We start from the raw sequence: 115343 nt of genomic DNA, 5'->3' as shown, positions 1-115343 counted from the left end.
AGCTCCCGGCTGACCGCGTCGTCGAGCCCGGCCGCGGGCTCGTCGAGCAGCAGCAGCCTCGGTCGCGCGGCGAGCGCCCCCGCGACCTCCAGAATGCGCCGGGACCCGGCATCCATGAGCCGGATCGGCAGGCGCCCCTCGGGGAGGCCGAAGAGCTCCCGCACGAGCGGGATCGAGCTCGGGCTCCGGCTCCCGGCGGCCAATCGCAGATACTCGTCGACGGTCGACGATCCGTTGACGCGCGACTGCTGGAAGGTCCGGCGCACTCCGCCCAGTGCGCGCGCACTCGCGGACAGCGGATCGATCGGTGCACCGCCGACGCGGATCGTCCCCTCGTACGCGGGAAGGAACCCGGTCACCGCGTCGATGAACGTGGACTTCCCCGCCCCGTTGGGCCCGATGAGCGCGTGGACCTCGCCGGAGGCGACGACGACCTCGACCGAGTCGAGCACGCGATGGCCGCCGAGCCGGACGCCGAGCCCCCTCGCCTGGAGCGCCGGAGGTCGAGAAGGGGGCCGGGCCACTGCGCCGCACTCCGACGCCCCCTCGACTCCGCGCGACCGCGCCGTCGGCTGGCAGACGGCGCGCACGTCGCGGAAGGCCCGGTCCTGCAGCCCCGCGCTCAGCTGCTCCCAGATGCCGCCGTTGCCCCGACGCAGCACGTCGAAGGCGCCGAGGGCGAAGATGATGTTGCCGAGGTCGAGCGGCAGACCGAGCCTCCGCAGCGCCTCGGGGACCAGGACGGTGAAGAGCCCGGCGAGGACGGCTCCCCCGAGCACCGATGCGCCGCACAGCACCGCGGTCGCCAGATGGACCATCGAGCTGAGCGGCGTGAACACCGCGGTGGTGAGCAGCCCGTACTGGCCGGCGAGCAGCCCTCCGGCCACCCCGGCGACGAGCGCGCCGGCGCCGAAGGCCGCGGACTTCGCGGCGACGACGCGAACGCCGAGCGCGGCGGCCGAGCGCTCGCTCGCCCGCAGCACGGACCATCCGGAGCCGAGTCGGGTCCGAGACAGAGCGGTGAGGCAGAGATGGAGCAGGATCAGCAGCGTCCACGCGAGCGCGAAGAACCATCGGGGATCGCTGAAGGGAGCCGACGGCAGAACGGGCGTGCCCGTGCCCACGCCCGGGAAGCCCCACTGCCTCAGCACCAGATCGAGCGCCGCGGCGAAACCGAGCGTCACCACCGCGAGTTCCGCGCCGCGGATGCGGGTCGTCACGGCCCCGATCACGAGGCCGACGGGGCCAGCCGCCAGCCCCCCGAGGAGCACCAGCACCGGAAAGTGCGCTCCCGGCCACGCCAGTGCCAGCCACGAGACCACCCACCCGCCGATCGCCGCGAACGACATCTGACAGAGCGTGATGATTCCGACCCGGTTCGTCACCAGGCCGATGCTGCGCGCGACGAGGGCGCTGATCGCCGCCGTGGCGAGCAGATACACCCAGTAGAGCGGGAGGAACCCGCCCAGCAGTACCAGAGCGGCCAGGAGCGCGACCGCACCCGATGCGCGGCGAGCCTGCGCCCGCCGCACCGGCCGTTCGGTCTTATCGAGAGGCATCCCACACCTCCCGCCTGCGCAACCAGATCAGCGCTGCGATGATGACGACGAACGGGATCGCGCCGCGATAGTCAGCGATCACATCGATCCGGGCGCCCGCCCCCTCCAGCGCGCCGATGACGAGACCGCCCGCGGCCGCGACCCAGACGTTGGAGAACGCGCCGAGGAGGCCGGCGGCGAGCGCCGGCACGACGAAGAACGACATCGTCTCGAAGGTCGGGTTGCGCGTCGGAGCCACCAGCAGCAGCGCGAGCGCCGAGAACGCGCCCGTCGCCGCCCAGACGCCGCTCGCGAGCAGGCGAACGTTCACCCCGAGCAGCTGCACCGTCGTCGGCCGCTCCGACATCGCCTCGAGGCGCACCCCGAGCCTCGTATGGCGCGAGACGAGGGTCGATCCGCCCGCGACGAGGAGCGTGGCGGCAAGCGCGACGACCGTGGTGAGCGAGATCCGCACCCCGCCCAATTCGAATGAGACGCCGGGGACGAGGCTCGGCATCACGCGGGGCGAGTCCCCGAACAGCCGGAACCCGACCGAGAGCAGCACGACCAGCAGCACCGCCGACACGACCGCGCGGACCGTCGTCGTCGGCTCACCGAACCAGCGTGCGAGCACCCATCCCGCGCACCCCGCGAGCGCAGCGGCCGTCGCCAAGCCGAGCAGCACCGCGACCGGCAGCGGGATCCCGGAGCCGAGCATCGCATAGCAGGCGTACGCCCCGAACGCGCCCAGCGCCGCCTGCCCGAAGTTCAGCACACCGACAAGACGGTAGACCACGACCACGCACACCGCGAGAATCGCGTAGCTGGATCCGGTCACCGAACCGGCGACGATGCTCTCGATCATCCGAGTTCAGCGTCCATGCGGAGTCATCGCATCGTGCGGGATCAGGGCAGTGCGACCCAGTCCCCGACCGGCTCCCACCCGTTCTCGGTGGCCTGCACCATCATGCTCGCGCGGTTGGGATTGTGCCCGTCGGCGTCGTCGAACACGAAGGGCATGCCGAGCAGCGGATGCTCGATCTCGCCCGCCTCCCGCAGTGCGGCGGTCACCGACTCGCGGGTGATCTCGCCGTCGATGCTCCGCAGCACGTCGACGAGGATCTGCGCGCTGACGTACCCTCCCTCCGAGAGCGAGGTGATCTGCACATCGGCGTCGGTCAGGACGCTGCGCCACTCCTCGACCTCGGGATCGTCGCTCGTGAACGGCAGGAACTCGGAGTTCGCGTAGACGCGGTCGACGGTTCCCTGGGCCTGCAACGCCTCGATCGCGGCCTCGGTGTAGACGTTCGTGAGCATCAGCCAGTCGGCCTGATCGAGGATGCCCTGCTGCTCGACGGCATTCATGAACGAGACGCCCTCCGGTTCGGTCGGATTGATCACGACGGCGTCGCAGCCCGCTTCTTTGACCGCGAGGATGACCGGCGTCGGATCGTCGCCGAGGTTGATCGAGGTGTCGACGTGGGCGAACTCGACTCCGGTCGTCTCCTGCCAGGCGTCGAGGAGCTCGAGGTAGGGCTCGGTGAGCCCCTCGCTCTTCAGAATGACCGGGCAGATCCGCTCCGCGCGAAGCTGGTCCTTCGCGAAGTAGAGCAGCGTCTCATATCCGTTGAAGGTTCCGGCGTTGACCGGCACGATGCTCTTCGACGTGAAGCAGGCGGGCTCGATGCCGGTGGCCATGATGCTCACCACGCCGCGCTGCTCGTAGAGCGCCGCGTTCGCGCTGCACTCGACGAGGCTGGCGCCCCCGACCAGCGCAACCACCTCGTCCTCGTCGACCAGTCGGCGCGCCGACTGCGCCGCCTTCGCCGGATCCGCGCCATCGTCCTCGGAGATGAACTCGATCGGACGCCCGTCGATCCCGCCCTCGGCATTGACCCGGTCGAACAGCGCCTGGGCGGCGCCGGGCACGTCGGGGAAGGGTGCCGGACCGGTGATCGAGCTCACCGCGCCGACCCGGATCGGATCGGCGTCGGGCGCCTCCTCTCCGCCCGGCGCGCATCCCGCCAGGAGCAGGGCCGCGACGGTGGTGAGGGCGAGGAGAGCTGAACTCCTCCGTGCAAGTGACCGCATGCTGCGATGCCTTTCTTCCTACGTTGTGGTGATGCCGACGCCTCGAGTACGTCGACGGGTTGACGGGGGAGGCTACGCCGAGTCGTCCGCGTCGGCGGCCTGCGGGCCCGCCTGGATGGAGGGGCCTCCCACGGCGCCCTTCTTCGGCCAGGAGGGGAAGCGCACTCGCGGGGTGACCACATTCGGCACGCGCTTGCGGATCGCGTTCCGGATCACGCCGCTGCCGTATGAGGCGTCGTCGAGGAGACGCAGGGCCAGACTCTTCACCGGCCCGAGTCGCGTGGGGCGGAGCAGATGGTCCCGGACCGGTTCCCACATCATCGCGAGCGCCACGGCGCGCGCGAGCCGCGAGAGCGGGGTGAGGGCGAGCACGGCCCACCCCACCGGCCACCAGTCGCGGCGGAGGAGATGCCCCATCCAGAACGCGTCCGAGTACAGCGACCGCCCGGTCATCTCGACCGCGACCGAGAACGGGATCCTCTTGCCGAGGATCCTTCGCTGCCTGGCGAGTTCGTAGGCCGCGATGGGGAGCGCGAGCAGTCGCACCCAGCCGCGCTTGTTCGCGAGCACCGCGACGATCGCGAGACCGGAGAGGGACGGCCGGGCCGGGATGAGACGACCCGGGTGACGCAGTTCGAGTTCGGCCGCGGAGGATCCGTACCCCGAGCGGCGGCCGGAGAAGTCCTTCAGCGCGGTCCGCACGCCGTGATGGTTGACGACGTCCGGCGCGTAGCGCACGGTCCATCCGGCCTCGTGCATGCGCCAGAACAGATCGACGTCCTCGCCGATGCGCAGACCGGGTTCGAACGGCGGAGACGTGACGGCACTGCGGCGCACGATCACCGAGGCGGTGGGCAGCCAGCCGACGGGGACGCCGTAGACGACCCGGCTGGGATCCGGACCCATGTCGAGTTCCGAGCGGGTCTCCTCGTAGAGTTCGATCGCCGAGGCTCCGCGCACGTCCGGGCGCACGCGCGGGCCGACGGCTCCGATGAGGGGATCCTCCAGCAGCGGCCGCAGCCGCGCGACCCATCCCGGGGACGCGATCACATCGGCGTCGAGGAACGCCACGAAGGGCGCCCGGGTCGCGGCGAACCCGGAGGAACGGGCCCCGCCCGGCCCGCCGTTCTCCTCGCGCACGACGAGTCGGGCGCCGTACCGCTTGGCCGCGCGCCTGATCCGGCCGGCATCCGCCTTCGGCGAGGCGTCGTCGACCACGGTGACCGGCAGCCCCTCGGCGGCCAGCGAGGCGAGGCAGCGCTCGAGCGGTGCAGCGTCGCCGTGGACCGGAATGACGATCTCGACGTCATCGGGCGTCGCGGCCTCCCCCGCGGGCGGGGGGAGCGGATCCACGATGCCGCGATCGAGCAGATAGATCGCGGCGTCCTGCTCCTCGGCGGACGAAGCCGTCACCCCCGAACGATTGGCGGCATAGACCTTCAACGCGAACGGGCGCACGGCCTCCGGGATCGGCGTCACCTCCCAGGGGGACCCGCCGATCGCGATCCGCCCCGCGCGGAGCGCCACCCCGCTGGTCCAGGCCAGGGGCGTCCTGAGCGCGAACTCGGAACCCTCGCGGGTGCGTGCCGGGGGCAGCGGGTACGGAACGTCGCCCCAGACCTCGGCCTGCGGGGAGCGTGACATGGGGATTCCTTCCGTTTTCGGGCGGACGCGGGTGCCCCGTGCGCGACGATCTGCGGTTCGGGGCGGTGGGCCTGCTGCGAGGGTACCCGAAGCCCTATTGCACGGTCTTCTCGACCGGGCGCTTCGCAGCTGGGCGCCGGGGGGCGCGCCGCTTCGCCTCGCCCGAATCCGGGGCGGGATCGCCGGAGTCCCCCAGTCTCGCCTCGAAGCCCTCCGGCACGAGGAAGTCGTCGCGGCTGAGCCCGGAGATCGACGAGTGGCCGAGGCCGAGCACCGCGGAGTCGAGGCCCATCCGCAGCAGATCGAGCACGTTCTCGACGCCGGTCTGGCCGTTCGCGCCGAGTCCCCACAGATAGGCGCGGCCGATCATGACGGCGCGCGCGCCGAAGGCCAGGGCTTTGGCGACATCGCCGCCGCGCCGCACGCCGCCGTCGAGCAGCACCTCGATCTGGTCGCCCACGGCCTCGGCGATGGGGCCCAGGCAGCGAATCGAGGCCGGGGTCGTGTCGAGGTTGTTGCCGCCGTGGTTCGACACCGAGATCGCATCGACACCGACGTCGACGGCGCGCTTGGCGTCGTCGATGCGGGTGACGCCCTTCAGCATGAAGGGGCCGCCCCACTCCTGCCGCAGCCAGGCGATGTCCTCCCAGCTGGGCGGCGGGGTCTGCATCCACTCGCCGTAGGCGCCGAAGAAGGTGGGCGCCGGCCCGTCGTGCGGTTTGAGATTCGGAGCGCTGAGATCAGGCAGACCGGCGCGAAGCCACTGCAGCGTCCACTTCGGACGGATGATGCCCTCGGGCGCGAACTTGACGAGGGCGGGAAGATTCATGCGCTCGGGAATCGCCGGGCTGCCCCAGTCCCGCCCCACGGAGAAGGACCAGTCGGTCGTGGCGATGAGGGCTTTCGCGCCCGCCGCGCGAGCTCGTTCCATCCGCTGCACCATCGCGTCGCGACTGCCCGTCCAGTAGAGCTGGAAGAAAGTGTTCTCGTTGGCCGCCGCCACTTCTTCCACAGGTTTCGACGCGAACGAGCTGAGTCCCATGATGGTCCCGCGGGCGGCGGCGGCGCGGGCGACCGCGACCTCGCCGTCGGGGTGGATCGCCTGCACGCCGGTGGGCGAGATCACCACCGGCATCGAGATCGGCACCCCGAGAACGGTCGTCGAGAGATCGCGCTCGGGCTGATGGCCCGCCACGTGCGGGGCGAACTGCAGCTGCGCGAACGCATCCATGTTCTCCTGGGGGGTCCGCCCGCGCTCGCTTCCGGCGACGAGCGCCGCATACACGGACGGCGGCAGATTCCTCTTCGTCCGGCGCTGCGCCTCGGCCACCGTCTCGAACCAGGGGTTGCGCTTCCAAGGCCACAAACTCATCGGCCGCCTCACTCTCCTTCACAAGCCGTGCAGTGCGGTGCCGGGTCGGCGCCGCGCTGCGCTGGGTCGCGTCTTCGGAGCGACCCCCATCACCAACGATCATAGTGACACCGAGTGCCAAAAGAAAAGGGGCACTCATGACCGGTCATTTGCCCCGAACATCGCGGTGATCGCCGGGGCGACATCCCGATGCCCGCGAATGACCCGGCAGATGCCGCGCCCGCGCGCCGCCAACTCCCGGCCGAGCTCGATGTCCTTCTCGCCGCTCGCGTCGAGCAGGACGTCGAGCCGCGGAAGCCGGGCCGCGAACGGCCGCGGATCCGGGCCCGCGTTGTGGACGCAGTCGGAGAGCAGAACGACCCTCGAGTCGCGCGCCGGGACCCGCAGCAGCCGCGCGGCGGCCGTCTCCAGGGGGAAGGCCACGTTTGTCAGGCCGCGGGCGGGGATGCGCAGGATGGTGTCGAGCAGCTCCATCGGACGGATCTCGTCGCCCGGCTCGAGGACCACCGCGGCATCGCTCCAGAAGGCGATCACGGCGAGCGAATCGTGCTCGAGCTCCGCCGAGAGCGCCCCGACCGTCGCCGCGGCCGTCTTGATCCTCTCGCCCTTCATCGACCCGGAGACGTCGACGAGGAGCACGACCGAGCGCCGGGTGCGCAGCCGCTCCCGGACGAAGATGTCCTCGTCGTCGGGCAGCGGCCGCTCGGCGAGCACCTCGATCGTGCGGTCGAGGTCGATCTCATCGGAAGAGCCGCGATAGGGCACGCTCATCAGAAGCCCGGTACCGCGAGTGGCCGAGGTGTCGAGGCGGGGGCGGCGCACCGACAGCCGTTCCGCGATGCTCCTCGCGACCGCGCGCACCGCGGGGTCGATCTCCGGCGCGTCCTCCGCGAGGCCGAGCGGGTCGATCAGCGCCGCCGGCTCATCCGTCTCGCCGGGCGCGCTCGCACCGGGAGGGGAGGCGCTCCGCGGCCGGGCCTCGCCGCCGCCGCGCAGCACCGCGCCGCCCTTGCCGGTGGCATCGTGCAGCGTCGGGGCCTCGTCGAGCTGCTTCGGCCGGCGCTTCAACGGCCTGCCCGGCTGCTCGCGGGATCGTTCGGAGCGCCGCTGCAGGGGGGTCTCCGCCGCCACCTCTCTTCATCCGGGCGCGGCACGGTGCGGCTCGAGGATGAAGCGATCCTCCCAGATCTCGCGCAGCACCGCCTCTGGAGTGCTCTCGGCCGCGTCATCGACGTGGATGCGTCCCGAGAGCGCCACGATCATCGCATCGTAGAACATCGCGGCGTAGCCCTCGCCGGCATCGCCTTCGGCCGTTGCGGGATCGATGCCCCGCATCTCCGCCAGTTGCGCCGCGATCATGGCGGCGTCTATGGCGCCGCGCACGCTCGACCCCTGACGCACGTCCTCGTGCTGACGGGTGGCCCGGGTGACGGCGACGGCGTCCGCGACGATCCGGCGGCCGCCGTCGCCCTCCAGCCCGGATCGCAACTCGACGATCTCGATCTCCGCAGGCTCGTCCTGATAGCTCACGGCGAGCCGGTTCATCCGATCGTGCACGCTCGTCGAGAGGCGGGTCGTTCCCACGTTGTCGAAGGGGTTCATCGATGCGATCACGCGAAAGGTGGGCAGCGCGCCGATCCTGCCGACGCGGGGCACCGTGATGGAGCGCTCGGCCATCGCCGTGAGGAGGGTGTTGAGCGTGTCCTCGGGCGCCCGGTTGAACTCCTCGATGTAGAGGAAGCCTCCCTGCTGCATCGCTTCGAGCAGCGGGCCCGCCACGAAGTTGTCCGGCGAGTAGTCCTCGCGCAGCACTCGTGCCGGGTTGTGGTGCCCCACGAGTTTCGCCGGCGTGAGATCGGCGTTGCCCTCCACGAAGAGCAGTGGGATCCCCCACTCCTGCGTGATGGCCGTGAGCATCGTGGTCTTCGAGGTCCCGGGCGGGCCTTCGAGCACGATATCCCTCCCGGCCGCCACGGCGGCGAGCGTCAGTTCGAGCTCGTGCCTGCGGCCGACGACGCGGCCGAGGATGCGAGCGCGACTCGCTGCGAGAGACGTCTGGGGCGGGTCGGTGTTCATCGAGCGGGTTCCTCTGATCGGTTGTCGGACGGGAACGCGAGGCCCGAGCACGCGCCCGAGCCCCGCGTTCGAGGGGCTACTTCTGCGTCGATCCGGCGTCGACCGGCAGCTGCACGCCGGTGATGTACCGCGCCTCGTCCGACGCGAGGAACAGCACCGCGTTCGAGATGTCCACCGGTTCGACCCAGGGAATCGGCAACGCGTTCAGGCCGGTCATGCGCTTGGCGAACTCTTCCCGGGTGCGCTGCTCCGCGGGCAGATCCGGCATGAACAGCTCGAAGAGGTTGTCGTTCAGGATCATCCCGGTCTCCACACCGGTGGGGTGCACCGTGTTGACCCGGATGCCGTCGGCGGCGAGCTCGTTCGCCAGCGTCCGCATGACGCCGACCACCCCGTGCTTCGCGGCGACGTAGTGCACGAAGTTCGGCGTGCCCTTGATCCCGGCGGTGGAGCTGGTGATGATGATCGATCCCCCGCCCGCGACGCGGAGGTGCGGGATGGCCGCCTTGGCCGTGAGCCAGACCCCTTTCAGATTGATGTCGATCATCTCGTCCCAGGCCTCCTCGCTGAGCTGGTCGGAGGGCGCGTTCGAGAATATGCCGGCGTTCGCGCTCACGATATCCAGTCGGCCGAGCTGCGTCACTCCCTCGTCGACCGCAGCCTTCAGTGCCCCGTAGTCGCGCACATCGGCCTCGGCCGCGACGATCCGGCGATCGAGCGCCTCCACCTGGCGAACGGTCTCCGCCAGATCCTCCGGCGTCGCGCCCCGGTAGGGCACGGTGGGGAGCTGCTTGTTGACGTCGATGGCGATGATGTCGGCGCCCTCCTGCGCCAGTCGGAGCGCATGCGAGCGGCCTTGCCCGCGAGCCGCCCCCGTGACGAATGCGACCTTTCCCTCGAGTTTTCCGGTCATGATAACTCCTTCGTGTTGTTCGACCCGTGTCATCGCACCGCAAGATCTGGGGCGATCGATGCCGCTCGCGGCGTTCGGCGGCACCCGCCCGTATTGCTCAGAACTGGGTCATACCACCGTCCACCGCGAGAGCGTGGCCGGTCACCCATTTGGCCTCGTCCGAGGCCAAATACAGCACGGCGTTCGAGATCTCCCGGGGGTCCATCATGCCCGGCAACCACTGTGTGAGCATCCCGGTGAGCAGCGGGTTCTCCTCCATCCCCCTCGCGAAGCCGCTGTCCTCGACCCCCATGATGCCCTGCGCCATCGGGGTGTCGACGCCTCCGGGATGCACACTGTTCACCCGGATTCCGTCCTTCGCCAGTTCCTGCGCGAATGACTTGCTGAGTCCCGTGACGCCGTACTTCGACATGTTGTATGCGATGTTCCACGGACCGGCCTTCAACCCGTTCGCCGAACTCGTGAGGATGACCGAACCGCCGTTTCCCGCCTCAAGAATCGCCGGCACGGAAGCCATCACCGTGTTCCAGACGCCGATCAGGTTGATATCGATCGTGGTTCGCACGATCTCGGGCGTCATCTCCTGCCACGGACCGACGATGTCGACTCCGGCGTTCCCCGCGACGATATCGAGGCGACCGAGTTCGCCGACGCCCTGAGCGACGATCTGCTTCAGACGCTCGAGATCGCGTACATCACAGGTCTCGGCGACGATGCGGCGATCGAGCGCCTCGACCTGCTGCACCGTCTCCTGCAGATCTGCAGCGGTGGCCGTCGCATACGGCACACCCTCCACCTGCTCGTCGATATCGATTGCGATGATGTCGGCTCCTTCCTCGGCCAGTCTCAGCGCATGAGCACGCCCCTGCCCTCGCGCTGCACCGGTGATGAAAGCGACCTTTCCTTCGACACGACCTGACATGATGCTCTCCTCCTCTATCCATCGTTTCCCGACTCTGGGAACGGTCGAGCGCGCAGCCCGCTCAATGCGGTCGCCGGGCGCGTGGCTGGGAATCGCTCAGGATTCAAGAGTTTCGACGTAGATCGTCGCAGAGAGCGCGCAGGGGGGAGGACGTGCCGAACCCGGCGGGCAGCAACGGGCCCGCAACCGGCTTCGACTCCTCGGTGGATGATGACTCCCTCGCGGTCCGGATCCTCATCGGCATTGGTGGGACTCCGTGTCCTCTCGATAATAGTTGCACCAAGTGCCAAAAGAAAGGGGTGCAGAATGGACCCACCTGGAAGTCTCGGAGAAAGAGGTCGTCGGCATGAGCGATTCCCCCGGCTCATCACCGCGGATCGGACGTACGCCCGCGACCACCCATGGCGAGCTCAGCCATGTCGCACTGACGCTGTTCCTGGAACGCGGCTTCGACAACACCACAGTGGAAGAGGTAGCTGCTGCGGCGGGCATCAGCCGACGTACTCTGTTCCGCTACTTCGCGTCGAAGAACGATCTGCCCTGGGGGGACTTCGATCACCTTCTCGAAACGATGCGGGCCCACCTCTCCGACATCGACCGACGGCGCCCGCTTGCGGAGGCGCTCCGCCAAGCGATCATCGATTTCAATCGCTATCCCGAGCATGAACTGCCATTCCACCGAGGCCGCATGAATCTGCTGCTGAACGTCCCCTCGTTGACCGCGCATTCCACGCTCCGATATGCCGCATGGCGGCAAGTGATCGCCGAATATGTCGGAGAGCGCCGAGGCGAGCATGTCGATGCCCTCACCCCGCAGGCAGTCGCCTGGGCCTGCCTCGGCTTGTGTCTCAGCGCCTACGAGCAGTGGCTGGCCCATGAGGATCAGGATCTTATCGTCTTGCTCGAATCCGCCTTCTCGACCGCGGAGTCCGTCTTCGGCGCACTATCCGGAGAACCTTGAGACCGCTCACCAGCCCGGAGCATTCACGGCAGAATGACCGACAGGACCGTAGACGAGAGAAGGTGTTTTCCGATGTCGCCCTCGTTCTCGCGAAACTGGATCGATGACCTCTCCAGAACCGCCGCTGGTAAGACGATAGCGGCTTCGCGCACGATCATCGTCGGCGGTGGCACCGCGGGCGCGGTGCTCGCCGCGCGGTTGAGCGAGGACCCAGCGCGCCAGGTGATCCTGATCGAGGCCGGCCCGGTGGGAGACACTCCCGGCGAGTTGCTCGACGGCACGACTCTTCCGGCTGCGGTTCCCGGACACCCCGTGAACTGGGGGTATGAGTCCGAGCTCACGGCGAACACGTCGGGCATCGTGCCGCGCGGCCGGCTGCTCGGCGGATCGAGCGCCATCAACGGCGGCTACTTCGTACGGGCGCGCGAGGGCGACTTCGCCCGCTGGGCGCGGAGCGGCGGTTCGGCCTGGGAGTACCGGAACGCGCTGCCGCTGCTGGCGGCCCTCGAGAACGACCTCGACTTCGGCCACGAGGCCGGGCACGGCTCCGACGGACCGATGCGTCTGCGCCGACCGCCGCAGAGCGGCGAGTTGACCGGCGCTTTCCTCGCCGCGGCGCAGGAGCTCGGGTTCCCGCTCGAGCCCGACAAGAACGCGATCGGCGCCCGACCAGGAGTGGGGCCGATACCGTCGAACATCATCGACGGAGTGCGCGTGCACACCGGGTTGGCCTACCTCTCCGCGGCGCGCGGACGCCCGAATCTCACGGTCATCGGCGGGACCAGGGTCGTGAGAGTGCTCCTGGAGGGCGGTCGAGCCCTCGGCGCTGTGGCGGCCCGCGAGGGCGACCCGGCCTCGACGGCCATGATCGAAGCCGACGAGGTGGTGCTCTGCGCCGGGGCCGTCGCGACGGCCCAGCTGCTCATGCTGAGCGGTATCGGCCCGCGCCGCGAGCTCCAGGCCCTGGGTCTCCCGGTCGTGGCCGATCTGCCCGTCGGCGAGCGCTTCCACGATCATCCGAACCTCGCGCTCGGCTGGCACCCCGCCCGTCGGGTGGCCGAGGACGGCCCGCGCACCACATTCCCCACCGCGCTCAACTTCGACTCGGCGAACACGGGCGCGGGCGGGGCCGAGGGCGACCTCGAGATCCTGCTCACCGCGCAGCCCGATGAGGCGCTGTTCGGAGGCGATTCCTCTGCCGGCCCACCCCCGCCGATCACCGAGACGTCCGAACTTCGGCTGATCGTCGCCCTGCAGCAGCCGCGCAGCCGCGGCAAGCTCTCTCTGCGCAGCGGCGATCCGTTCGCCCCTCCGCGCATCGAATACCGCTATCTCGAGCACGCCGAGGACGTCGAGCGCCTCCGGCTCGGGGTGCGCACCGCCGCGGCCATGCTCCGCAGCGAGGCCTTCGCTGGCGTCTTCGGCCGCTTCGCCGCGCTCGACGATCCAACGCTCCTCGACGACCGGAGCCTGGAGCAGTGGATCCGCGACCACCTCGGCACCGCGATCCACATGTGCGGCACCGCGCCGATGGGCGAGGTCGTCGACGGCGCCGGCGCGGTGCACGGCGTCCGCGGACTCCGGGTGGCCGACACCTCGATACTGCCCAGCGCACCCTCCCGCGGCCCCTTCAACACCGCCGTGCTCGTCGGAGAGCTGATCGCGCGCCTGATGCGCCGATCCCACTGACCCGCGACCCGCGAGCGCGGAACGCGGCGGCGCGCTCCCCCGCCGCCCTATTGGCCGCTCGGCCGCCACACGACGACGTCGGAGCTGCGCCGCAGCCGTGCCCCGCGCCGCATCGAGACCACCTCTCCGGCGGCACCGGCGGCGAACACGCGGCGCTCCGGGCGGCTGAGCAGCTCCTCCGAGAGCGCGCGCTCCAGCTCCCGCACCTGCGCCTGCAGCTCCTCCACGCGGTTCTCGAGCTGCAGCACCCGGCGGATCCCCTCCAGGCTGAGGCCCTCGGCCGAGAGCCGGGCCACCTCACGCAGCTGGTCGACGTCGTGCAGCGAATAGCGGCGGGTGTTGCCGCGCGTGCGCTGCGGCGAGACCAGGCCGATCCGATCGTACTGCCGGAGGGTCTGAGGGTGCATCTCTGCGAGTTCGGCGGCCTGCGCGATCGCGAAGATCGGAGTGTATCGATCCATCTGCTCGCGCGACATGCGCTATCCCCTCGCCCTGGCGAACAGGTCCGTGCGCGGGTCGTCCTGCGGCTCGAGCGCGCGGAACACCTCGAGCGCCGCCTTCGCGTCGTCGGAGAGGTGCGCCGGCACCGCCACCTGCACCTCGGCCAGCAGATCGCCCGGACCCTTCGCCGACGGCACGCCACGACCCTTGACCCTGAGCACCCGACCGCTCGGCGTGCCCGGTTGGATCTTCAACCGCACCGGATCGCCGCCCAGCGTCGGCACCTCGACCGTCGCCCCGAGCGCCGCCTCCGAGAAGGTCACCGGAAGGGTGAGTCGCAGGTTCTGGCCGTCCCGTTCGAACACCGGGTGCTTGCGCACGTGCACCGTGAGGATGATGTCACCGGCCGGTCCCCCGCTGCCGCTGGGCTCGCCCTTGCCGCGCACCTTGATCTTCTGACCGTCGCGCACTCCGGCCGGGATCTTCACCTTGATCTGCCCGCTCGGGGCCTGCAGGGTCACCGTCTTGCCGTGCACCGCGGTCTCGAAGTCGAGCGTCGTCGAGGCGGTGACGTCGCGTCCCGGCACCGGGCCGCGAGGAGCACCCGCGCCGCCGAACATGTTGAAGATGTCCTCGTAGCCGCCCGGGGCGCCGCCCTGCTGGAAGGTGTACTGCGTGCGCCCACCGCCGCCGGCCCCGCCGAACATGCCGCCGAAGATGTCCTCGAAGCCCTGGCCCCCGGCGCCGCCCGCGGTGAAGCGCGCGGACCCGGCGCCCATCGCGCGGATCTGGTCGTACTCGGCTCGCTGATCCTTGTCGGAGAGCACCGAGAACGCCTCGCTGATCTCCTTGAACCTCGCCTCGGCCGCAGCATCCCCCGGGTTGGAATCGGGATGATAGGTGCGAGCGAGTTTGCGGTAGGCCTTCTTCAGCTCCCCGTCGCTCACGTCCTTCGACACGCCGAGGATCTGGTAGAAGTCCTTCTCGAGCCAATCCTGACTAGCCATCGGCAGCCACCGCGACCGCTACCTTGGCGGGGCGCAGCTCCACTTCTCCGATGCGGTAGCCCCGCTCGATCACGTCGAGCACCGTCGACTCCGTGGTGTCCGGCACCGGGACCTGCGCGATCGCCTCGTGCACCTGGGGGTCGAAGACCTCGCCGGTCTCGCCGAACCCCTCCAGCCCGAGCCGTTCCATCGCGCCTCGGAGCTTCTGCGCGATCGTCGCGAACGCGGTTCCCTCCACGAGGTCGCCGTGCTTCTCGGCCCGGTCGAGGTCGTCGAGCACCGAGAGCAGCGGCGTCACCGCCGCCGCCAGCGCGCGCCGGCGCTCGACCTCGGCGTTCGCCTCGGTCCGCTTCCGGTAATTGGCGTACTCGGCGGTGATCCGGCGCAGATCCTCCAGGTAGTCCGGAGCCTCCGCGTCGGCCTCAGCGTCGGTCTCGGGAGCACCCTCGGGCGCCGCGGCGAGGATGTCCTCGACCGTCAGCTCCGCCTCGTTCAGACCGTCCCCCGACCCTGTCGGAGCCGCCTGTCCCGAGTCCGTCGAAGGGGACTCCGAACCCGACCCCTCGGCAGGCGGTTCCTGAGCCCCGTCGAAGGGCTCGGGGGGAGACCCGGCATCCTGGGCGGTCATGCTTACTTCTTCTCCTCGTCCTCGTCGTCCACGACCTCGGCGTCGACCACGTCCTCGTCATTGGACTCGGCGTTCTCGGCACCGGCCGCGGGCGCCTCCTGCTGCGCCGCCTGGTAGATGGCCTCGCCCAGCTTCTGCTGGCTCTCGCCGAGCCGGTCCGCCGCGGTCGTCACGGCCGCGTCGTCGTCGCCGGCGAGCGCCTGCTTCAGCGCGTCGAGATCCCCCTGCACCTCGGTCTTGACCTCCTCGGGCAGCTTGTCGTCGTTCTCCGTGAGGAGCTTCTCCACGGAGTAGGCGAGCTGCTCGGCGTTGTTGCGCGCCTCGGCGGCCTCTCGGCGCTGCTTGTCCTCGGCGGCGTGCTCCTCCGCCTCGCGCACCATGCGCTCGATGTCCTCCTTCGACAGCGAGGACCCTCCCGAGATCGTGATCGTCTGCTCCTTGCCGGTGCCCTTGTCCTTCGCCGACACCTGCACGATGCCGTTCGCATCGATGTCGAAGGTGACCTCGATCTGGGGCAGACCGCGCGGGGCCGGGGCGATCCCGGTCAGCTCGAAGGTGCCCAGGTTCTTGTTGTCGCGGGTGAACTCGCGCTCGCCCTGGAACACCTGGATCGCCACGGAGGGCTGGTTGTCCTCGGCGGTCGTGAAGGTCTCGCTGCGCTTGGTCGGGATGGCGGTGTTGCGCTCGATGAGCTTCGTCATGATGCCGCCCTTGGTCTCGATGCCGAGCGAGAGCGGGGTGACGTCGATCAGCAGCACGTCCTTGCGCTCGCCCTTCAGCACGCCGGCCTGCAGCGCCGCGCCGACGGCCACGACCTCGTCGGGGTTGACGCCCTTGTTCGGCTCCTTGCCGCCGGTGAGCTGCTTCACCAGCTCGGTGACTGCGGGCATGCGGGTGGATCCGCCGACGAGCACCACGTGCGCGATGTCGGCGACCTTGACCCCGGCCTCGGCGATGACGTCCTGGAACGGCTTGCGGGTGCGCTCGAGCAGGTCCTTCGTGAGCTCCTCGAACTTGGCGCGGGTGAGGGTCTCGTCGAGGTTCGCCGGCCCGTTCTCGGTGAGCGAGAGATAGGGCAGCTGGATCTGGGCGCTCGTGGAGCTGGAGAGCTCCTTCTTGGCCTGCTCGGCGGCCTCCTTGAGGCGCTGCAGCGCGATCTTGTCCTTCGACACGTCGACGCCCGAGGTCGCCTTGAACTGCTGGATCAGCCAGTCGACGATGCGCTGATCCCAGTCGTCGCCGCCGAGCCGGTTGTCGCCCGCGGTCGCGCGGACCTGGATGGTCGAGAAGTCGTCGTCCTTGCCCACCTCGAGCAGGGACACGTCGAAGGTGCCGCCGCCCAGGTCGAAGACCAGGATCAGCTCGTCCTCCTTGCCCTTGTCGAGGCCGTAGGCGAGCGCCGCCGCGGTGGGCTCGTTGATGATGCGCAGGACGTTGAGGCCCGCGATCTCGCCGGCCTCCTTGGTGGCCTGGCGCTCGGCGTCGTTGAAGTAGGCGGGCACCGTGATGACGGCGTCCGTCACCGTGTCGCCGAGGTAGGTCTCGGCATCGCGCTTCAGCTTCTGCAGCGTGCGCGCGCTGATCTCCTGCGCGGTGTAGCGCTTGCCGTCGATGTCATCGCTCTTCCAGTCGGTGCCGACGTGGCGCTTGACCGAGGCGATCGTGCGGTCGACGTTGGTGACGGCCTGACGCTTGGCGGTCTCGCCGACGAGCACCTCGCCGTCCTTGGTGAAGGCGACGATCGAGGGCGTGGTGCGGAACCCCTCCGCGTTCGCGATGACGGTCGGCTCCCCGCCCTCGAGGACGGCGACGACCGAGTTGGTGGTGCCGAGGTCGATGCCTACTGCACGTGACATATGGTGTTCTCCTTGTGTTCAGGATCCCGGGCGTTCGCCCGGACGGTATAAGTTGAGTCCTTTGCACTCAAGTTTATCGCCGTGCGGGATCGCGTCAAGTTCGATCGCGCATATCTGAGCCGCACCCACTCAACTCCCAGCTTGCGCGTGCTGCGACGGCTCCAGCCGTTCACACGCATCGGCTATTGTGTGACCCCATGAGCGACACCGCGTCCACCGGTCACGCCGCAGACGGCGACACAGACGACGCCGCGGGGCCGTTGCCCGCGCGACCCAGGGGTCAGGTGTTCGCATGGTCGCTGTGGGACTGGGGATCGGCCTCCTTCCAGGCCGTCGTCACCACGTTCGTGTTCAGCGTCTATCTGACGAGCGAGCCGTTCGGGCCCGAGGAGGTCGTCTCCTCGAAGCTCGGCACCGCACTGCTCATCGCGGGAGTCGCCGTCGCCCTCTTCGCGCCGGTCATCGGGCGGCTCACCGACGCCGCGGGTCGACGCAAGCTGTGGATGGGCATCAACACCGGCATCGTCGTCGCCTGCACCGCACTGATGGTGCTCGTCGCGCCGGCCGAGCAGTACCTCGTGCTCGGCCTGATCCTGCTCGCCGTCGGCAACGTCGCGTTCGAGTTCGCGAGCGTCGGCTACAACGCCATGCTGAACCAGGTCTCGGACGACGGCAACGTCGGCCGGATCTCGGGTTTCGGCTGGGGCATGGGCTACCTGGGCGGGATCGTGCTCCTCGCGATCATCCTCGTCGGCTTCATCTTCCCCGACGTGGGCTGGTTCGGCGTCACGAGCGAGGGCTCCTGGAACGTGCGCATCGCGATGCTGATCTCCGCGGCCTGGTTCGGCTTGTTCGCCATCCCCGTCTTCTTCGCGGTGCCCGAGATCCGCGCCGCGCCCGCGGAGCGGAGGAGCACCATCCTCTCCGCCTACGCGGATCTCTTCCGCAGCATCCGCGGGCTCTGGGCGAACGCACGCCAGACGCTCCACTTCCTCGTCGCGAGCGCGGTCTTCCGCGACGGCCTCGCCGGGGTCTTCACCTTCGGCGGCGTCATCGCCGCGCGCAGCTTCGGCTTCGACAGCACCACCGTGATCCTCTTCGCGATCGCCGCGAACGTCATCGCGGGCGTCGCCACGATCCTCGTGGGCCGGTTCGAGGATCGTCTCGGAGCGAAGCCGGTCATGGTGTGGTCGATCGTGCTGATGGTCGGCTCGGCGCTGCTCGTGTTCGTCCTCCACCCGCTCGGCACCTGGGTGTTCTGGGTGTTCGGCCTGCTGCTGTGCATCTTCGTCGGACCCGTGCAGTCGGCGAGCCGCTCGTTCCTCGCACAGCTCATCCCGCCGGGGCGCGAGGGCGAGATCTTCGGCCTCTACGCCACGACCGGTCGCGCGGTCTCGTTCCTCTCGCCCGCGGCGTTCACGCTCGCCATCGCGCTGGGCGGCGCCACGATCTTCGGGATCCTCGGCGTGGCCCTCGTGCTGATCGCCGGCCTCCTGCTGCTGCTCCCGGTGCGCACCCGGGGCTGATCCGCCACCGGCCGCGCCGAGGATCGGCGCTCGTGCACGCCGCACGCCCGCGACACGCCCCGGACAGCCGAACGTTCACCTTCCTGGGAATCTCTTCCCTGGCTCGGCACCGGATGTTCACCTTCGTCCCCGAGCTTCACCTCGCGGATGACCGCCATTCACCTCGCGTTCTCGATCGCTCACTATCGTTCCGAAGGCTGGGCGGTCGAGAGAGGTCCGCCGGGCATCCATCGCCATCCGCGAAGCAGAGAAAGCGCTGAACATCCTGTGACTATCGAGTCGACCACCGCACCTCCTCCATCGAAGACCGCCGCGTCCCGGCTGACGGGCAAGTTCTGGGTCGTCGCGGCTCTCGCCTCGTCCCTCGCGGTCGGCACATTCGCGTTCCCCGAGGCCCCGGCCCAGGCCGTCGGCGCGCCGGTCGTCGTCGACGGCATGAACCTCGACCGCGGGGGCGCCGCGGTGATCAACGAACTCGAGCGCACCGAGGTGGCGCCGGGGCTCGTCCACGTGAAGTACGACCGCCTCGACGCGGCGGGCTGGCAGCAGATCAACGTGCTGAAGGCGGAGCTCTCGAACGACACCGTCAAGATGAAGTACCTCACCCCGGAGACGATCGCGGGTCCCGGCGGCACCGTCACCGAGATGACCGACCGCGCCGGCGCGGTCGGCGGCATCAACCTCGATCGTTTCGACATCAACAACTCCTGGGCGGCGGCGGGATGGGGCGTCCGCGACGGCGAGATCCTCAAGTCGGGCAACCCCGGCGCCTCCGCCTCGGTCGGGATGACCGCCGACGGGCTCGGCGCCCTGGTCGACCTCGTCCTCGAGGGCTCGGTGAGCTTCTCGGACGACTCTGCGCTCACCATCGGCGGCATCAACGTCACCGAGTTCAACCATCAGCACCTCGCCCTCTACAACTCGCTGTGGGGCAGCTACTCGCGCGCGGCCGGCCTCGGCGCCGGCAACGCGGGCGTCGAGGTCTGGGTGGGCTCAGACGGCAAGGTCGAGAAGGCGGCGCAGCCGGTCGGCGCCGGCGCGATCCCCGAGGGCGTCCAGGTGCTGGTCGCCCGGTCGGGATCGGCCGCCGCGACCAGGCTCGAGTCCCTGGCGGTCGGCGACACCGCCGAGATCGCCTACGGTATCCAGGACGACTCGCTCGACATCCAGGAGGCGGGCGGCGCCTGGCATCGGCTGCTCGACGACGGGTCCGTCGTGAACAACGGAAACGGCACTCACTTCACCGAGCTGCACCCGCGGACGATGATCGGCTTCAGCCAGGATCGCAAGACCGCCTACTTCGTGGTGGTCGACGGCCGCACGGCGACGGCCAGGGGCATGAACTTCACCGAGCTCTCCGCGCTCATGCAGGATCTCGGCGCCCACGACGCGATCAGCGCCGACGGCGGCGGTTCGAGCCAGATGAACATCCGCCACGCGGGCGAGGAGCGCACGACCGTCGAGAACACTCCCTCGGACCTCGTCGAGCGCCGCGACGGAGACGGGATGGGCTTCGTACTGGCGCAGCCCGGCTCGGGCGAGCTGACCGGTTTCGCCGTCAAGCCGGTCACCGCCGACGAGGACGGGCTCCGCGTGTTCAGGGGCCTGCACCGCACGCTCGAGGGCCTGGGGCACGACGAGAAGAACTCCCCGGTCTCCGGCGCCCCGGAGCGATGGTCGTCGAATGCGGCCGATGTGGCCACCGTCGACAACGCGATCGTCGCGGGGGAGAAGCGCGGCTCGGCGACCATCACCGCGGCGAGCGGCGTCGCGCGAGGCCAGGCGAGGATCGAGGTGCTGGGCGATCTCGACCGCCTCTCCGCCGACCAGACCGTGATCAACCTCGAGGCCGAGGGCTCCACGTCCATCGTCTCGCTGACGGGGCACGACGTCGAGGGCTTCACGGCTCCCGTCGAGCCGCAGGACGTCGAGATCGACAACCCGAACCCGGAGACCTTCTCCGTCGAGCCCACGGCCGACGGCAAGTACGAGATCACCGCGATCGGCGACACCGGCTCCGCGATCCTCTCGTTCGCGCACGGCGAGGTGTCGACGCAGGTGTCGGTGGCGGTGCCGCTCGAGGTGCGGGTGATCGACGATTTCACGGACATCAGCGGCTGGACGACCGCGCACGACCGCGCGCCGACCGGCGGCATCGAGGCGGGCGAGGGGCACGAGGGGAGCAACAGCATCAAGCTCAACTACAACTTCACCGAGTCGACCGCGACCCGCGGCCGCTACGCGGTGGCTCCCGGCGCCCCCGCCCCCGGCGACGGCAGCACCGGCGGGATCGCGATCCCCGGACAGCCGCAGAAGCTCTCGGTCTGGGTGAAGGGCGACGGCAAGGGATCGCTGCTGCGCCTCCAGGTGATGCAGGCCAACGGCGTGCGCAACTGGATCGACGGCCCCGGCGGCGTGCAGTCCCTGCTCACCACCTGGACCGGCTGGGAGCGGAAGGACTTCATCGTGCCGCCGAGCTTCGAGTTCCCGCTCAAGCTCGAGCGCATCCGCATCCTCGAGACCGTCGGAAGCAAGCAGTACTCGGGCTCGCTGGAGTTCTCGCAGATCCTCGCCTATCTCCCGCCCGAGGGCACGGAGTCGCCGAGGAACGAGCGGGCGGAGGATCCGATCGTCACCGAGGCCGATGCCACCGATGCCTCGCCGCTCCGGGTGGCCGTGATGTCGGACGCGCAGTTCGTGGGGCGCGAGCCGGACAGCGCCCAGGTCCGAGGGGCCCGGCATGCCCTCCGCGAGATCGTCGAGGAGGATCCGGATCTGCTGATCATCAACGGAGACTTCGTCGACGAGTCGAACGACATCGACTTCGACCTGGCCGAGGACATCCTGGAGGAGGAGCTCGGCGAGGCGGACTTCCCCTGGACCTACGTGCCGGGCAATCATGAGGTGATGGGCCAGCCGATCGCCAATTTCAAGAAGTACTTCGGCGAGAACAAGCTGACCTTCACCAGGAAGAACACGCGCTTCATCACGGTGGACTCGAGTTCGCTCAAGCACTCCGGAGACTTCTCCCAGATCAAGCTGATCCGCGATGAGCTCGACGCGGCGGCGAAGGATCCGAAGATCAGCGGCGTGCTGCTCGTCTCCCACGTTCCCACGAACGATCCGCTGCCCTCGAAGTCCAGCCAGATCTCGGATCGCCAGGAGGCCGCGCTGCTCGACGACTGGGTGCAGGAGTTCCGCGAGGGGTCCGGCAAGTCCATCGCGTTCGTGGGCGGCCACGTCGGCGTGTTCCACAGCACGCGGGTGAACGGCGTCCCCTACGTGATCAACGGCAACTCGGGCAAGTCCCCCGCCTCGACCCCCGGCAACGGCGGTTTCACCGGATGGACCATGCTCGGGATCGACCCGTCGAGCGGGCAGTGGCAGGACGTGGGCGAGAACGATCCCCAGTGGCTCGGGGTCGAGGTGAAGCCGCGCATCGAGGAGCTGAGCGTGTCGGCTCCCGCGGCCGCCCTGACAGCCGGTGAGACGTTCGACCTCGCTCCGGAGATCGCCCAGGCCGACACCGGCTCGACCGGCACCGTCGAGGAGCGGCAGGTCCCGGTCGCCTGGCCGATCAGCTACACCTGGTCCGGCTCCCAGGATCTGCACATCGGCGATGCCGACGATGCGCCCGCGGACGCGATCGCAGCGGTCGATCCGCGGACCTCCGAGCTGACCGCGCTGCGGAGCGGATCCGGCGAGGCGACACTGCTGGTCAACGGCGAGTCGAAGACGGTGCCGTTCTCGGTGACGGGCGGGGAGGTGCAGGTCTCCGGGAACCCGGTCTACGGCAGCACGCTGCGAGCCGAGCTCGGCTCCTGGGCGAGCGGCGGGACCCTCGCCTACCAGTGGCAGCGCGACGGTCGGCCGATCGCCGGCGCGACCGGATCCGGCTACATGCTCGGCGCGGACGATCTGGGCGCGACGGTCTCGGTCGAGGCCACGGTGAGCGTCGAGGGACGCGCGGACGTCACCGCGGTCGGGGCCGCGAGCGGGCCCGTCGCGCTGGCCACGCTCTCGGCTCCCGCGGTGACGATCGCCGGCGACACGGCACTCGGATCGGTGCTCGCGACGAATGCGGGCGCATGGCCCGACGGCACACGCCTGGTGTTCCAGTGGCTCCGCGGCGGCGTCGAGATCCCGGGAGCCGTCTCGAGCGGCTACGCGCTCGCCTCCGCGGATCTCGGCGCGAGGCTCCGCGTGCGGGTGACCGGTTTCCTCGAGGGGCACGCACCCGTGTCGGTGCTCAGCGCCGAGAGCGCCGTCGTGACCGAGACCGGCGGCGGAGCCGGAGAGGAGATCCCCGGAACCGTGAAGGCCGGGAGGATCTCCCTGGGAGGCACGGCGGCGGTCGGCAAGACGCTGACGCTCCGCACCTCCGGCTGGCAGAGCGGCGTGGTGTTCGCGAAGCAGTGGTACCGCAACGGAGTCGCCATCCCCGGCGCGGACGGAAGCCGCTACCGCCTCACCAGCGCCGACCTGCGGGCGAAGATCAGCGCCACCGTGGTCGCGTCGAAATCGGGAGTCGTCTCGGTGCGAGCCGACAGCTCGGCGACCTCCGCGGTGAAGCGCGGCACGCTCCGCAAGCTGGCGCGTCCATCCATCTCCGGGAAGGTGAAGGTCGGATCGACCATCAGGGTGAAGCGCGGCAAGGTCGACGCCGGCGCCAGGGTGAAGACCACGTGGCTGCGCGGCGGCAAGGTGCTGAAGAACGGCACCGGCTACCGGGTCAAGGCCTCCGACGCCAAGAAGCGGATCCGCGTGAAGATCACGGTGACCAAGCCCGGCTATGCGACGCAGACCAGGGTCTCCGCCGCCAAGCAGGTGCGCACCCGCTGATCGTCGCCCGGCCCTGAGCGGGGATGCCCCGGCGACTGCGCGCCGGGGCATCCCCGCGTTCCCGGACTCCCGTCAGCGGGATCGGGTCCCGCGGCGCACCCAGTCCCCCATTCCGGGCGTGATGAAGCGGAGCCCGCCCGCTCCGTCGCGGTAGATCGTGCCCTTCTTGATCAACCGGTCGCGCAGATACGACACGGCGGAGACGCGCTGCCCCAGCACGGCGGCGACCTGCCCGCCGTGCGGTTCGGAGTGCAGGATCTCGGCTTCGGCGAGTGCGGCCAGATACTCGCGCTCACGGGGGCTCGCGTCCTCCCAGCGGCTGAGGAAGAGCTGGTCGAGGTCGGCGCCGATGCGCGGCGCCGCCGCGGCCGCATGCTGCTCCGTGATCGTCTTCGCCCCGTGCGACGCCCGCCAGGCGAAGTGCCCGGCGACCTGGATCGCATAGGGGTAGCCTCCGGCCAGCGCGAGGAGCGCGTCCGCCGCACCGTCGGTCATCGGCCGTCCGGACTGCTCGGCCGGGCCGAGCAGCGCCTCGCGCGCATCGGGAGCAGCCAGTCCCTCGAGCGCGTGCCATTCGGCCCGTTCCAGATAGGTCGGCATGCGGCCGCCGCGCTTTCCGCGGAACGACGGCAGGGCCGCGATCACGACCACCAGGGGCCAGGCATCCGCGACGTGCTCCTGCAGCACGGCGCCGAGTTCGTGCAGCTCCGCGCTCGACGCGTTCTGCAGTTCGTCGAGCGCGAGCAGGAGGCCGCTGCCCTGGGCCGTCGCCGCGCGCATGACGCCCCGCAGCTCCGCTCCGAGTCCGCCGCGCTGCTCGCTCTCGCGATCGTCTGCGGCGCGCTCGATCTCGATGCCGCCGCCGATCCCGAGCACCGAGGCCTCCACCTTCGCCCCGGTGATCCTCGTACGGCGCCGGGACGATGCCGCGGGCTCGCGGCCGTCGAAGAGGTTCCGTGCGGCACGGAGCCGATCGCCCAGCTCCGCGACCAGGCTGCCCGCCCGCGCCTCGACGTGCACGGTCGGCCAGGAGCGCTGCGCCGCGAGCTGGGATATCTCGCCGAGGGTGACCGTCTTCCCGACCCCGCGCGGCCCGACGAGGACCACCGGGCGGGGCGTCCGCCCGTCGAGAGCGGCGACGTCGAGGGCCTCGTTCGCCGCGTCCAGCACCTCCCCGCGCCCTGCGAACACGACCGGCGCCTGGTTGAAACCCGGCCGGTAGGGATTGGGCTGCCGCCGCGCAGTCGGTTCCGTCATGCGCACACGATAGCATCTATGGCACCAGATAGCATGTATAGCAATCTATAGCAGACATCCCGCGAGGCGTGCGACGAGCGGGATCCGGGCGTCCCCCGCCCCTCTCCGGGTAATCTGGGCAGGTGTCCCGCCCAGATCTCTCGCCCGAGCAGCTCGCCGTCTACGAGCGGATCGAGCACACGCGGGAGCACGTGTTCGTGACCGGCCGGGCCGGCACCGGCAAGAGCACGATCCTGAACCACCTCGCGCACCGCACGAGCAAGATCCTCGCGGTCTGCGCCCCCACGGGAGTCGCGGCGCTGAACGTCGGCGGCCAGACGATCCATTCCCTCCTGCGGCTGCCGACCGGGGTGATCGCCGATCACGACCTCGATCAGCCGAGCGAGCTGAAGAAGATGCTCGCCTCGATCGACACGCTCGTCATCGACGAGATCTCGATGGTCTCCGCCGACCTGATGGACGCGATCGATCGGTCGCTGCGCCAGGCCAGGGGGCGCAGGCACGACCCCTTCGGCGGCGTGCAGATCATCATGTTCGGCGATCCGTACCAGCTGCCGCCGGTGCCCCCGAGGGATCCGCACGAGCGCGCCTACTACGCGGACACCTACCGCTCGCTCTGGTTCTTCGACGCACGCGTGTGGGCGGATGCCCCGATCGCCGTGATCGAGCTGGCCGAGGTGCACCGGCAGCGGGACGACCGCTTCAAGCAGATCCTGGGCGCGGTGCGGCACGGCGAGGTGACCGAGGACATGGCGGAGGATCTGAACGCGGCCGGGGCGAGACCGGCGCCGCGCGAGGTGCTCACCCTCGCCACGACGAACGCCACCGTCACGCGCCTCAACCAGCAGCGTCTCGCCGAGATCACCGGCGACTCGCTCCGCGCCGTCGCCGAGGTCAACGGGGAGTTCCGGGAGAACGCCTACCCGGCCGACGAGGTGCTGGAGCTGAAGCCCGGCGCACAGGTGATGTTCCTGCGCAACGACCCGGACGGGCGCTGGGTGAACGGCACGATCGGGCGCGTCTCGCGCGTGGCGGGCACCGTCTGGGTGGACGTGGACGGCGCCGGCGGCGGCACCGAGGAGTTCGAGGTCGAGCCCACCGTCTGGGAGCGCTACCGCTACCGCTACGACGCGGAGAGCAAGAAGCTCGAGAAGGAGGTCGTGGCCGAGTTCGAGCAGTTCCCCCTGCGCCTGGCCTGGGCGGTGACGATCCACAAGTCGCAGGGCCACACCTACGATGCGGCGGTGGTGGATCTGGGCCCTCGCGCCTTCAGCGCCGGCCAGAGCTACGTCGCGCTGAGCCGAGTGCGCTCGCTCGACGGCCTCTACCTCCGTCGCCCGCTGCAGCCCGCGGACGTGATCGTGGATCCGAACGTGGTCCGCTTCATGCGGGGCCGGGGCTGAGCGGGACCCCGGGCGCCGCCCTCCCACGGAGGGCGAGCAGAAGCAGCGGAGCGGATCCGTCGCCTCCGAAGCCACCAGGCCCCTCAGCCCGCGTTGCGCCAGCCCTTCGCCCTCAGTTCGGCAGTGACTCGCCGGACGAGCTCATCCGGACGCGCGGCGAGTGCCTTCGTCACCTGGATCACGACCCATCCCACGGCACGCAGGCGCTCGACCCGCTCGATGTCCCGCGCATACGTCGCACTATGCTGCTCGCCGTGATACTCCACCGCAACCCGGTACTCGGGATACGCCAGGTCGAGGCAGGCGAGGAACCGGCCGCGCTGGTCGCACACGTCGATGTTCAGATCGGGCTCGGGCAATCCGGCCTGCACCAGGATCAGTCGTATCAGCGACTCTCGCGGAGACCACGCATCCTCCCTGATCAGATCGACAGCCCGCCGCAGTTTCGCAACACCGCGCCAGCGACCCAGCGCCACCGTTCGTCGCAGCCGCTCAATCGTCGTGATCGGCTTCTTCCCGGCATCCGGACGCCCCCATCCGCCACGATACCTGCGCACGAGATAGTCCCCCGCCGCCACGAGACGCCAGAGTGAGAGATCCCCGAGCGCCGCCCAGGTAGACGCCGCGGCACTTACCGGATAGCCATCGCGCCGCTCGGGGAGGCACCGATCGAGCGCGATCCTGTGCCCGTGCACGCCACCCACTCTCGGCGCACGCGCGGGCGCGACGACGCCGAGGTGGAGATCGGGCACTGCGACGCTCGGCATGGGCGCTCCCCAGATCAACGCGGCGCTGCGGTGACTGAAGAATTGCCCCTCGACCAGACGCTGCGCGAGAGCCTCGATGAGCACCAACTCCCGCAGTTGCGCAGCTCGATGGCGATTCGACACAGGATCCTCCGCCGCGCGTAACAGGCGCACGCCGCGGAACGGCTGCTCCAGATCGGCGCGGCGAAGCCTCGAGCGCCCCACACCGAGATCCTTCGCGGCGGCCGCGGAGAAGGCAGCTCCAAGCTGATCGGGGAGAGGCCTGGCGGTCTTCATCCTTCCAGCGTCGCGGATCCCGGCGGGCCAGAGCGAGTTATCCACAAGACGAGGCCGAGGCTTCTCTCGCAAGGGGTCAGTTGTGGTCGTTCCCGACCCCCGGAACGACCACAACTGACCCCCTACGGGGGCGGGGGCGGCGAGGGCGGGGCGCGAAGCTACTCCGCGAACCAGTGCGCCGCGACGAGCTCGGCGACCAGGGTCTCGGCCAGCTGCGCGACCCGCGGATCCGCCTCGCCGGGGAAGCGCACGCTCGCCGCGGCGCCGCGCAGCGCGGCGCCGTCGATGCCGGCGCCGACCGACACCCACGTCGAGCCGCGCCGCGTCATCCAGTCGAGCGCCTGCACGTCCCACGCCGAGCCGGCGTAGATGAGCGCGCGATAGTCCTGCGTCTTGGTCAGGTAGACGTCGACGTGGGACCAGTCGCCGGACTCCGAGGCGTAGGCGGGGCGCCGGGGCACCTCGCGCAGCATCAGCGCGGACTGCCGCGACGAGGAGAGGCGCTCGACCGGGGCCAGCACCCAGGTGCCGAGCGGCGCGTCGAGCGCCGCGGCGACCGGTTCGAGCCACTCCCCCGAGCCCTCGAGCAGAGCCGAGCCGGCCTCCGCGCCCGCCCTCGCGAGCTCCGCGAGACCGCCGAGGCGCTCGCGCACCGGATGATCCGGGTCGTGCAGCGCAGCCACGAGCGCGCGGAGGACGAGCAGGGTGTGGCGGAAGGAGCGGCACGCGATACCGCTGACCTCCTCCTCGGCGTGCTGCGCGACGGTCCAGGAGGCGAGACCCTCCAGCTCGGACCCCGGCCGGTTGGTCACCGCGACGAGCCGGTCGGCGTGGGATCCTCCGGCGTAGGTCCCGATGGCGTCGAGCACCTCGACGCTGCCGCCGCTCGCGGAGACGGCGATGACGACGAGATCCTCGGCCGGCGGGGGCAGCGCACGGCTGCTGGCCAGCTCCGCCACGACGAACGCCCCGGCCTCGCGCGCCTCGCGCGCGACGACGTCGGCGGCGTAGGTGCTCGAGCCCATGCCCAGCAGCAGTATCCGGGGGGACCGACCCGTGCGTCGGAGGATGAGCCGCCCGAGACGCTCGGCCTCGCCGAGGCCCGGAAGGCCCGTCTCGAGCAGCCCCCCGAGACGCTGCAGCGTCTCGGGGATGCGGTTCAGGTCGCGGACGAAACTGGCGGGGTCCACGGCTCCTCCAATCGTTCGTCGGCGTCGGGCGCTCCGACGCCGCGCGGGTAGCGGCGGCTGATCACCCCGTCCGGGGCGTACCTCCATCGTGGCAGGAAACGCTCGGCGTAGGAGAGCTCGACCAGCAGCTGCTCGGCGATCAGCCCCTCGAGCGGGGCCTCGTCGAGCAGTTCCGGAGCCACCGCGCGGTAGGCGTCGAGATACTCGCGCCGCGCCGACTCCGCCCACGACCACGCGCGCTCGTCGGCGCGCCCGAGCCTGCGCTGCGCCACCGCGGCCACCAGCTCGATCGAGACGAGCATGTGCGCGACATCGCGGGCCGCCCCGTCGAGACCGTCGCGTCGCGCGGGTTCCCACTGCGGATCGCCGTCGAAGTCGAGCACGAGATACCGGCCCCGCCGCGTACGGAGGATCTGTCCGACGTGGAGGTCGCCGTGAGGGATGAGCAGCGGCGCCGGCGAACGCTCCGGAATGGTCGCGACGGCCGCGGCGAGCGCGCCGCGGCGAGCGCGCATACGGCGGCCGAAGGCATCGTCGGCCGCCATCGTCGCGAACACCCGCGCGAGGGCGGCGGCCGCCCGCTCGCGGTCTCCGCCCCTCGGATCATCCGTCCCTCCGGGGACCGCCTGCGGCACCCGGAGCACCTGGTGCAGCTCAGCGGTCAGGCTGCCCAGTTCGGCGGGCCAGCGCGGCGGATCCGCTCGATCGCGCAGGTGGCCGACGACATCGTCGACCGCCCAGGTCCAGCCGTCCTCGGAATCGGGAACGTACTCCGACACGAGCGCGAGCGCAGTGGACCCCCGCTGCGGGTGCTCCCAGACGACGGCCCCGAGATACCGGGGCGCGGCCGTCGACCCGGCCCGGCTCAACCGCTCGAGGATGCCGGCGGAGCGGTCCGCGGCGCCCCACGCACCGACGATCTTGATCACCCGGCGATCGTCCACGACGACCGAGACGTGCGTCTGATCGACGGGGATCGCGCGCTCGCGCCCGGCGGCGCCGTCGGGCGTGCCGCTTCGGGGCGGGTCGGAGCGGTTCCCGACCACCAGATCGACAAGCCGGGCGGGGACGCCCGTGCCGGCCCCGGGTACGACGTCCGCCCCTCCGATGCTCCACACCGGACGGTCGCCCAGAAGCCGCACGCGGGCGCCTCCGAGCTGGGGCTCGGCTCCGCTCACCACGCGGCGCACCGCGCCGGCGGGGCCGCGGTCGTCCTGCGGTGTCGTCGCGGTATCCATGGCATTCATTGAACCCGAATTCAAGGACGAATGTAAACAACTTGTCAACAATGGTGACGCAAGGCTTGTCATTCCTTCGTCTTGAGTGGAACAATCTCCTCACACCCGAACCAATGGAGGTACCGGTCCCATGAAGCATCCCAGAGCCATCGCCGCGGTCGGCCTCGCCACCGCCGCACTGCTCGCCCTCACCGCCTGCTCCGGTCAGGAATCCGGAGGCGAGGAGCTCGACCCGAACGCCGACCTCACCCAGCAGGAGCTCACCGTCGGCATCTGGGCCGACTACTACCCCGAGGATCTCGCCGAGCGCTTCGAGGAGGCCACCGGCGTGCCCGTGACGATCGTCCACCACAGCACCAATGAGGACATCGTCGCGAAGCTCACCGCCTCCGCGGACCCGGGCATCGACGTGGCGTTCATGTCCGGCCAGTACGCTCAGGCGCTCGGCGAGCAGGGGCTGCTCGCCGAGCTGGACAAGTCGTTCATCCCGAACGAGAAGAACCTCTACCCCGAGGCGCTGGAGCTGCCCTACGATCCGGGCAACGTCTATTCGGAGCCCTATGCCTGGGGCACGACCGGACTGTGCTACCGGCCCGATCTGACCGGCTACGATCCGACCTCCTGGGACGACCTGCTGAACCCCCGGCCCGAGCTCGAGGGCAAGACCACGATGCTCTCGACCGACCGCTGGCTGGCGCTTCCCGCACTCAAGCTGCAAGGGCACTCGGTCAACACGACCGATCAGGCCGATCTCGATGAGGCGAAGGAGCAGCTGCTGAAGACCAAGCCGACGCTCCTGGCCTTCGACGACACGACCTTCTACTCCAAGCTCGTCTCGGGCGAGGCCGCGCTCGTGCAGGCCTGGGACGGCTGGTGCAACTACGGCATCGCCGAGGATCCGCGGATCGAGTTCGTGATCCCGGAGGAGGGCTCGGATCTCTGGGCGGACACGATGACGGTGCTCGAGAGCTCGAAGAACAAGGAGGCCGCCATGACCTTCGTCAACTTCATCCTCGACCCCGAGATCGGCACCTGGGTCGCCGAGAACATCCTCTACAACGTGCCCAACCAGGCGGCGATGGAGGCGCTCTCGCCCGAGACGGTGGAGGCCTATCCGTCGCTGGGGATCAGCGTCGAGGAGCTGACCTCGCAGGAGGCGATCGTCGACCTCGGCGAGTTCTCGACCTCCTTCACCGACCTCAACACCGCGGTGCTCTCCGCGAACTGACCCCGCGGGGCGGACGCCGCGGCACGGCGTCCGCCCCGCTCCCGTGCCGACCACCAGGCGGAATCCCATGACCGACCGCATCCGGCCCGCGCGCCGCACCGCGCGCGGGCGGCTTCGCGCGCTGCCGTTCCTCGGGCCGGGCGTGCTCTTCCTCACCCTGTTCATGGCAGTGCCCGTCGCTCTGCTGTTCGTCTACTCGTTCTTCACGAGGGGCCGCTTCGGCGGGGTCCAGTTCACCTTCACCACCGAGAACTTCGCGAAACTGCTCGATCCCCTGTACACCGGGGTCATCGTGCAGTCCGTCGGCATGGCGCTGATCGTGACGCTGCTCGCGCTGCTGCTCGGCTATCCGATCGCCTACGCGATCACCAGACTGCCGCCCCGCTGGCGCACGGTGGCGCTCATCGCGATCGTGCTGCCGTTCTGGACGAACTTCCTGATCCGCACGTATGCCTGGATCCTGCTGCTGAACAACGCGGGAATCGTCAACCAGTCGCTGCAGGGGCTCGGGATCATCGATGCGCCGCTGCCGCTGCTCTACAACGGCGGCGCCGTGGCCGTGGGATTGCTCTACATGTACCTTCCGCTCATGGTGCTGCCGCTCTACGCCTCGCTGCAGGCGGTGGATCCGTCGCTCCGAGAGGCGGCCACGAATCTCGGCTCGACGCCGTGGCGCGTCTTCCGGACCGTGACGCTGCCCCTGTCGCTGCCCGGAGCGCTCACCGGCGCGATCTTCGTCTTCGTCCCGTCCATGTCGAACTTCGTGATCCCGGAGCTGCTCGGCGGCGGCAAGATGATCCTGATCGGCAATCTCATCCGGGACCAGTTCCTGGAGGCCCGCGACTGGCCCTTCGGCGCGACGCTCGCCCTGGTGCTCACCGCGTTCCTCGCCCTGCTGATCGTCGGGCAGAGCCGGGTGAGCCGACGCTTGAGCGGAGGAGGACGCCGTGGCTGAACAGCGAACCGGGATCGGGACCTGCCGCGGTCCCATCGAGCCGGAGACGGCGCCGACCACGACCGCGCTGCGCGCGATCGGCGAACGCACCTCGCCGAGGCGCCGTCGGCGAGGCGGGCCGGGCTGGCTGCACCTGCCCCTCTGGCTCGGCTACGCCTTCCTCTACCTGCCGATCGCGGTCGTCGTGGTGATGAGCTTCAACGCCTCGAGGAACCTCTTCGTCTGGGCCGGTTTCTCGTTCGACTGGTACGCCTCGCTGCTCTCGAACCGAGCCATGCTGGAAGGGCTCGGCAACACCCTCATCGTCGCCGTCGCGACGACCGCCATCAGCACCCTCCTCGGCACGCTGCTCGCGGTCGGGATCCACCGCTTCACGCGCGGCGGACTGATCCGGGCCTACGCGATCGCTCCGGCGCTGCTGCCGGATCTGCTGCTCGGCATCGGCCTGCTGAGCCTCTTCTCGCTCGTGTCGTTCTCCCTCGGCCTGCACTCGGTCGTGATCGCGCACTCCGTCTTCGCCACGGCCTTCGTGACCGCGATCGTGCTCGCCCGCATGGCGAGCATCGACGGCAGCCTCGAGGAGGCCTCCCGCGACCTCGGCGCCTCGCCGCTGCGCACCTTCCTCCGCGTCACCCTGCCGCAGCTGATGCCCGGCATCGTCGCGGGAGCGATGCTCGCCTTCACGCTCTCCCTCGACGAGTTCGTGATCGCCTTCTTCACGGCCGCGCCCACGACCCCCACCCTGCCGATCGTCATCTACTCGACCGTGCGCTTCGGCGTGACGCCCGAGGTGAACGCGCTGGCCACGCTGCTGCTGCTGGTGAGCATCGTGACGATCCTGGCCGCCCAACGACTGACGCGAATCGGCTCACCGAAGGAGTCCGCATGAACCGCCCGCCCCAGCAGACCACCGCGGAGGCGCTGCTGCGCGTGGATCGCGTGACCGCCGCCTACGGCTCGGTCACCGCCGTCGACGACGTGAGCCTCGACATCGCGGAGGGGGAATTCTTCGCGCTGCTCGGGCCCTCCGGATGCGGGAAGACGACGCTGCTGCGCACGATCGCCGGGTTCGAATCGCCGGCGTCCGGAGACATCCGGCTCGACGGCGTCTCCCTGCTCGACACCCCCGCGCACCGGCGACCCGTGAACCTGATGTTCCAGTCGTACGCGCTGTTCGGCCACCTCAGCGTCGAGAAGAACATCGCCTACGGCCTCGAGGCCGAGCGGCTCCCCCGCGCGGCGATCTCCGAGCGGGTCTCCGAGATCATGGAGACGATCGGGCTGACGGAGTTCGCGAAGCGACGGCCGGCGCAGCTGTCCGGCGGCCAGCGGCAGCGCGTCGCGCTCGCCCGCGCACTGGTCAAGCGGCCGCGGCTCCTGCTGCTCGACGAGCCGCTCTCGGCGCTCGACCGGAAGGTGCGCGAGGAGATGCAGCTGGAGTTGAAGCGGTTGCAGCACGAGGCCGGCATGACCTTCGTCGTCGTCACCCACGACCAGGAGGAGGCGATGTCGATGGCCGACCGCATCGCGGTGCTCGATCGCGGACGGCTCGAGCAGCTCGACACGCCGCAGTCGCTCTACGAGCGCCCGAGTTCCCGCTTCGTCGCGGCGTTCATCGGCACCGCGAACCTGCTCGACGGGGAGGCGACCGAGCACGGGGTGGTGCTTCCGGGCCTCGGCGAGGTGCGCGCGGCGCACGCGCTGGCCGCGGGCGGCCGGGCGACGCTCGTGATCCGGCCCGAGGACGTCGCGGTCGCGCGCGTCCCCGAGCCTCAGGGCTCCTCGGACGGGGCGGGCGCGGAATTCGTCGGCACGGTCATCGACGCCACCTTCCTGGGCGGATCGTCGACCCTCTCGGTGGAACTCCCGGGCCTCGCGGCGCCGCTGCGCGCCACCGTGCACACGGCGACGTCGATCCGACGCGGCGACCGGGTCGCGCTCTCCTTCGACCCGGCGCGCGTGGTCGCGGTGCCCGACCCGCGAGGGCGTGCGACCGGGGAACCGGAGGCGCCTCAGTGAGCGCCCGCCCGCGACCCGGCGCGCGGCAGCGGATGCGCCGTCACCGTCCGCGCGTAGTCCAGTACCAGCTCCACCGCGGCCTCGCCGTCGATGGTGGGGTGCCCGGCCACGATACGATAGCCGTAGGCGTCCTCGAGCGCCACGATGTTCCGGGCCGCGACGAGCGGGGATCCGCTCCCGGAGAAGATCCCGCGCGCCCGCCCCTGCTCGATGACCACCTGGTAGAGCCCCACCTGGCGATCGAAGAGCGAGGTCAGCAGCGTGGCGGCCAGCGGATTCGAACCGGCGGCTCCTCCCATCTGGCAGAAGAGGCGCACCTCCACGTCGTCGCCGCTCACCGGGAGACCCGCCTCGACCATGCGCACGAGGCGCACCGCGGGATCGTCCTCGAGCCCTTCGAGCATGCGCGCGCGCTCCTCGTAGAAGCGCTCCATGCTGACCCGGATCGCGCTCAGCACGAGTTCGTCGACGTCGGGGTAGTAGTAGAGCACGGCGCCGGAGGTGAGCCCGGCCTCGCCGGCTATCCGGGAGAGCTTGGCGCCGTCGAGTCCGTGCCGCGCGATGACGCGCTGCGCCGCGAGCACGAGCTGGCTCCGGCGCGCACCCTGCCGCTTCGGTCTGGCCATGTTCCTCCACGCCCTCGGACGCACGGTCGGACCGACGGCGGTGATTCGCTGAATATCTGTTCACATCATACGGTTTTCTCCAATCCCGGCATACGAATTGTTCGAATTGATTCTCTGAAGACATCTACTGGAAATACGGACGAAAGGACCCATCCATGACCGAGTCGAGAACCTTCCTCTTCATGCCGGAGAGCGCATACGGCCCGACCAACAACTGCATCGGCATCGGCCATCGGCTGCTGGCGCGGGGGCACCGGGTGGTGTTCGCCGCCGAGGCGTCGTGGGCGGGCAAGCTCTCGGCGCTGGGCTTCGAGGAGGACCTCGTCGACCTCGCCCCGCCGCCGGAGGGCGACGAGGAGCAGGACGCCGGCCAGTTCTGGAAGGACTACATCCGCGAGATCTCGCCGGAGTTCCGCAAGTCGACCGCGGAGCAGCTCGGGACGGTGACCAAGCCCATCTGGGAGGCGCTCATCGACGGGGCGAAATACTGCGAACCCCAGTTGAAGCAGATCATCGAGCGCGTGCGCCCCGACGTCATCGTCGAGGACAACGTGCTCGCCTTCCCCGCGCTCACGACCGCGGGCGTGCCGTTCGTCCGCATCGTGTCCTGCAATCCCCTGGAGGTGCCGGGGCCGGGCATCGCCCCGGTCTTCTCCGGGCTCGGCGAGGACGAGGGCGGGGCCTGGCCCGCGTTCCGGGAGGAGTACCGCCGGACCCACGGCGAGCTGTGGCGGGAGTTCGACGCCTGGGTGCAGGAGCAGGGGGCGGAGCCGCTGCCCGATCTCGAGTTCATCCACAGCGGCGCGCTGAACCTCTACGTCTACCCGGAGGAGCTGGACTACGTCGATGCGCGGCCGCTCGACGACTCGTGGCACCGTCTCGACTCTTCGGTGCGCGAAACCGAGTCGGCGGCCGAGTTGCCGGAGGGCTTCGCCGGAGGCGACCGGCCGCTCGTCTACTTCTCGCTCGGCTCGCTCGGCAGCGCCGACGTGTCGCTGATGCGGCGGGTGATCGACGTGCTCGGCACCATGCCGATCGACGTGATCGTGTCGAAGGGGCCGCTGCACGAGGAGATCGCGCTCGCGGACAACATGTGGGGAGCGGAGTTCGTGCCCCAGACGACGCTGCTGCCGCTCGTGGACCTGGTGATCACCCACGGCGGCAACAACACCGTCACCGAGGCGATGCACTTCGGCAAGCCGATGGTGCTGCTGCCGCTGTTCTGGGATCAGTACGACAATGCGCAGCGCGTGCACGAGCGCGGTTTCGGGCGCCGGCTGTCGACCTACGGCTTCACACCGGCGGAGCTCGAGGAGACGATCGCCGGGCTGCTCGCCGACACCGGGCTGCGCGAGCGCCTGCAGGGGATCGGCGAGTCGATCCGCGCGAGGGGCGGCCTGCGACGCGCGGTCGATCTGCTGGAGGGCCTCGCGGCCTGAGCGACGCCGCGCGCGTGCGCCGCCGTGCCAGCTCGAGCCCGAGCGAGGCAGGGCGCGCGAACGGCATCGGCCGACAGACCGCTCACCCCTCCTCGGGAGCAGAGGCGCCCTCGACGGCGGGGAACATCTCCTCCAGGAGTTCGCCCTCGGCGCCGCCCACCTCGAGGGTCTCCACGTCCCGCAGTTTGCGCTCGACCGCGCGCGTGCGGCGGCCCGCCTCGGTGACGGTGTTCTGGGCGGTCTGCAGCTGCTTGCCCAGCTTCTCCCACACCGCGCCGTACTTCTGGAACTCCGTCTTCGCCGCGCTCAGCAGCTTCCACACCTCGCTGCTGCGCTGCTCGATCGCCAGGGTGCGGAACCCCATCTGCAGGCTGTTGAGCAGCGACATGAGCGTGGTGGGGCCGGCGATCATGATCCGGTGATCGTTCTGCAGACGGGTCGCGAAGCCCGGACGGCGCACCACCTCGGCGAACAGGCCCTCGGTCGGCAGGTACATGATGCCGAAGTCGGTGGTGTGCGGCGGCTCCACGTACTTGCTCGCGATCGCCTTCGCCTGGATCAGCACCGCGCGCTCGATCTCCCTCCCGGCCGCCTCGATCGCCGGGGCGTCGCCCGCCTCCTGAGCGGCGAGCAGCCGCTCGTAGTCCTCCTGCGGGAACTTGGAGTCGATCGGCAGCCACACCGGCTGATCGCCGTCGCCCGGGAGCTTCACCGCGAACTCGACCCGCTCGCCGGATCCCGGCAGGGTCGCGACGTTCTCGGCGTACTGCTCGGGCGTGAGCACGTCCTGGAGCTGGCGCGCCAGCTGCACCTCCCCCCAGCCGCCGCGGCTCTTGACGTTGGTCAGCACCCGCTTGAGCCCGCCCACGTCCGAGGCGAGCGTCTGCATCTCGCCCAGGCCCTTCTGCACCTGCTCCAGCTGCCCGCTGACGAGTTTGAACGACTCGCCGAGGCGCTTCTCCAGGGTGCCCTGCAGCTTCTCGTCCACGGTCTCCCGCATCTTCTCGAGCTTCGCCTCGTTGCCCTGGCGCAGCTTCTCCAGCTCCGCGGTCAGCGTCCGCTGCAGCTCGGCCTGACGGGTCGCATTGGTCTCGGTGAGCGCCTGGATGCGCTTGGCGTTCTCGTCCAGCGACGACTTCAGGGTGCCCTGCAGCTTCTCGTCGACCGCGACGCGCATCTGCTCGAGCTTGGCCTCGTTCTCGGAGCGCAGCACATCGAACCTCTGCTCCAGCGCCGCGCGCAGCTCGGTCTGCGACTTGGTCAGGGTCTCGTTGAGCGCACCGCTGGCGGCGGCCCTGGCCTCGCGCTCGCGCGCGAGCTCCGCCGCCTGCGATTCGCCGACCGCCCGCAGGCGCGCATCGGTCTGCTGCTGGGTCTCGAGCACGGTCTGCCTGAGCTCGCCGCGCTGCGCCTGGAGATCGCCGCGCACCCCGCCGAGCTGCTCCTGCAGTTCCCGCCTCACCGCGTCCCGCGCGCCGTCGCCGGCCCTGCCGCCCCGCAGCAGCACCACCGCGAGCAGCCCGACGACCAGCACCAGGTTCACGGCGACGAGCACCATCACGATGACATCCATGCGTTCCTCCGAACGGTCGAGTCTTCAACTGCAGACGAGACTAGTGCCGACCGCCGACACTCGAGGTGGTGCGATCCGATCGCCATCGCCGCCCTCACGATCCGCGCCTCGGCCGCGACCGGGTCGTCGCGGCGCACCGCAACGATCGCAGAGCCGGCTCGAGCTCGGCATGGGCGAAAACGTAACCGGCCTCCGCGAGCACGCCGGGAGCCACCCAGCGGCTCTTCAGGACGAGCTCCGGCTCGGTGCGCAGCGCCCACATGGCGGGTTCCAGCATCGCTCTCGTCGCGGGAAGGCCGACGGGCGCTCCGACGACGCGGCGCAGCGCGCGCATCAGCGAACGGTTGTCGACCGGCTTCGGCGCGACGAGGTTCACCGGTCCCCAGATGTCGTCGCGTTCGATCAGGAAGCGCACGGCGCCCACCACGTCGTCGACGTGGATCCAGCTGAACTTCTGACGGCCGCGCGTGCGGTGCTGCGGCGCGCGCCCGTCGCCGGTGGGCTGCGGGCCGATACCGCGGTAGCGGCGGTGCTGCGGGGCCCACCCGTCCAGCTGGGGGCCGCCGAGGCCGGCTCTCGCGAGTGCCAGCAGCATGCGCGTCGCGGGACCGTCGCCCAGGACGACCGCCATGCGCAGCGCCACCCTGCGGGTGCCGGGCAGCTCGTCCGCGAAGAACTCCCGCTCCCAGGCCCGCGCGACATCCACCGAGAACCCGGCGCCGAGCACGCCGGAGACCTCGGTGTTCGGCCGCAGCAGTTCGTGCCGGTAGATGGTGGCGGTCGAGGCGTTCAGCCACACCCGCGGTGGCCGCGGCGCCGCGGCCACCGCCTCGCGCAGAGCCCGGGTGGTGTCCACGCGGGAACGCAGGATCTCCTCGCGGTTGGCCTCGGTGTAGCGGCAGTTCACGCTCTTGCCCGAGAGGTTGATCAGCACCTCGGCGCCGTCGACCGCGCGAGCCACGGCCCCCGGATCGTCCCACGGGATCGGGCCGCGCCGGCCGATCGCACGCAGCTCGGCGCCGGCCGCGGCGAAGGACCGGACCAGCGCCGCCCCCACGAAGCCGCCGGCTCCGGCGATCACGACGCGGGACGGACGTGGCACGGCGACTCCTCACGCGGAGATCCCAGACCGGATGCGGAGTCCGCTCCTCGATCCTATCCCGGCCTTCGGGAGCCGGTTACAGTGGAGGCATGGCTCTCATCCTGCCCTTCGACGGCGTCACCCCCGAGATCGATCCCACGGCCTGGATCGCGCCGAACGCGACCGTCATCGGAAAGGTGCGGATCGGACCCGGTGCGAGCGTCTGGTTCGGAGCGGTGCTGCGCGGCGACATGGATCGCATCGAGCTCGGCGCCGGCAGCAATCTGCAGGACAACGTCGTGGTGCACACCGACGAGGGCGTGCCATCGATCATCGGGGACAACGTCGGAGTCGGGCACCTCGCACTGATCCACGGAGCCACGATCGGCGCCGGCAGCCTCATCGGGATGGGGGCGAAGCTGCTGAACGGCTCCCGCGTGGGCGAGGGCGCCTTCGTCGCAGCGGGAGCCCTGGTGCTCGAGGGCCAGGAGATCGAGGCCGGGCATCTCGCGGCGGGCCTCCCCGCGAAGGACCGCGGCCCCATGAACGACGCCATGGCCGAGCGGGTGAGGATCAACGCCTTCACGTACCAGGAGCTGGCCGCGCAGTACCGCTCAGGGGGGCTGGCCGGGGACTAGGGCGTGTCTCGCGAATCCTGCGTCTCCTGCGCGAGGGGCTCCGAGCGGGGCCTGCATCGGCTTCCGACCCCCGCTCGCGTCCTGTTGCGCAGTGGCGCACGCCGGGGCGCCGCGTTCAGCGCACCGCCGTGCGGCGCATCGAGAGCCAGGTCCCGGCGAGCGCCAGCGCAGCCACACCGATCGCCACGGCGGCGAGCACCGGCCGGGTGACCGCGGCGATGATCTCGGCGGCCTGCGGCACGAAGATCAGCAGCAGCACGACGAGCACGAGACCCAGCACGAGGGCGAGCGCGGTCGGTCCCCTCGAACCGTAGCGCACCCACACGGCGCCGAACACCCCGCCGATCGAGGTCGACACGAACACGCCGAGGAACACCGTCGCGAAGAGGATCCAGGGATCCCCGGCGCCGAGCGCGTAGTTGTCGAGCGCGTAGACGTCGAAGAACCAGTGGTCCGTGGCCAGTTCGAGCCCGAGCAGGATCAGCATGATCGCCGCCACATAGGCGGAGAGGATGAGGTTCGCGACCGCCGTGCCCAGCACGTAGGCGCGACGCGTGGTGCCGAGCGCGAGCGCGAACGGAAAGGTGGTGGCGACCGCTTGCACGCCGTAGTAGACGAGGAAGCCGGGGAGCGACCAGACCATGCCCTGGTTCATCCGGGCGCCGTCGACGTACTCGGGTGCGCTCGGGTCGAGACCGGCCCGCTGCAGGGCGAACGCGATGATCGCGGTGACGATCAGCACGAACACGACGATCTGCGCGGGCACTCCGAACATCGTCTGGGGCTTGTTCAGATGCAATCGGGTGATCTTCCAGGCGCGGTTCATGCGCGCGCTCCCTTCTCTGAGGCGCTTTCGGCGCCGTCGAATCCGTAGGCTGCGACCAGCTGCTGGAGCGAGACCGATCCGATCTCGAGGTCGGCGGCACGCGCTGCCGCGCGAACGTCTTCGGACGCCGGCCCCTCCATCACCGCCGTGGCGAGGCCGCCGACGCGATGCAGGCTGAGCAGGTCGGAGCCCTCGGCGAAGCGCTCGACCGCCTCCGTCCGCCCTGACACCTGGAACGCCGCCCCGCGCAGTTCGTCGACCTCGGCGTCGCGCACGACGCGGCCGCGGTCCAGGATCACGACCCGCTCCAGCAGACGATCCATTTCGTCGATCAGATGGGTCGACAGCAGGATGGTGCGCGGGTGCTCGGTGTAGTCGCGGAGCAGCGCATCGTAGAAATGCGAGCGCGCGGTCGCGTCGAGACCCAGGTAGGGCTCGTCGAAGAAGGTGATCGGCGCGCGCGAGGCGAGACCGAGGACGATCCCGAGCGCGGAGAACTGTCCGCGCGAGAACTTCTTGATCACCGTCTTCTCCGGGATGCGGAAGAGCGAGACCAGCTCGTCGGCGACCGCCTGATCCCAGTTCGGGTAGAAGACGCGCGCCGCGCGAAGCGCGTGACGCAGCTTGTAGTCGTCGGGGTAGCGCTGATTGTCGCGGATGAAGCAGAGGCGCTCGAGCACCTTCGCGCGCTCGAAGGGCGGCTCGCCCAGTACGCGCAACTCGCCCGAGGTGGGCCGGTCCTGCGCGGTGGCGAGCGACATGAACGTGGTCTTCCCCGCGCCGTTGCGCCCGAGCAGGCCCGTGATCGTGTTCTCGCGGATCTGGACGGTCACGTCGTCCAGCGCGCGGACCGGTCCGTGCAGGCGCGTCAGTCCGCGCGTGTCGATGGCGATGGTCATGGTGTTCCCGTTTCTTGTTCGATGAGGCGGATGACCTCGGCCGGGCTCAGCCCGAGCGCGGCGGCCTCCGCCAGGAGCGGGTGGATGAAGTCGTGAACGAGTCCCTGCCGCCGTTCGCCCGCGATGCGCTCCGGCGCACCCGCGGCCACGAACATGCCGATGCCGCGACGCTTGACGAGGATCCCGCGTTCCACGAGCAGGTTCAGCGCCTTGCCGGCCGTGGCGGGGTTGATGCGCAGGTGGGCCGCCAGCTCGTTGGTGGAGGGGACCTGCTCGCCCTCCGCGTAGCGGCCGCGCAGGATGTCGGCCGCGACGCGCTCCGCGAGCTGCAGGAAGATGGGCCTCGTATCGTCGAACACGTCGCCCTCCTTCTTCTCGCTCGTGCGAACTTCACTGGTTCATTACTTCACTAATGAACCTACGCACCTGCCGCGGCGCTGTCAAGCCCCGGCCTCTCTCGCTCTCCGCCCGTTCCTCGCGCTTTTCCGTCGCGAGAGGACGCGAAGCGCCCGTTTCTCCGGGCGGAAAGGGCGCTTCGGGTCCTCAGGGGAGCGGGACCGGCGAGGGAGGGAGGGCCTGGGGCCGGAGAAGAGACGAGGACGGACGAGAAGGGAATGCGAGGAAGGGAGCGGATGCGAGGAGAAAGGAGAGCAGAAGGCGCCGGAGCGGGGAGGAGGAGGGAGCGCGAGTGGGAGACGGACCGCAGGAGATCCGACGAGCGGGGAAGAGGGGCGCGCTCAGAGGAGGCCGCACTCCATGGCCCGGGTGACGGCGCGCGTGCGATCCCCCACCTCGAGCTTCTCGAAGACGTGGAGCAGATGCGTCTTCACCGTGGATTCGCCGATGAACAGCCGGGCCGCGATCTCGGGATTGCTGAGCCCCTGGGCGACCAGCCCGAGGATCTCGGTCTCCCTGGCGGTCAGTTGGGGGCTCCCGCCGCGCACCGGATCGGCCGGACGGCGAGCCGTCCGCTGCGCCCGAACCACCAGTTGCGCGGCGATGCTCGGGGCCAGCACCGTCTGCCCCGCCGCGACGGCCCGGATGCCCGCGATCAGCTCGGCCGCCGGCGCCGCCTTCAGGAGGTACCCGCCCGCCCCGGCCTCGATGGCCGCGAGGATCTGATCGTCCGCCTCGTAGGTGGTGAACACGAGCACGCGGACGGAGGGATCGTCCGCCACCACCCGCCGTGTCGCCTCCACTCCGCCGATGCCCGGCATTCGCAGATCCATCAGCACCACATCGGGCGAGTGCTCCGCCGCGAGCGCTGCAGCGGACTCTCCGCTCTCGGCCTCTCCGACGACCTCGAGACCGTCCTCGGTCTCGAGCAGGCCGACGATGCCCGCACGCACGACCGGGTGATCGTCCGCCACCAGGATCCGGATCACGACGACGCCCCCGCGCTCGCCTCGGTCGCGGACCCGCGCACGGCCTGGGGGTGCGAATCGGTTGCGGGGACGGGCGTCGCCGGGATCGCCGCTCCGTGGAGCGGCAGACGGACCTCGAGACGCGCGCCGCGCGCCGCGCCCGGGCCGAAGACGACCTCGCCCCCGACGAGCCGGACCCGGTCGGCGAGACCGCTGAGCCCGAACCCGCCCGCGCCGTCCCGCGGGGTCTGCGGGCCGATGCCGTCGTCCTCGACGCGGAGCAGCACCCCGCCGTCCGCCGCGCGGACCGTGACCGCGACGCTCGACGCTCGGGCGTGCCGGCGGGCGTTCGCGAGACCCTCCTGCGCCGCGCGGAGGAGCACCACCTCGAGTTCCCGATCCATCGGCGGGACCTCGAGAGCGCAGCTGACGCTGAGGCCGGTGTCGCGCTCGAGGCCGGCGACCACCCGCTCGACGGCCTGTGTGAGTCCCCCGTCGCCGAGCGGCTGCGTGGCGGCCACCAGGGCGCGCGCCTCGGTCATGGCCTCCCGCGATGCCTCGCTCACCCGGGACAGCCGCTCGCCGGCCCTCTCCGCGTCGCCCGCGGCGAGCGCCCGCTCCGCCTGCTCGCTGAGCATCACGAGGCCCGTGAGCGTCTGCGTGAGCGTATCGTGGAGCTCGCGGGAGAGCCGCTCGCGTTCGGCCGCGGCGCCGGCGCGCGCGCTGAGATCCGAGACCTCGTCCTGCGATCTGCGGAGCTGCTCGGCGAGTCTCCGCTGCTGCTCGCCCTGCTCGAAGATGCGCGTGATCCAGGTGCCCATCATGATCGAGAGCACCAGCGAGAGCAGCGCCGTGACCGCCGCGGTCCAGTAGGGCTGGTCGACGTCGAGGCGGACGTACGCGGCGGACGATCCGATCCCCACCGCGGCGGCCATCGCGACGCTCCACACGACCGAACGCGCGTAGGTGCCCGCGATGTTCCAGATCATCGGGTACCCGAGCACCTGCAGCGTCGCATAGCTGGGGCTCAGCGCCGTCGCCGCGGCGAGCAGCAGCACCGACCCCCCGAGGAACGCGAGCGCCCGGCCGTCCGGCTGCAGATCCCGCATGCCGCGCAGCAGCGCGGCGCGGCCGAGCAGCGCGTAGAGCAGGAGGAAGGCGCCGAACGGGGCCAGTGCGAGCGCGAGATCGCTCGGGTCCCCCGCCACCGCTCCGTCGCGGAAGAGCGCGCTCACGCCGCCCGGAAGGCACAGCAGGACCGCGACCACCGCGACGGCGAGATCCCACCATCGCAGCGGATGCCGCCAGAACCGTGTCCTCATGCTCCCATTCTCCCCCCTGCGGCGCGGGCGCGATCGCTCAGCCCGGGGCGATCGCGGCGACGAGCGCCCCGGTGAGCCCCGCGGCGACCACCAGGGTCACCCCGAACACCGAGCGGATGTCGAGCGCCCGCCCGCCCGCTCCCGGAGCGGAGGCCGGCTCTCCATCCGACTCTGCGCCCGGGTCGCCGGCCGCGGCCAGTCCCAGGCCGAGTCGCGAGGCAGACAGCCCCGTGGCGAACGAGGCGACGACGTTGTAGGCCGCCACGGAGAGCAGCGGATCATGAGCCGAGCCTCCGGCGGACGCCGCGACCGGGCCGGGGAACATCGCCGCGGCCCCGACATTCGAGCCGACCGACACTCCGGCGACCATGCCGATGCCGACGACGACGAACGGGAACGTCGCACCGGCTCCCTCGGCCAGGCCCAGGATCGAGGCGGCGAGCCCGCTCTCGGACATCGCCACGCCGATGAAGAGGAACAGCACGACCGCGAGGACCGCAGAGGCACTGGCCCGCAGCGCGCGTCCGGCCGCCCGCAGCACCGGACCGCCGGACGTCGCCGCGGCCGCGAACGCGACGGCCACGGAGGAGATGATCCAGAACTGCGGGCTCGCGAGGAAGGCCCAGGCCGGGGGGAGCGCTCCGGAGGCGCGGAGCGCTCCCGTGACGATCAGACCCGACATGAGCGTCAGAAAGGGGGCGAGCGCGCGGGCGAGGGGCCGATCGAGAGACGCCCGGCGGGCATTGCGTCTCCCGCGGACGAGCGCCACGGCGGCGACCGCGGCCACCGGAGCGATCGCTCCCGCGGCGCCGGGGCCGAGAAGGGTGTTGGCGAGCACGAGCGCCCCCCATTCGACCCCGACGAAAAGGGCGAGGGGGAGGGCCCGAGGCGGAGAGCCGGCGGATCTGCAGACCCAGGCCGCGACCGCGGTGCTGACGACCATGAGCGGCAGGCTCAACCAGGCCGACGCGGTCCCGAGCGCCGCGGCGGAAAGACCGGCGCGATCCGCGGCGATCAGCGTTCCGGCGCCGAGCGCGCCCCACGGGACCAACGCCATCGTCAGCAGCGAGACCAGCGTCGCCCGCGGCGGCGGAAGTCCCGCTCGCACGAGCAGCGGGATCGCCACGATCAGCCCGACGCCGAAACCGACTACGGACTCGATCCAGACCCCGAATCCCGAGGCGATCATCAGCAGGCGCGTGCCGGTGTCGGACGCGCTCTCCTCGAAGAGGCGGGCGATGCGGGCGAGTCCGCCCGACGCCGAGAGCATCCCGGTGAGCACGAAGCCCCCGCAGAGCACCACGACGACCCCGGCCGCCGTCGGCCCGGCGAGCAGGAGCGCACCGAGGATCGTCGAGGGCGGCGATCCCGAGCCGATGGCCGTGAGTACGACGGCCGCCGTCCCGGCGGCCGCGACCGGCAGCGACCGCGCGCCGACCGCGAACAGCGCCACGATGACGATGAGCGGGATGGAGGCGATCAGCGCGGCCATCATCCGCGGGGCTCGTCTCGAACCGCGTCGATCATCGCCCCGCGTCGGCGAGCTCGGGGAGCCCGTGGGCGCTGCGCCCCCCGATGACCGTTCCGAGCACGTCGATCCTCCCGATGCTCGCGGCGTCGACCTCGCGTGGATCTTCGGCGAGCACCACCAGGTCGGCGAGCTTCCCCCGGGAGAGGCTCCCCTTCGCGTGCGCCCAGCCGGTCGCTCGGGCAGACCCGAGGGTGTATGCGCGGATCGCCTCCTCCGCGCTGAGCCGTTCGCCCGGGCCATAGGGCGCTCCGGTCTCGGTGAGGCGCTCGACGAACGCCTGAACCACCCGCAACGGGGCTCCGGGGGCCACCGGGCGATCGGAGCTTCCCGGAACGATGCCACCGGCATCCAGAATCGTCTGCGCACGGTAGGACCACTCGGCGCGCCGGGGGCCGAGATTCGCAAGCATGCCGTCTCCGAACACGCCGATGAAATACGGTTGCGGCACCACCACGACGCCGAGCTCGACGATCCGGAGGATCTGGTCGGGCCGCACGACCCCGCCGTGCTCGATGCGGTGCGGAAGCACGGGCCGCCCGTGCCTCGCGAGAGCGGTGCCGATGATCTCCAGGGCGAGGTCGACGCCGGCGTCGCCGATGGCGTGCAGCGCGAGGGACCATCCACCGGCCGCCGCTTCGAGCAACTGCGTGCTCATCGCATCCGCGTCGCCGGCCAGGTAGCCCCGGCTTCCGGCGCAGTTATCGTATTCCTCGCTGAGCGCCGCGGTGGCCCCGAGGAGCGAGCCGTCGAGGAACGCCTTCGTGGGCCCGATCTGCAGCCACTCGTCGCCGAAGCCGCTTCGGATGCCCGCCCCGAACCCGCGCGCGGTCGGGTCCGAGGCGTGGCCCTCCAGCCGATGCAGCGCTTCGCTCGCCACCATGGCCTGCATGCGCACCCGAAGCGCGCCCCGCTCCCGCGCGCGCTGATAGGCGGCGAGTTCGCGCGGACTGTGGCCTATCCACCCGCCCGAGGTCCCGGCGTCCGTGACCGAGGTCAGTCCCTCGCGGACATACCGCGCCGTGGCCAGGTCGAGGGCCTGATCGATGTCTTCGAGGGAGTCCGGCAGGAGAGCCTCATGCACCAGGTGCATCGCGTTCTCCTCGAGCAGCCCCGTCGCCCGTCCCGAGGCGTCGACGACGATCACCCCGCCCGAGGGCTGGACCGACGGGTACTGGGGAACACCGATCTTCGCGAGCGCCGCGCCGTTCAGCGTGTAGGCGTGACTCGACGCGTGCTTGATCCAGAGCGGCCTGCCCGAGGACGCCCGGTCCAGCTCGTCGCGGGAGGGCAGTGGTCCGGACACTCCCAACGGATTGAGACCCGAGGCGATCAGCCATCCGGTTCCGGATCGGGCGTGCGCTCCGATGCGCTCGAGCAGTCGAGCGCCGTCGGTCACATCGGAGAGATCGATCTCTCGCAACGACTGGCCGTACTTCACGCTGTGCGCATGGACGTCGTTGAACCCCGGCAGCAGCACCGCTCCTCCGAGATCGACCACGCGATCGGCTCGGACCCCGTCGAGATCCTCGTCGAACCCGACGATGCGCGTCCCGTCGATTCCGATGCTCCGGGCCTCGGGCCGGACGTCGTCGACGGTGACGATCCGCGCGTTCCTGATGATCGTATCGATGCCCATGGCTGATGCCTCCCTCAAGTGGACCCGTCTGCTCCGACCATCTAAGCTGTGCAGCATCACAGATGACCATGGTGAAGAAGCACGACTTCGGTGCAGATCACTGAGCAGATGCACAGGGGAGGCGTCGGGGATGAATTCTGATACGGGAAGATTCGCCGACCGGCTCGACCACGCGCAGTTCGAAGCCGTCGTGGACGTGGCGGCGGCCGAGTTCCGCAGGCGCTTCCGAGAGAGCGGTCTGACGACCCGGTATCGAGAGCTCGTCAGCGCGGAGGAGATCATGGACACCTCCCACGACACCATGCACGACCTCATCGGCCTGATCGTCCGGGGCTCCGCGGAGTCCGGGGATCTGCCCGCGGCACGGGAGCTCGGGCGACGGCGGGCGCGTCAGGGGGTTCCGCTCGAGGTGCTCCTCGAGGCGATCCGGTTGAACTCGCGGGTGCTCTGGGGAAGGCTCATCGCGCTGGCGGCGCAGGAGCAGGCCGCCGAGCTCGTCAGCTACGTCGAGGACGTGCTCGTGCTCGTCGAGCGGTACGCGCTCGAGGTCCAACACTCGTATCTGCGCGAAGAGGCGCGCCTGCGGAAGGACTTCCGGCTGGTCAGCGAGAGACAGCTCTCCAGGCTCTTCACCGGAGACGGAGAACTCCACTCGGATGAGATCGCCGCCCGGCTCGGCGTCGATCCGGCCGCCCGGCTCGAAGTCGTCATCGCCCGAGGGACCGCAGCCGCCGCGATGCTGACGAGGCTCGACGCATCGCTGAGCAGCGGCGCCGCCTTCGGCTCCGAGATCGGCGGGACGAACTATGCCTTCCGACCCCACTCGCCTTCTGAGGATCCGTGGACCCGGAACTTCGCCGACCTCGAGTGCGTCGTGCTCGACGACCTCCCCGGCCTCAAGCACTTGCCGTCGACGATCACCCGCATCGTCGATCTGTTCGACCGAGGATCCCTGCCCGAGGGGCGGTGCCTGCGGTTTCAGGACATCTGGCCGACGATCGCCGCGCACGCGCTCCACGGCATCATGCCGGGTGCGCACCGTCGAGCGCTTGCAGCGATCCTGAGGATCCCGGAGCCCCAGCGCTCGGTGCTGCTCTCGACCGTACGGCTCTACCTGCGCAGCGGCTCCATCCGGGACACCGCCTCGGCGATGTTCTGCCACAGGAACACCGTGGTGAATCGACTCGGTTCCTTCAAGAAGACCACCGGGCTGGATCTGGGGATCCCCGCCGACGCGGCCCTCGCGCACTTCGTCCTGGCCGAGTCGCGACCGTGAGGGCTCCGCACCCGGAGACTGTGCGGGTGCACACACATTCGCCGAGTGCCGAGGGTCGATGGCTATCCCCTGCGGTTCGCAACCGTCCCTAGGATTTTCCTCACGCCCACGATCCGACCCGACGGACGGAACGGGCGGATCCCCATTGCGTCGAGGAGGACCAAGTGACCGAGACACCCAGACGACCCGAGACCGCCCGCGGTTCGGAGACGGATGCGCCCGTGGTGAACGCGCGGGAAGCCGGCCGCATCGCGCGCGCCGCCTTCGTCGGCACGGCCCTGGAGTGGTACGACTACTATCTGTTCGGAACCGCTGCAGCGATCGTGTTCAACCGCCTCTACTTCACGACCTTCGATCCGGTCGCGGCGACGCTCGCCTCGCTCGCCACATTCGGTGTCGGCTTCGTCGCTCGGCCCGTGGGCGCCTTCGTGTTCGGCATCATCGGAGATCGGGTGGGACGGCGCCCGGCACTGGTCGCCACCATCGTGCTGATCGGGTGCGCCACCGGCCTCGTCGGTCTCCTGCCCGCCTATGCGGACATCGGCGTCGTGGCCCCGGTCGCCCTCGCGGTACTGAGGATCCTGCAGGGCCTCGCCGTGGGCGGCGAGTGGGGCGGGGCGACGACGATCGCCGTCGAGCACGCGCCGGTGGAGCGCCGCGCCAGATACGCGGCGCTCGTCCAGATCGGATCGCCGGTAGGCACGCTCCTCGCCTCCGGAGCCTTCGCCGTCGTGCTCCTGCTGCCCAGCGACAGCTTCGATGCCTGGGGATGGCGCCTCCCGTTCCTCGCGGCGTTCCCGCTGCTCATCATCGCGCTGTGGATCCGCCTCAAGGTCGAGGAGTCGCCGATCTTCAAGAGCCTCGTCGAGCTCGACCGTCGCGCGAAGATCCCCGCACTCGACGTGTTCCGCAAGTCGCCGCGCAAGCTCGTGCTGGGGATCGCCACCTCGCTCATCGGCATCGGCGGCTTCTACGTCTTCAACACCTTCGCGATCAGCTACACCACCACGACCCTCGGTCTCGAACGGCAGCTCGTCGTGAACGCGACGCTCTTCGCGGCCGTGCTGCAACTCGCGGTCATTCCCCTCGCCGGCTTCGCCGCGGAGCGCCTCGGCGCCTGGCGGATCACGCTGTTCGGCTCGCTCATCGTGTTCGTCTCCGGCGTGCCGCTGTTCTGGATGATCGACACGAGCTCTCCCGTGCTCGTGACCGTCGCGATCATCGTCGGCATCAATGTGTGCGCGATCCCCTACGCGGTGAACGGCGCGCTCCTCGCCGAGTTGTTCTCACCCGAGCAGCGCTACAGCGGGATCTCGTTGAGCTACAACATCGCGGGCGCGCTCAGCGGCTTCCTCCCCTTCATCGCCACCGCGCTGATCGCCAACGCAGCCGTCCCGTCATCCTGGCCCGCGGTGGCGATCCTGCTCGCGCTCGCGGCGCTCACCGGCATCGGAGGGCTGCTCAGCAGGCGCCACCTCCACCCAGACCGGGTCGTCATCCAGGAGGCCTGAGCGCCGATCCAGCACCGCGGAACGGCGCTGCGGCCGGACCGGCGACACCTCGCTCGCGCCGCCACCCGCCCCACCCCGCGGCCGCGGGCCGCGATGCGCCGCAGCAGCGAACGCTGGACGCGTTCGCCCGACGTCACCACACGGCTCGCGCCGCCACCCGCCCCACCCCGCGGCCGTGGGCCGCGATGCGCCGCAGCAGCGAACGCTGGACGCGTTCGCCTCAGCTGCGGCGCACCCACCTGAAGGTGAGGAGGCTGGCGACGAGACCGACGACCAGCCAGATCCCCAGATTCAGCGCGACGAGACCGAGATCCCAGACCTCGCCCGATTCGAGCACGGCCAGGTGATCCGGCAGGAACACGCTGCGCATCCCCTGCGCGAGCCACTTGAGGGGGAACAGCGCGGCGATCGACTGCAGCCAGTCGGGCAGCATCGAGAACATCAGGTACACGCCGGAGATGAACTGCAGCAGCAGCACGATCGGCAGCACCACCGCGGTCGCGCTCCGCGACGAGCGGGGCAGCGCCGAGAGCGCGATCCCGAGCAGCGTCATGGTGACGATCCCGAGCAGCGCGATCCAGGCGAAGCGCAGCCAGAGCTCGGGTTCGCGCGGCAGCTCCACCCCGAACACGAGCACCGCGAAGGCGAAGAGCAGCACCAGCTGCGCCGCGGTGGTGACGAGGATCGCCCCCGCCTTGCCGAAGAAGTAGCTCACCGGAGAGAGGGGGGTGGAGCCGAGGCGTCGCAGCCAGCCCTCGCTCTTCTCGCGGGCGATGTCGATCGCCAGGTTCTGCAGACCGGAGAGGAGGATCGCCGAGGCGACCATGCCCGGGAGGTAGTAGGCGGCCATCGTGATGCCGCCGGTGCCGTCCGGGCGGACGCCCACCTCGTCCATCGAGGCGAACGCCGTGCCGAAGATGCCGAGCATCAGGACCGGGAAGAGGAAGGTGAAGAACACCGTGTCCGGGGTGCGGAAGTAGGCCATCAGCTCGAAGCGGATCGCCGAGACGGCCGCGGTGAGCACGCCGACCGGCGGGGCGCCGCGGTCCGTGCCGCGCCCGAGGGAGGAGTCGGGGCGGGTCGTTGCGCTCATGCGGCGGCCTCCGTCCGGTGGATGTCGTGCGACGGGCCGCTCGTCGCGGACTCGCCGATCAGTTCGAGGTAGATCTGCTCGAGCTCGGGGCGGCGGACCTCGAGATCCTCGGGCTCGCCTCCGTGCTCGTCGTACAGGCGGGAGACGAGCTCGGCCGGCCGCTCGCTGCGCTCTTCGCGGCGCGTCCCGGACCGGTCCCGCCAGCGGACCACCGGCACCCGCGCGGCCGCACCGCCGAGCTCGGCGGGCGGCGCCTCGGCCACGATCCTGCCGCCGGTGAGCACGCCGACGCGATCGGCGAGTCTGGCCGCCTCATCGAGGTAGTGGGTGGTGAGCAGGATCGCGGTGCCCTGTCCGGCGAGCCCCTCGAGCATCGACCAGAACTGCCGCCGCGCCTCCGGGTCGAAGCCGGTCGTGGGCTCGTCGAGGAACAGCAGCCGCGGTCGCCCGACGATCCCGAGCGCCACGTCGAGGCGGCGCTGCTGCCCGCCCGAGAGCTTGCCCGCGCGACGCCCGGCGTGCTCGGCCAGTCCCACCATCTCGAGCACCTCGTCGGCGCTTCGCGGATCGGGGTACAGCCCGCCGAAATGCTCGATCAGCTCGCGCGGCGAGTACGGGCCGAGATCGCCCGTCTGCTGCGCCACGATGCCGAGCTCGCTCCTCCAGGATCGCGATGCGCCGAGCGGTTCCTCGCCGAGCACCCGCACCTCGCCGCCGCCCGGACGCCGGAAGCCCTCGAGGATCTCGACCGCCGTGCTCTTGCCGGCGCCGTTCGGTCCGAGCAGGGCGTAGGTCTCCCCGGCCGCCACCGTGAGGTCGAAGCCGTCGAGGACGACCCGGTCGCCGTAGCGCTTGCTCAGCCCGCGCACCTCGACGGCGTTCTCTCCCCCGGCGGTGCCGCCCCTCGGGTGGGAGCCGGTCGGGCGAGGCGGTGTTCGCGAGGTCATGCCTCCATGCTGGTCGACGCGCGCGGCGGCCGGAAGCGGTCGACCGGAGGATCTTGCCTCCACCGACCGGTGGATGCGCCGCGACCGCGCCCGCCGAACGCCCAGCCCCGCTCAGACCTCGATGCCGCCGAACGCGAGGCGCGCCGCGATGACGACCATGATCGCGGCGACGCACCACTCGAGGATCTGCCAGGAGCGCGGTGTGGCGAAGAAGCGGGTGAGTCCCCGGGCGCCGTATCCGAGCAGCGCGAACCACCCCAGGCTCGCCAGCGCGCCGCCCAGCGCGAACCACCAGCGCCCGGGATCGCCCTGCGCGTTGCCGATCGACCCCATCAGCACCATCGTGTCGAGGTAGACGTGCGGGTTGAGATAGGTGAGCGCGAGGCACGCGAGGACGGTCCGCTTCAGCGACGCCTCGGAGCCCTGCGCGGCGGCCAGCGCCTCGGGCCGCATGGCGCGGCGCACCGCTCCCCAGGCGTACCAGAGCAGGAAGAGCACGCCGCCCCAGCGGATCGCCTCGATCAGGGTCGGTGCGCGCTCGACGACGAGGCCGATGCCCGCCACGCCCAGCACCTCGAGGAGCGCATCGGTGAGCCCGCAGATCAGCACCACGGGCAGCACGTGCTGACGGCGGATGCCCTGGCGCAGGACGAAGGCGTTCTGCGCGCCGATCGCCACGATGAGGGAGAGGCCGGTGCCGAGACCGAGGAGCGCGGGAAGGATCATGCTTCGACGCTAGGCCCGGCCGACGGGCTTGCGCTATTTCAGAGTGCCTAATTATCCTGATCCAACATAAGCTCTGCTTCAGAAGGGACGGGCCCGTGGATCTGCCGCTCGAGCATCTGAGCACGTTCGCCGCGATCGTCGACGAGGGGAGCTTCGAGGGCGCCGCACGGCGTCTGCACGTCACCCCTTCCGCCGTGAGCCAGCGGGTGAAGGCCCTGGAGCAGCGCATCGGATCGGTGCTCGTGCAGCGCACGCGGCCGATCCGGCTGACCCGGGCCGGCGAGACGGTCCTGCGGCTCTGCCTCCAGATCGAACGGTTGAGCGACGACGCCGTCCGCGAGCTCGGCGACGGCCCTGCCGGCGGCACCGTGGTGCCGATCGTGGTCAACGCCGACTCGCTCGCGACCTGGTTCGTGCCGGCACTCGCGCGGGCGGCGCGCGAGACCGGTGCGCGCTTCGAGGTGATCCGCTCCGACGAGACGCTGAGCACCGAGCGCCTGCGCCGGGGGGAGGCGATGGCGGCGCTCACCGCCACCGCCGACGCCGTTCCGGGCTGCACGAGCACGCGCATCGGGATCGACCGCTACCGCGCGGTGGCGGCGCCCGGGTTCGCCGCCGATCACTTCGCCGCCGGCCTGAACGCCGAGACGCTGCAGCGCGCTCCGATGATCGAGTTCGATCGGCACGACGCCTTCCAGCAGCGCTTCATCAGGCGCATCACCCGCGCGCGGGTCGACCCCCCGCGGCACTTCGTGCCCTCCTCGGCGGAGTTCGCGCTGGCGATCGAGCTCGGCATGGGCTGGGGCATGCTCCCCGAGCTGCAGTGCGGAGCAGCGCTGGAGCGGGGCGGCCTCATCGACCTCGGCGCCCTCCAGCACGGCGGATCCCGCGCCGTCTCCGCCATCGAGATGCCGCTCTACTGGCAGCGCTGGAACCTGCGGTCACCAGTGCTCGACGGTCTCTCGGAGATCATCGCCGAGGAGGCCGCGGCGGCGATTCCCCTGCGAACGACGACGATACACTCATAGGATTCGTCGGGTCGCCGGGTCTTCGAGGGGAGCGTGCAGATGCTGGGTGTGCTGCACGGCTTCGCCGTGATCCTCGGCATCATCGGCGCGGGATACCTGGCCGCCGTCGCGGGGGTCGTCAAGGGCGCGGAGCGACGGGTGCTCAACAACGTCGCGTTCTACGTCGCGCTGCCCGCGCTGCTCTTCAGCGTGCTCCAGTCGAGCGAGCCCGGAGTCCTCCTCTCCCCCGTGATCCTGCTGACCTCCGCCGCCGCGGTGACGGCGGCCGCGCTCTACACCGTCGCCTCCCGCCTCTGGTTCCGCGGAGATCTCTCGTCGACCGTGCTGGGCGCCACCAGCTCCGGCTACGTCAATTCGAACAACCTCGGCCTGCCCGTGGCGATCTACATCCTCGGCGACGCCGCCTATGTCGCGCCGCTGCTCCTGGTGCAGATCGTGATCTACGCGCCGGTCGTCCTCACCATCCTCGAGTCGACCCGCCGCCCCGGCCGGGCGTCCGGGCACGGTCCCTGGCGCGCCGCGCTGCGCTCGCTCGGACGGACGGCCAAGAATCCGGTGATCGTCGCCTCGGTGCTGGGATTCGGCTTCGCGATGCTCGACCTGGATGCTCCGGAGATCCTGCTGGGCCCGCTGGAGATGCTCGGCGCCGCGAGCGTGCCCATGGTGCTGCTGAGCTTCGGGATGTCGCTGCGCGGGCAGCGGGTGCTTCAGCCCGGCACCGAGCGCGCCCCGGTGCTCGTCGCGACGGCGATCAAGCTGCTGGTGATGCCCGCCCTGACCTGGGCGCTGTGCGTCGCGGTCGGTCTCGAGGCCCACGAGACGTTCGTCGCCACGACCATCGCGGCGCTGCCGACCGCGCAGAACGTGTACACCTACGCAGCCACCTACCGGCGCGCCGAGACGCAGGTGCGCGATACGGTCTTCGTCACCACCTTCGCCTCGCTGCCGGTGATCGCCGTCGTCGCCTGGCTGCTCGCGGCCTGACGGCCGATCCCCGGCTCAGCCCGCCATCGCGAACCCCGCGATGAGATAGGCGATGAGGCTCAGCACGGCCGCCGCTCCGGCGTAGGGCAGGATCGACGTCATGAGCGTGAGCGGCTTGACGCCCACCGACTTCGAGGCGAGGATGATCCCGTCGCCGTAGAGGCAGGTGGTCGATCCGAGCGCGGCGCCCGAGAACACCGCGGTGCCGGCGAGCACCGGATCCACGCCCATCGCGATCGCGAGCGGCAGCACGACCGGTGTGATGACCGCCGCGAGATCCCAGAACGCTCCGGTGGCGTAGGCGTAGACCCCGCACACCAGGAATACGACCGCAGGGAGCAGTGCACCGCTCATCACGGGTTCGGTCGCCCCGATCACCCATTCGGCGAGCTGGAGGTCGATGTTGATCTGCTGCACCATGAAGGCGAGGGCGAACAGCACGATGACGTACCCCATGCTGGTCACCCCCTCGAATGCCCCGTCGAAGAGCTGCTTGAGGCTCATCCGCCGCTGCGCCAGGTAGAGCACGATCGCCACGGCCACCGCCGCCGCCGAGCCCTTCACGATGTCGACCTCGGTGACGATCGTCACGACGACGAGCGTGACGATGGGGATGAGGAAGTTGAAGGGGAGCGGGCGCCTGCCGGTCTCCTCGTCCTCGGCGAGTTCGAAGGCGCGCTCCTCGTCGGAGAGACCCTCGGGCAGCGTGTCTCCCGTGCGGTCGGCCCGCTCCTGGGCTCGGCGCAGCGGCCCGACGAGCGGCAGCACGCCGAGCGCGAGCAGCAGGCCGATGGCGAGCGCGAACCACCCGAAGAACACGAACGGCAGGCCCTGCAGGTAGGCGCCGAACCCCGAGCCGTTCACGGTGACCCCGTCCTGCTCGAGCAGGGCGGAGAAGAAGACCGCCCAGGTCGAGAAGGGGATGATGACCGCGATCGGGGCGGAGGTCATCTTCACGACCGTTCCGAGCAGACTGCGCGGCACCCCGTAGCGGTCGGTCACCCGCTTCATGGAGGTGCCCACGGTGAGGGCGTTGAGATAGTCGTCGATGAACAGCGCGATCGTCAGCAGCCAGGTGAGCAGCAGCGATTTGCGCCGGGAGTCGACGAATCGCTCGGTCCAGCGCGCGAAATCGCCGACGGCTCCGGAGATGTTGAAGTAGGCGATGAGGATGCCGAAGAGCACCACGACGAGCACGAGCCAGTGCACGGTCTCGTTCGACAGCGCGGCGCCGAAGGTGCCGACGAGGGTGTCGAAGAATCCCCACCCGCCGACGAGGATCGCGCCGACCACGGTGCCCGAGAGGAGGCCGAGCAGGGCGCGTTTCGTGGAGACGGACACCACGAGCACGGTGAGGACCGGCAGCAGTGCCAGCCAGGTGTTCTGAGCCAAGGGATTACCTTTCTGAGGGTGTCGCTTCGGGATGATCCGGGTGGTCGAGTCGTTCGCCGTCGAGGTAGGTGGCGAGCACCGGCAGCTCGGCGAGATCGTCGCCGGTCACCCGGGTCGGGTCTTCGGCCCACACGGCCAGGTCTGCGCGAGCACCGGCGCGGATCACGCCGAGATCGTCGTCGCCCTGGGCGAGCGCGGCCGCGCGCGTGTAGCCGTGCAGCGCCTGAGCCGGCGTGAGCCGCTCCTCGGGTTCGAAGACGAAGCCGTCGCGCGCTCCGGGAGTGCGTCGCAGCACCGCCCAGGCGAGTCCCCCGCGGGCGTCGAGATCCGCGATCGGCCAGTCCGAGCCGAGCGCGAGCGGGGCTCCGGCGCGCAGCACGGACCCGGCGCTCCAGCCGCGCGCCGCGCGCTCCGGCCCCAGCCGCTCGGCCCAGGCGTCGCGTCCCTCGGGGTCGCGCCACTGCATGTGCTGCAGCTGCATCGAGGCCGTGACGCCGGTGCGCCCGAGCCTCGCGATGTCGCGCGGATCGAGGCACTCCAGGTGCTCGATGCGGTGCACGGGCCGCCCCTCCGCGCGGCATCCGACCGCCTCGTAGGCGGTGATCGTCTCGCCCACCGCCCGGTCTCCGATCGCGTGCGTGGCGATCTGGAAGCCCGCTGCGGTGAACTCGCGCACCGTCCGCGCGAAGGCCTCGCGGTCGGCCCAGAAGGGGTGCAGTCCGTCGCCGCGGGTATCGGCGGCGTAGAGCCAGGCGGTGCCCGTGTCGATCACTCCGTCCGCATAGAGCTTGATGGCTCCTCCGCGCCACCTGCGGCCGCCGCGATGCAGCTGCCGGATGATCGCCGCGCGCTCCTCTGCCCCCGCGGAGGGGCGCACGTCCAGCGCGCTCGCGATGCGCACGGGCAGTCCCGGCCCATCAGCCTCGAGCGACTCGAGCAGGTCGAGGGTCGTCGTGGAGCCGTCCATGATCGTGCCCCCGGTGAGACCGGAGCGGCGCATCCGTGAGAGGATCGCGTGCGCGGCGTCGAGGGTCTCCTCGCCGCTCGGCGCCGGGATGGCGCTGAGCACCGGCTCCCAGGCGCTCTCCTCGCGCAGTTCCCCGGTCGGCGCCCCGTCGGCGTCGACCACGATCTCCGAGGCGTCGTCGAAGTCCCGGGCACCGGTGATCCCGGCACGCCGCAGCGCCTCGCCGCTCGCGAGCGCCGTGTGCACATCGAAGAAGAGGAGCAGCGCCGGGAGCCCGCCGAGCGCCGCCTCGATGGTCGACGCGGCGATGGGGGCGCCCTCGAATGCGGCGTAGTCGATGTTCCAGGCGCGCACCCATCCGTCGCCGGCCTGCCGTCGCACGCGGCCGGCCTCGGCGCGGAGCCGGTCGATCAGGACGGACCGTTCGCCCACGCCGCCCAGATCGATTCCCCGCACGATGTCGATCCCCTGGATCGGATGGAGATGGGCGTCGATGAGGCCGGGCGTCACCGTGCTCCCCCGCGCGCGGTCGATGCGCGTCGCCGGGCCGGCGAAGGCCTCGGCGATCTCACCGTGCTCGCCGACCCCCAGGATCCTGCCGTCGGCGACGGCGATGGAGCGGGGCGTCTCCGGGTCGCCGCCGGGGAGCTGAGTGCGCACCGTCGCGCCCTCGATGATGATCTCCGCTCTCGTCATCGCGGCCCTTCCGTCGTCGTCCGTCGCGGTTGCGTCCGTCAACGGAGTAATTTACGTGCAGTAAATAAAATGCGCAAGTGCGGGACAGTAGCATGGACCGGAACCCGGGAGGAGTGGCGAATGGATGCAGCCGGACCCGGGCGCCGGCGCGCCGGGCGCCCCAGCCGCGCACTGCTCACGCGCGAGTCCATCCTCGACACCGCGTTCGCCCTCGCAGACGAGCGCGGCGGGGACTTCAGCGTCGCGGCCATCGCGCGCAGGCTGGGGGTGCAGCCGCCCGCGATCTACAACTACTTCTCGAACCGGGCCGACATCATCGCGGGCATGCGGGGAGCGCTCGGGCGTCGCATCGACTCGAGTCCGTTCGACCTCGCCCCCTGGCACGAGGCGGTGCTCCCGTGGGCCCGCGACTATCTCGACGCGCTCGGGCAGCATCCGGGCATCGTCGCCGCCCTCGCGACCCTGCCGATCGACAGCGAGCCCGAGTCCATCGACGAGTACGAGCGCATCGTCGCGGCGTTCCGACGCGACGGCTACCCGGAACGACGCATCGTGCCGGCGCTCGTCTCGATCGAGTCCTTCATCATCGGCTCGGCGCTCGACGCCATCGCTCCCGATGACAACATGAGCCCGAGCAAGGCTCCGGATCTGGCCCCGAAGCTGCTGCGGGCCGAGCGCCTGGCGCGCGAGTCGGCCGAGGAGTCCGGAGTGCCCATGGCCCGCGCCGTCTTCGAGTTCGGTCTCGCGGCGCTCGTCGACGGGCTGCGCTCGGCCGGCCAACGGGAGACGCGCCGGGCGGGCGGGCGGATCAGTCCACCGCGCTGAACACCGCAGCGCCGCCGGCTTCGGGCTCCTCGATGCGGAGTGCGGCGATGAGCTCGGCGGCGTGCCGTGTCGACACGATCACCCTGGCGAAAGCGTCGTACCCCCCGCGGTCAGCCGCCCCGTCCTCGGCGTCGCCGGCCTCCTGGAGGTCGATGACCACCGCCGGACGTCCGCTCCGGATCACGGCGAAATCGCGTCCGCCGAGGGCTCTCCAGGTGCCGATCGCGATGCGACCGGGTACGTGCGCGCCGGGCGACCGCACACCGCGCAGCCAGACCCACGGGTCGTCGGTGATCACGGCCGAAGAGATCATGTCGCGCTCGAGCACGACGTCCTTGCGGCGCATCGCGAGCGTCTTTTCGGCAGCGTTGAGGCGGATCACCACCCGCAGGGGATACACCTCGATTCTCGCCACACTTCAAGTGTGCCCCACCTGCGCCCCCGACACGGCATACGAACGACTCGAAACCGCGAATCGTTATGGTGCCGCAGTAAACCGCGGCCCGGCCGGCGCGGCATCCGCGCGAGGCGCCGCCCGGATCCTGCTCAGTCGAGCATGTCGCTCTGGTCGATCGCCGACTCGACGGTCTCGATGAGCGCGCGCTTCGCGGCGCTGTTCTGATGGGAGGGGCTGTGCCTGAGCCCCGCGGCGACCGCCTCCATGTGCGTGTGCGGCCCGACGCAGGCCACGATCGTCTCAGGGGGCAGCTTCGGGAACTGCGCCGCGACCTCGCGGCCGATGCGCGCGGAGGCGACGAGAAGCGCGTTGATCCGGCCCGATTCGACGTCTTCCCGGATATGGGCCGAGGCCGGTACGCCGATCGTGCGGAAGGCCACCACCTGCGTCACGTCGTGCCCGCGGTCGATGAGCCCGGAGGTGAGCACCGGCTTGGCCACGTCGCTGCGCAGGGTGAGGACCCGGAGCACCTCGCCCGTGTCGATCTCGGGCCACACCTCGAGCAGCCCGGCCGTCGTGTGGTTCTCGTCGCTCGGAGTCCGGCTCACCTGGTAGCCGGCGTCCGAGAACGCCTGGATCGTCGCCTCGCCGACGGCGGCGACCCTCGTGTTGGGATGGATCACCGCATTGTGGTGCGCGAGCACATCGACCACGGTGGCGCTCGTGGCGGTCATCCAGTCGTAGTGCCCGCTCTCGAGCAGCTTCAGCACCTCGATCAGCCGTTCCTCCTCGCTGGTCGGCGCGAAGTCGACCAGCGGCGCGATGACGGTGTGCGCGCCCTGCTCGCGCAGTGCGGTGGCCACGAGATTCCCCCAGGTCCCCCCACGAGGAACGAGGACCCGAAGTTCGCTGAGAGGCTTTGCTTCAGCCGTCATAGACTCCACTCACCCTGGTCGGCATGACGAAGGCGCGATCCTCGGCTCGCGTCATCCGTGGACTCGAGCCCGGCCTCCGAAGCGATCTGCTTCCACCAGCCCCTATTCTCGCCCCGCCGCCGCCGCAACGCAAAACCCGGGCGTTCGCAGCGCAGAACGCAATGAAAACGTGATGCGCGGGACGGTACCCGCACGCCCTCCGGAGAAGCGTCACGAGACTCAGCCGCGACGCATCACCGCACGCGCGATTCCCCAGACGGCGAGCCCGGTCGCAGCCGCCGCCGCGACGGACGCCGCGGCGAATCCGAGGGGGTTCCTGCGGCGCTCCTCGGCGATGCGGCGGCCCGTGCGCTCCAGCGCATCGTCGATGCGCTGCGCATAGTCCAGGCGATCCCTCAGCTTGCCGAGTGTGTCGTAGAGCTCGGCCCGGGCGCGTTCCGCCTCCCGCACCCCCGGATCGTTCGGCCGAGTGCTCATCGCCAGTTCCCCTTCCCATCGGCCTGCGGCATCCGCCGGCCTCCCTGCGCGTGCGCCGAAGCGTTGAACCGCACGTCGCCGAGAGCATCGAGATCGTCCTCGACGCGCTCGATCGTCTGCTCGGGGACCGGGATGCCGCGCTTGATCAGCGCCACGCCGGCCAGGATCGCCGCCGCGGCGAGCAGGATGAGGCCGATGCCCACGACGAGGGCCGAGAGCCACACCGGCCACACCACCGCGATCCCGGCGATCGCGGCCGCGACGAGCGATCCGATCGCGAAGAACAGGAAGAAGAGCGCCACGACGATCGAGAGAAGTCCGATCCCTCCCCGCTTGACCTTCGCGGTGATCTCGCGCTTCGCGTTCTCGAACTCGGCCTTCGCCAGCGCGACGAGTTGACCGGGCAGCTTCACCAGCAGTTCGAACGTGCCCGCCTGGTCGCCGCGCCGACTCATGATCCCGACTTCTTCCCGTTCTCGGCACGATCCTTCGCGCCTCGTCCCGGTGCGGCCTCGCCCTCTCCGCCGGAGCGGTTCTTCTTCGCGAGATCGCTGAACACGTCGCCGGCCACCCGTGAGGCGAACGCCTTCACGCCCTCGGCCCGCTCATCGACCGCCTCGCGCACGACGCCGACGCCGCGCTGGACGGTATCGCTCCGCCACACCTGCCGCGCGCCGCGCTTGATCTGCTCGTATCGCTCGCGGCCGGCTCGGCTGCCGAGCACATAGCCCACGGCCGCGCCGAGCACGAACGCCAGTTTGCCCTTCATCGTCCCTGCTCCTCCACACACGCAATGTCGGCGGTCACGGTCACGGGAACAAGCCTACCCTCGCAGGCTGGGAGAGATACATTCCGATCTCGAAATATACTCCCGATCCCGTCGCGGGCCATCGTCAGCCGCCCAGCCCGAGCAGCTCCCTGCGCAGGGCGACGGTGCGCTCGTGAGCCGAGGCGATCGCGGCCCCGAGATCGTCGCCGTGGAGCAGACGGCCGACCGGCAGGAGCTCGGGATCGTCGATCGACGCTCGAATCAGTCGGTCGGCGGCCGCGTCTCGTTCGCGGACCGTCGCGTACGGCGCCGCCCGGAATCCCTCCGATCGCCACTCGGCTCCCGCGACCGGCGCGATTCCCGACGCCTCGAGCGCCTTCGCGGCCACGGTCGGATCGATCCGCCGGCACTCCGAGCGCGGCGTCGCCGGCCCCGACAGCACGGCGCGCCCGGCGTCGAGGTCGATGCGCAGCGCGCACGCATCGACCACCCGGACCCCGACGGCCGCCGGCGGCAGGCCCCCCACACCGGCGGGCGACACGTCGATCTCGATCTCGGAGACCGCGCGGACGCGGTCCGGCAGCAGTTCCGCGGCCAGCCCGAACGCGGCCTCGACCTCGGGCTCACGCCCGAGGTCGAGCACGAGCGAGCGGGTTTCGAATCGTCGCCCGTCGCCCAGCTCGACCGCCCAGGCCGTGCCCGCGCGCGCGACCGACCGGGGCGGCTCGCCCAGGAAGTCGACTCCGTAGAGCTCGAGGCGCCTGCTCAGCGCCTCGGCGAGCCCGGCCCACCCCCCGGCAGGCTCGACCCGGGCTTCCCGGGCGGCGCTCCGCTCCGAATACGCCAGCGCGGCCGCGCTCAGCGATCCCGTGCGCGAGAGCGCCTCGTTGAGGCCCGGGGCGGCGATCGCCGCCTCGACCTCCTCCGCGGGGACGCCGTACCGCTCCCGGATCAGGGGCGCCACGGATCGTTCGACCACCGCGCGGCCGAGTCGCTTGCGCACCAGCTCGCCGAACGACGCGGTCTTGCCGATGGTGAGCAGCGGGGAGACCCGATCGAGATACGCTCGGAGGGCGCCGCCGGCGCCGAGCAGCCGCAGTGATTCAGCGGCGAGCGGCACCGCGGGCACGCCCAGCACGGCGGGGATGGGTTGGGGCGACCAGGATCCGCCCCGATCGACGAGGTGCGGCGGCGGAGGCGTCGTTCTTCTCGGGAGCAGCGCGGCATCGGGCCCCGACCCGGCGCCCTCGATCGGGGCGGCGATGCGCTCGAGCAGGAGCGCCGCGATCAGGCCCTCCGGATCGCGCTCCGGGCTCGCGAGCGTCTCGGACGCGCCACCCGACACCACCACGCGGAGCCCCACCTCCGCCAGGTCGAGCGCGGAGAGGAGCGCGGGCAGACCGCGTCCGGTGACCAGTGCGTCGATCCTGCCGGGTGCCGCCGTCATCGCACCTCGACCAGATCGGTGCGGGTGCGGCGCCCGTCGCGGCGCGTGAAATCGCGATTCACCCACCAGGAGTAGAGCACCAGACCGCTCGCCGTGCCGATCAGGGATCCGAGCCCGCCACTGCTCTCGGTCTGCGCGGTCTCGCCGCTGATGCCGCTCGCGAGATAGGCGAAGGCGACCAGATTGTTCATCACGTGCAGGGTGATGGCCGCCTCGAGCCCGCCGGTGCGCCAGGTCAGCCAGCCCATGGCCACCGCCATGGCGACGACGGCGAGCCAGCCCCAGATGTCGTAGATGTGGGAGAAGCCGAAGGCGACCGACGGGATCAGGATCGGCAGCCACGGTCCGCGCAGGAACACCGCGAACGCGGAGGATCCCCGCACAGCACCCAGCCAGCCGCCGATCGCCTGCATGAACGCTCCGCGGAAGACGACCTCCTCGCCCGTCGCCTGCAACGGAACCAGGAGCAGCACGATCAGCAGCGACCACAGCGCCGCCCGGGTGTCGATCTCGGGCGTGTCCCCGCTGATGGCCTCCGCCGTGTCGGAGCCGAACGCGAACTCCAAGGCGATGCCGACGGCGTTCATCACGATCAGCGTGACGATCGCGGGCAGCAGGGTGCGCCAGATCCAGCGCCAGCGGATCCGCAGGGCCACCGACCACACCCGCCCGGTCGGCCTCAGCCCGATGCTGAGCATCGCGAGGATCACCGACGGGATCATCAGCGCCACCGATCCGAGGCCCAGCAGGAGGAGGATCGGCTCCTGGGTGTCGATGATGGCGGAACTGTCGATGTCGGTCGACGTGAGGCTCACCGCACCCGAAGAGAAGAGGTAGGGCATGAACGGGATGGTGAATGCGAGGGACAGCGTGAAGTAGTAGACCACGCCGAGCACCAGCCCGAGCAGCGGCCTCCACCATCGGTAGCGGGCCACGCCTCGCAGCGCCTGGTGGAACTCGAGCGGCCCGGTCTCCTCCCACTGCGGCTGCGGCGCGGGAGCCGCCCAGGCCCACTGCGGCTGCGATGGGGCGGCGTACTGGGAGGCATCGACCGGCGGCGGGGCCTGCGGCTGCGGGGCCCGGGGCGACTGCTGAGGATCCTGGGGCGGCTCGAAGGTCATGACCCTATTGTTTCAAAGTTCTCCGCTGCGCCGCTGTGCGTTCCGACGCGCCGCTGCCGATGCCTCAGTCGCGTGGATGCGGAAACCGCGTCTTTTCAGAGATACGCGTTCGCGTCGACCGCTCTCACGACGAAACCAAGAAGTACCCCCGCTCCGCTTGGCATGCTTCTGGGATGTCGAATTCGTCGCTGGGGAGTGCAACCTCTCCACCCCCGAATCGAACCGGGGCGCCGATGGAGTAATTCTCTTCGCGCAACCTCCGCATCAAGACGAAGATCTCTTGCACGCTGAGCCGCATCCACCAGACGACCGTCCTCCTCCACGCGCCCTCTCCTCAGAGAAAGGTCGTTCCACCGTCCGAATGAGCTTCGCACATCAGACGGACCGTACTCATCGGATCCTCGCTGAACGGTTGCCGAAAGTCGATGCGTCGAGAATCCGTACCGGAAGAGATCACCTCCCCTAGGCGCCGCGGAGCCGTTCGAACAGGAAGGTGCGCAGCTCGGCGCGGGGCACCCGCTCCTGCTGCATCGAGTCGCGCTCGCGCACGGTCACCGCGTCGTCGTCGAGGGAGTCGAAGTCGACCGTCACGCAGAACGGCGTGCCGATCTCGTCCTGGCGGCGGTAGCGGCGGCCGATGGCGCCGGCGTCGTCGAAGTCGATGTTCCAGTCCTCGCGCAGATCCTGCGCGATCTCGCGCGCCAGCGGCGACAGCCGCTCGTTCCGGCTGAGCGGCAGCACCGCGGCCTTGATCGGCGCGAGGCGCGAGTCGAGCCCGAGCACCGTGCGGGTGTCGGTGCCGCCCTTGGCGTTCGGCACCTCCTCCTCGCGGTAGGCGTCGACCAGGAAGGCCATCAGCGAGCGGGTGAGACCCGCGGCGGGTTCGATCACGTAGGGGACGTAGCGCTCGTCCTTGGCCTGGTCGAAGAAGCTGAGATCCTTGCCGGAGTGCTTCGAGTGGGTCGAGAGATCGAAGTCGGTGCGGTTCGCGATGCCCTCCAGCTCGCCCCACTCGCCTCCGGTGAAGCCGAAGCGGTACTCGATGTCGGCGGTGCGCTTCGAGTAGTGCGAGAGCTTCTCCTGCGGGTGCTCGTAGAAGCGCAGGTTCTCGGGATCGATGCCGAGGCCGGTGTACCAGGCCATCCGCTCGTTCATCCAGTACTCCTGCCACTCCTCGTCCGTGCCGGGCTCGACGAAGAACTCCATCTCCATCTGCTCGAACTCGCGGGTGCGGAAGATGAAGTTGCCCGGAGTGATCTCGTTGCGGAAGCTCTTGCCGATCTGGGCGATGCCGAAAGGCGGCTTCGCGCGGGCCGACTGCAGCACGTTCGCGAAGTTCACGAAGATGCCCTGCGCGGTCTCGGGGCGCAGGTAGTGCAGTCCGGCCTCGTCGTCGACGGGGCCCAGGAAGGTCTTGAGCAGGCCGGAGAAGGCGCGCGGCTCGGTCCAGTTGCCGCGCTCGCCCGTCTCGGGATCCGGCACCTCGTCCCAGCTCTCCGGCTCGCGGCCGTGCTTCGCCTCGAAGCGCTCCCAGAGGTGATCCGCCCGGTAGCGCTTGTGGGTCTTCGTCGACTCGACCAGCGGATCGGTGAACACCTCGACGTGACCGGAGGCCTCCCAGACCTGCTTCGGCAGGATCACGCTCGAGTCGATGCCGACCACGTCGTCGCGGCGCTGCACCATCGCCTTCCACCACTGGCGCTTGATGTTCTCCTTGAGCGCGGTGCCGAGGGGACCGTAGTCCCAGGCGGAGCGCGATCCGCCGTAGATCTCACCGGCCTGGTACACGAAGCCGCGGTGGCGGGCGAGGGCGATGACCTTGTCGAGGCGGGACTGGGCAGCCATGTTCTGTTTCACTCCAAGGGGCAAGCGGGGATCTTGGCAGCGCCGTCGAAGACCGCGCGACTGCCCAGTCTAGTCGCCTTCCGGGGTCTCGTCCGCAGAGCCGACTCCGGCGATGCGGGCGGTGATCCCCTGGAGGATCAGGTCGAGCCCTCGCTCGAAGACCTGGCGATTGCGCTCCCGCCCGCGCGGATGGCGGGCGAGGAGGTCGACGAGTCCGCCGTCGACGGCGGAGGGGTCGAGGATCTCGTCCGGAGACAGCGCGTCGAGCGCCGCACCGAAGGCGAAGGCGTCGATGACCTCGATCGTGGTGAGGAGCTCGTCGTCCGGCAGCCCGGCCTCCGTGAGCGCGGCGGCGAGCACCGAGTAGAAGCGGAGCACGTCGGGCTCGTCGATCACGACCGTGATCATCAGCTGGAGCACCCGAGGGTGGTCGGCGTACATCCGCCAGGTGCGCTCGACCTCTCCGCGCACCCGCTCCCGCCAGGGGCTGGTCTCGGGCGCGGGGCGGACGTAGCGGTCCACCAGCACCCGGCGCATGGCGTGGACGATCCCGTCCCTGCCGTCGACATGGTGGTAGAGCGAGGACGCGCTCACGCCCAGGCGATCGGCGAGAGCCAGGATCTGCAGCTCGCCGCCGGACTCCACGAGGTCGATGGCCGCCTGTCCGATGATCTCGCGGCTGAGCCTGGTCGTTCGGGGCCTCGCCACTCCCGGCTCCTCTCGCTCGACGCCTGGCGGAACATCGCAGCCGCTTGACAGATCATCTCACACGTCGCACGATGTTCTCATAAACCGAAACTGTTTCGGTTTATGAGCACCGGCACCGCCGCCGGAGAGAAGGGCCCGCCGATGAGCACGCAGCAGCAGACGACCGAACCCAGAGCCCCGCTCGACCTCCGCAACGGCAGCGCGACCTTCCTCGTCGCCCTCGCCAGCCTGGCCCTCGCGAACCTCGCCCCCTTCGTCATGTCCGCCCTCGGCGGTCTGGGTTTCGACGTGGTCGCGAGCGGCAACATCCTCACCTGGGCGCTCCTCGCGTCCGCGATCGTCGGCCTCGGCACCTCGCGGCTCGCCTCGGGCCGCGCCCGCAGGCGGCTCGCCCTGATCGGCCTCGCCGTCGCGGTCCTCGCCTTCGGCACCGCGAGCCTCGTCTCGGCTCCCGCGCTGGTCGTCGCCGGTCTGATCGCCGGCGGAGCCGGGGTCGGCGCCGCGATCTCGACGTCGGGAGCCGCGATCGCCGCGCTCCGCGACCCCAACCGGGTGTCGGCGACCAGCGGCCTGGTCAACCGGGTGCTCGTGACGATCATCCTGGCGGTGATCCCGCTGGTCGGCATCGGGCAGGGCAGCGTCTTCGGCGCGCTCGCGCTCATCTCCCTCGTCGCGCTGGTGCTCGCGAACTGGCTGCCCGAGGCTCCCGAGCAGGCGGAGCCCGTCGCGGTGACCACGAGCCTGAGCATCGCCACCCCGCGCCGGATCACCGTCGCCGGCATCGCGCTGCTGGTCCTGTTCCCCATCTGGGGCACGAGCGAGGACGCCATCTGGACGATGGCGCCCGTGCTCGGCGAGGCGGTCGGCCTCGGGGAACGGGCCCTCGGCCTCTCGCTCAGCCTCGCGGCGGCCGGAGGCATCGCGGGCATGCTGCTTGTGATCCTGCTCGGCCACCGCATCGGACGGGCCGTGCCGCTGGCGATCGCTCTCGTGCTCGGCGGGCTGTTCAAGGCGTGGATCGGATTCGCGGAGGATCCCGTCCTGCTCGCCTCGCTCATCGTGGGCGTCAACACGGTCTACGCCTTCGCCTTCGCGCTGTTCCTCGCGACCGCCGCGGGACTCGACGCGCGGGGCCGCTGGTCGGGGCCGCTGGTCGGCGCCTACCTGGTAGGCTCCAGCTTCGCCCCCCTCCTCGGCGGCGTCTTCATCGAGTGGTTCGGCGTGCCGACGTTCGCTCTGCTCATGGGCGCGGTGAGCCTGCTCGCCATCGCGCCGACGATCGCGATCGCTCGCGTCTCCGTCGGAGCGGAACGGGCCCTCGTGCGGGCCGCGGAGGACACCCAGCCGACGGAACGGGAGACCCTGACATGACCACCCGCCTCTACCGCAACGCCGCCGTCTTCACGGGCGACGCCGAAGGCCCCGGCTGCGAGGCGTTCGCGGTGCGCGACGGCCGGATCCTCGCCGTCGGCGAACTCGACCCGGTCCGCTCCGCGGCCGGCCCCGAAGCCGAGGAGATCGACCTGGGCGGCGCTTTCGTCGCGCCCGGCATCATCGAGGGCCACGCCCATCTCGCCATGCTGGGCGAGGCGCTCGACAAGGTTCCGCTGCGCGACTGCACGACCGTCGCCGAGGTCCAGCAGCGCCTGGCGGAGGCGCGGCGCGCCGATCCCGAGGCCACCCGCCTGCTCGGCGTGAGCTGGCGCTTCGACATCTTCGCCGACGGCGAGCGGCCCACCGCGGCGCTGCTGGACGCCGCGGTGCCCGACGTCCCCGTCCTGCTGGACGCCAACGACCTGCACTCGGTCTGGGCGAACACGGCCGCGCTGCGCGCCATGGGCATCGACCGGGACACCCCCGACCCGGTGGGCGGGGAGATCGTCCGCGACGAGCACGGCGACGCGACCGGTTTCCTCCTCGAGACGGCGGCGATCGCCTACGCCTGGGGCTATCTCGCGCGAACGGCGAGCGACGAGGACCGGGATCGCTTCTTCGACAACGCCTTCCGCGCCTATCTCGCGACCGGCGTCACCGGCGCGACCGACATGTCGACGAACGATACCGACATCGCCGCCCTGCGGCGGCGGATCGACCGCGACGGCCGCCTGCCGTTCCCCGTCCGCGGCCACTGGCTGCTCACCGCCACGGGCGATCCCGAGGCCGACCTCGCCCAGATCGACCGCGTCGCGGCGCTGCGGGACGAGCTCGCCGGGCTGCCCGGCGCCGAGTGGCTCGGGATCGTCGGTGTCAAGTTCATCCTCGACGGCACCATCGACGCCTGCACCGCCGCGATGCGCGAGCCCTACGCCAATGGGGCGCTGCCCGATCCGATCTGGACGAGGGAGCGCGCGGTCCCCGTCGCGGTCGCAGCGGACGCGGCCGGTCTGCAGCTCGCGCTGCACGCCATCGGAGACGAGGCCAGCACGATCGCGCTCGACGCGGTCGAGGCCTGCCTGAGACGCAACGGCCCGCGCGCGAACCGCCGTCCACGCATCGAGCATCTCGAATACGTCGCGGACGACACGATCGCCCGCATGGCGGCGCTCGGAGTGACGGCGTCGATGCAGCCGGTGCACTGCGACCCGGCCGTGCTCGACAACTGGCAGGCGGTGCTCGGCGACGAACGCGCGCTCGGGGGCTTCCCGTGGCACGAGTTCCGGGCTCGCGGAGTCGCTCTCGCCCTCGGCACCGACGCCCCCACGGCCCCGCACGAGGCACCGCCCAACCTGTTCATCGCGATCACCGCCCGCTCCGCGCTCGACCGCGCGCGGGAGCCCTACCAGCCGCAGCGGGTCTTCACCCCCGCAGCCGCGCTCGCCGCGCTGACGGCGGGCACCGCCCGGGCCGCGGGCATGGAGGCGGAGTACGGGCGGATCGCGGCCGGGTACCGCGCCAACCTGTTCGCGCTCGACGCGAATCCGCTCTCCGACGACCCGGACCGGTTGTTGGAGGCCCGCGTGCTGCTGACCCTCGTGGACGGCGCGGAGGCCTACCGATACGCCCCGTGAGGGTGGGCGAGCCGACCACGCGCTCATGTGCCGGAGACACGGCGCTAGGCTGGATCGCGCACGATCGACGCCCGCCCCGACCCGATGCGAGCGCCGCCTCGGAGCCGGCACGGCCTCGCGAGCCTCGCCGTTTCGAGATCGGCGCCGCCGTCACAACCAGCACGAGGAGAGACCCCGTCATGACCGATCCGATCGACTCCGCGGTGATCGAGCAGCAGCTGCGGCACCGCTCGGTGCGCCGCTTCCTCGACGTCCCGGTCGGCGAGGCGCAGCTCGAACGGATCGTCGAGGCCGCGCAGCGAGCGTCCACCTCCTCGAACCTGCAGGCGTGGTCGGTCATCGCGATCCGCGACCCGGAGCGCAAGCGGCGCCTCTCGCAGGCGATCGGCGGGCGGGACTACGTCGAGCGGGCACCCGTCTTCCTGGTGTGGGTGGCTGATCTCGCGCGCAACGCCGAGCTTCTGCGCGCGCACGGCGCGGAGCCCGAGACGCTCGGGCTCATCGAGAACACCCTCCTCGGCGCGGTCGACGTCGGCATCGCGGCGCAGAACGCGCTGCTCGCGGCGGAGTCGCTCGGGCTCGGCGGCGTGTTCGTCGGCGGGATCCGGAACGCTCCGGAGGCCGTCAGCGCCGAGCTGCGGCTGCCACGGCACGCCTTCGCCATCGCGGGAATGGCTCTCGGGACGCCCGATCCCGAGGAGGGCACCGGGATCAAGCCGCGGCTGCCGCTCTCCGGCGTGCTGCACGCCGAGGTCTACGATCCGGAGCGCTGGCGCGAGGCGACCGGGCGCTACGAGCAGGACTACCGCGACTACTTCGAGACGCAGGGCGTGCCGGATCGGAGCTGGGCGCGCACCGTCGTGAGCCGACTCGGCTCGGCGGCAGGACTGCACGGGAGGCACGCCATGCGCGCCTCGCTGCGCGCCCAGGGCTTCGACTCGGAATAGGATGGCCCCTGCCGCTCCGCCCGCCCTCACGCGAGTCGGGGACGCGAATGCGGGTCGCCGCTTCCGGCAAACCGACCTCCACGTCCCCGAGTCGCGTCACCGTGGGCACGGGGCGGGGAAACGGGTCAGGGTTCGAGCAGCAGCTTGCCGGTGGTGCCGCGGCTCGCGAGCGCGCGATGCGCCTCGGCGGCCTCGGCGAGGGGGAACCGCGCGCCGATCCGGAGCTCCAGCGTGCCGTCGAGCACGGCGGCGAAGAGTTCGCGGTAGCGCCACGCCCGCTCCTCGACGGTCCGCATGAAGTCGCCGAGCGAGGGGCGGGTGACCGAGAGCGAGCCTCCGGCGTTGAGCCGCTGCAGGTCGAAGGGCGGCACCTGGCCGCTCGCCCCGCCGAACAGCACGAGCCCGCCGCGCACGCGCAGCGCACTCAGCGAGCCGTCGAAGGTGCTCTCGCCGACGCCGTCGTAGACGACTGCGACGCCCTCCCCGCCGGTCAGCTCGCGCGCGCGATCGGCGAAGCCCTCGTAGCCGATGGCGTGCTCCGCGCCCGCGGCGAGGCTGAGCTCGCGCTTCGCGTCGCTCGAGGCGGTGCTGATGACGCGCACGCCCCGGGCCGTCAGCAACTGGGTGAGCAGCAGCCCGACCCCGCCCGCTCCCGCGTGCACGAGCACCGTGTCGCCGGCCTCGGGTCGGGACGCGGAGGCGGCCAGATAGTGCGCGGTGGCCCCCTGCAGAGGCAGCGCCGCGGCGGTTCGGAGGTCGATGCCGTCCGGCACGAGCGCGGCCTGCTCGGCCGCGACCGCGAAGTGCTCGGCGTAGGTGCCGGTGCCCGCCGACGTCGCCACCCGGTCGCCCGCGGCGAAGCCCGCGACGCCGTCGCCCACGGCCACGACCGTTCCGGACGCCTCGCTCCCCGGGATGTCCGGGAAGTCGACGGGGTACACGCCGCTCCGGCGATAGATCTCGATGAAGTTCACCCCGGTCGCGGCCGTCTCGACCAGCAGCTCGCCGGGGCCGGGCCGCGGAGCCTCCGCCTCCCGCAGCTCGAGCACCTCGGGGCCGCCGGCCCGCTCCACAACGATCGCACGCATCTCGTCTCCATTCTCGGGTTGCACCGCACCACCATCCTCCCACCTCGCGACGGATGGGCGCGGATTCGATCCTGCGCACTGTACCGGCCCCAGGGGGTCGTGGGATGATGGGGCGTGCGCGTCCGCAGTGCGCTCCAGCTCGACGGATCGGGCGAGGGATCACGGATCGGCCGCCAGAGCCAAGGAACTCCCATGCCGTCGACCGAACCCCCCGCCGCACCCTCATCGCCGAGGCGGCCGTTCAAGCTGCGCGAGACGGTGCTGGAGCAGCTGCGCACCGCGATCGTCACCGGGGAGCTGTCCGAGGGAACGCTCGTCTCCGCGCCGGGCCTGGGTCGGGCGCTCGGCGTCTCGGCGACTCCCGTGCGCGAGGCGATGATGGACCTCGCCCGCGAGGGCCTCGTCGAGACGGTCAAGAACAAGGGATTCCGCGTCACCCGCAAGAGCGAGAAGGAGCTCGACGACCTGGCGCAGGTGCGCCTCCTGCTCGAACCCCCGGCGATGCGGCTGGCCGCGGGCAACATCGACGACGAGACGCACACCGAGCTGCTGCGACTCGCGGACGCCTGCCTCGGCGCAGCCGAGCGCGAGGATCTGGGCGACTACTCGCGCCATGACCGGGAGTTCCACGCGCTGGTCCTCGCCGGCACCGGCAACCCGCAGCTCGTGGAGCTGGCCACCTCTCTGCGCGTGCGCACCAGGCTCTACGGAATCGCTCTCCTGGCGCAGAGGGGACGGCTTGCGGCCTCGGCGCGGGAGCATCACGAACTGCTGGAGCTGCTGCGCGCCGGCGACGGCGACGGCGCCGAGCGCTTGCTCCGCACGCATATCGGCCATGCGAGGACAGCGCGGGGCAGGGCGACCGCGAACGAGGATCCTCCGGGCGATCCGGGCCCGGGCGCCGGGTGACGCGCTGAGTCCCGCACGCGGGTTCCCTCGCTCGATCGGAGGCGCGGGGGACCCGTGGCCTCGGCGCATGCTCCGCGCGGCCGCTCGGGCCGGACCGCACCCCGCCTGCCTCAGCCGAAGGCGAGCAGGGCCACCCCCCACAGCCCCAGAGCGGCGAGCACCAGGACCGCGCCGTAGGCGGTGAGCGTCACGACTCTCGAGCGACGGCCCCTCCTCCTGAGCGAGGGGAGATCCTCCCTCCCGTCGCCTACGGGCACCGGACGCGCGGCGGGCGGCGGGCCGAGCCTCGACATGATCTCGTCGACATCAGCGCGGAACGGCTGCTGCGCCTCGACGGCCCGGGGCGCGTAGGGGACCGGAAGCCCCGGCGTCACACCCGGCTCCGCGGCGATCACCTGCTCCCAGGGCTTCCTCTCGGGCACTGGGCCGATGCGACGCTCCGCATCGAGCGGCAGACCGACCGGTTCGCCCTGCACGCGCCCCGTGCCGCGCCCGAGGGGACCCGAGGAGCCCTCGGGCTCGGGCACGGGATCGCCGGGTCGCGGACCCGAGAAGACCGTTCGCTCCGACCGCCGCTGCACGACGCGCGCGGGGGCATCCGCACCCCCCGCGACGACGGTCTCGTCGCCGACGACGACCGTCTCGTCCCGCGGCGCCCGCAGCGTCTCCTCCCCGTCCGCCGCACGTGTCGCCTCCGGCCCTCCGGGAACCCCGACCGTGGCGTCGTCGGCCTTCCCCGACGATTCGAGTCCGCTCATCGCCGTCTCGGTCTCGTCTGCTCGATCGTCGTATCGGAGCCGTCGTCGACCGCTGAGGGGCCATCGCTCGACCCCGGTTCGACACCGCCGGACACCACATCGATCACGATCAGGGTGACGTTGTCCCGTCCGCCTGCGTCGAGCGCGCGACGCATCAGCTCGTCTGCGACCGCGTCGGTGCGGCCCCCGATGCTGAGCACCGCGCGCAACTGCCCGTCGTCCACCTCGGTGGTCAGACCGTCGGAGCAGAGCAGCAGCCGCGTGCCGGTCTCGATGGGGAGCAGCCACGCGTCGTGCCTGCTGTCGTCGCTGCCGAGCGCCCGCGTGATCACGTTCCGCGGCGTCGCGACCGCACCGCCCAGGCCCCCGTCCAGCCGCTCTTCTCGGAGGGAGTGGTCCTTCGTGAGCTGCACGAACTCACTGCCGCGGAGCAGGTAGACCCGGGAATCGCCGATGTTGACCACGTACCAGGCTGGAACGCCCTCGTGCTCGATCCGGATCACGCCGGTCAGCGTGCAGCCCGCCCCACGCTCGGTGCCCCTCGCGATCTCGGCAACACGCTGCCGCGCCTGTTCGAGCGCCGCGTCGATGCGCGCGAGCGTCGCCGTGGCCGGCGCGGTGAACTCCTCGCTGAAGGCCCCGGTCGCCGCCCGACTGGCGAGATCGCCGGCCTCGTAGCCCCCCACCCCGTCGGATACCAGGAAGCAGGGATCGGCGGCGAGCATCCAATCCTCGTTCCGCGACCGCCTGCGGCCGGGATCGGTCCGCACCGCGACCTCGAGAAGGGGCTGCGTCGGACGGAGACGCGTCACGCGACCCCGCTCTCGGGCAGGAGCCTGACCTCGAGAGTGCCGAACATCATGCGCTCCGTCGCGGGAACCGGCCGATGCGGCGCCAGCTCCTCCTGCCTCCCGTCGGAATGCAGGAGCGCGAGACCGTTGGTCGAACCGAGATCCTCGACCGTCCACCGCTCGCCGTCGAGTCTCAGGCGGGCATGAGACTTCGAGAGATTGCGCGCGGGATCCGGGATCTCGAGCGCCGCGCTCCCCTCCAACGGCGCCGGGCGCCTGCCGACGACGACGTCGCTGCCCGCGAGCGGGTGGGAGGAACCGTCGGGCAGCACCAGCGCCCAACGGGCGCGCCCCCGCCGCGGAGCGACGATCGTCCGGTCGAGGTCCTCGGGGTCATCGCTCTCCGCGCGGCCCGCGGCACCGGTGCGAGCCGGCCCCGGCGAGGCCCCGAACACCCCGGTGATGCCGGTCGATCGCCGATGGGCTCGCGCCGGGCTGGGCGGCGGAGTGCGCTCCTCCGGCGGCTCCGCATCGGCGGACGGCGGCGCCCACGGAGACGGACCCGTCGGCGCCTCCCGGGACGGCGGCGCCGACGTCGCGCCGGAGGCCGGCGGTGCCGGCACGGGCTCAGACGCCGCCTGAGCCGGGGGCAGTGGCTCGACGGGCAGAGTCGGCAGCGGTTCGTTGCGATCGTAGGAGGGGAAGCCCTCGTCCGATGCCCGCGGAGGCGACTGCCACTGCGGCTGCGGAGCGGGCGGCACCGGTGGCGCAGGAGGAAGCCGGGAGCCGGGATCCTGCGGCGCGGCCTGTGAGGGCGCGCCGAAGGGCACGGCCGAAGGATGGATCGGCGGAGCCGGGGGAGGCGGCACCTGCACCGGGGCCTCTTCGGCGGCGGCGCCGGCGGTCCAGGAGAACGGCTCCGCAGGAGCCCGATCGCCGAGCGGTGCCGCAGGGGGCGCGGTGAACGGCTCCGCCGCGAGGCGGGCGTACTCGGCATCGGTGCCGTGGCCGAACTGGCTCGGAGCGGGGTGCTGCGCAGGCGGCGCGAACCGCTGCTCGGGCGCCTGCGGGAACGGGGGCGCGGGGGGAGCCGTCGTGGCCACCCCCGGGCCGTAGCCGCCGGGCAGCGCGCCGCCCGGCCCCGGCCGTCCGAGGACGCGCCCGCCGATGCGATTCGCGAGCAGCGTCGCCCACAGGGGATAGAGGAACACCGCGAGCACGGTGAAGCCTCCGCCCACGCCCGCCTCGGCATTGATGCGGTGCACGGCGATGAACAGGAACACCGTGCTCGCCAGCGTGAGCGCACCCAGAACCAGGCCGATCAGGAGCTCGATCCCGAGTGCGCCGAGATTCACGGAATCGCCGCTCGTGGCGCGGAGCGCGGAAGACACGATCGCGAACAGGAACTGCGCGAAGAACGGCACCGCGATCCAGCCGGGGAATCCGCCCCGCTCGAGCACGCGCCAGTGGTTCCAGAACGGGATCCAGCCCTCCCCGGCACGCAGCCCGAGCCGCGGGAACAGTCGACCCAGCGCCCACAGCATCCAGATGACCAGGGCGAGCGCGAGGATCAGCGGAATGGCGGCCATAGCGATCAGCAGCCCGTAGTACATGCTCATTTCCTCCGTGCCCATATCTTCAAACATCTTCCATCCTCGCGTTCCCGGACGGCTGCTGTCCGCGCCCGCTCCCGTTCGGCGGCGCTGCCGCCGATTCTTCCGTACGGGGACGGTTCCGGCCAAGCGAAACACCGTAGGATCGCAGCGAGTAGGCGGCGCGCAGCCGTTCCCATCGAGTCGCCGCCGCGCGACGCTCCGCACGGTCGGCGTCCGCGGCCGCCCACAGCCACTCGGCGTCGGCGCCGCTCGCCCCGGCCGGCGAGAACACCGCGCGATCGACCTGCGCGGCCGACCAGCGAGCGGGTCTCGTGCCGAGCGCCTCCGCGACCCCGCCCCGCCCGACACCGTCCGGGATCCTCACCCCCGCGTCATCGGCCCGATCCACCATCTCCTGCCAGGCCCCGAGCGCTCGCAGCTCGGGATCGGGAGCCGTGCGGCGCCGTCGCTCCCTGCGGCGCTTCGCGAGCGGGAGGAACAGCAGCGGTGCGGCGATCAGCGCGGCGGCGGCCAGGGACAGGGCGACCGCCCGCAGCGTCGGCCACACCCAATCGGCTCCCCCGTCGTTCCGCGCCCGCTCGGCATCGTCGTCGCGCTCACCCGTGCCGACCGGGGGATCCACCTCGCGCGCATCGCGTTCCTCGGGAACCGAGCCGAACTCCGGAAGACGCGAACCCTCCTCGATCACCTGCGGGGGAGTCCGCGTCTGCGGAGAGACGTCGACCGGTCGCCAGGCTCCGTCGTCGTCGCGGACCTCGATCCAGGCGGCGAGATGCTCGCCCCGGCACTCCCCGTCGCAGGCGGGCACACCCGGCACGCCCTGCTCCTCGCCTCCGAGGCGCACGCCGAGCACCACGCGCGATTCGAAGCCGAGCGCCCGCGCGATCAATGCGGCCGCGACGGCGAACTGCTCGTCGTCGCCGATCCCCGCGACGAGCTGCGGCGGCTCTCCGTCCGCCCCGACCTTCCGCTCCTGATCGTTGAGCTCCTCGAAGAGCCGCTCGATACGCGCCAGGGAGTGCCCACCGGGGCTCTGCTTCACCGAGCTGATCCCGGCGCGCTCGGCCCACACCTCCGAGTCCCCGTCCTCGCCGAGCGTGTGACTGAGGTACCCGCGCACGCGCAGCCGCTCCACGAGCTCCGCGAGGCCGTCCCCGGTGGCCGGCTGATCCTGCGCCTCCAGCCACTCCTGCAGCTGGGGCATGGCCTCCAGGTCGAGGGCCGTCTCCCCGCTCTCGAGGGTTCCGGGCACCGCGCCGTCGGCCGCGGCGCTCATGACCGCGCGATAGCCGTCGCCCACCCGGAGCCCCGCGGTCCGCTCGCCTCCCGGCACCGCGATCGCCGCCGCCGTCGCCCGGTTGACGTAGAACGCGTCGGAGAGTTCGTCGCTCCGCGGTCCGGTGAAGCTCGGGGCGCCGCCGAGCGGAGCGCTCGGCACCCAGATCCCGGCGAATCCGGCGCCGATGTCGACCGTGACCTCCGTGGGGGACTCCACCGGTGCGCCGCTGGGGAAGCGCGCGAAACGGCCCGCCTCGTCGGCGCTCACATGGAAGTCGACGCCGTCGTAGGCGTCGAGCACGGCGATGCGCAGCCGCGGAGGAGTCGCGCCCTCGGCGTCCACGGTGAACAGGGGCACGTCGATCGCGTCGTCGCGCTTGAAGGCGCGATAGGACGCGAGCGGACTGGTCTGCTGCCGCACGATCAGTTCGGGATCGATCCGGTCACGCGGCACCTCTCGCGCCCCCTGGTCGAGTGCGGGGGCGAAGGCCAGCGCGCCGACGAGCGCCAGCACGAGCGTCGCGGCGCCGAGCACCGGCCGCACCACGCCGCGCCGGCGCCCGCCCGCCGTGTCCGTCCGGCCGAGACGGAGCGCCGCTCGCCTCTCCGCGCCCGCCGAATAGCCCACCCAGACCGCGCCCAGCAGCATCGCGCCGATCCAGAGACCGACCTCCCGCGGCGCGACGAGGGTGAGCGGGCCGAACGCCACCGGGGGGCTCACCGCGGACGCGCCGAAGAGCGTGCCGAACGCCACCGGCACCAGCATCGGCACCGCGGCGAACGGGGAGAACCGGCCCGACCGCAGAGCGATCCGCACCGCGAAGAACGCGCTCAGCAGGAACACGAGATAGGCCGGCACCATCATCGTCTGATAGGTGCCGACGGGGAGCGCGAGGGTGAGCAGCTGCTTCCAGCCGAGCACGACGGCTGCAGCGGCGTCGGGCACTCCCCGCAACGGCCCGAACGGCAGCGCGGAGAACGCGCCCGGCATCGCGACCGGCACCGCGGTCAGCACGAAGAGCGCGGCGATCCCCGCGATCCCGAGCGGGATCGGCCAGCCGCGCCGATCCGCGATCACGGCCGCGGATCCTCCGAGCAGCAGCGCCGCGATCGCCGGAACGAGCAGCCACCAGTCCCGGTAGATCGGCCACGCGGCGACCACTCCGAGGCCGAGCGCGACCGTCGCAGCCGAGCCGGCGGCGATCGCGCGCCCGATCACCGGATCCTCCTCGTCATCAGGCGCGGCAGATCCCCCAGCTCGCCGACCGTCGCGAGCGTCACCGGGCTCGTCCAGGCGATCCGCGGCTCCGCGAGCACCTCGCAGCGGATGCCGAGCACGTGCACGTCGGAGGGGAACGCGAGTGCCGCGCGGCGCAGGCGCACGGCTTCCGGAAGCGAGCCGGTGACGAGGGCGACGATCGAGAGCGCGCGCCCGGAATCCGCGAGATTGCGCGCGAGCGCATCGATCGGCAGTCCCTCCACGGCGGGATCGAGCTCCGCCCAGGCGTCGAGGAGTTCGTGCGGGCTCCGGGAGGGCAGCTCCTCGAGCCCGTCGATGCTCGGCCGCACCCGCCCCGGCGCCCACGCGGAGGCCACGAAGCGCTCCCGCCCCTCGCGCGCGGCCTGCACCGAGATCGAGGCGGCGACGCTGACCCCGAGCTCGAACTCCTCGTCGCTGCCGTATTCCTCCCGGCGCGCATCGAACAGCACCGCGACCCGCGCGGTCTGGGACTCCTCGAACTGCCGGACCATCAGCGAGCCCGTCTTCGCCGTCGACCTCCAGTGGATGTGGCGCACCGCATCGCCCGGGACGTAGTCGCGCACGGCGTGGAAGGAGAGATCCGAATCGGTGAGCCGCCTGCTGGACTGACCCTCGAGATCCCGCACCAGGCCCGCCGAGCCCGGCGGCAGCATCGCCGTGCGGGGGTGGACGTGGAGCAGATGACGATCCGGCCAGGTCAGATCCCGCCGCAGCAGCCCGAGCGGATCTCGACGGGCCACGGTCAGCGGACCGACCGCCACCACGCCCCGCTGCAGGGCGGGCACGCCGACGGCGAGCTCGACCGTCTGCCGGGGCCCCAGGAGCGGCACGGTCACCTCGCGAAGGGCGTCGCCGACGGGCAGCTCGGCCACGGACGGCAGTTGCGGACGGGCGGAGGTGTTCTCGACGATCACGCCGACCTCCACGTTTCCGCCGACCACCGCGTTCGCCCGGCTGAGCTCGAGTCCGGCGCGATAGCTGCGCGCGCCCGCGAGAAACGGGAGACCGAGGAGCAGCAGCAGCGCCCCCAGTACCGCGACGAACCAGCCCTCGATCCAGCCGGAGGCGATCCCGGCGGTCAGCCCCGCCAGCGCGACCGCGGCGACGAACCGGCCGAGCGGCGTGACCGCCTGCGTCGTCGCGCGCCGGGCCCGGCGGAGCCTGCGCAGCGTCCGTCGCCACCACCGGCGCAGGAGCTGACGGCCCCGCGCGAGCGCAGGCATCGCCCTGGTGGTTTCACGACCGGTGCGTCCGGTGCGCCCCGTCCGCGACGTGAACTCCGTGCGCGAGGTGCGGTCGGGCCGCGATCCGGTGCGCCACTGGGTGCGATCGCGCTTTCGCTGCGCGTTCACGCCGTGCCGTTCTCCTCGGGCTCGGGCACCTCGAGCAGGATCTGCGCGAGCACCTGCTCCGCGGTGACCCCGTCGAACTCCGCTTCCGGGTCGAGCACCAGCCGGTGCGCGAGCACCGCGGTGGCGAGCCCGCGGATGTCGTCGGGGACGACGTAGGCGCGCCCCTGGACGAGCGCCCAAGCGGCCGACATCCGCTGCAGCGCGAGTGCCCCCCGCACGCTCGCTCCGAGGCGCACCTCTCGAACCGCACGGGTGGCCTCGACCAGGCGGGTGATGTAGTCCGCGATGAGCGGGCTGACGAACACCTGAGCGGCGAACTCCTGCAACTGCAGCAGCGTCCCGGTGGTCAGCACCGGTCGCACCTCCGCCGTCGCGGACTGCCGCAGGATCCGCTGCATCGCGGCGCCGTCGGGGTAGCCGATGGAGGTCTTGATCATGAACCGGTCGAGCTGAGCCTCGGGCAGGCGGTAGGTGCCGGCCTGCTCGACCGGGTTCTGCGTCGCGATCACCAGGAACGGCGTGCCGACCGGGTGGCTCTTCCCGTCCACCGTGACCTGCCGCTCCTCCATCACCTCGAGCAGCGCGGACTGCGTCTTCGGGCTGGCGCGGTTGATCTCGTCCGCCAGCACGACGTTCGCGAAGACGGGTCCCGCGTGGAACTCGAAGACGCCCTGCCGCTGATCGTAGACCGTCACGCCGGTCACGTCGCCCGGGAGCAGGTCGGGAGTGAACTGGATGCGCGACGAGACGCCCTGCATCACCTGCGCGAGGGTGCGTGCGAGCGCGGTCTTGCCCGTGCCGGGCACGTCTTCGAGCAGCACATGGCCCGCAGCGATCTGCGTGGCGAGCACGACTTCGATCACGCGCCGTTTGCCGTGGATCACCTGCTCCATGGCGTCTGCGGTGGTGCGGATCGATGCTCCCGCCCAATTCGCGCGCTCCTCTGAGAGCGGTCCCGCCTGCGCGGAGTGCTGCTGGGTCGTCATGTGGGGTTGCTTTCTGTCTCGGGCTGCGGAGCGGTCGGAGGCGCGTGGGTCGTGCCGCGCTACTCGCCGCCGTCCGGGTCGTCGGGGTCGGGATCCGGATCGGGCGGGTCGCACGGAGCCACCGGCGCGGTCAAGGCGTTGAGGCCGGCGAAGGCCCCGGTCCACGACACGGTGAGGGCGGTGCCGTCGTAGCTCGGGTTCGCCGCGCCACGCGCCGCGGAAGACACCAGCGCCCTGAGGTCCGCCGCGGTCGAATCCGTTGCGAGGCAGTCCGGGAGCTCGACCTCGACGACGGTCGGCGCATTCCCGCTGAGCGAGAGCGGGTCCGAGCAGTTCTCTCCCGCGCACTGGCGCACGCTCGCCGTCGTCGCCCGACCCGGGTCGAGGTCTCCGAAGTCGTCCCGAGCGCCGCCGTTCACCGTATAGCGGAGATCGTGGTCGGCCGTCACCTCGGGAGCGCTCTCCAGCCCGTAGACGGCCAGGTCGGAGGTGACGCTCGGATTCACGGCGATCGTCCAGTTCGTCGCCACCGGGGTGGCGGGCTTGCCCCCGACGAGGTAGTCCCTGACCGTTCTGGAATCGACGCCGCCCCACTGATTCTCGACGCACACGGTGACGGTCACCCGGCGATGCGCAGTCGCACGGATCGTGAAGGCGTCGCTGCTCTGGCTCGGGGTGCAGCTCTCCCCGAGCGCCGCGCCGTAGCGCATTCCGCCCGCGCCGTTCGCATCCGCGTCGACCGTGACGGCGATGTCGCGCGATCCGCGATCCGAGCTCAACCAGGGGTCCCGGATCGTGGCCCGACCGCTGACGTCGACCGAGCCCTCGACCGCGCTGCCGCTGCTTCCCCCTCGCCCCTTCGGCGGTGCGAACCTGCTGACGGGGACGATCCGATACCCGACGGCGCCGACCGCCAGATCGGAGATCCGCTGGCTCCCCCTCGTGCCGGCGATCGTCGCGGTCTTCCCCGCCGCCTCGATCTCGTAGCGCTCGACGGTGCTGTCGCTTCCCGAGACGGAGAACTGCAGCGTGCCGCTGGAGGCCGACTCGGCCGACTCCTGCTTCACCGTCACCTCTCCCGCGCTCAGGCCGGGCGCCGCATAGGCCCAGGCCTCGGCGGAATTCGCGCTCGGATCCGAATCGCCCACCGCGTTCGTGGCGACCGCGGTGAAGGCATGGGCCTCCCCCGCCGTCAGCCCCGAGACCTCGCAACGGTACACGCTGCCGCTGGCGCTGCAGCCGCCGGCTTCGCGACCGTCTCGCAGCACGGTGACGCCGGAGACCTTCGGATGGGCGCCCGACGCCTGCCCGAGCGTCACGTCGAGCGTCACCGAGTCCTCGTCGTAGCCGCTCAGCACGATGCTCTGCGGCGCCCGGGGCACGCCGCGCGCGTCGAACTCGATCTTGCCGGTCCCCGTGCGCTTCTGCGCGTCCTGCACGGTGAAGCTCGCGGTGCAGGTGCCGCCCGGTCCCCGCTGATCCGCCCACGTCACCTCGAGCGTGTCGCCGGCCGCTCCCAGGGTCCCGAAGCGACAGCCTCCGCCGTCGACCGAGACGACCTCCAGCCCGCCCCCCGATCTGCCGGCGAAGGGATCGTGCTCGCCGGGGATTCCCACGAGCGGCGCCGAGCACGCGGAGCCGACATCGCACTTGAGCGACACGGTGCCGCCCCGCGGCGTGTCCCTCGGGGCCTCGCCGACGCGCAGGGTCAGCGTGGCGGTGCTGCTGCCCGCGCCCCCGACGGCAACGGGAAGCGCCGCCTGCGTTCCGGGAGTCGCGCCGGCGGGAACCGTCACCGACACCCGGGTGCCGCTGCCCGTCACCTCGAAGATCGAGCCGCCGTCGACCGGCTGCCACCTCAGGCGGCTCGGATCGCCCTCGCGTCCCCCCTGCCATTCGACCATGTCGCTCAGGTCGACGGTCTGAGTCGCGCCTGGAGCGATCGTGCGGGTGAGGGGGTTCAGCCGCACCTGCGGCGAATCGGGCACGATCTCCACGGGGATCGGCAGCGCGGTGAAGACCGTCTGCTCGGCGAGCTTCACGCGAACGGTGCACGTGTCCTGCCACGGCTGGCTCCGACCCGCCGTGTAGCGGATTGCGGCGGTGCCGGTCTTCACGCAGCTCGCCTGCCCGCGCTGCACCGCGTAGGCCCCGTCCGCGAGCTCGATGCGGTCCCCCGGACCGAGGTCGAGCATCTTCGCGACATCGCTCTCGACCTCCTCGCCCTCGTCGACCTCGAGCGGGGGCGCGCTCGGCTGGAGGGTGAGGCGCAGTTCGTCGAGCGGGGGCACGATCACGAAGCCGTAGGTCTCGACCGTCTCTCCGCTCGCATCGGGTCCGGCGAGCTTGAAGGGCACCAGGTCCCCCTCGGCGGCGTACTGTCCCGAGATCCTCGCGCCGCTCGCCCGGTAGCGCTGCGCGGCGTCGCCGTGGAGCGAGAGCCTCAGCCCGGCCACGTCACCCGCCGACCACTGCACGCGACCGGTGACGACGTCGACGCCGCCCTGCTGGAGCTCGGATCGATCCCGCACCGACAGCACCGTGTCCTGCACCATCGGGGCCTGCCTGGCCGGCCGCTCGCTGACCTCGACCACGATCAGTCCATCGGCCGTGCTCTTGGTCCTGTCCGACCGCACCGTGTAGCGGTAGGTCGCGGCGCCGTTCCCGCCTCCGCCGCGCACCCCGACGATGCCCTGATCCTTCCGGCTCAGATCGATTCTTCCCGCGAGCTCGCGGTACTCGGGGGAGCCCTCGCCGCCCGGGACGTAGGGCACGACCTCGACGATCTCGAGCGCGCCTCCCGACGGATCGAGGTCGTTGTCGAGCGGGCGCACGGGCACCTGGTCCGCGCCTCCCTTCAGCAGCCGGGCGTAGTCGCTGTAGACCACCGGAGCGCCGCCCGCGGGATCGGGGTCGGTCACGATGATCCGGAGGCGGCCTCGGCCCTCCCCTCCGAAGCCGTCGCGAACCGTGTAGTGGGTGAACACCGTGCCCGGACCCGAGTTCGACGGGGCGGAGACCTGCACGGAGCCGGTGCGGGGCAGGATCGACGTCACCGGCGCAGGTTCCCCCGAGGCCTTCGCCTCGACCGCTTCGACATCGACCAGCCGCACCCGATCGCCGTCGGGATCGACTCGGGAGAGGGGCACCTGCACGGACATCTGCTCCCCCGGCGCCACCCGGACGGTCAGACCCGGCGGCCGGGGATCGCGATTCGAGCCGCTGGGGATCACCGTGACGCTGATCCGGCCGGTGTCGACCTCCTCCGGCGTCGAGGCGCCGTAGGCGGAATAGCTGAGCGTGTAGTCGCCGGGCTCCGTCGGCGCGAGGTAGCGCACCTGCGCGCCCGACGCGAAGACGAGTTCGTCCTCCGCGCCGGAGCCGGTGACGTCCGGGGCGAGCACGAGCCGCTCGCCCGCGGGCGCCACATCGTTCTCGAGCACCGGGATGTCGACCACCTGGCCGGCGCGCACCCTCGCCGTATCGGGAACCGCGATGGCGCCCGAAGCGACGTCGGGGACCTGGAACACCGTGATGCGCCCCGTGGTGCTCTCGTCGCCCTCGGAGACGACCAGGTCCACCGCTCCGACCTTGCCCGGCCGCCCGTCCGCGGTGATCCCGGAAAGACGGATCCGGGCGTGCTCGATCACATCCGCGCGGAGCTCCCCGTCGCTCACCATCGCCGAGGCCACCACGAGCGAACGATCGCCCGCGCCGGGAATGGCGTCGAGCACCTCGATGGTGGTGTCGCCGAGCGGTCTGACGAAGGCCCTCAGCGGAGGCAGCGCGAGCCGTTCGCCGTCTTCCGTCGCGGTCACGCGGATCCGGCCCCTGATCTCCGCTTCGGTCTCGGCGTCCCGCACCGTCACGGTGATGGCGGACACGCCCGGCCGCGCGGCGGTCAGTCTCAGTGTCCCGGAGCTCTGGTTGGCGTCTACCTCGGCGGTTCCCGCCTCGACCTCCGCACCGACCAGCACGAATGCGCCCGAGCCTCCGGTCGCTCTCGTCAGCGGTTTCAGCACCGTCGGTTCGGCCGTCGTCACCGTCGCCGCGAGAGGAGCGAACTCGGCCTGCGCGCCGGAGCGCACGCGCACGCGCAGCGTCTTCTCCGTCGACTCGCCCCGCGCGTCGGCCACCGTGACGGCGACCGCGATATCCTCGTCACTCGCGTTCTGGTCGGCGTGCCGGATCGCGAGCCGACCATCCGCGGAGACGGTCACCCGAGCGGCGGCGTCCTCGTTCTCGATGACGGCGCCCGCGAGCATCATCGGATCCCCCTCGGGGTCCACCCAGCCCTCGAGCGCAGGAAGCACCAGCGTGCCGCCGGGTTCGAGCTCGGGCGACGGCCACTCGAGCCGGCAGTTCTCCACCGCGATGTCGCACCACTGCGGGGCCGTGCTGATCCGCTCCGGCTTCACCGTCAACGCGACCGTCGCCGGTGTCGACTCCTCGTCTCCGTCCGTGATCCGGTAGCGGAGACTCGTGCTGCCCGAGGCTGCGGGATCCGGCTGCAGCATGAGTCCCTGCCCGTCGGGCAGCACCTCGACCGTGCCGAAGTCCTCGGGGAGTCCCTCGACGCTCTCGGGAACGATGGTGAGGACGTCGTCCCGGTTCGGGTCGTGGTCGTTCAGCAGCACGGGGAGCAGGGTGGGCTCGCCGGCCCGGACGCCGAAGGCGTCGTCCTCCGCGACCGGCGGCTCCTGATCCTTGACCTCCCGCTCCTCGGTGTCCTGGGAGGTGGTGTCGTCCTCGTCCATCGCCCACTGGCTGAGGGGGATGGGCTTCCCGTCCGGCAGCCGCCACAGCAGGCCGGTGATCTCCTCGGCCAGCAGAGCGGCGCCCCCGCTCGCTCGGATCACCGGGGAGAGCTCCTCGGAGCGCTTCGCCGCGGCCTCGCGTTCGGCCTCCCCGAGCTCGAGCGGAATCGTCTCGCCCGTCGAGGAGCGCCAGAGCGCGCCGTCGTCGGCGCCGATCCAGGCCGCCAGCATCTCGCCGCCGAACGCTCGGGGCTGCGCCGGGGCGCCGCTCGCTTCGGCCTCCCGCGTCGCCTCGTCTCCGATCGCCCACAGTCCGCCGCCGTCCGCGATCAGCACACGCTCACCGCGCTCGACGCTGGACGCCTGCAGTCTGGCGTCGCCCGCCAGCTGCACGGTCGTCGCCTCGTCGCGCCCCTCCCGCCACAGTCTGCCTCCGGCCGCGTCGAGCAGCGCCCACTCTCCTCCGACGATGCTGAGCTGCGGCTCCTCGACGCCGGCGAGCAGTTCGGGCTGCGGCAACTCGACCGGGCCGCCCCGGAACTCCCCGGCCTCGCTGTCGTACCAGCGGATCGCGGCCTCTTCCTCCGAGAACAGCGCGACGAGTCCGGTGGAGTCGATCGCGACCGCATCCGCCCGGTACTCCGGAGCCTCCTCCGACTGCCCGTCGGGAGCGGCTGCGCCCTCGTCCGCCGCGCGTTCCTCGGCGTAGGGGTCGATGAGGCCGGGCTCGCCGATCTCCGCGGCCTCCGCCGCGGCATCGCGCGCTGAGGCGCCCCGCGCCGTCGTGGTGCGGGCGAGGTGCACCTGTCCCTCGTCGGTGCGGAACACCACCGCCTCCCCGGCCGCGATCACCTCCTCGGTTCCGCTGGGGGTCCGCATCGCCGCCGCACCCGCGCCGGAGCCTTCCCGGACGAGGAGCTCCGCATCATCGGCCCCGCCCGGGTCCGATGCCGGCGAGTCGTCGACGATGTCGGTCGGCAGCGTCGGGTCGATGGGCCAGGCCTTGCCCTTCCCCTGCGTGAGCACGAGGTCGAGGTCCCCGGCCCGAACCACTCCGCTCGGGGCTTCGACGCTCTGCACCGTGTCGATCTCAGCGGTCTCGGTGTTCACGCGCGCATATTTGTCGAGCGCGGATGCCGTCACCCAGACGGAGGGGTCCTCCCGAGGAGTCTCCTGCGAGTCGAAGCCGTCGGCCACGACCGCGAGCGTCGTCACGAGAGCGGCGGAGACCCCGACGGCGGTCCAGCCGACCCACCGCGGACGCCGAGCGGAGGGCCGCCGCCGCGGCCCCCGAGCGGCCCACGCACGCTGCGCGCTCATCCGAACCCTCCGAAGACGAGAATCCCCAGGAGGACGACGCCGATGGCGCCGAGCGCGACGGCGGCGCCGATCAATCCGGCCCGCAGCGGCGAGGCGGGTCGCTCCTCCAGCAAGCCGTCGCGGTCCTCGACCCGCTGCGCGGCCCGCCGCTCGGCCCTGGTGCTGGCGCGGACGCTGCTGACCGCGAAACCGCTGGGCTCCCGGCGCCGCACCGCCGGCGCGACCCAGCCCGGGTCGACGAGGTCGAGCGGTGTCGCATCGAGGCCGAACCCGCGCTGCACCCGCTGCAGCGCCTCGCCGAACTCGCGCATCGTCGCGAACCGCTGCTGCGGATCGCGCTGCATGGCACGCGCCAGAACGGCGTCGACGGGGGCGTAGCCCCGGGCTCCCGGCACCGGCGTGTACACGGCGCGTTCGATGCGGTTGCGCATCTTCGCGCGCGTGTTCTGCGCGCGGTCCGCGGATTCGAAGGGCGAACGGCCCGCCGCGAACGTGTAGAGGGTCGCGCCGAGCGACCACACCTCGCTCGCGATCGTGCCGCTCGCCGCGCCGGACACGACCTCGGGCGCGGCCCAGGGCACGGACATGGCCCGCGCCTTGTCCTCCGAGGAGGCCCGTCCGTGCAGGGACGAGATGCCGAAGTCCGCGAGCGCCGGCCGGCCGGTGGTGGTGATGAGCACGTTCGAGGGTTTGATGTCCCGGTGCAGCACTCCGGCGCGGTGGGCCGTCTCGAGGGCTCCGGCCAGCCTGACGCCCGCGTCGAGCACCACCGGCAGCGGGGCCGCGCGCCCTCGCGTCCGCGCGCGCATCGAGTCCGGGCAGTACTCCATCGCCAGGTACGGACGCCCGTCGGTCGCGACTCCGGCGGAGTAGACCGACACGATGGACGGATGGCTGGACAGCCTGGCCATCGCATCGGCCTCGGCCTCGAAGTCGCTGCGGTCGCGGGGGCCGCCGAGCGGGGACTCCAGCACTTTGACGGCGACGACGCGACGCGGCATGTCCTGCTCGTACTGGTACACATGCGCGAAGCCGCCGGATCCGAGCGGCCTGACGTAATCGAAGCCGGTGATCCTCGGAGGCTTCGGAGGAATCGCCTCAGTCACGGCACTGAACGGTGCCGTGAACAGGACTGAGAGGCGTCACCCTTTTATCATAGTCGCCTGCGGAAGCTCCTGAATGATCGGCGTGCTCGCGCGCTCGTGGGGATCTGCGCCAGGTATTCGGGGCCGGCACCGGTGAACACGTGAATGTGGGTGGTGGGGTGTGTACTGGTGTCATGACCGAACAACATGACCCCGCCTCCTCCGCGGCGGCGGCCGTGGATCCCGGCGCCTGGGCGGCGGGCGAGGATCCCGCGGCCCAGGCGCCGGGTGCGCTACCCTCACCTCCGCACGAGGAGATCCTGGTGTGGCTGGAGCGGGTCGAGATGCAGCAGCGCGGGCTCGACGCGACCCGGCTGGCGTTGATGGCCGCCGCACTCGATCAGGTCGCCGACCCCTCCGGTTCCGATGCCGACACCACTACCGGTGCTGCCGGCCGTGTGGACGGGCGCGGGCGGGAGTTGGCGTACCGGTCGTTGCGAGCCGAGCTCGCGGTCGCGTTCCAACTGAGCGAGCATCAGACCGAATCCCAGCTGGATCTCGCCTATCAGCTCACCCACCGCTACCCGAGCGTGTTCCGCGCTTTGGAGGGTGGTGAGATCGCTCGACGGCATGCGAGCGTGATCGTGGATGCCAGCACGGTCATCGGAGTCGATGAGGCCCCGGAAACACTGCGACGGCGTGCCGGGTATGCCGGAGAGGTGTTGGGATATGCGGTGGCGGAGACCCCGAACCGCTTGCGACCGATCGCGCGGCGCCTCGCCGAGCAGTGGGCGCAGCGACCGCTCGAAGAACGTTACCGCGATGCGCGCGCTCAGCGTCGGGTGTACGTGGTCGACCGTGAGGACGGAATGGCCGATCTGATCGCGCATCTGCCCGCGATCGAGGCGTACGCGATCAGGGACCGCCTTACCCGGATCGCCATACACGCCCGGCACGGCACCCGCCGCGTCCCCGAACGACATCAGCAGGCACCCGGCGCAGCAGACGGCGACGGAGAGGATGCAGCAGGCAGCGGCGGCGCAGGCGGCACCGGAGGCTGCGATGCCGGAAGCCACGGCTTCGGAGACGGCGGCGCGGATCGAGGCGAGTCGCGCACCCGGGACCAGTTGCGGACGGATGTGTTCGCCGACCTGCTGCTCGCCGCGGACGAGCACACGCTCCTCGCCGGCAGCACCGCAGAAGCCGTGCACGCGCGGGTGCAGGTGCTCGTGCCCGCGGCGGCGCTCCCCCGGCTCACCCGCGCAGAAACCAGCAGCGACCCAAACGCTATCGTGTGCGAGCTGTCGGGCTACGGGCCGATCAGCATGCGCACAGACCAGGCAGGGAACACCACGGACGGGAGCACTGCGTCGGACGGGATCATGGCCGAGGCAGGAACCTGGGAAGTGGTGACCACCCACCCGGACACTGCCGAGGTGCTCTCCGTGGACCGGTATCGGCCCAGCGAACAGATCCGACGTCGCCTCGGGATCCGGGATCGGCGATGCCGTTTCCCCGGCTGCCGGGTGCCGGTGCAGCGCTGCGATCTCGACCACACCGTCGACGCCGCGCACGGAGGCCCCACCTCGACCTTCAATCTGGCCCACCTCTGCCGCGGACACCACACCCTCAAACACCACAGCGACTGGGCGGTCACCCAGGAAACCGGTGGCGTGCTCCGCTGGCGCAGCCCCACCGGTCGCGAGTACCTCGACCGCCCACCCGGCGCCCCGCCACCCACAGCCCGGGCACCAGGCGCCGTCAGATTCACCCGCTCCCCTGCTCAGGCCCCCCCAGAATGAGCCCTTCTGAGACACTCGGGACCGAACTCCCCGTGCCCGAATCCGGGCGATCTGGCGGGAGGCCGGGGAGCACGTGCCGCAAACCTCGTATCCGCGGCACGAAGCCGCTTTCTACCCGAGGGTTCTGCAGCCGAGGGTTCTGAAGCCAAGGGTTTTGCACCAGCGGATCATGTCACGGGACGAGGATCCTGTGGCGGAGCGCCGCACGGCTACGCGGGCGTATCCTGCCCGGGCGCCTCGAAGTACGCGGCCGAGATGACCGCGTCGAAATAGGAGAGCATGGCGTGCTCGATGTCTCCGAGGGGTGAACTCAACACCACGAGCAGCAGCTGTTTCGTGCCCGGCACCGGGCACCAGTATTTCGCGTCAATGCGACGGGACGTGAATACCTCGCCCCCCTCAGCCTGGTTGCCCTCCACCACTGCGTGCGTGCGGAGTACGTCGCCGTGCCGATTCTCCTTACGAGTCGCGACCGCGAATTGTTCCGGGTCCATGGTCTCGAGCGCCTTCTCCAGCGTTCCCAAGACGGCACTCGCCGCAGTTCCAACCGTCGGGCTCATTCGAAGGCGGTCATCCTCATAGGTTACGAGGCTCGTCGACAACGGCGTACCGGGTGCGAGTTCACTCTGAATCATCATCGCCTGAGCGCCGCCCTCCCTTGCGAGGGTCGCGGCCTCGAGCAACTGCGCTTGCATTTTACGGCGCTCGGCGACGTGCTCGTCTGCTCTGCCGAACACCTCGGCGGCCACCCGCTTCGCAGAGCTCTCGACGCGCGCGGGAGACTCCAGATCGAGCGACCACCACGTTCCCGGCAGGCGGAAGGCGAGCCTGGGAACCATCTGACGCGTCCTCACTGGGATGCCCGCCGCAACGATTCCAGGTCGGGCGCCCCCAGAGACAACATGCCGGTGGAATCCAAGAATTGTGTGTCAGCAGCAGTGGGCGGGAGCCCTTCCGCCGCGGTCGCGATATCGAGGATCGCATCTGCATCGTCTGCCGAATGCGCTCTGAAGAGCAGTTTGTCGGTCGACTCCTTCGGAGCGTGTTCCAGCGCGGCGGTCAGCACGCGCGCAAGTGTCGCGCTGGTCACCGGATCGGGCCCGAAGATCGCGACCTCGACCGCATAGACATCGGCGAATCCGGAGGTGTAGACACTCGCCACCAGCGTCTCCGCGACTCGCGGATCTGACGACGCGATTCGAGAGAAGAGTTCCTCCTGCGACACTGCGGGCTCCTGGCTCTGACCGGGTTGGGGTGTGGAAACCGGTGGAGAGAAACAGGCACCGAGCAGAACCGCGAAGGAAGCGGCGAGCAGTCCGGCGATCATCGCTGAGACCTTGCGCGGAACGATCATCGTTCCGACCAGCCGTAGTAGTGGGTCTCACTCGTTCCCGAGAGATACTCGCTCATCTCGCTCACTGTGGCTGCCGGGACCTTGTCGAGGTTCTGACTCAGTGTCTGGTGATAGTAATCCGCATCATGGATGCCCTTCAGCCCTCTCGCAGCGCCGGGTGACTCACCCTGAATCGTGGTCCAGCCTGCGTCGTTCCGAACGTAGCCGTCCAGCCCAGCAGTGACCAACGTGTCGAGTCGCGGCACGGGATCCCCATGGTGCTGCATTGACACTACATGAGTACTTGAGGGGATCGGCAGGTGATCGATCGGGGCGCCCGACACCACGACGGCCGACCAGTTGCAGTCAGAATTGTAGGCTGCGAGGGTGCCCGCCATGATCCCGCCCTGACTGAAGCCGATCAGCATCACCGGATCGTTCTTTCCGACGCCTGCCTGCCGCATGGCCTCGAGCACGGCACGCTCGTACTGCGAGCGCAGACTCGGCGTCAGCATGAGCGCCAGATTGCTGTCGAGGTCATGGGTTCCGCCCTGATCCCCGGTGAAGCGGGAGAGCCATTCCTGGGTGCTCGGCAGCGTCACCTGCCAGCGCGCAACACCATCCGCGCCCACGACCCTCGTGATCCGGACGACCGTTTCATCGACGCTCTCCCCGTTCTTGCCGAGCGAATCGACCTGTCGAGTGTTCCCCAGCACATCGGCGAGGCTTGTGGGGGCATCCGTGTCCATCTCGTCGGCTCTCAACGGACGTTCGCCCACCTTCGGGGTGGGCTTCAGCGCATCCGAAAGCAGGCTCGAGAGCAGAAGCACCGCGAGCAGGGTCACCGCAAGAGCCGCGAGGGCCACGCCGATGGCGCCGAGCAAACTGCCCAGCACCAACGCCAGCACCGCGCGGGCGGCGATCAGGATGAGCGCGGCCGCGAGCAGCGCCGTCACGGTGGCGACGAGTCGTTGCAGCTCTTCGTAGTTCTCGACGAGGAAGTCGACGACCCACTCCGCCGCGTCGGCGAGCCACTCGCCGACGTCCTCGACGAAACTCCTCAGATGATCGAGAACCCCGTCGTTCGTGTCCGCGATCGCGCGCTCGATGCTGCGGATCGCCTCCTGCGCCGCGGTTTCCACGTCCCGGCGGGCGGCCTCGATCTCCGCGGTGGCCGCAGCCGCGCCCTCGTTCATCCGCCGCACGGCGGCGCTCGCCTCATGCAGTTGCCGTTCGGCAGAGGCGATCGCGCTCGCGGGAGCATCCGCCTCCTCCAAGCGCTCCACGCGCCCGCGCTGCTGCGCTACGACGGACGTCATCTCCGCGCTACCGGACTGCAGTCTGGCCCGGTCCGCATCGGCACGATCCGCACGCTCCTGCGCCGCCTTCAGCTTCACCGCATACGTCTTCAGCGCATACGCGGTGCCCGCATAGCGCTCGTGCGCCTCGTCGAGGGCGCCCGCAGTGTCGCGGCTCTTGGCGCTGACCCCGTCGAGGGACTTGGCAGCACCGCCGTAGACGAGCGCGCGCAGCTCTTCGGCGGCCTGGTCGATCAGGGCTGCGGAGGCCGCATAGGCGGCCGCGCGATCGACGAGCGCCGACGGATTCCCCGGAAGCACGCTCATCGGACGCCCGCCCCTTCCGCGTCTGCGACGCGCTCGAGCGCACGCGCCTGCTCGCGGTCGAGCTCCTCGAAGGTCTGCACGAGGGAAGCGAGGAACTCCGCGATGAACTCGAGTGCCTCCTCGAGCCCGTTGCGCGTGATGTCCCACTTCTGCCCGAAGTCCCGCACCTTCGCCGCGAGCCCCTCGTGCCCCGTATGCCCGGCCGCCTCGTCTGACACCCGCTCCGCACGCGCCAGATAACCGGCAACGCGCTGCGCCGCCGCAGCGCTGCGCCGCAGGCTGTCGAAGTCGAGATCCAGATCGGACACGATCAGCTCCTTCCCTTCCCGGCGATGCAGCGCGAACGGACGTTCAACTGCCGAGTGAGCCGGCGAGCTGCTCGTCGGTCTGCGACAGGGCCTCCGCAGCCTTGTCGAGGAAGGCGGCCATGCCCTCGATCCCCTGCACCGTGCGGGTGGCCCCCGTCGTGAACTGCTCGTACGAGGTGTTGAAGACCCCCGATGCGCGGGTGGTGGTGAAGCCGTCCTGCACCAGCTGCTGCACCAGCGTCCGCAGTTCGCCCAGCTTGGTTTCCAGGTCCGTCTGGCCCGTCCGCAGTCGAGTCGCACTCGACTGCATCTGCTCGTAGGTCACATTCAGATTCGCCATCTTGTGCTCTCCTCCGGTGAATCGGTGCGGCGGCCGCACCGTCGCAGTTCTCGGACATCGCGACGTGGAATACGCCGACGAGTCACGACAGTAGCCCCCGGGGGACCGGCAGACGGAGTTATCCACAGGAACGCTCCGCAGCGCGTCCGGAACCGCTGCGCCCCGGTCCCTGTGAGCGCGCACGGCGCACCGCGCCGCGAGGCGTCTCAGCGCGCCCGGAACTCCGGCAGCAACGGAACCTGCACACGCGTCGCCCTGCCGGACGCCACGTACATGGCGCGACCGGGAGGGAACTCGCGCCGCTGCAGCCTCGGGAACGGGGTATTGAACACGATCTCGCCGTCGTGCGCGTCCGGGGCGAGGATGATCCCGCGGCGGCTCGCCTTCAGCGCGCCGATCAGGCCGAAGCCGGTCTGCCAGTCGCTCGTGTCGCCCTCGGACACGAGCAGGCACGCGCCCGCCCTCGCACGTCTCGCCAGGCCCCCGAGCGTCATCTCGGCCATCGACGTGGCGTAGTCCGCGGCGTTCTCGACGAACACCGCCGTCCCCTCGAGGCCCGTGTCCGAGCCGAGCAGCTCGTCGATGAGCGCCATCGCCGACGCGCCGTCGCTCGCGCTGCGATCCCAGGGAAGCACCGCGGACAGCGCGGATCTCGCGGCACCGAGCAGCACGAAGCGCTCCGCGGCCCCGGCGCGCCGCAACGATGCGGCCAACACGGCCATCGTGTTCGAGCGCCCCGCCCCCGGCCCTCCGGCGACGACGAAGAGACCCGTCGGATCGAAGCCGAACGGGCCGAGATCTTCCTCGGACAGTCCCAGAACCGGGCGCCCAGCCACCGTCTCGGGCAGCTCGCCGAGCCCGCAGACGTCCGGCAGCGCGCGGATCTCGGGCGCCGGTTCCCGGTCCTGCCGCTCGAGATCCCGGGCCAGCCCCTTCACCGCGGCCGCCTGCTCGCTCACCAGCCGCGCGCCGCCGATCACGGCCACCTGGGCCTCCAGGCCGTCGATGATCGCTCGTCCCGGCGCGGATCCCGCGCCGATCACGTCCCTCGGCGCACCGAGCACGGCGTAGCCGTCGGTATCCGTCATGCGCAGCACCACGCGCTGCTGGATGAGCGCCTGCAGAGAGCTCGGCACGCTCTGGCTCCGATCGGCCGAGAGCACCGCGTGGATGCCCACGGCTCGGCCGTCGCTGAGGATCTGCTGGAACGTCTCGTAGCTCTCCGCGCGTCCGATGACGCCCTCGTACTCGTCGCGGAAGCTCGGGAACCCGTCGATGAGCAGCAGAATGCGGCGCTCCCCCGGCTGGGCGGCCAGTTCCCGGTACTGCACGATCGTGCCTGCGCCGACCCGGGCATACGCGTCGGCCCGGCGCCGGATCTCGGCGCGGAGCATCGTGAACAGGCGCTTCACGCGGTCGCTCTGATCGGCGGTGATCACCGCGCCGACCTGGGGCAGCTCCCCGAGCATGCGCAGGCCGTTCGCGCCGAAGTCGAGCGCGTAGACGTCGACCGGACCGCCGCGAGGCGTGAGGCCCGCCGCGATCGCGACGGTCCGCAGCACCGTGCTCTTTCCGCTCCCGCCGGTGCCGAACACCGCCAGATGTCCGCGCCCGTCGGGCTCGAAGCACACCGTCGACCGGGTCTGACGCTGGGGCACGTCCTGCACGCCGAACGCCAGCCGCTCGTCGCTCCGCTGCGCGAGCCCCGTCAGGTCGTAGACCTCCGCCAGTTCGTCGAGCCACGGACGCCGCGGCTGCGGCAGCCCGCAGCGCCGCGCGGCCGAGGCGATCGTGCGCACCAGGCGCTGCTGATCGTTCGGGCCCGGTTCTCGCTCGTCGCCGCGCTCACCGCCCTCGCCGCCCGGCCCCGACCCGCGTTCCGGCTTCTCCCACATCTCGGCCGGACCGAGGTGGAAGCTCCCGAGATCGAGTTCCGGCCCCCTCGGCTCGGCAGAGCTCCATCCGCCCGCATGGGCGACCTGGAACACGGAGAGCTTCCCGGGCCCGGTCTTCGCCGCAGCACGGCCGGGCAGGGCCGGATCGAAGCGCCCCGCCAGCTTGTCGCCGATCACATCATCGCTGTCGACCTCGTCGGCCATGCGCAGTGCGACCCGCAGACTGGTGTTCGCGCGCAGACCGTCCGTGATGACGCCGGCCGGGCGCTGCGTGGCCATGATGAGATGGATGCCCAGCGAGCGTCCCCGCTGCGCCACGTCGACCACGCCGTCGACGAACTCGGGCACCTCGCCCACCAGTGCGGCGAACTCGTCGATCACGATGACCAGGGCGGGAGGCGTCTCGGGATCTCCGCGCTGCTCGAGTTCGACGAGGTCCTTGGCCTTCTTCTGCGCGAAGAGCCTCTCGCGGTAGTGCAGCTCAGCGCGGAGGCTGACGAGCGCGCGCCGCACCAGGTGCGGGCTGAGGTCGGTCACCAGGCCGACGCAGTGGGGGAGCCGGACGCAGTCGGCGAACGCCGCCCCGCCCTTGTAGTCGACGAACAGGAACGTCACCCGCTGCGGGCTGTATTCGACGGCCATGCCCAGCACCCAGGCCTGGAGGAACTCGCTCTTGCCCGAGCCGGTCGTGCCGCCGACCAGCGCGTGCGGCCCCTGGGCTCGCAGATCGAGATGCACGGTGCCGCTCGCCGACCGGCCCACGATCGCTCGGAGCCTCGGGACGATCCCCCTCGGCGGCGAGACCCCGTCCGCGAGCAGTGAACCGTTCTGCTGCCAGCGATCCACCACGGACGAGGCCGCCTCCGCCATCTCCTCGCCGATCAACGACAGCATCGAGACGGACCGCGGAACCTCGCTCGGGTTCGCACGCACCGCGCCGGCGTCCGCGAACGCGGCGAGCCTCCTCGCGAAGAGGTGGCTCTCCTCGTTCGTCAGGCCCTCGACGCGCAGGTGACCCGTGGACATGCCGAGCCGCACGTACCCGACGCTCGCGCCGCGCTGCGGGTCGAGCTCGACGAACGTGCGGCAGGCCGCGGGCACCCGGGAGCGATCCGCGGCCACCCAGATCGGGTGGACCCCGCGCCCGGCGGCCTTCTCGAGGAGTCGGATGAGCCTGGCGCGATCCACCGGCGCGTCGTCGGCGATGAGCACGAGGATGCTCGGCAGCGGCTCGCCGGCGGCGGTCGGGGAGCTGCGCGTCCCGACCGTTCCACCGGTCGTCATGGCGCCCTCCTGCCGACTCATGGCCCCCAGCCTCAGCGGCGCATCGCCGCCCCGAGCCGAGCGGGCGGACACGATCTCCTCGAGGCGCGCGAGCAGGTGCGCCCCGGCCGGGGCCGAGGTCGCGAAGGGCGCTCCACCGAGGAGGCGCTCGTTCTCCGAGGCGTGCGGGAGCCATTTCAGCGCGCCGAACTCGTCGCCCCACCCCGGCCCGAAGATGCCGGAGACGGCGAACTCGTGCGGCCCCCGCGTCCCGGCGATCTGCGCGACGAGCCCCCGTGCGTACCAGGCCGTCGCATCGACCGGACCGCAGACGCCGAGCGCGCCCGCGTCCGCAAGGCTCTCGACGACCGGCACCCCGTGCACCGTCTCGTACTGCGTCAGCACCCGCTCGACGGCGGCCAGATCGTCCGGTTCGGCGCGGTCGGGGTTCCCGGGCCGTTTCACCGTGTTCCTGGACGCCGAGGCACCGGCTCCGAGCCGCACGTGCAGAAACGTCCAGTGCTCCGGGCGCAGGCTCCACACCTCCCGGCGCCGGCCCATCACCGCTGCGACGATCTCCCGCAGCTCCGGAGATTCGCGCCTGCGGACCTCCGTCTCGCGCCGGCGCTCGGCGCCGAGCCGCGCCGAGAGCCGCGCGAGCTGCACCTCGAACCTCTCGCGATCCCGCCTGTTCTTCGCGCGGCGCATCGCATGGGACGCGAGCCAGGTTCCGAGCATCATCAGCGGCGACATCGCGATGACGACGATCGACAGCATCGACTGCGTGAGGAAGAGGAGCACCACCCCCGAGAGGAGCGGCATGAGCATGGGCAGCCAGGGGAACGGCTGCGGGTCCGAGGGGACGGGAGGGTCCGCGCCCTCGATCTCCTCGCCGAGGTACCGTTCCTCGACGCTCGGCGAGCGGGTGAAGAGGATCTCCGAGATCGCGGGGTCGGCCCCCGGCCGCCGCGGGAGGAATCCCGCACGTACCAGGGTGCTGCCGAGGACCGCGGACTGGCCGGCCTGCAGCTCGAGCCGCGGCACCGGCCGACCCTGCACCAGGATCCCGTTCGCCGAGTCGAGATCGCTGAGCTCGATGCGCTCGCGGCCGACGTGCACGCGCGCATGCCGTCTCGAGATGAGCGGATCGTCGAGGACGACGTCGTTGTCGTCGCCTCGCCCCACCGAGGAGGCGCCGCGCGGCAGTTCGTAGCGGCGCTCGCGGCTCGGCCCGGTGGACTCGACGAAGGCCACGGGGGTCTGGGGCGCTCGTTCGGCGGGCACCACCGAGATCTGCACGCCCGAGGCGAGGGAGACGTCCTGCAGCGTCTCCTCCGGGTCGAGCACGACGCGGCGGTTCCCCCCGGTCAGAGAGACGACCTCGATCGTCGCCCCGCCCACCGCGATCGAACCGGCGGAGAAGGCCCCCGAGGGATCCCGCTCGACGATGGCATCGGCCAGGTCCGCGATCCGCGCGGACGGATCCCCCGCGAACACGAGGTCGACGGTCGAGCCGTCCGGTCGGCACAGGGTCGCACGAGTACGCACGCGGGCTACCTCTCCATCGGTTCCGGCGCGGCACCGCCGCCGGGAAACCCGACGGTGCGACCCATTATGCCGAATGCGAAGAGGATCCGCGCGCCGACGCGATGAAGCCCCCGGCCGGGGCCGGGGGCTTCATGGCTGCGCAGCGCGTGCGTCGGAGGTGCGCGCCGGAACGTCGGTACCGGTTACAGCACGCTCACGTCGAGCGGGACGCCCGGGCCGAACGTGGTCGACACGGCGCCCTTCTGCACGTACTTGCCCTTCGCCGAACTCGGCTTGAGGCGCACGATCTCGTCGAGCACGGCGGTGATGTTGTCGCCGAGCTGCTCGGCGGTGAACGACGCCTTGCCCACGATGAAGTGCACGTTCGAGTGCTTGTCGACGCGGAACTCGATCTTGCCGCCCTTAATGTCGGCGACGGCCTTGGCCGGGTCGGGGGTGACGGTGCCGGTCTTCGGGTTCGGCATCAGGCCGCGCGGGCCGAGGACCTTGCCGAGACGCCCGACCTTGCCCATGAGCTCCGGGGTCGACACCGCGGCGTCGTAGTCGACGTAGCCGCCGGACACCTTCTCGATCAGCTCGTCGCCGCCGACCTCGTCGGCGCCGGCGGCCAGGGCCGCCTCGGCCGCGGGGCCGGTCGCGAACACGATGACCTTGGCCGTCTTGCCGGTGCCGTGGGGCAGGCTGACGGTGCCGCGGACCATCTGATCCGCCTTGCGCGGATCCACACCCAGCTTGACGGCCACCTCGACGGTGCTGTCGGTGCGGGCGGAACCCGTCTCCTTCGCGAGGGCCACGGCCTCGGCGGGAGTGTAGAACTTGCCGGCCTCGATCTTCTCGGCGGCGGCGCGGTACGCCTTCGACTTCTGTGCCATCTTCCTGCCCCCTACTCGACCGTGATGCCCATGGAGCGGGCGGTGCCCGCGATGATCTTCGCCGCCGCGTCGACGTCGTTGGCGTTCAGGTCGGCCTGCTTCTGCTCGGCGATCTGACGCACCTGCTCGGCGGTCACCTTCGCCACCTTCACGGTGTGCGGGGTGCCCGACCCCTTCTGCACGCCGGCCGCCTTCTTGAGCAGTTCGGCGGCGGGCGGGGTCTTCAGGATGAAGTCGAAGGACCGATCCTCGTAGACCGTGATCTCGACGGGGACGATGTTGCCCCGCTGGCTCTCCGTGGCCGCATTATAGGCCTTGCAGAACTCCATGATGTTGACGCCGTGCTGACCGAGCGCCGGACCCACGGGGGGTGCCGGGTTGGCGGCGCCGGCGGGGATCTGAAGCTTGATCAGTCCCGTGACCTTCTTGGCCTTTGCCATGATTCTTCCTTCCTCGAAACCGGACTCTCACCGGTCTCTCCCGCGGTCCGGGCCGTTCCCGGAAGCGGTATCCGCGGGCTGGCCGCCCGCGAAGCCTAGCGAACCTCGCGCGTCGTCGTCGCGCTCAGAGGATCTTCGTGATCTGGTCGAAGCTCAGCTCGACCGGGGTCTCGCGCTCGAACAGCGACACCAGCACGGTGAGCTTGCCCGCCGCGGGGTTGATCTCGCTGATCGTGCCCGGCAGGCCCTCGAAGGAGCCCGATTTGATGGTGATGGTCTCGCCGATCTCGAAGTCGATCTCGACGTTGCCGGCCTCGGCCGCGCTGGCGGCCGCCTTCGACTTGGCGAGCGCCGGCTCGAGCTCGACCGTGCTCTTGAGCATCTCGAACGCCTCGTTGAAGCGCAGCGGCACCGGATTGTGCGCGTTGCCGACGAAGCCGGTCACACCGGGGGTGTGCCGCACGACCGACCACGAGTCCTCGTTGAGGTTCATCCGCACCAGCACGTAACCGGGGATCCGCACGCGGGTCACCATCTTGCGCTGGCCGTTCTTCACCTCCATGACCTCTTCCATCGGCACCTGGATCTCGTAGATGTCGTCGACCGCTCCCATGGTCTCTCGACGGTTCCAGAGGTTCGACTTGACCTTGCGCTCGTAGCCCGCATAGCTGTGCACGACGTACCACTTGCCGGGCTTCATCCGCAGCTCCGCCTTGAACGCGGCGTAGGGATCCTCCACGGGCTCGGCGGGCTCGGCGCTCTCGCCCGGGTTCGCCAGGGCGTCGAGCGCGGCGTCGAGCTCGGCCTCGGGAGTGTTACTGTTCTCGCTCGTCATCTGACTTTCTTACTCTCGCTCTCGGATCCGCCCATCGGGCGTGCAGGTCGTCGCGGGGCTCTAGTTGAGCGGCGTTCCGAAGATGAACACCGTGACCCACCCGAAGGCCTGGTCGAGCAGCCACACGATCGCCATCATGACCACGACGAAGCCCAGCACCACGAGGGTGTAGTTGATGAGCTCCTTGCGGGTGGGCGTGGTGACCTTCTTCAGCTCCGCGATCACCTGCTGGATGAACAGCACGATCCGGCCGATGAACGACTTCTTGGCAGCGCGGTCGGCCTTGGCGCGCTCGACCAGGCCGTCGCCGGACTCGCCGATCTCGTTGCTGCTCACGTGCTTCCTGCCTTTCGTTCGCCCCGTCCCGTCGGCGTTCCGACGAACGGGATCGCAGGGCGGACAGGACTCGAACCTGCAACCTGCGGTTTTGGAGACCGCTGCGCTACCAATTGCGCCACCGCCCTATGGCTCGACCCCGCCTTCGGCACCGCACTCGGCGAACGAGTGCGGGCACGAGAAATTCTGGCAGAAGTCAACTACCTCGGACGAGTTTACGCGATCCTCGGGGACTTGTCGAACCGTCCCGGGAGGGGGCGCCGAAGCGGTCAGTAGTGGTAGGGGAAGGGGGACCAGTCCGGGTCGCGCTTCTCGAGGAACGCGTCGCGCCCCTCGACGGCTTCCTCCGTGCCGTAGGCGAGACGGGTCGCCTCCCCGGCGAAGAGCTGCTGCCCGACGATCCCGTCGTCGACCGCGTTGAACGCGTACTTGAGCATGCGGATCGCGGTGGGCGACTTGCCGAGGATCTCCCGCGCCCACTCGATGCCGGTGCGCTCGAGCTCGGCGTGCGGCACCACCGCGTTGACGGCGCCGAGCTCGTAGGCGCGCTGCGCCGAGTACTCGCGGGCGAGGAAGAAGACCTCGCGGGCGGCCTTCTGCCCGATCTGCCGCGCGAAGTAGGCGCTGCCGTATCCCGCGTCGAAGGACCCGACATCGGCGTCGGTCTGCTTGAACCTCGCGTGCTCGGCGCTCGCGATCGACAGATCGCAGACCACGTTCAGCGAGTGGCCGCCGCCGGCCGCCCAGCCCGGGACCAGCGCGATCACGACCTTCGGCATGAAGCGGATCAGCCGCTGCACCTCGAGGATGTGCAGCCGCCCCGCCCCCGCGCCCGGCCGGACCCCGGCCTCATCATCGGAGTACCGGTAGCCGTCCCGCCCGCGGATCCGCTGATCGCCGCCCGAGCAGAACGCCCAGCCGCCGTCCTTGGCGCTCGGCCCGTTGCCGGTGAGGAGCACCGCCCCGACCCGCGGATCCACCCGCACCCGTTCGAGCGCGTCGAAGAGCTCGTCGACCGTGCGCGGGCGGAAGGCGTTGCGCACCTCAGGCCGGTCGAAGGCGATCCGCGCGATCCGGCCGTCGCGGCTGAGGTGGGCGGTGAGATCGCGGTAGTCCTCCGCTCCGGGCGCGGCCTCCCACTCGGCGGGATCGAAGAGTTCGGACACGTGCCGCAGCTGATCGCTCATCCGTCCACCCTACGCCCGCTCCCTCCGGGCGAGGGGGCGGCTCCGGACCGCTCGACGACGGGGACGCGCGCAATCGAGGTGGGAGGATGGTCGAGTGGAGGACCGCGGACGGGGCACGAGGCCGGAGCTCGGCGAGATGCTGGACCGCGCCCGCGTGGTCGCGATCCCGCTGCGGGCCCGGTTCCGCGGCGTGACCGAGCGGGAGGCGGTGATCTTCGATGCGCCCGGCGGCGCGAGCGAGTTCTCGCCGTTCACCGAGTACGGGGATGCGGAGGCCGCCCACTGGCTCGCGGCGGCGATCGAGTTCGGCTGGGGTGGCGCGGACGGCGAGCTGCCGCCGATCCGGCGCGATCGGATCCCGGTGAATGCGACGGTGCCCGCCGTGCCCGCCGAGGACGTGGCGGGGATCCTCGCCCGCTTCCCGGGCTGCCGCACCGCCAAGGTGAAGGTCGCCGAGCGCGGGCAGAGCCTCGCCGACGACCTCGCCCGCGTGCGGGCGGTGCGCGCGACGCTGGGCGACGAGGGGCGGATCCGCGTCGACGCGAACGGCGGCTGGAGCGTGGCGGAGGCCGAGACGGCCCTCGCCGCGCTGAGCGGCTTCGATCTCGACTACGCCGAGCAGCCGTGCGCGAGCATCCCCGAGCTCGCCGAGCTCCGGTCGCGGCTTCGGGCCGCGGGCCGACAGCGGGGCCGGCCGATCCGCATCGCGGCCGACGAGAGCGTGCGCAAGGCCGAGGATCCGGTCGCCGTCGCGCGGGCGGGCGCCGCCGACCTGCTGGTCGTGAAGGCGCAGCCGCTCGGCGGGATCGCCCGGACGCTCGGCCTCGTCGCGGAGGCGGGACTGCCCGTCGTCGTGTCGAGCGCGCTCGAGACCTCGGTCGGCATCGCGATGGGCCTGCACCTCGCCGCGGCGCTGCCGGACGATGCGCTGGACGGGGCCTGCGGGCTCGGCACCGCGGCGCTCCTCACCGGCGACGTGACCCCCGAGCCGCTCCTCCCCCGGCACGGAGCGCTGGAGGTGCGGCGGCCCCGCCCCGACCCGGAGCTGCTCGACCGCCGCGCCGCCTCACCGGAGCGGGAGCGCTGGTGGCTCGACCGGATCGCGCGCTGCCACGCGATCCTCTCGCAGGCCGACCCTCAGCCCGGCGGCTGATCGTCGGCGCCCCGCACCCGGTGCCGGCCGATCGGCAGCATGAGCGGGCGGCCGGAGACGGGGTCGGTGATGACGCGGCACTCCATCCCGAAGACGGCGCGCACGGTCTCCTCCGAGAGCACCTCCGCGGGATCCCCCGCGGCCTGCACCCGGCCCTCCGCGAGCGCGACGAGGTGGTCCGCGTAGCGCACCGCGAGATTCAGGTCGTGCAGGACCATCACGATGGTCGTGCCGCGGTTCTCGTTCAGATCCGAGAGCAGGTCGAGCACCTCGATCTGATGGCTGACGTCGAGGAAGGTGGTCGGCTCGTCGAGCAGCAGCAGGTCCGTCTGCTGGGCGAGCACGAGCGCGATCCACACGCGCTGGCGCTGCCCGCCCGAGAGCTCGTCGACGGGGCGTTCGGCCAGCTCCAGCGTGTCGGTGGCGATGAGGGCCTCCGCGACGGCCTCGTCGTCGGCCCGGCTCCATCTGGCGAGCCGGCCGAGGTGCGGATGCCGGCCGCGCCCGACCAGGTCGCCGACGGTGATGCCCTCGGGCGCGAGCGGGGACTGCGGCAGCAGGCCCAGGGTCTGGGCGAGCTGGCGGGGCGGCGTGCGGTGGATCTCCTTGCCGTCGAGGAGCGCTCGCCCGGCGCGGGGCCGCAGCAGCCGCGACATCGCCCGCAGCAGCGTCGACTTGCCGCAGGCGTTGGCGCCCACGATCGCGGTGATGCGCCCGGGCGGGACCGCGAGGTCGAGGTCGGAGATGACGTCCGTCTCTCGATAGCCGAGGCTGAGGCGCTCCACGAGGAGTCGATGCCGGTCGGTCACAGGGATCCTCCAGAGCGATGCGAACGGATGACGAGCAGGATGAGGAACGGCGCGCCGAGCGCCCCCGTGATCACGCCCACGGGGTAGCGGGTGCCGAAGGCGAACTGCGCGAGCAGGTCGGCCACGAGCACCAGCAGCGCGCCGACCAGGCCGGCCGGGAGCAGCGGGGAGCCACGCGAGCCGAAGATCCTCGCGGCGATGGGCCCGGAGAGGAAGGCGACGAACGCGATCGGCCCGGCCGCCGCGGTGCCGAAGGCGATCAGCCCGACGGCGGCCAGCACGAGCATGAGGCGAGTGCGCTCCACCGGCACGCCGAGCGCACCCGCGGTGTCGTCGCCCAGCTGCAGATCCCCGAGGGCGCGGCCGTTCCAGAGCAGCAGGGGCGCGAGCACCGCCATCGCGCCGCCGAGAAGGATGCCGGCGCCCCAGTCGGCGCCGTTCAGACTGCCGGTCAGCCACCGCATGGCCTCTTGCAGGTCCCACTGCGGGGCCTTGCTCAGCACGTAGGAGGTCACGCTGGTCAGCATCGCGGCCACGCCGATGCCGATGAGCACGAGGCGGGTGCCGGCGACGCCGTCGCGGAACGACAGCAGATAGATCAGCCCGGCGACGCTGAGTCCCCCGGCGATCGCGAAGGCGGAGACCTGGGCGCCCCCGAGCGAGAGGAAGACGATGCCGAAGACGGCGGCCGCGCTCGCACCCGAGGTGATGCCGATGATGTCCGGGCTGGCCAGCGGGTTCCGCAGCAGGGTCTGAAAGGTCACGCCGCCGAGGCCGAAGGCGCAGCCGGTCAGGACGGCCAGCGTCGCGCGCGGCAGGCGCAGACGGCCCACGGTGTAGGCGGCGCCCGGCACGTCCTCGCCGCCGATGACCCGCAGCACCTCGTCGAGCGGGTAGAAGGTCCGGCCCACCATGAGGCTCACCGCGAAGACCCCGAGGATCAGCGCGGCGAGCACCGCGAGGCGCACGCCGCGGCCGCGGCGGTGGCGCAGGCGCGTCCGCCTGATCCGCGCGGCGGCGGTCGACCCGGTCACAGCTCCTTCACCTTCTGGCGGCGCACGATGGCGATGAAGAACGGCGCGCCGATGATCGCGGTGATGATGCCGACGTCGATCTCGTCGGGGCGGGCGACGATCCGGCCGACCACGTCGGAGCCGGTGAGGAGCGCGGCTCCGACGAGGGCCGAGAACGGGAGCAGCCACCGGTAGTCGACGCCCACGAGCAGGCGGCACAGGTGCGGCACCACAAGACCGACGAAGCCGATCGGCCCGGCGAGGGCGGTGGCGCCGCCGGCCAGCAGCACCGCGCCGAGCGAGGCGAGACCGCGGGCCGCCCAGACGTTCTGCCCGAGCCCTCGGGCCAGTTCGTCTCCGAGCGCGATCGCGTTCAGCGCGCGTCCCGAGGCGAGGCACAGCAGCGCGCCCACCGCCAGGAAGGGCAGGACCGGCACGAGGGTGTCCCAGGAGGCGCCCCCGACCCCGCCGATCTGCCACGACCGCACGTTCTCGACGATGTCGCCCCGGGGCAGCACGACCGCGGTCGTGAAGGACGCGAAGGCCATCGAGGTCGCGGCGCCCGCCAGGGTGAGCTTGAGGGGGGTGGCCCCGCTGCGGCCGAGCGAGCCGATGACGCTCACCACGATCGCCGTGACGCCGGCGCCGAGGACGGCGGCCCAGACGAGGCCCGTGGCGGTCCACAGCCCGAATCCGGCGATGCCGACGACCACGGCGAGCTCGGCGCCCATGTTGATCCCGAGCAGGCCGGGATCCGCGAGCGGGTTGCGCATGACCCCCTGCAGCGCGGCGCCCGCGAGGGCGAGGGCGGCGCCCACCAGCAGGGCGAGGGCGGTGCGGGGCAGCCGATTGGTCACGGCCGCCTCGCCGAAGCCCTCGCTCGATCCTCCGAGCGCCGCGAGGATCTCCTGCAGGCTCACCTCGCGCGATCCGAAGGAGATCGAGACGGCGGTGAGCAGGACCAGGGCGATCAGCGAGACTCCCAGCCAGATCAGACGGGTGCCGAGGGGGCGCCGCACCGCGGCGACGCCCGCCTCGACGGCGGGAGCGCTCATGTGCATCCGCGCCGCGACTACTCCGCCTCGGCCTTCTGCGCCGCCTCGTCGAGCAGCGCGACGTAGTCGCCGAGCACCCAGGGGAAGGACAGCGGCGTCGGGTTCGCGGCGGTGCCCGCGGGGCCGGCCCCGTCGAGGAACACCACGGCGTCGTTGACGATCGCCGGGATCTGCGAGAGCAGCGGGTCCGCCTGCAGGGTGTCGACGAGCTCCTGATCCCCGTAGGTCACGATGAGGTCGACGTCGTCGAACGCGTCGGCCTGCTCCGCGCTGATGCTGGCGGAGAACTCGCCGCCGGCCGAGGCCTCGGCCACCGCCTGCGGCGTCGTGAGCCCGAGGTCGAGGAAGAACTCGGCGCGGGTGTCGTTCTCGGTGTAGAAGTTCACCGTGCTCAGGTCGCCGGTGTCGACGTGGGTGATGAACGCCGCCGACTTGCCGGCGAGCGCCGGGTGCTCCGCGACCTGATCGTCGATCTGCTGCTCGAGATCCGCGATCAGCTGATCGCCCTCGGCGGCGAGGCCGAGGGCCTGGCTGTTGTAGCGGATGTTGTCGCGCCAGGAGGTGCCCCAGGCCGTCTCGGGGTAGGCGACCGTCGGCGCGATCTCCTCGAGCCGGTCGTACTCCTCCTGGGTGAGGCCCGAGTAGGCCGCCAGGATGACGTCGGGGTCGGTGTCGGCCACCGCCTCGAAGTCGATGCCGTCGGTCTCGTCGAACAGCACCGGCGTCTCGGCTCCGAGCTCGTCGAGCTTCTCGGACACCCAGGGCAGGACGCCGTCATCGTCGTCGTCGCCGAAGGTGGCCTTCTGCATCCCCACGGGGACGACGCCCAGCGCGAGCGGCACCTCCTGATTGGCCCAGCTCACCGTGGCGACGCGCTCCGGGCGCTCGGGGATGGTGGTGGTGCCGAGCGCGTGCTCGATGACGATGGGGGAGCCGCCGTCGGATCCCCCGGGCTGCTCGGTGCTCTCGCCCGCGGTGTCGTCCGCTCCGGAGCAGGCGACGAGGCTCGCGGCGAGCGCCGCGACGGCGGCCAGGGACAGGGACTTGCGGAAACGCATGTGCGACTCGCTCTCAGTGTCGGGACCAGGGTCGTGCACCGCCGAGCACCTCATCATATCGAGGTTAGGCAGCCCTAAGTATTTTAGGAGCAGACGCGTCGAGACGCAATATCGATTTTCGGTCGGGCGAAATCGAAATCGGGTCATGACCGCCGGCCTGCGAGCGACTGCGGGCGGCGCGCAACCGGTTCAGTCGCCGCGGAACTGCCCCGGCGTGAGCCCGGTCACCTGCTGGAAGGCCACGCCGAAGGCGCTGACGGAGCGGTACCCCACCTCGACGGCCACCGACTGCACCTGCTCGCCCGCGGCGAGCAGCCGCGCGGCGCACTGCGCCCGTCGCAGGGTCCTCCATCTCCCGAAGCTCAACCCGGTCTCCGCGCGGAAGGCGCGGGTGATCGTCCGCGAGCTCACCCGCAGCTCAGCCGCCCATGCGGCCAGCCCCCGCTGATCCGCGGGATCCTCCTCGAGGGCGAGGAGGATGGGACGCAGCAACTCGCTGTGGGGATCCTGAACGCAGAGCTGACGCTCGCTCGGCGACAGCAGATCGAGCACCATCCGCTCGGTCAGATCCCTGGAGTCCGCGGCGAGCCGCGGGTCGTCCAGCCGGGCGAGCAGCAGCCGCAGCAGCGGGTCGATCTCCACCGCGACCGGGCGGTCGGCGAGCGGCGGCGCCTGCCGGATGCCGAAGTGACTGGTGCGGTACCAGGTGCCCGCGGGGGCCGCGCCCGAGTGCGGCACCCCGGCCGGGATCCACAGGCCGAAGCTCGTCGAGATCATCCAGGTGCGCTGATCGATCCGCACCGTCGACACGCCCCGCTCGTTCCACAGCAGTTCGTGCGTCGGGTGCGAGTGGGGCGGCCACGCGGTGTCGCGGCTCACCCGTTCCGACATGCCGGCGATGACGAAGTCCACCGGGATCTCGTCCGCCTCGTACATCGGCAGCGGCCGCAACTCGACTCCGGGCGCGGCATCCGCCGCGCGCGCCTCGGCGGGCCCCGCGTCAGCCGGCGCGGACGAGGCCGCGCCGTTCAACTGCCGAAGACGGTGTGCAGCGGATGATGGCCGATGCGCTCCCGACCGCCGAGCCCGTCGATCTCGAAGAGCACCGCCGTGCCGCACACCGGGTAGCCGAGGCGCTCCAGCAGTTCGAGCGCCGCCGCGACCGTCCCGCCGGTGGCCAGCACGTCGTCGATCAGCAGCACCCGGGTGCCGGCCTCCAGATCGGCGTGCATCTCGATGGTCGCCGTGCCGTACTCGAGCGCGTAGTCGATGGCGGCCGCCGGCTGCGGCAGCTTGCCTGCCTTGCGCACGGGGACGACCCCGGTGCCCGCCGCGATCGCCGCGGCGCTGGCGAGCAGGAAGCCGCGCGCCTCGACGCCGGCGATCACGTCGAACTCCCCCGCGAACGGCTCGATCAGCGCGGCGACGGTGGCGCCGAACGCCTGGCCGTCGGCGAGCAGCGGGGTGATGTCGCGGAACAGGATCCCGGGCTGCGGATAGCCGGGGATCTCGCGGATCAGGTGCTCGGCGCGGGCGAGTTCGGGGCTGAGGAGTTCGATCGGCACCCTGCCAGGGTACCCCGATCGCGACGGGGCGCATCGCGGAGATTTCCGTTTCACGGGCGGATCCGGTAAAGTCTCTGAGGTTGAGAGTTCAACGTGCGCCCCTAGCTCAGCTGGATAGAGCATCTGACTACGGATCAGAAGGTCGGGGGTTCGAATCCCTCGGGGCGCGCCACCATCCTCTCGACTCCCGCGGAATCACGCGGAAGTCGAGGGGATTCCTTGTTTCTGCACCCTGTGGATGACTCGGACCGGACAGCGCTCAGACAGCGTGGCCTCCTCCATGCGGCCGGTCGACGGCGGCGATCACGGCCGAGAGCTCGTCGCGGAGCGCGAGCAGCCGCTCGACCGGCAGGCCGAGCCGTTCGATCACCGCGGGCGGCACCGACAGCGCCTGCTCCCGCAGCGCGCCGCCCTCCGGGGTCGGGACGATCTGGAACGTGCGCTCGTCGCCCTCGACGGGGATCCGCTCGATCAGACCCGACTGCTCGAGGCGCTTGACGATCGGCGACAACGTGGCCGGATCGAGACGGAGCGTCTCGGCGAGCTCCCCGAAGCGCAGCGGGGCATCGCCCCAGAGCGCGAGCATCACCAGATACTGCGGGTGCGTGAGCCCGAGCGGTTCGAGGACCGGCCGGTACACGCCGATCACGCTGCGACTCGCCACCGCCAGCGCGAAGCACACCTGTCGGTCGAGTTCGAGCAGATCATCCGGCGTCGCGTCCACCCGTCCATCCTAGCTCGTTCGCGCCCTAACGAATGTGCTAGCATTTCGTTCGTGGGCAAACGAGAACCCAGGCGCCGGCTCTGGCACGAGACTCCGTACGACGGGGTGCCGGGCTTCTACGCCGCGATGCAGCGCTTCTTCTACCAGTTCGAGGGGACCGCGCAGCTCGGCGATCGGAACGAACCGGCGTACGTGCCCCCGGCCGATCCGAAGTGCCCGGTGTGCGGGCGCTCGCTGGCCCTGCACCGCTTCGACCGGGGAGGTCCCGGCAGGACCACCCACATGAAGTGCCCGCCGAAGCCGCAGGATCGGACCGAGGGCGGCCGGGACGGGTAGGGGTGCTCCTCAGCCGCGGGAGACGACCGGTTCGCCGACCCTCACGCGGAACCACAGCGCCAGCTCCTTGGCGGCCCGCCCCGTCGTGAAGGCGTCCGGAGCCGCCGCGATATCGGCGAAGGAGTCGCGGAATCCCGGGAGCGGCTCGTCGGATCCCGCGCCCATGGGGCGGTATCCCATGGTCCAGTCCTCGAACCGGCGCTCCGCGACGAGGTCGTCGATGAGGATCCGCACGTTCGTGTGCCGGGGATCGTTCTGGATCCTGCTCAGCAGCGCGTCGACCTCGGCCGGCGGCCCCTCCAGGAACTGGATGAACTGGTCCGTCTTGTAGAGCAGGATGCCGGTGATACCCGCAGATTCGTTGTGCGCCCGGGCGCGCCGGAGGAGCTCCCGGAGATCCTCCTCCTCGAATCTGCTGACCGCCTGGCTGGAGTAGACGAGGGACTTCAGGACCTCGACGCGTTCGGGGGCGGGGGCGGCGACACGCACCATGTTCACTCTCCCTCCGGGGCGCTGAGCGAGGGCGCCGTCAATCTGTTCAGCTCCTCCACCGCGCCGGCGCGCGTGCTGAACCGGCCCACCGACCGGGAGTGGCTGTCGTAGGCGACGTAACGGCCCTCCGCCTCGCGGTCGATGTAGCCGAAGAACTCGCCGCCGAGGCTCCCGACGTAGAAGCCGTCCTCGACCCTCGCCCAGGTGGTCTCTTCACTGCGCGGACTGTTCATAACGGCGACTCCGACCCCTCTGCGAACGTCCCTCCGGTCTCCGGACGGGTGCTGGGGCACCAGATCCTTCTCGTTGGGCGCGCCTCGAGCCTACCGTTCATCCTCGCGGAGCACCCGTTCTCCCGAACCGCTTGCTCCAGCGCGTGAAAGATGATACTGAGCCGCCCGCTCGGGGAGGTCGTCCGGCCGACTCTCCGGCGGCCCCGCGCCGCCCTCGGGCACGACCGCCAGGCCGCCCGGGGCGTAGGACATCGCCATGAGCGCCTGGATCCACCTGCGGGACAGCGGTCCCGCACGACTGCTCGAGAACTGGAAGCCGATCGGCACGTCGGGAGAGATCCAGACGGAACTCGATCCGACGGCGAACGGCCCTCGCTGGGGGAGGCTCAGCATGAAGGACTCCCGCTTGCGGAGCCGCGCGACCACGACCACCTTGACGTGCTCGAGCGTGCGATCGTCGAGGTCGAACCTCGAGGATCCTCCGTAGATGAGCGTACCCAAGCCGCGCCTTACCGTGTTGCACGCTGCACCCGGAGCCCCTGCCCGCGCAGCATCTCGACCCCCGGCGGACTCCCCGGGGCCGACGCGAGGTGACCCGCGTCCGCCTCGACTGTAGCGACCGGGGTGCCCACCCAGGGGGGTGTAATCCTACGGCGCCGGATCCCCTACAATTTGCTGCCGAGAGGGCCCGGACGGGTCTCCTCGTCCGGCAGCATGCCGTGCTCGATCCCCCAACGGACGGCCTGCGAGCGTCGCTCGACGCCGATCTTGCGATAGGCGGAGCGGATGTACGATTTGAGCGAGTTCCCGGTGATGTAGCTGCGAGCAGCGATCTCCGGATTGGTGTAGCCCTGGGCGATCAGCGCGATCATCTCCGCCTCGCGTTCCGTCAGCCCGTGGCGCCGGCCGGGCCAGGCTCCGCCCGCAGTCGACCTCTCCTCCGCGTACTCCCGGATCGGAGAGACGACGGTCTCGCCGGCGGCGACCGATTCGAGGCTGCGCACCAGCTCGTCGGCGCTCAGCGACTTGTCGAGATACCCGCTGCAGCCCTTCTCGACGGCACGATCGACGAGCGCGCCCTGCATGTTCCAGGTGTAGACCACGACGGAACCGGCGGCGGGATCGGCGAGCACCTCGTCGATCGCGTCCTGGTCGACCTGGGTCCGCCCGAAGGTGTCGTAGAGCGTGAGATCCACCGGCCGGTCCCCCGCACCGCGACGGCGGGGGCCGCTCCCCTCGCCGTCGATCACCTCGGTCTCGACGACCTCGATGCGCCCGGCATGGGGCTCGAGCATCGAGCGGAGCCCCTGGACCACCACCTCGTAGTCGTTGAGCAGGCGCACGCGCACGGGTCGGACGCCGACAGGGTTCGTAGGGTGCTCCGCGGTCACGAGGCAAGTCTACGACCCGCCGCGAATCATATATGATCTACTGCTTAGGATATATTCTCGTCCTTCCGGCCATCGGCGCGTCCGCCCCGCAATGACGTTCTCGACCGATTGCGGGCCCCGCATCGCCGGAATCGGGTACGGCGCCCCAGCGCAGAAAGCTCCTCCTCGCATGAACCCTCCCGCCGACGGCGACACCCCCTCGTTCTCGGATCCGATCTCCCCGGAGACCTCCGCCGGTTCCGTGCGGACCGTGCACAAGAAGCTCCGTCCGCGCCACGTCACGATGATCACCCTCGGCGGGATCATCGGCGCCAGCCTGTTCGTCGGCTCCGGCAACGTGATCCGCTCGGTCGGCCCCGCCGCGGTGATCTCCTACCTCATCGGCGGGCTGCTGGTGTTCCTCGCCATGCGCATGCTCGGCGAGATGGCGGCTGCGCGCCCCGCGATCGGATCCTTCATGGAGTACGCGCGGGTCGGCCTCGGCAATTGGGCGGCGTACCTGGTCGGCTGGCTCTACTGGTACTTCTGGGTGGGCGTGCTCGCCTACGAGGCGGTGCTCGGCGGCGAGACGATGCACGCCTGGTTCTCGTTCCTGCCGTCCTGGGCCTGGTCCCTGCTCCTGCTGCTCATCTTCGTCGGGGCCAACCTGATCTCGGTGCGCACCTTCGGCGAGGTCGAGTTCTGGCTGGCCAGCGTCAAGGTGCTCGCGATCGTGGTGTTCCTCGGCGCCGGCCTGCTCTACGCCTTCGGGCTGTGGCCGAACTCGACGTTCTCGATCCCGAATCTCTGGGAGCACGGCGGCTTCGCGCCGAACGGCTTCGGCGTCGCCTTCACCGGCGTCGCGCTCGTCATCTTCTCGTACTTCGGCACCGAGATCGCGGTGATGGCCTCCGCGGAGTCGGAGGATCCCGCGAAGGGCATCAAGCAGGCGACGAGCACCGTGATCTGGCGCATCCTGCTCTTCTTCGTCGGCGCCGTGCTGATCATCGCGACGATCGTGCCCTGGGACGAGCTGCCCGAGCCGACGAACGTCGCGAACGCGCCGTTCACCTACGTGTTCACGCTCTTCGGCCTGCCGGGCGCGGCCGTGGTCATGCAGCTCGTGATCTTCACCGCGGTGATCTCGGTGCTGAACTCGGGCCTCTACTCCGCCTCGCGCATGTTCTCGTCGCTCGCGGCGCAGGGCTTCGCGCCGCGGCTCTTCGCGAAGAAGGCGAGCAACGGCGTGCCGGTGATGGCGCTCATCGCCTCGACCAGCGGCGGCGTGATCGCGACGATCGTCAACTTCGCGGCCCCCGGATCGGGCATCTTCGACTTCATCATGAACTCGGCCGGTCTCGTCGCGCTGTTCGTCTACGTGTTCATCGCGCTCACGCAGATGCGCCTGCGGCAGAAGATGACCCCGGACGAGGTGGCGGGGCTGAAGCTCAAGATGTGGCTGCATCCGTGGCTGAACATCCTGCTGATCGTCGCGATCGCGGGGATCCTCGCCGTCATGCTCTCGTCCGAGGCGGGCCGCACCCAGGTGTGGACCAGCCTCATCGCGACGGGCGCGCTCATCATCTGCTGGCCCTTCGTGCGCCGGAGCCTCGCGAAGCGCTCCGCGCAGCAGCTCGAGTCGGGCGCCGCCGCGGAGGGATGACGCCGCGGCGCCGCGCCGACCGTCAGGTTCCCGCGCGCTGGCGCCTGCCGAGGTAGGTCGAGAGACCGACCGCCGCGAGCAGCGCGATGCCGTTGAACACGTTCGAGGCCCAGCCGCTGGCGCCCGACAGCGTCAGCCCGCTCACCGAGATCGAGACGAACACCGCACCGATGATGGTGCCGATCACGTTGAAGAAGCCCGGCCGGATCGCCGTCGCGCCCAGGAAGACCGCCGCCAGCGCGGGGAAGAGCAGCGAATTGCCGTCGGAGGCGGTCCCGCTGCCGGATCTCGCCAGCTGCAGCACGCCCGCGAGCCCGGCGATCGAGCCCGCGACCACGAAGCTCCACCAGACGTTCTTCGTGACCGGCAGGCCGACGAGCTTCGCCGCCGTCGCGTTCGATCCGATCGCGTAGAGGGACCGGCCGAACGGCGTGTGCGTGAAGAAGTACCAGGCGATCGCCGCGACGGCGAGCGTGATGAAGAAGACCATCGGGATGCCGAGGAGCCGCGAGGAGCCGAAGCGGATGAGCGCGGGATCGATCCCGCTGATGATGGACTGGCCGCCCGTGTACCAGATCATGAGTCCGGTGACGAGCATCGCCATGCCCAGGGTCGTGACGAACGGGCTCATCTTCATCCGGGTGACGAAGAAGCCGTTGACGAGGCCCACCAGCGTGCCCAGCAGCACCGGGATCAGGATCGCCAGCCAGAGCGGCAGCCCCATCCGGGCCATGAACCCGGCGCAGAGCACCTGCGACATCGCCGCGGTGGCCCCCAGCGAGAAGTCGAAGTAGCCGCAGACCAGCGGGAACAGCGCCGCGGTGGCGATGAGCGCCACGACGGCCTGGCTGCCGAGGATCACGTTCAGGTTGTTCACCGTGGGGAACGCACCGGCCGAGGCGGGGAAGAAGGCGAAGAAGACGAACACCAGGATCGTCAGCAGCGGCAGCGCATAGGCTTCGAGCAGCTGCAGCGGCTTCGGCCGGCGTTTCACCGGGATCGACACGGTGTTCGTCGTGGGCGGGGTGGTTGCGGTCATTGCTGCGTCTCCGTGGTGGTGTCGTGAACGGTCCGCTCGCGCAGGACCAGGCTGGTGAGCTCGTCGACGTCGAGCTGGCCGGCGACGACCTCGTCCGAGATCTTTCCCCGGCTCAGCACGAGGGCGCGGTCGCAGAGCGCGTGTATCTCGCTGAGGTCGCTCGAGGCGACGACGATGGCGCAGCCCTCCGCCGCGGCGCGGCGGATGATCTCGTAGATGTCGGCCCGGCTCATCACGTCGACGCCCTGCGTCGGCTCGTCGAGGAGCAGGAGCTTCGGGCCGCGCTGCATCCATCTCGAGATCACGACCTTCTGCTGGTTGCCGCCGGACATCGACGAGAAGAGGGCCTCGGGCCCGGAGACCTTCACCCCGAAGGAGTGGATGAGGTCCTCCGCCCGGCGCCGTTCGCGACTGCGCGGCATGAAGCCGGCGCTCCAGTTCTCGCTCAGGGTGGCGAGCGCGATGTTCTCCGAGACCGACTGGTCGAGGAAGGCCCCCTCTCCGGTGCGGTCCTCGGGCACCAGCCCCACCCCCAGCCCCATCGCCTCGCCGATGTTCTCGGGCGCGTAGGGCGCTCCGCCGAATTCCATGCTCCCGCTCGCCGGGGCGTGCTCGCCGAAGATCATCTTCAGCACGCTGGACCGCCCCGATCCGACGAGCCCGGCCAGACCGAGAATCTCGCCGCGGTGGACGGTGAAATCGACGCCGCGGATGGGCCCGCCGCGCAGACCGGAGACCGAGAACACCGGTTCCCGCTTCGCGCTCTCGGCCTCTCCGGTCGGGCGGAGCGCCTTGACGAGCCCGCCCGCCATGATCTCGATGAGCTCGTCCTCCGAGGGCGAGCGATCCACGATGGTGCCCGCGACGCGTCCGTCGCGGTAGACGGTGAAGTCGTCGGCGACCGCGAGCACCTCGCGGAGGCGATGGCTGACGATGACGACGGTCTGCCCCAGCTCCGCTCGACGGCGCACGCGCTCCAGCAGCAGCTCGGACTCGTGCGCGGCGAGTCGGGCGGTGGGCTCATCGAGCACCAGCACCCGCTGCCCGGCGTCGTCCTGGTCCTGCAGTGCGCGGGCGATCGCGACCATGGTCCGGTCGGAGGGACGGAGCCGTCGCACGGGCGCACGGGGATCGACGTCGAGTTCGTACTGCCCGAGCAGCGCCTCGACCTCGGCTCTGAGCCCGCGCCAGTCGATCCTCCCGCCGCGGCGCGGATACCCGTTGTCGAGCGCGAAGTTCTCCTCGATGGAGAGCTCCTCGAACAGGCCGAGATCCTGGTGCACGAAGCGGAGGCCCGCCTCCTGCGCGGTGGCCGGGCCGTAGGACTGCAGCTCGTAGGGCCGTCCGAACACCTCCAGCTCGCCCTCGTCCGCGGTGTAGACCCCCGCGAGGATCTTGATGGTCGTGCTCTTGCCCGATCCGTTGCCGCCGAGCAGCGCGTGCACCGTGCCGGAGCGGACGTCGAGCGACGCATCGTTGAGGGCGCGGGTGCCCGCGAAGTGCTTGTTCAGGTGCGCGACCCGCAGCGCCGGCGAGTCGCCCCGGGGCGACGGGCTCGCGCCCGCCGCCCCGGGGACGGCGATCGGGGTACCGGTCACTTGCCCCACGCCTCGAGGAACTCGGCGCGGAAGTCGATCGAGCCGTCGTAGCCGCCGGATTCCGGGAGGTTGTGCCCGGCGTCCACCACCTGGACCGACTGTCCGATGTAGGCGGGGTCCTGACCGTCGAGGATGCGGATCGCGGTGTCGACGGAGCCCCAGCCCTCCCAGGTCGTGGCCATGGCGACGGTCGCATCGATGCCGGGCTGGCCCGAACGGATCATGTCGATCGCCCCGTCGCCGCCGAAGGCGCCGATCACGGTCAGCTGATCGGCGAAGCCGGCCTGATCGACCGCGGCGGCGAGGCCGGTCTCGAGATAGCTGTCGGTCGGGACGATCAGCGCGTTGGCCTCCGGGTTCGCCAGTAGGGAGCTCGT

99 protein-coding genes and 2 tRNA genes (2 of these 101 only partly in view) are annotated in these 115343 nt (G+C 70.9%); 25 read left to right on the top strand and 76 right to left on the bottom strand.

Going from position 1 to position 115343, the window contains the following annotated elements; translation table 11 throughout:
* From J4H92_RS12700 to J4H92_RS12660, 9 genes are all read right to left on the bottom strand, one after another.
* Positions 1-1559: the 5' portion of an ABC transporter permease subunit gene (locus tag J4H92_RS12700; protein WP_208098565.1), read on the bottom strand. 202 nt of this gene lie to the left of the window's left edge; 1559 of the gene's 1761 nt are visible here — the first part of the coding sequence; it begins with the start codon at positions 1557-1559; its stop codon lies off the left edge, out of view.
* A complete protein-coding gene (locus J4H92_RS12695) occupies positions 1546-2403 on the bottom strand; it encodes a branched-chain amino acid ABC transporter permease (protein ID WP_208098564.1) in 858 nt (285 codons plus the stop codon). The genes J4H92_RS12700 and J4H92_RS12695 overlap by 14 nt, the downstream gene beginning before the upstream one ends.
* Before the next feature lie 41 nt (positions 2404-2444).
* Positions 2445-3629 carry an ABC transporter substrate-binding protein gene (locus tag J4H92_RS12690; RefSeq protein ID WP_208098563.1) on the bottom strand — a complete coding sequence of 395 codons (1185 nt, stop codon included), beginning with the start codon at positions 3627-3629 and terminating at the stop codon, positions 2445-2447.
* Between the two features lie 72 nt (positions 3630-3701).
* Positions 3702-5273 (bottom strand): mycofactocin biosynthesis glycosyltransferase MftF, encoded by a 1572-nt coding sequence (gene mftF, locus J4H92_RS12685; RefSeq protein WP_208098562.1) that lies wholly within the window; start codon positions 5271-5273, stop codon positions 3702-3704.
* Positions 5274-5367: 94 nt separating this feature from the next.
* The gene (mftD, locus tag J4H92_RS12680) at positions 5368-6645 is read right to left on the bottom strand and encodes a pre-mycofactocin synthase MftD (protein ID WP_208098561.1); all 1278 of its coding nucleotides are present in this window, start codon (positions 6643-6645) and stop codon (positions 5368-5370) included.
* A 135-nt stretch (positions 6646-6780) separates the two neighbouring features.
* Positions 6781-7776, bottom strand: a complete 996-nt coding sequence (locus J4H92_RS15800) for a VWA domain-containing protein (protein WP_208098560.1) — start codon at positions 7774-7776, stop codon at positions 6781-6783.
* Between the two features lie 6 nt (positions 7777-7782).
* Positions 7783-8721 (bottom strand): AAA family ATPase, encoded by a 939-nt coding sequence (locus tag J4H92_RS12670; protein WP_208098559.1) that lies wholly within the window; start codon positions 8719-8721, stop codon positions 7783-7785.
* A 76-nt stretch (positions 8722-8797) separates the two neighbouring features.
* Entirely contained in the window at positions 8798-9634 is an 837-nt protein-coding gene (locus tag J4H92_RS12665; protein WP_243752331.1) for a mycofactocin-coupled SDR family oxidoreductase, read from the bottom strand.
* A gap of 97 nt (positions 9635-9731) precedes the next feature.
* Positions 9732-10556, bottom strand: coding sequence for a mycofactocin-coupled SDR family oxidoreductase (locus J4H92_RS12660; protein WP_208098557.1), 825 nt, complete (start codon positions 10554-10556; stop codon positions 9732-9734).
* A gap of 346 nt (positions 10557-10902) precedes the next feature.
* On the opposite strand from J4H92_RS12660, the gene mftR reads away from it, so the two are divergent.
* Together mftR and mftG are read left to right on the top strand one after the other, a co-directional pair.
* Complete coding sequence (mftR, locus tag J4H92_RS12655; RefSeq protein ID WP_208098556.1) at positions 10903-11517, top strand: mycofactocin system transcriptional regulator; 615 nt, start codon at positions 10903-10905, stop codon at positions 11515-11517.
* 72 nt (positions 11518-11589) lie between these two features.
* Entirely contained in the window at positions 11590-13206 is a 1617-nt protein-coding gene (gene mftG / locus J4H92_RS12650) for a mycofactocin dehydrogenase MftG (RefSeq protein ID WP_208098555.1), read from the top strand.
* A 47-nt stretch (positions 13207-13253) separates the two neighbouring features.
* Here mftG and J4H92_RS12645 read toward each other — a convergent pair whose 3' ends face one another.
* Genes J4H92_RS12645 through dnaK form a run of 4 tightly spaced genes read right to left on the bottom strand, consistent with a single transcriptional unit; the run spans position 13254 to position 17138 of the window.
* Complete coding sequence (locus J4H92_RS12645; RefSeq protein WP_208098554.1) at positions 13254-13682, bottom strand: heat shock protein transcriptional repressor HspR; 429 nt, start codon at positions 13680-13682, stop codon at positions 13254-13256.
* Between the two features lie 3 nt (positions 13683-13685).
* On the bottom strand, positions 13686-14654 hold the full coding sequence (locus tag J4H92_RS12640; protein WP_208098553.1) for a DnaJ C-terminal domain-containing protein: 969 nt from the start codon (positions 14652-14654) through the stop codon (positions 13686-13688).
* Positions 14647-15282: a nucleotide exchange factor GrpE gene (locus J4H92_RS12635; RefSeq protein ID WP_208098552.1), complete on the bottom strand. Its 636-nt coding sequence runs from the start codon at positions 15280-15282 to the stop codon at positions 14647-14649. Before J4H92_RS12635 ends, J4H92_RS12640 begins: the two co-directional genes overlap by 8 nt.
* A 2-nt stretch (positions 15283-15284) precedes the next feature.
* Positions 15285-17138, bottom strand: a complete 1854-nt coding sequence (gene dnaK, locus J4H92_RS12630; protein ID WP_208098551.1) for a molecular chaperone DnaK — start codon at positions 17136-17138, stop codon at positions 15285-15287.
* 197 nt (positions 17139-17335) lie between these two features.
* On the opposite strand from dnaK, the gene J4H92_RS12625 reads away from it, so the two are divergent.
* Positions 17336-18664: an MFS transporter gene (locus tag J4H92_RS12625; RefSeq protein ID WP_208098550.1), complete on the top strand. Its 1329-nt coding sequence runs from the start codon at positions 17336-17338 to the stop codon at positions 18662-18664.
* A 267-nt stretch (positions 18665-18931) separates the two neighbouring features.
* Positions 18932-23506, top strand: coding sequence for a phosphodiester glycosidase family protein (locus tag J4H92_RS12620; RefSeq protein ID WP_208098549.1), 4575 nt, complete (start codon positions 18932-18934; stop codon positions 23504-23506).
* A 72-nt stretch (positions 23507-23578) separates the two neighbouring features.
* On the opposite strand, the gene J4H92_RS12615 is transcribed toward J4H92_RS12620, so the two are convergent.
* Positions 23579-24763: an ATP-binding protein gene (locus J4H92_RS12615; RefSeq protein WP_208098548.1), complete on the bottom strand. Its 1185-nt coding sequence runs from the start codon at positions 24761-24763 to the stop codon at positions 23579-23581.
* Between the two features lie 122 nt (positions 24764-24885).
* Here J4H92_RS12615 and J4H92_RS12610 point away from each other — a divergent pair, with 122 nt between their 5' ends.
* Positions 24886-26166 carry an AAA family ATPase gene (locus tag J4H92_RS12610; RefSeq protein ID WP_208098547.1) on the top strand — a complete coding sequence of 427 codons (1281 nt, stop codon included), beginning with the start codon at positions 24886-24888 and terminating at the stop codon, positions 26164-26166.
* Between the two features lie 83 nt (positions 26167-26249).
* On the opposite strand, the gene J4H92_RS12605 is transcribed toward J4H92_RS12610, so the two are convergent.
* The 3 genes from J4H92_RS12605 to J4H92_RS12595 form a co-directional block, all read right to left on the bottom strand.
* The gene (locus tag J4H92_RS12605; RefSeq protein WP_208098546.1) at positions 26250-27137 is read right to left on the bottom strand and encodes a hypothetical protein; all 888 of its coding nucleotides are present in this window, start codon (positions 27135-27137) and stop codon (positions 26250-26252) included.
* 230 nt (positions 27138-27367) lie between these two features.
* A complete protein-coding gene (locus J4H92_RS12600) occupies positions 27368-28399 on the bottom strand; it encodes an SIS domain-containing protein (RefSeq protein WP_208098545.1) in 1032 nt (343 codons plus the stop codon).
* Positions 28369-29637 carry a hypothetical protein gene (locus tag J4H92_RS12595; protein ID WP_208098544.1) on the bottom strand — a complete coding sequence of 423 codons (1269 nt, stop codon included), beginning with the start codon at positions 29635-29637 and terminating at the stop codon, positions 28369-28371. Before J4H92_RS12595 ends, J4H92_RS12600 begins: the two co-directional genes overlap by 31 nt.
* 130 nt (positions 29638-29767) lie before the next feature.
* Here J4H92_RS12595 and J4H92_RS12590 point away from each other — a divergent pair, with 130 nt between their 5' ends.
* The 4 genes from J4H92_RS12590 to J4H92_RS12575 all read left to right on the top strand — a co-directional run bounded on the left by J4H92_RS12590 (position 29768) and on the right by J4H92_RS12575 (position 33839).
* On the top strand, positions 29768-30865 hold the full coding sequence (locus J4H92_RS12590; protein WP_208098543.1) for a polyamine ABC transporter substrate-binding protein: 1098 nt from the start codon (positions 29768-29770) through the stop codon (positions 30863-30865).
* A 67-nt stretch (positions 30866-30932) separates the two neighbouring features.
* Complete coding sequence (locus tag J4H92_RS12585) at positions 30933-31820, top strand: ABC transporter permease (RefSeq protein ID WP_208098542.1); 888 nt, start codon at positions 30933-30935, stop codon at positions 31818-31820.
* On the top strand, positions 31813-32709 hold the full coding sequence (locus J4H92_RS12580) for an ABC transporter permease subunit (protein ID WP_208098541.1): 897 nt from the start codon (positions 31813-31815) through the stop codon (positions 32707-32709). Before J4H92_RS12585 ends, J4H92_RS12580 begins: the two co-directional genes overlap by 8 nt.
* Positions 32706-33839 carry an ABC transporter ATP-binding protein gene (locus J4H92_RS12575; protein ID WP_208098540.1) on the top strand — a complete coding sequence of 378 codons (1134 nt, stop codon included), beginning with the start codon at positions 32706-32708 and terminating at the stop codon, positions 33837-33839. Before J4H92_RS12580 ends, J4H92_RS12575 begins: the two co-directional genes overlap by 4 nt.
* Here J4H92_RS12575 and J4H92_RS12570 read toward each other — a convergent pair.
* On the bottom strand, positions 33833-34465 hold the full coding sequence (locus J4H92_RS12570) for a TetR/AcrR family transcriptional regulator (RefSeq protein ID WP_208098539.1): 633 nt from the start codon (positions 34463-34465) through the stop codon (positions 33833-33835). The genes J4H92_RS12575 and J4H92_RS12570 overlap by 7 nt on opposite strands.
* Positions 34466-34620: 155 nt before the next feature.
* Here J4H92_RS12570 and J4H92_RS12565 point away from each other — a divergent pair, with 155 nt between their 5' ends.
* Positions 34621-35904 carry a glycosyltransferase gene (locus tag J4H92_RS12565; RefSeq protein ID WP_208098538.1) on the top strand — a complete coding sequence of 428 codons (1284 nt, stop codon included), beginning with the start codon at positions 34621-34623 and terminating at the stop codon, positions 35902-35904.
* 82 nt (positions 35905-35986) lie between these two features.
* On the opposite strand, the gene J4H92_RS12560 is transcribed toward J4H92_RS12565, so the two are convergent.
* Both J4H92_RS12560 and J4H92_RS12555 read right to left on the bottom strand, forming a co-directional pair.
* A complete protein-coding gene (locus J4H92_RS12560) occupies positions 35987-37477 on the bottom strand; it encodes a DNA recombination protein RmuC (protein ID WP_208098537.1) in 1491 nt (496 codons plus the stop codon).
* Positions 37478-37571: 94 nt separating this feature from the next.
* Positions 37572-38579, bottom strand: a complete 1008-nt coding sequence (locus tag J4H92_RS12555; RefSeq protein WP_208098536.1) for a DUF1731 domain-containing protein — start codon at positions 38577-38579, stop codon at positions 37572-37574.
* 89 nt (positions 38580-38668) lie between these two features.
* On the opposite strand from J4H92_RS12555, the gene J4H92_RS12550 reads away from it, so the two are divergent.
* A complete protein-coding gene (locus J4H92_RS12550) occupies positions 38669-39196 on the top strand; it encodes a gamma carbonic anhydrase family protein (protein ID WP_208098535.1) in 528 nt (175 codons plus the stop codon).
* A gap of 115 nt (positions 39197-39311) precedes the next feature.
* Here J4H92_RS12550 and J4H92_RS12545 read toward each other — a convergent pair whose 3' ends face one another.
* The 7 genes from J4H92_RS12545 to J4H92_RS12515 all read right to left on the bottom strand — a co-directional run bounded on the left by J4H92_RS12545 (position 39312) and on the right by J4H92_RS12515 (position 46774).
* Positions 39312-40022, bottom strand: coding sequence for a hypothetical protein (locus J4H92_RS12545; protein ID WP_208098534.1), 711 nt, complete (start codon positions 40020-40022; stop codon positions 39312-39314).
* Positions 40019-40921, bottom strand: a complete 903-nt coding sequence (locus J4H92_RS12540; RefSeq protein WP_208098533.1) for an ABC transporter ATP-binding protein — start codon at positions 40919-40921, stop codon at positions 40019-40021. The genes J4H92_RS12545 and J4H92_RS12540 overlap by 4 nt, the downstream gene beginning before the upstream one ends.
* Positions 40918-41280 (bottom strand): GntR family transcriptional regulator, encoded by a 363-nt coding sequence (locus J4H92_RS12535; protein WP_208098532.1) that lies wholly within the window; start codon positions 41278-41280, stop codon positions 40918-40920. The genes J4H92_RS12540 and J4H92_RS12535 overlap by 4 nt, the downstream gene beginning before the upstream one ends.
* 378 nt (positions 41281-41658) lie before the next feature.
* Positions 41659-42306: a response regulator gene (locus J4H92_RS12530; RefSeq protein ID WP_208098531.1), complete on the bottom strand. Its 648-nt coding sequence runs from the start codon at positions 42304-42306 to the stop codon at positions 41659-41661.
* A complete protein-coding gene (locus J4H92_RS12525) occupies positions 42303-43607 on the bottom strand; it encodes a sensor histidine kinase (RefSeq protein WP_208098530.1) in 1305 nt (434 codons plus the stop codon). Before J4H92_RS12525 ends, J4H92_RS12530 begins: the two co-directional genes overlap by 4 nt.
* A gap of 37 nt (positions 43608-43644) precedes the next feature.
* Complete coding sequence (locus J4H92_RS12520; RefSeq protein ID WP_208098529.1) at positions 43645-45102, bottom strand: L-lactate permease; 1458 nt, start codon at positions 45100-45102, stop codon at positions 43645-43647.
* Between the two features lie 28 nt (positions 45103-45130).
* Complete coding sequence (locus tag J4H92_RS12515) at positions 45131-46774, bottom strand: amidohydrolase (RefSeq protein WP_208098528.1); 1644 nt, start codon at positions 46772-46774, stop codon at positions 45131-45133.
* A gap of 130 nt (positions 46775-46904) precedes the next feature.
* Here J4H92_RS12515 and J4H92_RS12510 point away from each other — a divergent pair, with 130 nt between their 5' ends.
* Positions 46905-48050 carry an RsbRD N-terminal domain-containing protein gene (locus J4H92_RS12510; RefSeq protein WP_208098527.1) on the top strand — a complete coding sequence of 382 codons (1146 nt, stop codon included), beginning with the start codon at positions 46905-46907 and terminating at the stop codon, positions 48048-48050.
* 164 nt (positions 48051-48214) lie between these two features.
* Positions 48215-49561 carry an MFS transporter gene (locus tag J4H92_RS12505; RefSeq protein WP_208098526.1) on the top strand — a complete coding sequence of 449 codons (1347 nt, stop codon included), beginning with the start codon at positions 48215-48217 and terminating at the stop codon, positions 49559-49561.
* A 220-nt stretch (positions 49562-49781) separates the two neighbouring features.
* Here the strand turns inward: J4H92_RS12505 and J4H92_RS12500 are convergent, their stop codons facing one another.
* The 3 genes from J4H92_RS12500 to J4H92_RS12490 all read right to left on the bottom strand — a co-directional run bounded on the left by J4H92_RS12500 (position 49782) and on the right by J4H92_RS12490 (position 52327).
* Positions 49782-50654, bottom strand: a complete 873-nt coding sequence (locus J4H92_RS12500; protein ID WP_208098525.1) for an ABC transporter permease — start codon at positions 50652-50654, stop codon at positions 49782-49784.
* On the bottom strand, positions 50651-51601 hold the full coding sequence (locus tag J4H92_RS12495) for an ABC transporter ATP-binding protein (protein WP_208098524.1): 951 nt from the start codon (positions 51599-51601) through the stop codon (positions 50651-50653). Before J4H92_RS12495 ends, J4H92_RS12500 begins: the two co-directional genes overlap by 4 nt.
* Positions 51602-51712: 111 nt before the next feature.
* A complete protein-coding gene (locus J4H92_RS12490) occupies positions 51713-52327 on the bottom strand; it encodes a LysE/ArgO family amino acid transporter (protein ID WP_208098523.1) in 615 nt (204 codons plus the stop codon).
* A gap of 95 nt (positions 52328-52422) precedes the next feature.
* Here J4H92_RS12490 and J4H92_RS12485 point away from each other — a divergent pair, with 95 nt between their 5' ends.
* The gene (locus J4H92_RS12485) at positions 52423-53355 is read left to right on the top strand and encodes an ArgP/LysG family DNA-binding transcriptional regulator (RefSeq protein ID WP_208098522.1); all 933 of its coding nucleotides are present in this window, start codon (positions 52423-52425) and stop codon (positions 53353-53355) included.
* 39 nt (positions 53356-53394) lie between these two features.
* A complete protein-coding gene (locus J4H92_RS12480) occupies positions 53395-54339 on the top strand; it encodes an AEC family transporter (RefSeq protein WP_208098521.1) in 945 nt (314 codons plus the stop codon).
* Between the two features lie 15 nt (positions 54340-54354).
* On the opposite strand, the gene J4H92_RS12475 is transcribed toward J4H92_RS12480, so the two are convergent.
* Both J4H92_RS12475 and J4H92_RS12470 read right to left on the bottom strand, forming a co-directional pair.
* Positions 54355-55731: a TRAP transporter large permease subunit gene (locus J4H92_RS12475; protein ID WP_208098520.1), complete on the bottom strand. Its 1377-nt coding sequence runs from the start codon at positions 55729-55731 to the stop codon at positions 54355-54357.
* Positions 55732-55735: 4 nt separating this feature from the next.
* Positions 55736-57436 carry an amidohydrolase gene (locus J4H92_RS12470; protein WP_243752330.1) on the bottom strand — a complete coding sequence of 567 codons (1701 nt, stop codon included), beginning with the start codon at positions 57434-57436 and terminating at the stop codon, positions 55736-55738.
* 78 nt (positions 57437-57514) lie between these two features.
* On the opposite strand from J4H92_RS12470, the gene J4H92_RS12465 reads away from it, so the two are divergent.
* The gene (locus tag J4H92_RS12465) at positions 57515-58219 is read left to right on the top strand and encodes a TetR/AcrR family transcriptional regulator (RefSeq protein WP_208098519.1); all 705 of its coding nucleotides are present in this window, start codon (positions 57515-57517) and stop codon (positions 58217-58219) included.
* On the opposite strand, the gene J4H92_RS12460 is transcribed toward J4H92_RS12465, so the two are convergent.
* From J4H92_RS12460 to J4H92_RS12420, 9 genes are all read right to left on the bottom strand, one after another.
* Positions 58203-58634 (bottom strand): hypothetical protein, encoded by a 432-nt coding sequence (locus J4H92_RS12460; RefSeq protein WP_208098518.1) that lies wholly within the window; start codon positions 58632-58634, stop codon positions 58203-58205. The genes J4H92_RS12465 and J4H92_RS12460 overlap by 17 nt on opposite strands.
* A gap of 131 nt (positions 58635-58765) precedes the next feature.
* Entirely contained in the window at positions 58766-59479 is a 714-nt protein-coding gene (locus tag J4H92_RS12455) for a uroporphyrinogen-III synthase (RefSeq protein ID WP_341783095.1), read from the bottom strand.
* A 291-nt stretch (positions 59480-59770) separates the two neighbouring features.
* Positions 59771-60028 (bottom strand): hypothetical protein, encoded by a 258-nt coding sequence (locus tag J4H92_RS12450; protein WP_208098516.1) that lies wholly within the window; start codon positions 60026-60028, stop codon positions 59771-59773.
* Entirely contained in the window at positions 60025-60483 is a 459-nt protein-coding gene (locus J4H92_RS12445; RefSeq protein WP_208098515.1) for a phage holin family protein, read from the bottom strand. The genes J4H92_RS12450 and J4H92_RS12445 overlap by 4 nt, the downstream gene beginning before the upstream one ends.
* A complete protein-coding gene (locus J4H92_RS15455) occupies positions 60480-60797 on the bottom strand; it encodes a YtxH domain-containing protein (protein WP_243752329.1) in 318 nt (105 codons plus the stop codon). The genes J4H92_RS12445 and J4H92_RS15455 overlap by 4 nt, the downstream gene beginning before the upstream one ends.
* Positions 60798-60921: 124 nt before the next feature.
* Entirely contained in the window at positions 60922-62244 is a 1323-nt protein-coding gene (locus J4H92_RS12435; RefSeq protein WP_208098514.1) for a hypothetical protein, read from the bottom strand.
* Complete coding sequence (locus tag J4H92_RS12430) at positions 62241-63365, bottom strand: CPBP family intramembrane glutamic endopeptidase (RefSeq protein ID WP_208098513.1); 1125 nt, start codon at positions 63363-63365, stop codon at positions 62241-62243. Before J4H92_RS12430 ends, J4H92_RS12435 begins: the two co-directional genes overlap by 4 nt.
* A gap of 462 nt (positions 63366-63827) precedes the next feature.
* A complete protein-coding gene (locus J4H92_RS12425; RefSeq protein ID WP_208098512.1) occupies positions 63828-65210 on the bottom strand; it encodes a glycine--tRNA ligase in 1383 nt (460 codons plus the stop codon).
* A 69-nt stretch (positions 65211-65279) separates the two neighbouring features.
* Positions 65280-65918 (bottom strand): TetR/AcrR family transcriptional regulator C-terminal domain-containing protein, encoded by a 639-nt coding sequence (locus J4H92_RS12420; RefSeq protein WP_208098511.1) that lies wholly within the window; start codon positions 65916-65918, stop codon positions 65280-65282.
* Between the two features lie 102 nt (positions 65919-66020).
* Between J4H92_RS12420 and J4H92_RS12415 the strand changes: the two genes are divergently transcribed.
* The 3 genes from J4H92_RS12415 (at position 66021) to J4H92_RS12405 (ending at position 69873) form a co-directional block, all read left to right on the top strand.
* Positions 66021-67289 carry an MFS transporter gene (locus J4H92_RS12415; RefSeq protein WP_243752328.1) on the top strand — a complete coding sequence of 423 codons (1269 nt, stop codon included), beginning with the start codon at positions 66021-66023 and terminating at the stop codon, positions 67287-67289.
* Positions 67286-68926, top strand: coding sequence for an amidohydrolase (locus J4H92_RS12410; RefSeq protein ID WP_208098510.1), 1641 nt, complete (start codon positions 67286-67288; stop codon positions 68924-68926). The genes J4H92_RS12415 and J4H92_RS12410 overlap by 4 nt, the downstream gene beginning before the upstream one ends.
* Positions 68927-69105: 179 nt before the next feature.
* The gene (locus J4H92_RS12405) at positions 69106-69873 is read left to right on the top strand and encodes a nitroreductase family protein (protein WP_208098509.1); all 768 of its coding nucleotides are present in this window, start codon (positions 69106-69108) and stop codon (positions 69871-69873) included.
* A 125-nt stretch (positions 69874-69998) separates the two neighbouring features.
* Here the strand turns inward: J4H92_RS12405 and J4H92_RS12400 are convergent, their stop codons facing one another.
* Complete coding sequence (locus tag J4H92_RS12400; protein WP_208098508.1) at positions 69999-70961, bottom strand: quinone oxidoreductase family protein; 963 nt, start codon at positions 70959-70961, stop codon at positions 69999-70001.
* Positions 70962-71153: 192 nt separating this feature from the next.
* On the opposite strand from J4H92_RS12400, the gene J4H92_RS12395 reads away from it, so the two are divergent.
* Positions 71154-71870, top strand: a complete 717-nt coding sequence (locus J4H92_RS12395; RefSeq protein WP_208098507.1) for a GntR family transcriptional regulator — start codon at positions 71154-71156, stop codon at positions 71868-71870.
* A gap of 110 nt (positions 71871-71980) precedes the next feature.
* Here J4H92_RS12395 and J4H92_RS12390 read toward each other — a convergent pair whose 3' ends face one another.
* From J4H92_RS12390 to J4H92_RS12355, 8 genes are read right to left on the bottom strand one after another with little or no spacing between them, the layout of a single operon-like run.
* Positions 71981-72628, bottom strand: coding sequence for a hypothetical protein (locus J4H92_RS12390; RefSeq protein WP_208098506.1), 648 nt, complete (start codon positions 72626-72628; stop codon positions 71981-71983).
* A complete protein-coding gene (locus J4H92_RS12385; protein WP_341783094.1) occupies positions 72625-73440 on the bottom strand; it encodes a PP2C family protein-serine/threonine phosphatase in 816 nt (271 codons plus the stop codon). Before J4H92_RS12385 ends, J4H92_RS12390 begins: the two co-directional genes overlap by 4 nt.
* Complete coding sequence (locus J4H92_RS12380) at positions 73437-75065, bottom strand: FHA domain-containing protein (RefSeq protein WP_208098505.1); 1629 nt, start codon at positions 75063-75065, stop codon at positions 73437-73439. Before J4H92_RS12380 ends, J4H92_RS12385 begins: the two co-directional genes overlap by 4 nt.
* The gene (locus tag J4H92_RS15795; RefSeq protein WP_208098504.1) at positions 75058-77532 is read right to left on the bottom strand and encodes a transglutaminase domain-containing protein; all 2475 of its coding nucleotides are present in this window, start codon (positions 77530-77532) and stop codon (positions 75058-75060) included. The genes J4H92_RS12380 and J4H92_RS15795 overlap by 8 nt, the downstream gene beginning before the upstream one ends.
* Positions 77529-78926, bottom strand: coding sequence for a DUF58 domain-containing protein (locus tag J4H92_RS15790; protein WP_341783093.1), 1398 nt, complete (start codon positions 78924-78926; stop codon positions 77529-77531). The genes J4H92_RS15795 and J4H92_RS15790 overlap by 4 nt, the downstream gene beginning before the upstream one ends.
* A complete protein-coding gene (locus J4H92_RS12365) occupies positions 78923-79912 on the bottom strand; it encodes an AAA family ATPase (RefSeq protein ID WP_208098503.1) in 990 nt (329 codons plus the stop codon). The genes J4H92_RS15790 and J4H92_RS12365 overlap by 4 nt, the downstream gene beginning before the upstream one ends.
* A gap of 59 nt (positions 79913-79971) precedes the next feature.
* Positions 79972-85989 (bottom strand): Ig-like domain-containing protein, encoded by a 6018-nt coding sequence (locus tag J4H92_RS12360; RefSeq protein WP_208098502.1) that lies wholly within the window; start codon positions 85987-85989, stop codon positions 79972-79974.
* Positions 85986-87095, bottom strand: coding sequence for a protein kinase domain-containing protein (locus J4H92_RS12355; RefSeq protein ID WP_208098501.1), 1110 nt, complete (start codon positions 87093-87095; stop codon positions 85986-85988). The genes J4H92_RS12360 and J4H92_RS12355 overlap by 4 nt, the downstream gene beginning before the upstream one ends.
* A 173-nt stretch (positions 87096-87268) precedes the next feature.
* Between J4H92_RS12355 and J4H92_RS12350 the strand changes: the two genes are divergently transcribed.
* A complete protein-coding gene (locus tag J4H92_RS12350; protein ID WP_208098500.1) occupies positions 87269-88876 on the top strand; it encodes an HNH endonuclease signature motif containing protein in 1608 nt (535 codons plus the stop codon).
* Positions 88877-89085: 209 nt separating this feature from the next.
* On the opposite strand, the gene J4H92_RS12345 is transcribed toward J4H92_RS12350, so the two are convergent.
* From J4H92_RS12345 to J4H92_RS12290, 12 genes are all read right to left on the bottom strand, one after another.
* Positions 89086-89715 carry a hypothetical protein gene (locus J4H92_RS12345; RefSeq protein ID WP_208098499.1) on the bottom strand — a complete coding sequence of 210 codons (630 nt, stop codon included), beginning with the start codon at positions 89713-89715 and terminating at the stop codon, positions 89086-89088.
* An 11-nt stretch (positions 89716-89726) separates the two neighbouring features.
* Positions 89727-90203, bottom strand: a complete 477-nt coding sequence (locus tag J4H92_RS12340) for a hypothetical protein (protein WP_208098498.1) — start codon at positions 90201-90203, stop codon at positions 89727-89729.
* A 23-nt stretch (positions 90204-90226) separates the two neighbouring features.
* Positions 90227-91834, bottom strand: a complete 1608-nt coding sequence (locus tag J4H92_RS12335; protein WP_208098497.1) for a hypothetical protein — start codon at positions 91832-91834, stop codon at positions 90227-90229.
* Complete coding sequence (locus J4H92_RS12330; RefSeq protein WP_208098496.1) at positions 91831-92142, bottom strand: hypothetical protein; 312 nt, start codon at positions 92140-92142, stop codon at positions 91831-91833. Before J4H92_RS12330 ends, J4H92_RS12335 begins: the two co-directional genes overlap by 4 nt.
* Positions 92143-92185: 43 nt before the next feature.
* Positions 92186-92482, bottom strand: a complete 297-nt coding sequence (locus tag J4H92_RS12325) for a WXG100 family type VII secretion target (RefSeq protein WP_208098495.1) — start codon at positions 92480-92482, stop codon at positions 92186-92188.
* A 206-nt stretch (positions 92483-92688) separates the two neighbouring features.
* Positions 92689-97188 carry an FtsK/SpoIIIE domain-containing protein gene (locus J4H92_RS12320; RefSeq protein WP_208098494.1) on the bottom strand — a complete coding sequence of 1500 codons (4500 nt, stop codon included), beginning with the start codon at positions 97186-97188 and terminating at the stop codon, positions 92689-92691.
* Positions 97189-97370: 182 nt separating this feature from the next.
* Positions 97371-98060, bottom strand: coding sequence for a 50S ribosomal protein L1 (rplA, locus tag J4H92_RS12315; RefSeq protein WP_208098493.1), 690 nt, complete (start codon positions 98058-98060; stop codon positions 97371-97373).
* An 11-nt stretch (positions 98061-98071) separates the two neighbouring features.
* Positions 98072-98500, bottom strand: coding sequence for a 50S ribosomal protein L11 (gene rplK / locus J4H92_RS12310; RefSeq protein ID WP_208098492.1), 429 nt, complete (start codon positions 98498-98500; stop codon positions 98072-98074).
* Positions 98501-98624: 124 nt separating this feature from the next.
* Positions 98625-99335 carry a transcription termination/antitermination protein NusG gene (nusG, locus tag J4H92_RS12305; protein ID WP_208098491.1) on the bottom strand — a complete coding sequence of 237 codons (711 nt, stop codon included), beginning with the start codon at positions 99333-99335 and terminating at the stop codon, positions 98625-98627.
* A gap of 60 nt (positions 99336-99395) precedes the next feature.
* Positions 99396-99671: a preprotein translocase subunit SecE gene (secE, locus tag J4H92_RS12300; RefSeq protein ID WP_208098490.1), complete on the bottom strand. Its 276-nt coding sequence runs from the start codon at positions 99669-99671 to the stop codon at positions 99396-99398.
* A 55-nt stretch (positions 99672-99726) separates the two neighbouring features.
* Positions 99727-99799, bottom strand: a tRNA-Trp gene (locus tag J4H92_RS12295).
* Between the two features lie 141 nt (positions 99800-99940).
* A complete protein-coding gene (locus J4H92_RS12290; protein ID WP_208098489.1) occupies positions 99941-100858 on the bottom strand; it encodes a 1,4-dihydroxy-2-naphthoyl-CoA synthase in 918 nt (305 codons plus the stop codon).
* Positions 100859-100952: 94 nt separating this feature from the next.
* On the opposite strand from J4H92_RS12290, the gene J4H92_RS12285 reads away from it, so the two are divergent.
* Positions 100953-102011: an o-succinylbenzoate synthase gene (locus J4H92_RS12285; protein ID WP_341783092.1), complete on the top strand. Its 1059-nt coding sequence runs from the start codon at positions 100953-100955 to the stop codon at positions 102009-102011.
* On the opposite strand, the gene J4H92_RS12280 is transcribed toward J4H92_RS12285, so the two are convergent.
* From J4H92_RS12280 to J4H92_RS12255, 6 genes are all read right to left on the bottom strand, one after another.
* Positions 101996-102820, bottom strand: coding sequence for an ATP-binding cassette domain-containing protein (locus J4H92_RS12280; protein ID WP_208098488.1), 825 nt, complete (start codon positions 102818-102820; stop codon positions 101996-101998). The genes J4H92_RS12285 and J4H92_RS12280 overlap by 16 nt on opposite strands.
* Positions 102817-103854, bottom strand: a complete 1038-nt coding sequence (locus J4H92_RS12275) for a FecCD family ABC transporter permease (RefSeq protein WP_208098487.1) — start codon at positions 103852-103854, stop codon at positions 102817-102819. Before J4H92_RS12275 ends, J4H92_RS12280 begins: the two co-directional genes overlap by 4 nt.
* Positions 103851-104888, bottom strand: a complete 1038-nt coding sequence (locus J4H92_RS12270; protein WP_208098486.1) for a FecCD family ABC transporter permease — start codon at positions 104886-104888, stop codon at positions 103851-103853. Before J4H92_RS12270 ends, J4H92_RS12275 begins: the two co-directional genes overlap by 4 nt.
* 17 nt (positions 104889-104905) lie before the next feature.
* On the bottom strand, positions 104906-105946 hold the full coding sequence (locus J4H92_RS12265) for an iron-siderophore ABC transporter substrate-binding protein (RefSeq protein WP_208098485.1): 1041 nt from the start codon (positions 105944-105946) through the stop codon (positions 104906-104908).
* 189 nt (positions 105947-106135) lie between these two features.
* The gene (locus J4H92_RS12260) at positions 106136-106978 is read right to left on the bottom strand and encodes a helix-turn-helix domain-containing protein (protein WP_243752327.1); all 843 of its coding nucleotides are present in this window, start codon (positions 106976-106978) and stop codon (positions 106136-106138) included.
* Positions 106975-107511 (bottom strand): adenine phosphoribosyltransferase, encoded by a 537-nt coding sequence (locus J4H92_RS12255; protein WP_208098484.1) that lies wholly within the window; start codon positions 107509-107511, stop codon positions 106975-106977. Before J4H92_RS12255 ends, J4H92_RS12260 begins: the two co-directional genes overlap by 4 nt.
* A gap of 95 nt (positions 107512-107606) precedes the next feature.
* Here J4H92_RS12255 and J4H92_RS12250 point away from each other — a divergent pair.
* Positions 107607-107683, top strand: a tRNA-Arg gene (locus J4H92_RS12250).
* Positions 107684-107770: 87 nt separating this feature from the next.
* Here the strand turns inward: J4H92_RS12250 and J4H92_RS12245 are convergent.
* The gene (locus tag J4H92_RS12245) at positions 107771-108235 is read right to left on the bottom strand and encodes a MarR family transcriptional regulator (RefSeq protein WP_208098483.1); all 465 of its coding nucleotides are present in this window, start codon (positions 108233-108235) and stop codon (positions 107771-107773) included.
* A gap of 51 nt (positions 108236-108286) precedes the next feature.
* On the opposite strand from J4H92_RS12245, the gene J4H92_RS12240 reads away from it, so the two are divergent.
* Positions 108287-108571: a hypothetical protein gene (locus J4H92_RS12240; protein ID WP_208098482.1), complete on the top strand. Its 285-nt coding sequence runs from the start codon at positions 108287-108289 to the stop codon at positions 108569-108571.
* Positions 108572-108580: 9 nt separating this feature from the next.
* Here J4H92_RS12240 and J4H92_RS12235 read toward each other — a convergent pair whose 3' ends face one another.
* The 4 genes from J4H92_RS12235 to J4H92_RS12220 form a co-directional block, all read right to left on the bottom strand.
* A complete protein-coding gene (locus J4H92_RS12235) occupies positions 108581-109063 on the bottom strand; it encodes a BLUF domain-containing protein (protein ID WP_208098481.1) in 483 nt (160 codons plus the stop codon).
* A 2-nt stretch (positions 109064-109065) separates the two neighbouring features.
* Positions 109066-109296: a hypothetical protein gene (locus tag J4H92_RS12230; protein WP_208098480.1), complete on the bottom strand. Its 231-nt coding sequence runs from the start codon at positions 109294-109296 to the stop codon at positions 109066-109068.
* A 90-nt stretch (positions 109297-109386) separates the two neighbouring features.
* Entirely contained in the window at positions 109387-109797 is a 411-nt protein-coding gene (locus tag J4H92_RS12225) for a DUF7882 family protein (RefSeq protein WP_208098479.1), read from the bottom strand.
* Between the two features lie 164 nt (positions 109798-109961).
* A complete protein-coding gene (locus J4H92_RS12220) occupies positions 109962-110687 on the bottom strand; it encodes a response regulator transcription factor (RefSeq protein WP_341783091.1) in 726 nt (241 codons plus the stop codon).
* A gap of 169 nt (positions 110688-110856) precedes the next feature.
* On the opposite strand from J4H92_RS12220, the gene J4H92_RS12215 reads away from it, so the two are divergent.
* Complete coding sequence (locus J4H92_RS12215; RefSeq protein ID WP_243752325.1) at positions 110857-112329, top strand: amino acid permease; 1473 nt, start codon at positions 110857-110859, stop codon at positions 112327-112329.
* A gap of 22 nt (positions 112330-112351) precedes the next feature.
* Here J4H92_RS12215 and J4H92_RS12210 read toward each other — a convergent pair whose 3' ends face one another.
* The 3 genes in view from J4H92_RS12210 to J4H92_RS12200 are tightly spaced (each overlapping or abutting the next) and all read right to left on the bottom strand, a layout consistent with a single transcriptional unit that may run on beyond the window.
* Complete coding sequence (locus J4H92_RS12210) at positions 112352-113368, bottom strand: ABC transporter permease (protein WP_208098478.1); 1017 nt, start codon at positions 113366-113368, stop codon at positions 112352-112354.
* Positions 113365-114966, bottom strand: a complete 1602-nt coding sequence (locus J4H92_RS12205; RefSeq protein WP_208098477.1) for an ATP-binding cassette domain-containing protein — start codon at positions 114964-114966, stop codon at positions 113365-113367. Before J4H92_RS12205 ends, J4H92_RS12210 begins: the two co-directional genes overlap by 4 nt.
* Positions 114963-115343, bottom strand: the final stretch of a protein-coding gene (locus J4H92_RS12200) for a substrate-binding domain-containing protein (RefSeq protein ID WP_208098476.1). 756 nt of this gene lie beyond the right edge of the window; 381 of the gene's 1137 nt are visible here — the last part of the coding sequence; its start codon lies beyond the right edge, outside the window — the gene reads right to left on this strand; the stop codon is at positions 114963-114965. Before J4H92_RS12200 ends, J4H92_RS12205 begins: the two co-directional genes overlap by 4 nt.

The sequence above is a fragment of the Leucobacter weissii genome (assembly GCF_017565745.1).
Classification (GTDB): domain Bacteria; phylum Actinomycetota; class Actinomycetes; order Actinomycetales; family Microbacteriaceae; genus Leucobacter; species Leucobacter weissii.
Note: the sequence above shows the minus strand (reverse complement) of the source record. Positions and strands in the feature narration are given on the sequence as shown.

What these genes read in the sequence shown, in the direction of transcription:
- J4H92_RS12335 (WP_208098497.1), bottom strand. Translation starts at nt 91,834, where the DNA reads ATGAGCGTGCTTCCGGGGAATCCGTCGGCGCTCGTCGATCGCGCGGCC.
- J4H92_RS12380 (WP_208098505.1), bottom strand. Translation starts at nt 75,065, where the DNA reads ATGTTTGAAGATATGGGCACGGAGGAAATGAGCATGTACTACGGGCTG.
- J4H92_RS12290 (WP_208098489.1), bottom strand. Translation starts at nt 100,858, where the DNA reads ATGAGCGATCAGCTGCGGCACGTGTCCGAACTCTTCGATCCCGCCGAG.
- J4H92_RS12435 (WP_208098514.1), bottom strand. Translation starts at nt 62,244, where the DNA reads ATGACGGCGGCACCCGGCAGGATCGACGCACTGGTCACCGGACGCGGT.
- J4H92_RS12215 (WP_243752325.1), top strand. Translation starts at nt 110,857, where the DNA reads ATGAACCCTCCCGCCGACGGCGACACCCCCTCGTTCTCGGATCCGATC.
- J4H92_RS12390 (WP_208098506.1), bottom strand. Translation starts at nt 72,628, where the DNA reads ATGAGCGGACTCGAATCGTCGGGGAAGGCCGACGACGCCACGGTCGGG.
- J4H92_RS12495 (WP_208098524.1), bottom strand. Translation starts at nt 51,601, where the DNA reads ATGACCTCGCGAACACCGCCTCGCCCGACCGGCTCCCACCCGAGGGGC.
- J4H92_RS12560 (WP_208098537.1), bottom strand. Translation starts at nt 37,477, where the DNA reads ATGGATGTCATCGTGATGGTGCTCGTCGCCGTGAACCTGGTGCTGGTC.
- mftR (WP_208098556.1), top strand. Translation starts at nt 10,903, where the DNA reads ATGAGCGATTCCCCCGGCTCATCACCGCGGATCGGACGTACGCCCGCG.
- J4H92_RS12540 (WP_208098533.1), bottom strand. Translation starts at nt 40,921, where the DNA reads ATGACCATCGCCATCGACACGCGCGGACTGACGCGCCTGCACGGACCG.
- J4H92_RS12230 (WP_208098480.1), bottom strand. Translation starts at nt 109,296, where the DNA reads ATGAACAGTCCGCGCAGTGAAGAGACCACCTGGGCGAGGGTCGAGGAC.
- J4H92_RS12360 (WP_208098502.1), bottom strand. Translation starts at nt 85,989, where the DNA reads ATGAGCGCGCAGCGTGCGTGGGCCGCTCGGGGGCCGCGGCGGCGGCCC.
- J4H92_RS12660 (WP_208098557.1), bottom strand. Translation starts at nt 10,556, where the DNA reads ATGTCAGGTCGTGTCGAAGGAAAGGTCGCTTTCATCACCGGTGCAGCG.
- J4H92_RS12465 (WP_208098519.1), top strand. Translation starts at nt 57,515, where the DNA reads ATGGATGCAGCCGGACCCGGGCGCCGGCGCGCCGGGCGCCCCAGCCGC.
- J4H92_RS12615 (WP_208098548.1), bottom strand. Translation starts at nt 24,763, where the DNA reads ATGACGGAACCGACTGCGCGGCGGCAGCCCAATCCCTACCGGCCGGGT.
- J4H92_RS12545 (WP_208098534.1), bottom strand. Translation starts at nt 40,022, where the DNA reads ATGAACCGCGCCTGGAAGATCACCCGATTGCATCTGAACAAGCCCCAG.
- J4H92_RS12340 (WP_208098498.1), bottom strand. Translation starts at nt 90,203, where the DNA reads ATGATCGCCGGACTGCTCGCCGCTTCCTTCGCGGTTCTGCTCGGTGCC.
- J4H92_RS12525 (WP_208098530.1), bottom strand. Translation starts at nt 43,607, where the DNA reads ATGAGGACACGGTTCTGGCGGCATCCGCTGCGATGGTGGGATCTCGCC.
- J4H92_RS12415 (WP_243752328.1), top strand. Translation starts at nt 66,021, where the DNA reads ATGAGCACCGGCACCGCCGCCGGAGAGAAGGGCCCGCCGATGAGCACG.
- J4H92_RS12500 (WP_208098525.1), bottom strand. Translation starts at nt 50,654, where the DNA reads ATGAGCGCAACGACCCGCCCCGACTCCTCCCTCGGGCGCGGCACGGAC.
- J4H92_RS12550 (WP_208098535.1), top strand. Translation starts at nt 38,669, where the DNA reads ATGGCTCTCATCCTGCCCTTCGACGGCGTCACCCCCGAGATCGATCCC.
- rplK (WP_208098492.1), bottom strand. Translation starts at nt 98,500, where the DNA reads ATGGCAAAGGCCAAGAAGGTCACGGGACTGATCAAGCTTCAGATCCCC.
- J4H92_RS12695 (WP_208098564.1), bottom strand. Translation starts at nt 2,403, where the DNA reads ATGATCGAGAGCATCGTCGCCGGTTCGGTGACCGGATCCAGCTACGCG.
- mftF (WP_208098562.1), bottom strand. Translation starts at nt 5,273, where the DNA reads ATGTCACGCTCCCCGCAGGCCGAGGTCTGGGGCGACGTTCCGTACCCG.
- J4H92_RS12585 (WP_208098542.1), top strand. Translation starts at nt 30,933, where the DNA reads ATGACCGACCGCATCCGGCCCGCGCGCCGCACCGCGCGCGGGCGGCTT.
- dnaK (WP_208098551.1), bottom strand. Translation starts at nt 17,138, where the DNA reads ATGTCACGTGCAGTAGGCATCGACCTCGGCACCACCAACTCGGTCGTC.
- J4H92_RS12515 (WP_208098528.1), bottom strand. Translation starts at nt 46,774, where the DNA reads ATGGGCATCGATACGATCATCAGGAACGCGCGGATCGTCACCGTCGAC.
- J4H92_RS12665 (WP_243752331.1), bottom strand. Translation starts at nt 9,634, where the DNA reads ATGACCGGAAAACTCGAGGGAAAGGTCGCATTCGTCACGGGGGCGGCT.
- J4H92_RS12270 (WP_208098486.1), bottom strand. Translation starts at nt 104,888, where the DNA reads ATGAGCGCTCCCGCCGTCGAGGCGGGCGTCGCCGCGGTGCGGCGCCCC.
- rplA (WP_208098493.1), bottom strand. Translation starts at nt 98,060, where the DNA reads ATGGCACAGAAGTCGAAGGCGTACCGCGCCGCCGCCGAGAAGATCGAG.
- J4H92_RS12350 (WP_208098500.1), top strand. Translation starts at nt 87,269, where the DNA reads ATGACCGAACAACATGACCCCGCCTCCTCCGCGGCGGCGGCCGTGGAT.
- J4H92_RS12365 (WP_208098503.1), bottom strand. Translation starts at nt 79,912, where the DNA reads ATGACGACCCAGCAGCACTCCGCGCAGGCGGGACCGCTCTCAGAGGAG.
- J4H92_RS12625 (WP_208098550.1), top strand. Translation starts at nt 17,336, where the DNA reads ATGAGCGACACCGCGTCCACCGGTCACGCCGCAGACGGCGACACAGAC.
- J4H92_RS12425 (WP_208098512.1), bottom strand. Translation starts at nt 65,210, where the DNA reads ATGGCTGCCCAGTCCCGCCTCGACAAGGTCATCGCCCTCGCCCGCCAC.
- J4H92_RS12480 (WP_208098521.1), top strand. Translation starts at nt 53,395, where the DNA reads ATGCTGGGTGTGCTGCACGGCTTCGCCGTGATCCTCGGCATCATCGGC.
- J4H92_RS12575 (WP_208098540.1), top strand. Translation starts at nt 32,706, where the DNA reads ATGAACCGCCCGCCCCAGCAGACCACCGCGGAGGCGCTGCTGCGCGTG.
- J4H92_RS12235 (WP_208098481.1), bottom strand. Translation starts at nt 109,063, where the DNA reads ATGGTGCGTGTCGCCGCCCCCGCCCCCGAACGCGTCGAGGTCCTGAAG.
- J4H92_RS12395 (WP_208098507.1), top strand. Translation starts at nt 71,154, where the DNA reads ATGCCGTCGACCGAACCCCCCGCCGCACCCTCATCGCCGAGGCGGCCG.
- J4H92_RS12430 (WP_208098513.1), bottom strand. Translation starts at nt 63,365, where the DNA reads ATGACCTTCGAGCCGCCCCAGGATCCTCAGCAGTCGCCCCGGGCCCCG.
- J4H92_RS12345 (WP_208098499.1), bottom strand. Translation starts at nt 89,715, where the DNA reads ATGGTTCCCAGGCTCGCCTTCCGCCTGCCGGGAACGTGGTGGTCGCTC.
- J4H92_RS12640 (WP_208098553.1), bottom strand. Translation starts at nt 14,654, where the DNA reads ATGGCTAGTCAGGATTGGCTCGAGAAGGACTTCTACCAGATCCTCGGC.
- J4H92_RS12590 (WP_208098543.1), top strand. Translation starts at nt 29,768, where the DNA reads ATGAAGCATCCCAGAGCCATCGCCGCGGTCGGCCTCGCCACCGCCGCA.
- J4H92_RS12510 (WP_208098527.1), top strand. Translation starts at nt 46,905, where the DNA reads ATGAATTCTGATACGGGAAGATTCGCCGACCGGCTCGACCACGCGCAG.
- mftG (WP_208098555.1), top strand. Translation starts at nt 11,590, where the DNA reads ATGTCGCCCTCGTTCTCGCGAAACTGGATCGATGACCTCTCCAGAACC.
- J4H92_RS12410 (WP_208098510.1), top strand. Translation starts at nt 67,286, where the DNA reads ATGACCACCCGCCTCTACCGCAACGCCGCCGTCTTCACGGGCGACGCC.
- J4H92_RS12445 (WP_208098515.1), bottom strand. Translation starts at nt 60,483, where the DNA reads ATGAGTCGGCGCGGCGACCAGGCGGGCACGTTCGAACTGCTGGTGAAG.
- J4H92_RS12490 (WP_208098523.1), bottom strand. Translation starts at nt 52,327, where the DNA reads ATGATCCTTCCCGCGCTCCTCGGTCTCGGCACCGGCCTCTCCCTCATC.
- J4H92_RS12405 (WP_208098509.1), top strand. Translation starts at nt 69,106, where the DNA reads ATGACCGATCCGATCGACTCCGCGGTGATCGAGCAGCAGCTGCGGCAC.
- J4H92_RS12570 (WP_208098539.1), bottom strand. Translation starts at nt 34,465, where the DNA reads ATGGCCAGACCGAAGCGGCAGGGTGCGCGCCGGAGCCAGCTCGTGCTC.
- J4H92_RS12670 (WP_208098559.1), bottom strand. Translation starts at nt 8,721, where the DNA reads ATGAACACCGACCCGCCCCAGACGTCTCTCGCAGCGAGTCGCGCTCGC.
- mftD (WP_208098561.1), bottom strand. Translation starts at nt 6,645, where the DNA reads ATGAGTTTGTGGCCTTGGAAGCGCAACCCCTGGTTCGAGACGGTGGCC.
- J4H92_RS12520 (WP_208098529.1), bottom strand. Translation starts at nt 45,102, where the DNA reads ATGATGGCCGCGCTGATCGCCTCCATCCCGCTCATCGTCATCGTGGCG.
- J4H92_RS12325 (WP_208098495.1), bottom strand. Translation starts at nt 92,482, where the DNA reads ATGGCGAATCTGAATGTGACCTACGAGCAGATGCAGTCGAGTGCGACT.
- J4H92_RS12400 (WP_208098508.1), bottom strand. Translation starts at nt 70,961, where the DNA reads ATGCGTGCGATCGTTGTGGAGCGGGCCGGCGGCCCCGAGGTGCTCGAG.
- J4H92_RS12565 (WP_208098538.1), top strand. Translation starts at nt 34,621, where the DNA reads ATGACCGAGTCGAGAACCTTCCTCTTCATGCCGGAGAGCGCATACGGC.
- J4H92_RS12645 (WP_208098554.1), bottom strand. Translation starts at nt 13,682, where the DNA reads ATGTCGCGCGAGCAGATGGATCGATACACTCCGATCTTCGCGATCGCG.
- J4H92_RS12450 (WP_208098516.1), bottom strand. Translation starts at nt 60,028, where the DNA reads ATGAGCACTCGGCCGAACGATCCGGGGGTGCGGGAGGCGGAACGCGCC.
- J4H92_RS12635 (WP_208098552.1), bottom strand. Translation starts at nt 15,282, where the DNA reads ATGACCGCCCAGGATGCCGGGTCTCCCCCCGAGCCCTTCGACGGGGCT.
- J4H92_RS12210 (WP_208098478.1), bottom strand. Translation starts at nt 113,368, where the DNA reads ATGACCGCAACCACCCCGCCCACGACGAACACCGTGTCGATCCCGGTG.
- J4H92_RS12265 (WP_208098485.1), bottom strand. Translation starts at nt 105,946, where the DNA reads ATGCGTTTCCGCAAGTCCCTGTCCCTGGCCGCCGTCGCGGCGCTCGCC.
- J4H92_RS12690 (WP_208098563.1), bottom strand. Translation starts at nt 3,629, where the DNA reads ATGCGGTCACTTGCACGGAGGAGTTCAGCTCTCCTCGCCCTCACCACC.
- J4H92_RS15455 (WP_243752329.1), bottom strand. Translation starts at nt 60,797, where the DNA reads ATGAAGGGCAAACTGGCGTTCGTGCTCGGCGCGGCCGTGGGCTATGTG.
- J4H92_RS12595 (WP_208098544.1), bottom strand. Translation starts at nt 29,637, where the DNA reads ATGGATACCGCGACGACACCGCAGGACGACCGCGGCCCCGCCGGCGCG.
- nusG (WP_208098491.1), bottom strand. Translation starts at nt 99,335, where the DNA reads ATGACGAGCGAGAACAGTAACACTCCCGAGGCCGAGCTCGACGCCGCG.